This is a genomic window from Arthrobacter sp. TMS2-4, from assembly GCF_054511075.1.
In genome coordinates this window covers 228090-343432 of the sequence record NZ_JBTNDI010000002.1, presented here as the reverse complement: position 1 = coordinate 343432, position 115343 = coordinate 228090, and the positions used below count along the sequence as shown (strand labels likewise).

Here is a 115343-nt window from a genome sequence, read left to right as displayed (position 1 = left end):
CCACGGGAGGACGATGGGTCTCCCTATCCAGTTCGACCAGGTGGTGCGCCATGACGAAATCGCGCATGACGGGGAAGCTCTCCGCCACACTCGCCGCCCTCGCCCTCACTGCAGGCCTCGGCCTCGCAGGGGGACCTCCGGCATCCGCCGCGTACTGCGGCATCACATGGGGCTCGACGGCGGAAGTCGCCACCTCCACCATCCGTCCGGCTCCCATCACGAATGTCCGCGCGGGCCGGCACCACTGCTTCGACCGCATGGTCGTCGATGTGCGGGGGCGTGCGGCCGGGTACAACGTCCGGTACGTCACCCAGGTCCGGCAACCCGGTTCCGGGTTCGTCGTCCCGCTCCGCGGAGGTGCACGCCTGTCCGTGACCGTGCTCGCACCGGCCTATGACGCCTACGGGCGGGCCACCTATCGGCCGGCCGACCGCAGGAACCTCGTCAACGTGGCGGGGTACTCCACGTTCCGCCAGATCGCCCTGGCCGGCAGCTTCGAGGGGCAGACCACCTTCGGGCTCGGCGTCCGGGCGCGCCTTCCCATGAGGGTCTTCGTGGTGCCGGGGCCCGGGGCCGGATCGAGGGTGGTGATCGACGTCGCGCACCGCTGGTGAGGAGCCGGGCGGCACGGCTGCACCTAGGCTTGGTGCATGACCCTCCGCCTGATTCTCGCCTCGAAGTCCCCTGCCCGCACCCGACTCCTCGCCGACGCCGGCATCCGGCACTCGGTGCTCGTGTCCGACGTCGACGAGGCGGCCGTCGTGGCGGCCTACGGCGACCTCGACGCGCACGACACCTCCCTGCTGCTCGGGCGCGCGAAGGCCGAGGCCGTCGCGGCCCTGGCGGAGGCGGAGGGGGCCCTCGTCCTCGGGTGCGACTCGGTGTTCGAGTTCGACGGCGAGGCGCACGGCAAGCCCTACGAACCCGCGGTGGCGATCGAGCGCATCAGCCGGATGCGTGGGCGTTCCGGCGTCCTGCACACGGGTCACTGGCTCGTGGATGCGCGCGCCGGCGGATCCGGTGCCACCATCGGGGCGGTCTCCTCGGCGACCGTCCACTTCGGCGCGATGTCCGACGCCGAAGTGGAGGCGTACGTGGCCAGTGGCGAGCCCCTGCAGTGCGCCGGGTCCTTCACCATCGACGGCCTGGGCGGTGCCTTCATCGAGCGCGTCGACGGCGACCCGCACGCCGTCGTCGGGCTCAGCATCTCCACGCTCAGGGGCCTCCTGCATGCGGCCGGCGTCTCCGTGACGGAGCTCTGGACGCCCGCGCCCGCGTTGTAGGTTCCCTACAAAGGATCGTCATACAACACTCCCCTTCGACACGATCCATGGGCGGAAGCCACCAAACACGGCTAGGCTCCGACGAGAGAAAGAAGGAGTCCAGACCCCCATGAGCCAGTCCCCCCTCAGCCCGTCCGAGTCCGCCGCTGCCAGCGGTCACAGCGCCAGTACCGACCCCGGGCCCCACCGCCGGGTGACGAAGGTCCTGGTCGCCAACCGGGGGGAGATCGCCGTCCGGATCATCCGCGCCGCCCGCGACGAGGGGATCGCATCGGTCGCCGTGTACGCGGACCCGGACCGCAACGCCCTGCACGTGCGCATGGCCGACGAGGCGTTCGCGCTCGGCGGGGAGACCGCCGGCGAGTCCTACCTGGTGATGGACCGCATCCTGGAGGCCGCGGAGCGCAGCGGGGCCGACGCCATCCACCCCGGCTACGGATTCCTGTCGGAGAACGCGGAGTTCGCGCAGCGGGTCCTCGACGCCGGCATCACCTGGATCGGCCCGTCCCCGCACTCCATCGCGCAGCTCGGCGACAAGGTCCAGGCACGGCACATCGCGCAGCGGGTCGGGGCACCGCTGGTCCCGGGCACCAAGGACCCGGTCGAATCGGTGCAGGAGGTCATCGACTTCGCCTCCGAGTTCGGGCTGCCGATCGCGATCAAGGCGGCGTTCGGCGGTGGAGGGCGCGGCATCAAGGTGGTCCGCAGCCACGGGGAGATCCCGGAGCTGTTCGACTCGGCGGTGCGCGAGGCGACGGCGGCCTTCGGCCGCGGCGAGTGCTTCGTGGAGCGCTTCCTCGACGCCCCGCGCCACGTCGAGACGCAGTGCCTCGCGGACGCCCATGGGAACGTCGTCGTCGTGTCCACGCGTGACTGCTCCCTGCAGCGCCGCAACCAGAAGCTCGTGGAGGAAGCACCAGCCCCCTTCCTCTCCGCGGGGCAGACCACGCAGCTCTACGAGGCCTCGAAGGCCATCCTGCGGGAGGCGGAGTACCAGGGGGCCGGGACGTGCGAGTTTCTCGTGGGCCAGGACGGCACCATCTCCTTCCTCGAGGTGAACACCCGGCTCCAGGTCGAGCACCCCGTCTCCGAGGAGGTCACGGGCCTCGACCTGGTGCGCGAACAGTTCCGCATCGCCCGCGGCGAGGAACTCGGCTACGGGGACCCCGAGGTCCGCGGCCACTCGTTCGAGTTCCGTATCAACGGTGAGGACGCGGGCCGCGGCTTCATGCCCGCGCCGGGCACCGTCCAGACCCTCACCCTCCCGACAGGGCCGGGCATCCGCGTGGACTCCGGTGTGGAAGCGGGCGAGGTGATCGGCGGCAACTTCGACTCCATGCTCGCCAAGCTGATCGTCAGCGGTGCCACCCGCGACCAGGCCCTGCAGCGCGCGCGCCGGGCCCTGAAGGAGATGGTCGTCGAGGGCATGCCGACCGTCCTGCCCTTCCACGCCGCCGTCGTCGAGCACCCCGCGTTCGCTCCTGCCGACGGGCCTTTTTCGGTGCACACGCGCTGGATCGAGACGGACTTCGTCAACACCATCGAACCGTGGAAGGGACCGGCCGAACCCACCGCGGACGACGACGCCCGCCAGCGCGTCACCGTGGAGGTCGGCGGGCGCCGCCTCGAGGTGGTGCTGCCCTCATGGTTCGGCGCGCCGTCGAACGGCAAGACGGCCGCCCCGGCGAAGTCGAAGAAGTCCTCGCGCGCCCGGGCCGGCAAGACCGCCGTCAGCGGTGACGAGCTGACCTCCCCCATGCAGGGCACCATCGTGAAGGTCGCGGTGTCCGACGGCGACGAGGTGACCGAGGGCGATCTCATCGTGGTGCTCGAGGCCATGAAGATGGAGCAGCCGCTCACCGCGCACAAGTCGGGCAGGTTGTCCGGCCTGGCGGCGAAGCCTGGAGACACCGTGTCCGCGGGCTCCGTCCTCGCCACCATCGGCGACTGACGGTTGTGATCCCGTTCGGGGGCGGGCGACAGCGCTGCCCGCCCCCGTCCCCGTCATGGACGCCCGGCAGGAGCACGAACCAGCATCGAGGTTCAAGCGCATTCGAACACTGATGAAGCCTCGCCCCCAGGCCTCTCCGGCATCTAGCCTTACGAGTCCAGCGGTCGTCGCCGCACGCCCGACTCGAAGCGTGCGGATACAGGCAACCCGAGAGCCAGGGAGAAACCGATGAGGCCCCAGAACCACCCCATGACGCGTGCAGGGCTTCTCGCCGCCGGTCTTCTGCTGCTGGTCGCGTGCTCGGCGGAAACAACCCCGGACGCCGGTGCCACGGCGACGCAGAACGAGGAGAATGCGTCGACCGACCAGCCCTCCGCCAGTCCGTCGGCCGGTGCCACCCCTTCGGGTGCCGCAGGTGGGAACGGACCATCCGCGACGCCCGGCGCCGGGGCCACGCCGACCACGATCGCCCTGCGGGCAGGCGACGAGCACGAGATCACCGGCTCCGCCACATCCGTCACGGTGGAATGCTCGGGAGGCGGCGACATCGATCTCGAGAGCGACAACGTGCAGCTGTCCTTCAGCGGTGACTGCGAGGACATCGAGGTAGACGGCGACGGCAATACCGTCACTGGGGGCTCCGCCGACTCGATGGACATCGAAGGCGACAACAACACGGCTGAGGCGGACGCCATCGGGGACGTCAGCGTGGACGGTGACGGCAACACCGTGGAGGTCGGCGAGACCCGAGCGATCGACGTCGAGGGCAGTGACAACACCGTCACCTACGGGACGGGCGAACCGAGCATCGAGACCGAGGGCAGCAATACGGTCTCCGCCTCCTGAGGCTCTGCCCCTCGTCCACCGCATCCACAGCGGGGCCTTGAACCCTCCGACGGCCCGGGCAGCGCGAACTGCCACGATCCCGTTCGGGGCGGGCGGCAGCGCTAACCGCCCCCGTTCCCCATGCCGTTCCCGGGGGCGTCCTTCTCTGCCCGCCCGGCGGCTTCCCTCGCCCTCTCGTCGGCCTTGCGCTGCTGCTCGGCGGCTTTCTCGGCGGCCTTGCTGCCGTCGCCTGCGTCCTCGCCGCTCGCGTCGTCGTCGCCGTTCCCCCCGGCGCCGTCCGCCTCCTCGGGGTCATCTGCGTCGCCGGTGCCCGGGCCGTCGTCGTCCGCGTCGTCGTCCGCGCCGTCAGGGGCAGGACCAGGAGCGGGCTGTGCCGGCGGCGCCTCGGCCGGGGCCGGTTCTGCCGGGGGCACATCGGCGGGGGCAGGCTGCACCGGCTGCGGATTCACCGGGGCGGGCTGCACGGGGGCGGGCTGCACGGGCTCGCCGTCCGGGACGACCGGCTGCGGGTCGCCCGCCGGCGCTTCGGTCGGAGCCTTCGTCGGCTCGTCCGTCTCCTCGGGGACCTGCCCGGCGTCGAGTGAGGCGATGACGGCGTCGATGCGCAGACTGATCAGCGCAGCCCGGTTCTCGGTGACGCTGCCCTCGATGCGGGCGCCGTCCACGGTCGCCTTCAGCCGCTCGGCGAGGAGGATGGCGCCGTCGGCGTCCCCTGCCGCTGCCGCCGTGGCGATGGCGCGGACCTCGGACTGGAACTCCCCGGCCGCGCCGGCATCGATGGCCCCGTCCCCACAACCGGTGAGGACGAGCGTCGCACCGACCAGCAGGGGCAGCAGCCGCGTACGGATGGTCCTCATCGCTGCACGCTGTCGTAGAGTTCCTGTAATTTCTCGCCTGTCTCGCCGGGTACCGCCGGCAGGGGTTCGACGTCGGAGCCCTGGCCAGCTGCCGTCGTGGTGAAGACCCACAGCGTGGCGGCCAGGAGCCCGACGACGAGCAGTGTCACGAGCCATGGGAGGACGTGCCGCCGTCGTCCGGGAGGGGCAGCCGACGGCGGTCGACGCGGTGCCGCGGGCTCCCGACCCGTCCGCGCGGGCGGACCGTCCACAGGCCCCTGCCGGGTGTCCGGGGCCGTGGTCCCGAACGCCGCGGTGGCGTGGGCGGGATCGGACGGGACGTCGCGGTCCACGGGGACGGCCGCCGTGTCGGGCGTCGCGGGGTGGGCTACCGCGGGGTGGGCTACCGCCGTGTCGGGCGTCGCGGGGTGGGCTACCGCAGGGTGGGACACCGCAGTGTCGACGCTCGTCGCGGCACCGCCGTCGCGCTGGGGGCCCATGGCGGCCAGGGCCTGGACCACGCGGGCGGCATCGGGACGCTCGTCCGGTGCGTCCAGCGTCATGGCCACCAAAAGCGCCGACAGGGCTGGTCCGGCCGCGTGCGGGACGGACGGGCTGCGGTGCAGGCGCGCCAGGGCGCTCTCGACGCCGGTCCCGGGGAAGGCACGGTCCCCCGTGAGGGCCTCGATCAGGACGAGGCCGAGGGAGTAGATGTCCGAGGGCCGGCCCACGCCGTCGCCCCGAGTCTGTTCGGGACTGAAATAGGCGGCGCTGCCGATGACCTGGCCCGTGGCGGTCATCCGGCTGCCGTCGAAGAACCGGGCGATCCCGAAGTCGGTCAGCAGGAAGCGGAAGACGCCGCTGTCCGCATCCACCTGCCGGGTCAGGACGTTCGAGGGCTTCAGGTCACGGTGCACGATACCGCGCCCATGGATGTACTGGAGCGTCCGTGCCAGGTCGAGCGCCATGAGGCGGACGTCCTCCCTCCCGAGCGGGCCACCGGAGCGCAGCAGCACGCCCAGGTCCGGGCCGTCGACGAGTTCCATGACCAGATAGGCGTCGTCCCGGGTAGTGTCGCCGGTGTCCATGTCGAGGACGCGCACGAGGCCGGGGTGGTCGAGGCCGGCGAGCAGCCGCGCCTCGGCGGACCCCCGTTCGATGCCGTCGGAGATGCCGGGCCGGAAGAGTTTGACGGCGACGTCCCGCCCCAGCCTCGTGTCCCGGGCCGAGAAGACCTCCGCCATCCCGCCGGTGCCGACACGCTCCCCCAGGGCGTACCGCCCGGCCAGTGCCTGCTTCTCCATGCCACCCGCTTCCGCTACCCCGTGCGGCTTCCGGGCGCGCACGATCGGCGCACGTCCGGGGATTCGATAAGCCGACTTTCGGCCAAGTCTACGGGGCGGGTCGGATCCCGGGGCATGCAGTACGACCCTGCACACCGTCGAGCAATAGGGTATGGGCGACGACGGCGCCGCACCCGGGTGCGTACGGCGCCGTCGGACGGGCGATCGGAGCAGGTCAGCCGACGTTGTTCTCGTAGTCGTTGTCCCGGGTCTCGCGGGAGACCCAGAGCGCGATGAAGGTGGCGACCGCAGCTACGGTCAGGTAGGCGCCGACCAGCACGGTGCTTCCGCCCGCCGCCTGCCACAGCGCGACGGCGATGAAGGAGGCCGGAGCGGCGCCGATCATGCTCGACACGTTGTAGGCGACCGCGGAGCCGGTGTAGCGGACGTTGGCGGGGAAGAGCTCGGGCAGCACGGCGGCCATCGGGCCGAAGGTGAGCCCCATGAGGATGAAGCCGATGATCAGCAGCGCCATGGCGCCCACGGTTCCCGCGCCGAACAGGGGCGCCCACAGGAGTCCGAAGACGGCGATGCCCACGGTGGTCGCGAGGAGCATCTTGCGCCGGCCGAAGCGCTCGGCCAGCGGACCGGAGACGAGCGTGAAGATGCCGAAGAACACGACGCCGATGATCAGCATCCAGAGGAAGTCGGTGCGGTCCATGCCCAGGCCGGGCACGAACGCCGCGGCCTGCGCGTCGGTGAACTCCTTGCCGGTGGCTTCGGCGCGGGCCCGCGCCTGCTCCACGCTCGACGGCGAGGTCCCGTACGTGAGGGTGAAGGCGGTCATGAAGTAGAAGAGAACGTAGGTCGCGAACATGATGAACGTGCCGAGGATCAGGGCGCGCCAGTGCAGGCGGAACGTGGTGCCGAGCGGCACCTTGACGACCTTGCCCTCGGTCTGGACCTTCTGGAAGGACGCGCTCTCGATCAGCTTGAGCCGGACGTAGAGGCCGACGATCACCATGACCGCGCTCAGGAGGAACGGCACGCGCCAGCCCCATTCGAGGAACTCCTCGGGCGTCAGGACGGTGCTCAGCAGGACGAACAGGAGGTTGGCCAGGATGAAGCCGATGGGCGCGCCGAGCTGCGGGAACGTCCCGAAGATGGCCCGCTTGCCCTCGGGGGCGTTCTCGGTGGCCAGCAGGGCCGCACCGCTCCACTCGCCGCCGAGAGCGAGGCCCTGGAGGAAGCGCAGCACCACGAGCAGCAGCGGGGCCAGGAACACCCAGCCGTCGGTCGTCGCCGCCGGGAGCAGGCCGATGAGGAAGGTCGCGATGCCCATGGTGAGCAGGGACGCCACGAGGGTGGCCTTGCGCCCGATCTTGTCGCCGAAGTGGCCGAAGACGACGGAGCCGAGGGGCCGGGCGACGAACGCGACGCCGAAGACGGCGAAGGAGCTGAGTAGCTGGTTCGCGGAGGTCTGGTTCGGGAAGAACAGGGCGGGGAACACCAGCACCGCGGCCGTGGCGTAGATGTAGAAGTCGTAGAACTCGATCGTCGTGCCGATGAGGCTGGCGAAGATCACCTTGCCCCGCGAGTTCAGCGGCTTGGTGGTTCCGCCGGCACTGGCGGACGTGGAGGAGGTCATAGGCGTTGGCTTTCTTGAAACGAGACGCAGCCGCAGGGGCCTGTGGCCACGGCAACACGGCGTCCGTGCAACAGATGAATGCCAATATCTGATCACCGGCGTCCACTAGGTGGATAAGTATGTCCACCATGTGGACAGCGGGAACCCGCCGCCCGGGGTCAGATGTGCACGTGGAGGCGGCGTGCCGCCTCGGAGATGGACCCCGTCAGCGACGGGTACACCGTGAACGTGTTGGCGACGTCGTCCACGTGCAGCTTCTTCGTCACCGCGAGCGCCAGCGGGAAGATGAGCTCGGATGCCCGCGGGCCGACGACGACGCCCCCGATGACGGTGCCGGAACCCTTCCGGGAGATCACCTTCACGAAGCCGTCCTTGACGTTCATCATCTTGGCCCGGGCGTTGGTGTGCAGGGAGAGCTTGACGACGTCCCCCTGGTACCGGCCGGACTCGATGTCCTCCTCCGTCACGCCGACGGTGGCGATCTCCGGGGAGGTGAAGATGTTCGAGGCGACCTGCTTGAGCTTGATCGGACTCACGGAGTCGCCCATCAGGTGGGCGATGGCGATCCGGCCCTGCATCGCGGCCACGGAGGCGAGCGCGAAGACCCCGGTGCAGTCCCCGGCGGCGTACACGTTGGGCGCCGTGGTGCGGGAGACGCCGTCCACGGTGATGTGCCCGGAGTCGCTGACGGCCACCCCGGCGTCCTCGAGGCCGATGCCGGCGGTGTTGGGGACGGCGCCGACGGCGACGAGGCAGTGGCTGCCCTCGACGGTCCGGCCGTCCGCCAGGCGCACGATCACGCCGTCGTCCGTGCGGTCCACCGCATCGGCCCGCGACTTGGACAGGACGGTCATGCCGCGGTCCTTGAACACGCTCTCCAGGACCTCGGCGGCGTCGGCGTCCTCACCCGGCAGCACGCGGTCGCGGCTGGAGATCAGGGTGACCTTGGAGCCGAGGCCGTTGTAGGCGCTGGCGAACTCCGCGCCGGTGACGCCCGATCCGACGACGATCAGGTGGTCGGGGATCTCCCGGAGGTTGTAGAGCTGCGTCCAGTTGAAGATGCGTTCGCCGTCGGGCATGGCGGTCGGCAGTTCGCGCGGCGTGGCACCGACCGCGAGGAGCACGGCGTCGGCCTCGACGATGCTCGTCCCGCCCTCCGAGGTGACCTCGAGCCGGTGGTTGTCGAGCAGCTTGCCGGTGCCGATGATCACGCGCACGCCGAGGCGTTCCAGGGTGGCCCGGATGTCGGAGGACTGCTCGACGGCGAGCTTGAGGAGCCGCTGGTTGACCTTGTCCAGATCTGCGTAGACCTTGCTGTCCTCGGAGAACCGGACGCCGAGCCCGCTCGCGTCCGTGAAGCGCGTCATGGTGTCCGCCGTCGCGATGAGGGTCTTGGACGGCACGACGTCCGTGAGGACCGCCGACCCGCCGAGTCCCTGGCGCTCCACGATGGTCACCTTCGCGCCGAGGGACGCCGCGACCAGCGCCGCCTCGTAGCCGCCGGGTCCGCCGCCCAGGATCGCCAGGCGCAATGAACTGAAATCGAGTTGGTTGGTCACCGTCCCATCATCGCGCATGCCACTGACGCGCGGGAAATAGGGGGTAAGTTGTAGCGGTGACTTCTGATCCCCTTGACCTGGCCCGCGACGCTGCCGGCCACATCGCACGAGCCACCGGCATCGACCGGCACGACACCGCCCTCGTCCTCGGATCGGGTTGGGGGGAGGCGGCCGAGCTGATCGGCGAGACCACGCACACCCTCGACGCCGCGGACATCCCCGGCTTCTCGGCGCCCGCCGTCGTCGGCCACACCGGCACCATCCGCTCGGTCCTCACGCCCGCCGGGAAGCGCGCGCTGGTTCTCGGGGCCCGCACGCACTTCTACGAGGGCAAGGGGGTGCGGGCCGTCGTGCACGGCGTCCGCACCGCGGCCGCGACGGGCGCGACGACGATGATCCTCACCAACGGGTGCGGGGGCCTGCAGGAGCACTGGCAGCCCGGCACCCCGGTGCTGATCAGCGACCACATCAACCTGACGGCCACCTCGCCGCTCGAGGGTGCGACGTTCGTGGACCTCACGGACCTCTACTCCCCGCGCCTGCGCGAGCTGGCCCGCAGCGTAGACCCCACCCTCGAGGAGGGCGTGTACGCGCAGTTCACAGGCCCCCACTACGAGACCCCCGCCGAGGTGCAGTACGCCAGGCGCATCGGCGCGGACCTCGTGGGCATGTCCACGGCGCTCGAGGCCATCGCGGCCCGGCACGCCGGCATGGAGGTCTTCGGCCTCTCCCTCGTGACGAACCTCGCGGCGGGGATCAGTCCCGTCCCGCTCAGCCACACCGAGGTCCTCGAGGCCGGCCAGGCGGCGGGCCCCCGCATCTCCCGCCTGCTCGCCGACATCGTCGCCGCGCTCTAGCCGCAACCCCGCAGCCCGCCCGCAGCCTCCCGGCCGCCCCTCCGTCCGCCGCCGACCCACGTAAGGGACCCGCATGACCACCCCCGCACTGGACACCCTCCTCGCCGCCGCTGACGCCTGGGCGGACGCCGACCCGGATCCGCGGACGGCGGAGGAGCTCGGGACGCTCACCGGGCAGGTGCGCGCCGGCGACACCGACGCGGAGCAGGAACTGCGGGACAGCTTCTCCGGTCCGCTCCTGTTCGGCACCGCGGGGCTGCGCGCGGCCCTCGGCGCGGGCCCCAACCGCATGAACCGCGTCGTGGTCCGCAGGGCCGCCGCCGGGGTCGCCGCCCACGCGCTGGACCTCGCCGCCGGTGCCTACACCCCGCGCGCCGTCGTCGGGTTCGACGCCCGCCACAACTCGCGCATCTTCGCCGAGGAGACCGCGGCCATCCTCACCGCCGCCGGCCTCGAGACGTTCCTCATGCCCCGTGAACTGCCGACGCCGGTGCTCGCCTACGCGATCCGCGCCCTCCGCTGCGAGGTGGGCATCATGGTCACCGCGAGCCACAACCCGCCGCAGGACAACGGGTACAAGGTCTACCTCGGTGGGCGCGCCGTCGAGGAGGACGCCCGCGGCGTCCAGATCGTGGCCCCGCACGACGCCGGGATCGCCGCCCACATCGCCGCGGTCCGGGACATCCCGCTCGCGGCCTCCGGCTGGACGATCCTCCCGGACTCCATCGAGGCCGACTACGTGGCGGCCGTCGCCGCCCTCGCCGATCCGGCCCTGACCGACCGCGACCTGAAGATCGTCCTCACGCCGCTGCACGGCGTCGGCGGCCGGACGGCCACGGCGGTCCTGGCGACCGCGGGTTTCGACGACGTCACCGCCGTCGAACGCCAGGCCGAGCCCGACCCCGACTTCCCCACCGTCGCGTTCCCCAATCCGGAGGAGCCCGGCGCCCTGGACCTCGCCCTCGAGACCGCGGCGCAGGTCGGCGCGGACCTCGTGATCGCGAACGACCCCGACGCCGACCGCGTGGCACTCGCGGCCCGCGAACCCGCGGGCACATGGCGCATGCTGCGCGGTGACGAGGTGGGCACGCTGCTCGGCCTGCACCTCGCGGCGCGCCTCGCCTCATCGACCGACACGGCCGCCGGCGCCCCGCGGCCCGCCGTCTTCGCGAACTCGATCGTCTCCTCCCGCCTGCTCGGCCGGATCGCGGCGGCCTCGGGCGTCGACCACCGGCAGACCCTCACCGGCTTCAAGTGGATCGCCCGCGTCCACGACCTCTCCTTCGGCTACGAGGAGGCCCTGGGCTACTGTGTGGCGCCCGAGCTCGTCCGGGACAAGGACGGCATGTCCGCCGGTCTGCTGCTCGCCGAACTCGCCGCCGCGACGAAGGCCGCCGGCCGCACCCTCTTCGACCTGCTCGACGACGCCTTCCTGGAACACGGCCTGCATGCCGCGGACCAGCTCTCGGTGCGCGTGGAGAGCCTCCCCCTGCTCGGGGACATGATGGGCCGGCTGCGGCAGGCCCCGCCGTCGTCCTTCGCCGGCTCCCCCGTGGCCGTGGCCGAGGACCTCGCCGAGGGCTCCGCGAACCTGCCGCCGACCGACGGCCTCCTCTATCTCACGCAGGACGGGACCCGGGTCATCATCCGGCCCAGCGGCACGGAACCGAAACTGAAGTGCTACCTCGAGGTGGTGGAGCCGGTCGGGTCCGCTGCCGGGCTCGGTGAGGCGAAGGAGGGCGCCCGCGTGCGCCTCGAGGCGGTCAAGCAGGACGTCGCCGCGGCCCTCGGCCTCTAGATCCCCACGGGAGTGGCGCACGACCGCTCAGCACGACATGGAAAGATGGGGAGCATGCCTAACGACGTATCCCTCGCCACGTTCATCGACCACACCCTCCTGAAGCCGGACGCCAGCCGTGAGCAGATCCTCACCGTGTGCCGCGAGGCCGTCGAGTACTCGTTCAAGTCGGTCTGCGTGAATCCGGTCTGGGTCAGTACCGTGCGCACGGCGGTGAAGGACACCGGTGTCCTCACCTGCTCCGTCGTCGGGTTCCCGCTCGGCGCCACCACCACCGAGATCAAGGTCCTGGAGGCGCGCGGTGCCGTGGCCGACGGCGCCGACGAGATCGACATGGTCATCAACATCGCCGCGGCACGTGCCGGGGACCGCGACCTGCTGGTGCAGGACATCCTCGCGGTCGCGGACGCCGTCCACGAGCACGGCGCCATCCTCAAGGTCATCATCGAGACCTCCCTGCTCACCGACGAGCAGAAGGTCCTCGCCTGCGAGGCGGCCGTCGAGGCGGGCGCGGACTTCGTGAAGACGTCCACCGGCTTCAACGGCGGCGGCGCGACGGTCGAGGACGTCGCCCTGATGCGGAAGACCGTGGGCCCGGATCTCGGCGTGAAGGCCTCGGGAGGGGTACGGTCCCTCGAGGACGCGCGCGCCATGATCGACGCCGGGGCGACGCGTATCGGGGCGAGCTCGGGAGTCGCTATCGTTAAGGGTGAACAGGGCGCCGAAGGCTACTGACCACCAGGATGCCGGCCCGCGGCCCGAGCAGCACCAGATCCACCAGCACATCCAGCAGTAGACCCGGCACGCACGAACGCAGTCAAGGAGACCCAATGTCACACGAAGCCACCGCCGCGAAGCAGCCCTCCCACGCCGGCGAGGGCCACCTCGTCGAGAACATCGTGGTGTTCGCGGTCATCTTCGGCGCCTTCCTGCTGGGCATCTACCTGCTCAACTGGCTGACCCTGGAGACCGTCTGGCCGATGGCCGCCATCGTGATCATCTCGTTCCTCGCGTTCTTCATCCCCCAGGGCATCATGGGCCGCTCGGACACCGGTTACAACCTCGCCGAGGGCAAGCAGACGGACGAGAAGTCGACCTCCGCCGCCGTCAGCTCGTAACGACGACGACGAAGACGACGGCGCCCCAGCGCCGCCCGACGAACGCAGGAGGCCGTCCCCCGAAGAGGACGGCCTCCTGCGTTGGTCGGGCCGCTATGCGGTGAACACCGAATCGAGCACGTTCTTCGCCCAGTCCAGGATGTCGGCGTCCACGAGGTCGCGGCCGCCGATCCTCGCCGTCTTCGGCTTCGGGACCAGCACCGCGTTCAGTGCGGGCTTCACTGCGGCGCCCGGGTACATCCGCATCAGGCGCATCTGCTTGGACTCCGGCAGGTCCGCGGGCGCGAACTTGATGAAGTTACCCTGCAGCGCCACGTCCGTGAGGCCGAGGGCCCGGGCGGCCACCCGGAAGCGCGCCACGGAGATGAGGTTCTCCACGGCCGCGGGCGGCTCGCCGTAGCGGTCGTCGAGCTCGGCGACGACGGCGTCGATCGCCTCGTCCGTGACGGCGGAGGCGAGCTTCCGGTAGGCCTCGAGGCGGAGCCGCTCCCCCGGCACGTAGTCGTGCGGCAGGTGCGCGTTGATCGGCAGCTCGATCTTCATCTCCGCCGCCTTCTCCTCGGCCTCCCCGCGGAAGCTCGCGACGGCTTCGCCGACCAGCCGGATGTAGAGGTCGAACCCGACGCCCTGGATGTGCCCGGACTGCTCGCCGCCCAGCATGTTGCCTGCACCGCGGATCTCGAGGTCCTTCATGGCCAGCTGCATGCCCGCGCCCAGCTCGTTGTGGGACGCCACCGCCTTGAGGCGCTCGAGCGCGACCTCGCCGAGCGGCTTCTCCGACGGGTACAGGAAGTAGGCGTAGGCCCGCTCCCGCCCACGGCCCACCCGGCCGCGGAGCTGGTGGAGCTGGGACAGCCCGTAGGAGTCGGCACGGTCCACGATGAGGGTGTTCGCGTTTGAGATGTCCAGGCCCGTCTCGATGATCGTCGTGCAGACGAGGACGTCGAACCGCTTCTCCCAGAAGTCCACGATGATCTGCTCGAGCCGGGACTCCGTCATCTGGCCGTGCGCCACGGCTACGCGGGCCTCGGGCACGAGCTCCCTGAGCTGCGCGGCGGTGCGGTCGATCGACGAGACACGGTTGTGCACGAAGAACACCTGGCCCTCGCGCATCAGTTCCCGCCGGATGGCGGCCGAGGCCTGCTTGTGGGTGTAAGGGCCCACGTAGGTGAGGACCGGGTGGCGTTCCTCCGGCGGCGTGGCGAGCGTGGAGGTCTCGCGGATGCCGGTCAGTGACATCTCGAGCGTGCGCGGGATGGGCGTGGCGCTCATCGCGAGGACGTCCACGTTGGTGCGCATCTTCTTCAGCGCCTCCTTGTGTTCCACGCCGAAGCGCTGCTCCTCGTCCACGATCACGAGCCCGAGATCCTTGAACGCGATCTCCTTCGACAGCAGGCGGTGCGTGCCGATGACGACGTCGACCGCCCCCGAGGTGAGGCCCGCCGCCGTCTCCCGCGACTCCTTGGCCGTCTGGAACCGGGAGAGGGCGCGGACGCGGACCGGGAAGCCGGAGAACCGCTCGGAGAACGTCTCGAAGTGCTGCTGCACCAGCAGCGTGGTGGGGACGAGTACCGCCACCTGCTTGCCGTCCTGCACGGCCTTGAACGCGGCGCGGACCGCGATCTCCGTCTTGCCGTAGCCCACGTCGCCGGAGACGAGCCGGTCCATGGGGACCTCGCGCTCCATGTCCGCCTTGACCTCGTTGATGGTGGTCAGCTGGTCGGGGGTCTCGACGTACGGGAACGCCTCCTCGAGTTCACGCTGCCAGGGCGTGTCCGGGCCGAACGCGTAGCCCTTGGACGCCATGCGTGCGGAGTAGAGGCGGATGAGCTCGACGGCGATCTCCTTGACGGCCTTGCGGGCCTGGTTCTTGGTCTTGCTCCAGTCGGAGCCGCCCATCTTGCTCAGCACCGGGGCATCGCCGCCCACATAGCGTGTCACCTGGTCCAGCTGGTCGGTGGGCACGAAGAGGCGGTCGCCGGGGGCGCCGCGCTTGGACGGCGCGTACTCGAGCACGAGGTACTCGCGCGTGGTCCGGGTGGGTCCCGCCCCGGTGGAGCGCTGCAGCAGTTCGACGAACTTCGCGACGCCGTGCTGCTCGTGGACCACGAAGTCGCCCTCCTTGAGCTGCAGGGGGTCGACGGCGTTGCGGCGCCGCGAGGGCATCTTGCGCATGTCGCGCGTCCCCGAGGCGCTCGTGCGGCCGAGGAGGTCGGCCTCCGTGAGCAGGCCCAGCTTGAGGCCGTCCACCACGAAGCCGCGGCCGGCGCACGCCGTCGTGATCTCGATGATGCCCGGCTGCGGGGCGGCGTCGAGGGTGTCGACGCGGCTCGTGGGGATGTCGTTGTCGTGGAAGAGCTCCGCGAGGCGCTGCGCCGGTCCGGGGCCCTCCGTGGCGACGACGACGCGCCACTGGTCGCGGACGCGCCCGCCGATGAAGTCCATCATCTCGGCGACGTCGCCCTGGTAGCCGCGCGGCTCGCGGGCGTGCAGCGAGAAGCTGTCGACGTCGGCCAGTTCCTCGTCGGCCCCGAAGGACGTGATGCCCCACCAGGCCACCGCGTGGGCGAGCGCCGTGGACCGCGTGTCGGCGAGGGAGCGGAAGCTCGCCTCCTGCAGGTCGGCACCGAGGGCGCCGCCGAGGTCCAGCGGTGCGGCGCCGCCGTCGGACGCCGTCGACCACGCGGCCGCGAGGAATTCCTCGTTGGTCGCCGCGAGATCGTGCGCCCGGGTACGGACCTTCTCGGGTTCGAGGACGACGGCGATGGAGCCGGACGGCAGTTCGCCGAGGAACGGCACCATCGCGTCGACGAGCACGGGGGCCAGGGACTCCATGCCCTCGACGGCGATCCCGCCGGCGATCTTCTCCAGCATGGCCGCGGCGGCGGGCAGCTCGGCCTGCAGCTTCGCGGCCCGGGACATCACCGAGGGGGTGATGAGGATCTCCCGGCAGGGCGGGGCGTAGAGGGCGGTCGGCGGTTCGCCGGAGGTGAGGGAGCGCTGGTCGGCGACGGCGAACCAGCGCATCTGGTCCACCTCGTCGCCGAAGAAATCCACGCGGACGGGGTGGTCCTCGGTGGGCGGGAAGACATCGATGATGCCGCCGCGGACCGCGAACTCCCCGCGGTGCGTGACCATGTCCACGCGTGCGTACGCGGCGTCAGAGAGGGCCCGAACGACGTCGGAGAAGGCGATCTCGTCACCGACCTTCAGCGACACCGGTTCGAGGTCCCCGAGACCGGCGACGAGCGGCTGCACGACCGCGCGGATGGGCGCGGTGATGACCCGGACGGGGCTCCCCTCCGGGTGGGCGAGCCGGCGCAGCACCGACAGGCGCCGGCCCACGGTGTCGGAGCGCGGCGACAGCCGCTCGTGCGGGAGGGTCTCCCAGCTGGGGAACTCCTCGATGGCGCTCTCCGGCAGGTAGCTGCGCAGGGCCGCCGCGAGGTCCTCGGCCTCGCGGCCCGTCGCGGTGATCGCCAGGACCACCGGCACGGGGCTGCCCGCGTCGCCGGTGGCCGGGACGGCGTCGAGGCCGTCGGCCATCTCGGCGATCAGGGGCGCGCGCATCCCGGCGGGGGCGCCGATCTGCAGGTCCGCGCTGCGCTCGTCGACCGGGCGTGATGCGTTGGTCCGCACGCGGGCGTAGGACGCATCCTCGGCGAGCGCCGCGCGCAATCCGTTCAGGCTCATCTGGTGGGGCTCCTCGGGCGACGGTGAAGGACGGGTGAACGTGGCAGAACGGGGTGACGACAGCACGAAAGCCCGAAAACATGGCGCGTTCCCGGGGACGATGCCACACTACCAAGCCCCACCGACGCTCCCCGTGGCCTGTAATCGGCGGCACACCCGTGAGGGCCAGGCCGTAGGATTACCGGAGACCCCTGACCGTGCCGCGACGCGGCACCCACCCGCGCATCCTCCGGAGGAACCATGGCTTTGAACGCGTCCACCACGCTCCCCTACGACACCGGGACGGTGCTCGGCGTGCTCACGGACGCGGCCTTCGTCCGCCACATGAGCGAGTACGTCGGCGGGTCCCTCGAGTCCCTCGTCGTCGACGGCGACACCTCGGGCCCCTTCACCCTGACGGCTGTGCGCACCATGCCCAGCGACAAGCTCCCCGATATGGCCCGCAAGCTCGTCGGCGAGACCCTCTCCGTCACGCAGACGGAGCAGTGGAGCGCGCCGTCCGCGGACGGCTCACGGGAGGCGAAGCTCGAGATGACGGTCGCGGGCGTGCCGCTAAACGTCGCCGCCGTCCAGCGCCTGATCACCCAGGGCACGGACACCGTCGTCGACCTGCAGGGCACCGTCACCTCGACCATCCCGTTCCTCGGGAGCAAGATCGCCGGCGCCGCCGAGCCGATGATCGGCAAGGCGCTGAACGTCCAGGCCGTCGAGGCCCGGAAGTGGCTCGAGAACCGCTGACCGAAGGCCACGCGTCACGCTCCCTTCCCGCCGACCCGAAGGATCCCCGCACGCCATGCAGCTCCCCACACCCCTCGCCCTCATCCTGATCCTCGCCGGCGTCTGGACGCTCATCGTCTGGCCGCCGTTCCTGCGGCGCGTCCTCAAGGACCCGCGCGCCCGGGACGAGAACGGTGCCGCCACGCGATTCCTCACGGTGCACCTGATGCTCATCTCCACGTCGATGATCCTCGGCGCCGCGACCGCCGTCATCGGCGTACGCACGCTCGTCGCCTAGCGACCCCCACCGCAGCCACCCCCACCCAGGAGACCTGATGGCCCACGACGAGTCCCCGAAGGATCCCAAGGATCCCAAGAATCCGAAGAACCAGTCGGTGATCCTGCAGCGCTCCAGCTACCCCGAGTACCTGCGCATCACGGAGATCCTCCAGAAGGAGACCGTGGGCGGCATTCTCCTGCTGATCGCCGCGAGCCTCGCGATCATCTGGGCCAACTCCCCGTTCGCCGACTCCTACTTCGCGATCCGTGATTTCGAGTTCGGCTACGAGCCGTGGCACCTGAAGCTCTCCGTCGGTAAGTGGGCGTCGGACGGCCTCCTGGCGGTGTTCTTCTTCCTCGTCGGGCTGGAGCTCAAACGCGAGTTCGTGGCCGGCGACCTCCGGCAGATCAGCCGGGCGATCGTCCCCGTGGCCGCGGCCTTCGGCGGCGTCGTCGTGCCCGCGCTCATCTACGTGGCCGTCAACCTGTCCTCCCCGTCGACCCTGCGCGGCTGGGCCATCCCCACCGCGACGGACATCGCGTTCGCGCTCGCCGTGCTCGCGGTCATCAGCTCGCACCTGCCCGGGGCCCTGCGGGTCTTCCTGCTGACCCTCGCGGTGGTCGACGACCTCATCGCCATCGCGATCATCGCGTTCTTCTACTCCGAGGACGTCAGCTTCGTCTACCTGCTGTGGATGCTCCTGCCCCTCGGGCTGTTCGCGCTGCTCGCCCAGCGCCGACCCAAGTTCTTCGGCAGCACCACGCGCGGCCCCTGGCTCATCCTCCTCCCCCTCGGCTTCGCCACCTGGGCCCTCATGCATGCCTCCGGCGTCCATGCGACGGTTGCGGGCGTCCTACTCGGGTTCTGTGTCCCGGTGCTGCGCAAGCGCGACGGGAAGACCCTGCCGCCCCGCCCGAACAAGCCCGGCCTCGCCGAGGTCTTCGAGCACCGCTTCCGTCCGCTGTCCACGGGCTTCGCCGTCCCGGTCTTCGCCTTCTTCTCGGCCGGTGTGGCGATCGGAGGCGCCGCAGGGTTCCTGTCGGCGGTCACCGACCCGGTGTTCATCGGGATCGTGCTCGGCCTGGTCCTCGGCAAGCCCATCGGCGTCCTGCTGACCACGTTCATCGTGACCCGCACGACCCGGGCGAACCTCGACCCGGGGCTGAGCTGGTGGGACCTGCTCGGCGTCGGCATGCTCGCCGGCGTGGGCTTCACGGTTTCGCTGCTGGTGAACGATCTCAGCTTCGGCGCCGGTAGCAAGCACGACGACCACGCGAAGGTCGGCATCCTCGCCGCGTCCCTGCTGGCGGCGCTCCTCGCGAGCGTGGTGCTGCGTGCCCGCAACAGGTACTACCGGCGGATGGAGGAAGAGGAGAAGATCGACTCCGACGCGGACGGCATCCCGGACGTCTTCGAGGAGCGCGGCAACTAGGATCGGTCCATGACGGAGACCGGCCGGCCGCGAAGCAGTATCCGCGGCGCGGGGCCCGGAATACGACGCGCCCTCAGCCGGCGCCGCCGCATCATCCTCAGTGAACTCGCCCTCACCATCACGTTCACGCTCACGGTGGGACTGGGCCTCGCCCAGCGCGAAGCCCTGGATTCGACCGCCCTCTTCCTGGTCGGCTGGTTGCTGAACGTCGCGGTCCTGGTGCTGTGCTGCACCCTGCCGTGGTCCAGGATCGCCAGCCGCTGGGTCATCCTGATGCCCCTGCTGGACTTCATGGCCATCGGCCTGGCGCGGGCGGCGGCGGGCGAGGCGCTCTCCGGCGTCGGCCTGCTCGCGGCGTTCCCCGTGGTCTGGATCGCCGCCTCCCGGGTACGGACCGTCGTGGCCGTCGCCGTCACCGTCGTCGCCGCCCTGGCGATCATCTGGCTCCCGCTCCTCGCCCAGCCCGGACCGGTGACGCTCGATTCCCTGCTGGACCCGATCCTGCTGCCGATCATGCTCACCGGCCTCGCGTGGTTCGTCAGCGAACTGACGAAGGACAACCGGCGGCGCCAGGCAGCACTCCGGTCCTCCCAGACCGCCCTGGAGGAGAGCGTGGCGGCCGGGCGGGCACGCGAACGGCTGCTCGGGACGGTCCTGGACACCGTCAGCGTGGGCGTGCTCGCGGTGGACGCCGACGGCCACGACATCCTCATGAACGCCCGCCAGCGCGAAGGGCACGCCGTCGCGGCACCGCCGGGCAACGACAACCCCGCCGAGGCCGAGCTGCTGATCTTCGGCGAGGACCGGGTCACGCCCGTCCCGCCGGACCAGCGCCCCGTCCTCCGTGCGATCGGCGGCGAGGACCTCGACGGCGAACAGGTGTGGACCGGCACGGGACGGTCCCAGCGTGCCATGAGCATCTCCTCACGCTCCATGCACGACGACGACGGCGCGTTCGCCGGAACCGTCGTGTCCTTCAACGACGTCACCGAACTGCTGCGCGCCCTGCATGCGAAGGACGACTTCCTCTCCAACGTCTCCCACGAGTTCCGGACGCCCCTGACATCGATCCTCGGCTACCTCGAGCTCGGCCTCGAACGGGGCGACGACCTGCCGGAGGGCGTGGCCGGCTTCCTCCAGGTGGCGCGGCGCAACGCCCTGCGCCTGGAGCGGCTCGTCGAGGACCTGCTGGCGATCAACGCGGGCACGTTCGAGGTGCATCCCGTGCCCACGGACGTCGGCCGGATCCTGGCGGAGGCGTCGTCGTCGAGCGCCGTCCGGGCCGGCCGCGCGGGGGTCGGGCTGACGAACCACGCGCCGCCGAGTCTGCAGGCCGTGGCCGACCCGCTGCGGCTCGCGCAGGCCGTCGACAACCTGCTCAGCAACGCGATCAAGTACACCCGCACCGGCGGCAGCGTCACGCTGGACGCCGCGCTCGACGACGACGGCCTGACCGTCCGCGTGGAGGACACCGGGATCGGCATCGACGCCGAGGAACTGCATCAGGTCTTCGACCGCTTCTTCCGGTCCTCGTCGGTGCGTTCCTCCACCGTGCAGGGGGTGGGGTTGGGGCTGCTGATCACCAAGAGCATCGTCAGCGAGCACGGCGGGTCCATCTCCGTGACGAGCGAGCCGGGCGTGGGGTCCTGCTTCAGCATGTGCATCCCGCAGCCGGTGCGCTGACCGGGCGGCGGCGCAGGCTGACCTGTCAGGCGTTGGCCGCCAGCAGTGACTCCTCGAGGGCCACCCATGCGAGCATGGCGCACTTCACCCGGGCCGGGAAGCGGGAGACACCGGAGAACGCGGCGGCGTCGCCGAGCACCTCCTCGTCCGCCTCGATCCTGCCGCGCGAGCGCATTACCTCACGGAAGCTGTCCACGAGTGCGATCACCTCGTCCCGCGGCAGACCCTGCACCAGGTCGGTGAGCACGGAGGCCGACGCCATGGAGATGGCGCACCCGGCGCCGTCCCAGCTCACGGAGGTCACGGCGCCGTCGGCCAGGCCCGCACGGAGGGTGATCTCGTCACCGCACACCGGGTTGAGCTGGTGGGATTCGCCCGCGCGGCCCGCGCCGTCGTACTCCCGCAACGGTGAGCCGTGTCGCGCCCTGGCGTGGTCGAGGATGATCTGCTGGTACAGCTGTTCGAGGCCCGTGCTCATCGGTGTGCTCCAAAGAAGGGACGGACCAGCGCGACGGCGTCCAGGAACGCGTCCACCTCGTCCGTCGTCGTGTACAGGTAGGTGCTCGCGCGGGTGGTCGCGGTGAGCCCGAGGCGGCGGTGCAGCGGCTGCGCGCAGTGGTGGCCCACGCGCACGGCGATGCCCTTGTCGTCGAGGAACTGCCCTACGTCGTGGGCGTGCACGCCGTCGACGTCGAAGGATGCCAGCCCGATGCGCGGGACGCCGGCGTCCGGCCCGAGGACGCGGATGCCCTCGATGGCCCCGAGTCCCCGCACCAGGCGCTCCCCGAGCGTCGCCTCCCAGTCCTCGATGCGCTGCATGCCGGTCTCGGCGAGGTAGTTCGCGGCGACGCCGAGGGCGATCGCCTGGGAGATGCGCTGCGTGCCGGCCTCGAAGCGGTTCGGGGAGGACAGGTACTCCGCCCGCTCCATGGTCACGGTGGTGATCATCGAGCCGCCCGTCAGGAAGGGCGGCATGGCGTTGAGCAGCTCCCTGCGCCCGTAGAGGGCGCCGATGCCGGTGGGCCCGAGCATCTTGTGGCCGGAGAACACGAGGAAATCGACGTCCAGGGCCTTCACGTCGACGGGCAGGTGCGGCACGGACTGGCAGGCGTCCAGCAGGGTGAGGGCTCCGACGCCCTGCGCGAGCCGTACGAGGTCGGCCACCGGGTTGATGGTGCCGAGGACGTTCGAGGCGTGGGAGAAGGCCACGACCTTCGTGGCCGACGTGATGACGGCTGCAGCGTCCTCGAGGCGCAGGGTGCCGTCGTCGGCGACGGGGATGAAGCGGAGTTCGGCGCCCGTGCGCGCCGCGAGTTCCTGCCAGGGGATCAGGTTGGCGTGGTGTTCCATCTCCGTGACGACGATGCGGTCCCCGGGGCCGAGGGCGAAGCGACGTGCGGCCTCTTCCCCGCGTCCGAGGCTCGCGTTGGACATCGCGTAGGCGACGAGGTTGATGCCCTCGGTGGCGTTGGAGGTCCAGACCAGTTCGTCGGTGCGTGCGCCGATGAACCGGGCGACGGCGGCGCGGGCGTCCTCGTAGGCATCGGTGGCGTCGACCGCGAGCGTATGGGATCCGCGGTGCACGGCTGCGTTGCGCTGCTCGTAGAACTCCTGCTCCGCCTCCATCACGCTCACCGGGTTCTGGGAGGTGGCGCCGGAGTCGAGGTAGACGAGCGGCTTGCCGTCGACCTCGGTGCCGAGGATCGGGAAGTCGTTGCGGATGCGGTGCACCTCGGCGTCGGTCAGCCCGGCATCGGACGGGGTGAGCGTGACGGGTGTGTCGACCACGGGCACTTCGGACTCCTCGGATCAGCAGCAGGCCCCGCGCCAATTACGCAAGGCTTCTCTGCTCTAATCGTGCCACTCCGGGCGCCGCGGGGCACCCCAGCACTGCCTAAGTCGGCCGTCAGGTCTTCGCCGGGTTCAGCAGCGGCGGGTGGAGGGTCCCCGCGGACCGTCGACGGTAGACCACCTTCGCGTGGAACAGGTAGCGAACCACGAAGGCGGCCGCAAGCGTGCCCGCCTGGGCGACCACGCTGTTGAGCAGGAGGACCTCGACGAGCAGCAGGAGGAACGGCATGCGCAGCAGCGCCTCGGTGGTGTTGAACCCGACGGACTGGACGAACCGGTGACGCAGCATCTGCGCGGATCGCGTGTCCTCGGCGAAGACCAGCTTCTCCTGCAGCGCGAAATTGGACAGGATCGTCAGCCCCGCGGCGGCGAGCGCCGCGGTGACGTAGTGGGCGCCGAACGCGACCAGTGCCGTCATGATCAGCAGGTTCAGGACCGTCCCGGCGCCGCCCACCGCGGCATAGAGCCCGGCCCGGCCGACCCGCAGTTCCGCGAGGCGCCGCAGGGCGCGCAGGTCCTCCGGGAGCGCGCCCGGCCGCACGGCGGCGTGCCGTCCGGTCCGGTGCTGAACCTCCCCGACCCGGCCCCTGACCGGGCGTCGCAGCAGGATCTCCAACTGGAGGCCGGAGTTCCTCGGCGGCAGAACACCCACGCCGAGGGCGCTGCGGCGGAGCGCGAAGAAACCCGACGTAGGGTCGGTGCAGCCTGCCAATCGCTCAGGGAACAGCGTGCGCGCGAGGCGGGAGACGCCCCGCTGGGGGGCGCCGACCGACCGCCCGTCCGGTCCCGGCGTCCCACCGGTGCGGGCGACGACGACGAGGTCGACGTCGCCGTCGTCGAGCCGTGCGACGAGCGCCGGGATCAGCTCGGGTCGGCACTCCGGCCCGCCCTCGAGCACGACACAGTAGGTGGACTGGCTCGCCACGAGCGCATCGGTCATGGCGCCTTCGACGAGGCGCACCGGCAGCACCGCGGCGAGGTCGGCGTCGTCGATCCCGGTGGGCGCGCCCCCCTGCGGGTCACGGACAAGGATGACCTCGGCATCCATGCCGGCGCACGCGGAACCGATCCGCCGCACATCCTCCCGCGTCGGCGCGGCGGCCGGAACGATGATCGAGACGCTCACGATCAGTCCCCCTTCGGTACGTTCGGGGGCACGTCCACGCGGTTGACGGTCCATTCCCCGAAGGTCGCGACGGGCTCGGAGTACTGAAGCGCCTTGCCGGTGCGGGTCAGGCCGAGGTTCTCGATGTTGTCGAGCACCACCGGCCCCACGATGACGTAGTCCACCGCCTGCCATCCCTCGGGGTGCACCGCGTCGAACCGCTCGTCGAGGTCGGGCTTCTCGATCGCGATCATCGTCCACGGATCGTCCCAGCCGCTCGAGTTGAGGTCGTACCACATCGAGTACGGGGCCAGGACCACGCTCTCCCTGTCCACGTTCGCCCTGACCCACTCGACGGTCTTCAACCAGTCCGTGTTCGCCTGCGCGGTCAGCAGCACCCGGTCCTGCTGCAGCCACTGCGGCATCGACATGAGAGACAGGGAGGCGGCCAGGACGACGACGAAGGCGGCCCGGACCGGGATGCGCAGGTGGTCATTGTGCAGCCACAGCCTCTCGGTCCCGGACCACGCCACGTCGACGGCGATACCCAGTGCGAGGGCGAGGAACGGGATGACGGCGATGATGTACATCGCGGGCAGGTACCCCTGCCCCAGGACGATCGGCAGCGTGAACACGAAGATCGCGAGGGACACCCACTGGGCGTTGCGTCGGATGAGGCACACGGCGGCCGCGAGGAGGCCGGCGGCGATGAGGTACTTGTCGAAGTAGAGCCATCCGATCAGGAGCTCGGACCGGCTGGAGCCGGGCTCGAAGATCGTGCCGGAACCGGAACGCTCGAGGAACTGGTAGGCGAGAGCGTCCTGCAGGGAGACATGGTCCTCCCCGGCGATGAGTTCATTGCGCAGAAGCGCCGCAAGCGGGTAGAAAGCCAGGAGTAGTCCGCCGACGGCGAGGAATCCGACGACGGAGAATGCCCGGTTGCTCCACCGCGGACGGTTGACGATGGCGAGCAGCAGTGCTGGGCCGAAGATCGCGAGGGTCTCCTTCGAGAGAACCGCGACCGCGAAGCAGGCACCGGCGAGGACATGGTCCCGCAGGGAGTGCCGGGTACTCAGGGCCAGATAGAAGGCGAGCAGCAGCCACGGGACCCCCACGTTGTCGAGGTAGACCTGCCGGCCGAGGACCAGGGACAGCGGGGACAGAATGAAGACGATCGCCGTGAGGGCCGCGAAGGGTGTCCGCACTCGCAGGCGCCGAGCCAGCATGTAGAGCAGCATGGCGCTGGCGACGAAGAACACCGAGATGACGTATCGGGTACCCCCGATGGCCGTCCCGTCTCCGAGGTTCAGCGTCACCGGGATCCAGTTGAGCGCCGCGATCTGGATCCAACCCAGTGGCGGGTGGTCGTACCAGTACGTGTAGGGAGCCAGCTCGCCCTCGTGGACCGAGAACGCCTGCGCCGTGTACGTCCCCTCGTCGTCCTGGTAGCTCGGAGCCCCGTTCAGGTTCCAGAGGCTGAGGATGACGGCGGCGACCAGCAGGCCGATCATCGTGAAGCGGTCGGCCGGGCTCAGGCGGGTCAGGTCGAACGGTTGGTCCCTGGTCAGGGGTGCCACGTGGGCGGCCCTGGTCTTCGGTCGCGGCGTCGGGATCCGCAGCGGTGATTTCAGTTCGAGCAGGGACATCGAGACCTCCTGGGTGCAAGTGCGGCCGACAGGACCGTTGAGAGCCTGGTCAAGGGACTGGGACGAGGGTGGAGCGGTCTAGGTGCGCGCCGGAGCGACCGCCACGGTATCGACATCGACAGCCTCGACGACGTCGATGTAGGACAGGTGCGAGCCTGCGTGGCTGGTCTTCTCCCAGCGAAAGTCCCTGCGCTGAAATTTCAGGAGGGCACGGAGCGCAGAGAATGCCAGGATCATCTGGTAGAACGGCGTTCCGAGGACGAGCCTGGCGTAGTCGTACGCGGACAGCTCGAAACGGTGGTCCCGGCCGAATTCACGCAGCATGCAGAGGTCGAAGGCGATCGTGGCGAGGGTGGGGATGAGTGGGAGGAAGGCGATCAGCGTCACCAGCAGGGGGAAGTCCCCCCAGACCGCGGCAATGATCGCGAGGGGGATGCACACGCCGGCGAAGGCCATGAAGTGCTGCTGCATCAGCGTCCACCAGGCGATGGTGCGCATCCGCCGGGTTGGAAGAGCTCTCCAGTCACCCTTGGCGAAGACCTGCATGAAGCCCAGCGACCACCGCGTGCGCTGACGGACCAGGGTCGCGATCGAGTCGGGGGTTTCCTCCCGTGTCACCAGTTCCGGGGAGTATGCCACGATGATTCGCCGGTGGAGGGTGGAGAGGCGGACACCGAGATCGCAGTCCTCGGCCAGGCATGCGCTGTCCCAGCCGCCCACCGTCTGCAGCAGTTCACGCCTGATGAACACAGTATTGCCGCCCAGCGGGATGAAGCCCTGGCGGGAGTGGGCGTGGAGGCGGGAGCGGAACCAGGTGAAGTATTCGAGGCAGTTCCTCAGCGAATACCAGGTGTCGCGGTAGTTGATGAGCTGCACGGCCCCCTGAACCACGTCCGCGTTGCGCCGGGTGAAGACGCTGTCGATGTGCGCCAGCAACTCCTTCGCTGCGATCGATTCGGCGTCGAAGACACCCACGACGTCGTTACGGCACATCGCCAGTGCCCCGTTGAGCTGCCGCGGCTTGTTCTTGGTCTCATTCCTGTCCAGCGCTACCCTCACGAGCCCGGGGTATTCGTTCGCCAGCCGGTAGGCAGTCCCCATGGTCTCCGGGTCGTCATGCCCCACCGAGATGATGATCTCCTTGCGCGAGTGCGTCTGCGCCAGCAGCGCAGCGAGCGTGGCCCGCATGACGTCCTCACGCTCGTTCCGGCAGGGCATGATCAGCGAAAAGGAGAGCGTCTCCGTCTCAAGCAGACCCGTGTAGGACGTGCGGACCTGGGTTTTCGGGTCCCACCATGCGTAGGTGTTGAGGTAGAGCGTGGAGGAGGCGATGGCGAACAGCACCAACGCCACGACGACGACGAGGGCGCATCCGAGCAGGTAAAAGGTCATGGTTGTCCCCTGGGTGTTGTGCGGAAGCGGTTTCGGCGGCCGGTCAGTCGCCGGCCCCGCAAGCTGTGCCGTCGGCGTTGGTGTCGAGCGATTGCGGGTCTACGGCCGGCTGACGCACCGTCAACCCGTCGGCGAAGAACAGCCGAACTTCATCGCAGGACCAGGGGTGCGGCATGGAGCGCGGGTCAAGGCCGCTCTCCTTCATCTGCTGTGCGTGGGCGGCCTGGCTGGGCGGCACCACCGGGAGACACTGCCCGTCCGCGCCGTACTCCGCCAGGCACCCGCCGAGGGCTGGTCCGTTTGGTCCCTTGACCGTCGGTGGGCTGACGGGCCCCCGTGGCGCGAGGCCGGCGGAGCGGTCCTTACCTGCGCCTGCACCCGCCTGGCCCCGGCCGGGTTCGGCGCCCGCTTCTGCGAGCGACTTCTCCTTCCGAGCGCCGGGAACCGCCTGCTCGGCGGGAGTCGGGGGCGCAAGCTTGTCTCCGGGCTTCCCGGCTCCTGTGTTCTTCACCGCAGCGACAGCCGGTGGGACTGCTTGGTTCCCGGCCCCGGGCTGGTCCCCCGGTGCAGGTCGATTCCCCACGGCAGGCTGGTTGCCCGGCGCTGGCGCCTTCGACTCGGCGGGAGGCGGAGCAGCTTGGACGTCACCGGTCGGAGCGTTTGCGGGCGGGACTGCATGGGAACCCGCATGAGCCGGAGCCTGGGCCGACTGCGGGCCCGCGACCGCAGCAGCTGGTCTTGCCCCCGAGGAGGACGACGTCGGTTCGGCTGTTCGCGCCTGCACGGTGTCGACGGCGGCGAACCCACCCCAGAGGAGCGTGCCCACGGTGGCCATGCCCGCCACGCTGAGCGTGACCGCCCAGCGCCGCGGCCTCCGCGTCCCGCTGACCGCGCTTCCTGTGGTGCGGCGGGATGGTCCTGGTTGCGATACGGGATTCATGAGATCCACACCCACTTGGCGATACTAGGGACACCCTTGGTGTCGAGGACGGAGAGCATGTACGGGCCGGGAGGAAGCAGGTTCCGATTGGCCGGAACCACCGCGTTACGCGTCCCGCCGGTCCCTGTGATCGGCAGATCCACGAGACGGGCGTTGGTGTCCGTCTGGTGCGTGGCCGACATCGGCGAGATCAGTGACGCGGACGCTACGTCGCCCGTGACGGTGAGCTGCAACGTCTGCCCGTAGGTCGCCCTCGTCGAGGTCGCGACGGTGGGCGGCGTGCCCTTGTAGAGGTAGGAGGGGCTATAGACGGAGATCCTCAGCTCGAAGGAGTTGTCCGCCGGGTTGGACCCCATCACCGCCACCTTGCCGTTGGGTAGCAGGATCGCCGTCGAATGGTAGTTGCGCCCCACGGGGTCCGCGCCGATCGACCGCCAGGTGTTGGTGCCCGGGGTGTAGATGGCGGCCGTGTTCACGTTGCCGGCCCGGTTGTACTGGGCGCCGTTGGCTGCGAGTACCGTCCGGTCGGGGAGGTTGACAAGGTTGACGTAGGTCTTTCCCGGTCCTGGCAGGTCCGGCCCGGGCACATACGCCGGCGCGGGCTTCTTGAAGTCGATGATGTCCACCAGGTTGATTCCGGGAGCCCCACCATCGGTGTTGCCGCCGCCGACGATCATCAGCTTCTGGTCCTGCGCCGGGCCGATGAAGACGGAGCCGGCCTGGTCGCGCATGTCCTTCTGCCGGAGACCCGGCACGTCCCAGATCTTCGCGGTCGCCCAGTCGTAGACGCTGGAGCCGGTTCCCGGCAGCCCGTTACCGAAGGTGTGCGCCCCGCTGTAGAACATTTTGCCGTCGTCCAGGAGGAACATGTGCGGGTAGGTCCCCCAGAAGCTCCAGGTCTGCGGCACCTGGTTCGACGGGAGCCAGCTCATGGTCTTCGTCGAGAACATCTCCGTGAGGACCGTCCCCTCGGCCTTCTCGTCCAGGCCACCTGCCGCCCAGACGTCGCCGTTGCCGAGCTTGGTGAGGGACGGGTACCAGTGGGCGCCGGCCATGTCGCTCGTCGGGTGGAAGGTGTCGGTGGCGGGGTCGAAGTAGTAGCTCTTCTTGGATCCCTTGAAGGTGTTCGGCCCCTGGTCCGCCGTCGGGAAGGCTTGGGTCCCACCGGAGAGCAATACTTTGCCGTCCGGCAGTGTGACGTGCCCGGCGCAGAACATGTCGTACGGGACCGGCACCTCCTTGAAGACGTTGGTCTCCGGGGTCCAGACCACGGCCCGGAAGGAACCAGCAGCGAATTGTTGCCCGTCATTCCCAGATCCTGCGACGAGCAGCACCCGGCCGTCGCTGAGGAGGGTGTTGTGGATCGCTCGAATAGGTAGCTGCGCGCCCTGCACGGCCCAGGTCCCCACGGATTCGGGTGTACCGGCGGGTGCCGGAGCCTCGACCGTGACGGCCCTGGCGGAGTAGTTGGTGGTGTTGAGCGTGCCGTTGCCGGCCACCGAGAGCCCGAAGGCGATCCGGTCCACGCCGGCGGGTATCGCCGGGGTCCGCGCCGTCGCTGCCGTCCAGACCCCCGAGGCCGGGACTGCCTTCAGGTCCGTCCAGTACTGCCAGCCAGCCGCGGTGTGGGAGAACACGCTGAGGCCGTGCTGGCCCGTCCCGCTGCTCTTGTAGTCGACGGAGAGGTCGTACTGGGTGCCCGGCGTCACTGCCGGTGCGCATCCGGCGGCCTCCGAAGTCAAAAGTTTCGCATCACCGGAGACGTAGTTCGAGATCGACAATTGGAATGACCGTGTTCCCGCGACGGAATTCGCGGGGACATCCGCGGAAAGAGTCTGGGCGACATTCCTGGTCCCCCATCCCCCGACCTGGAAGCAGGAGGGCACAGGTGTCCCCTGGGACAAATTCCCGTTCACGATCAATTGCCCGGGTGGCGGCGCGGGAACGGCTTGTACGGGCGAGAGCGAGTAGTCGTCCGTGACGAGCGTCCCGTTCGTGTTCAGGGAGAGCCCGAAGATGATCTGGTCGGTCCCGGCGGGGATGACGGGCGTCACCGCGGTCGCTGCAGTCCATCCTGCGGCGGCCGGCACGCGCTTGACGTCACCCCAGTAGCTCCATCCCTGCGCGGTGTGGCGGAACATGGTCAGGGTCACCGGCGTCGTGGACTTGTACCAGACCTCCATGTCGTACGTGGCGCCGGCCGTGACCTTGGGTGCGCATGCCGCCGTCTCCGTCTGCAGGAGCTTGCGGTCGCCCTGCACATAGCCGGTCGTCGTGACCTCGACGGCTCTTCCGCCGGTCCGACCGGCCTGGAATGCCCAGACCCCTTGCGTGCCCCAGCCCGAGCGCGAGAAGCACGTGGGTGTGCCCGTCCCTTCCTCAAGGGAAGGATTGACGACGAGGTTCCCCGGGGCAGCCTCGGCGGACAGGTCCAGTGATGGCGATGCGACCAGCAGGCACGCGACGAGCGTGAGGATGGAAGCGAAAGGGAGAAGTATTCTCGGGACGGTTCTCATGCTGGCCACGACCCCAGCTTCGAAGAATCCCGAGAATTACCCGGCGCGACGGGACGATGCAGTGAATGAATGGCAGTAGAAATCATTGGAACCCCAGGCATCCGGAATACGAATTGCGATTCCTCGAAGCCTAGGTAAGCACGCTCGGGTAAGAACGAGTACTCCCTACTGCACTTGCCGGCGCGGGCACCGCGAAGTCTACTCCCCTAATTCCGGATAGCTACGTGAAGACCATGGCGGCGACACTCGGGCTACCTGGTCCCGCCGCCCGCGCTGCTACAGCCTGGGGCCTGGCTGCTGCAGGACCTCCCGGCGGGTGATGCCCAGCTTCGCGAAGATGCGGTAGAGGTGTCCCTCGACGGTGCGCGTCGAGATCCCCCGGATCTCGGCGATCTCCCGGTTGGTGTGCCCCTCGGCGACCAGCTTGACGATCACCTGCTCCCCGCGCGTCAGCAGGGCCTCGTGGGCCGGCTCCATGGTGCTGCCGCCGGGCACTGCACGGAGTTCGGTGCGCAGGGCCGCGAGCTGCCGGTCGATGCCACGTGCCACCGCGCCGGTCGGCCCCACGAGTGAGGCCTCCTCCAGGCACCGGACGGCGAGGGGCAGGTAGCCCCGCTGCCGGGCCGCCTCGCTCTCGACGACGAGCGCGTCGCGGTCGCCGTCGGCGGCTGCAGCGGCGAACCGGTGGAGGCAGCTGCCCGGCTCGCCGTCGAACGTCCGTGTCACCGCGGCGAGGGGACCCAGCGCCGTCCTGTCCCCCAGCGCCGCAGCGTGGTCGAGGGCCGTGGCGGCCACCAGGAGCGAGCGCCGGCCCTCGGCCCGGGTGGCGACCGACCGGAGACGCCGGACGGCGTCCTCCCCGCCCAGGTGCCCTTCCGCGGCCACCACGTGGGCGTCGCCCATGCGGCGCGCGACGGCGTCGGACCGGTTCGTCAGTGGCCCGTGGGCGTCGATCAAGGCCCGGGCACTCGCCGCGTCGCCGGCGCGCGCACAGGCGTAGGCCGCGGCACCGCAGACCCAGTCGAAGAGGTGCAGGCCGTCGTCGTCGCGGAGGGCCTCGACCACCAGGAGCAGCTGCTCGCGCGCATCGCTGAAGCGGCCGGCCTGCAGGCTCCTGCTGCCGTCGACGAGGTCGAGCCAGCCGCTGAGGCGGAAGGAACCCTCGCCCGTCGGCGGGTAGCACCGGTGGAAGCGGTCGCGGGCCAGGTCCCAGGCGCCGGCGCCGATGAGGGACAGCAGGTGCTCCCCGGACACGGCGTCGCGGTAGGTCAGGAGGTGCTCGGGCTCCTCCTCGAGGACCGGCCAGGCCTCCTCGAGGACGCTGCTCGCCGCGTGGGGCCGCCCGGACCGGGTCAGGGCGTGCGCGAGGAGGATGCGGTGGCCCAGCCGCACCTCGCCCGGCAGGCCCGGATCCACCGGGGCGTCCTCCAGCCCCTGCGCTCCGCGCAGGTCCCCACCCAGGATCCCGACGGCGGTGCGGAGCAGGCGGACGGCGGCGCCGGCGGCCCCCTTGACCTGGGGGTCGCCGTCGCGGCGCCCGGCCTCGGCCTCCAGCAGGCCTGCCCAGCGCTCGACGTCGGTGTGCAGCGCGCGCTCGTCCTTCGGCAGGTGCCGGTCCAGCTGCACGGAGAGGGCGGCCGCGTCCCGTGCAACAGCGGGGTCCTCTCCCGACCGCAGCGCCTCGTCGAGCAGCACCCGGGCGAACCGCGGGTTCCCGCCGGTAGCCTGCGCCCACGCCGTCTCGAGCAGGGACGACGGCGAGGGAGCGGGCTCCTGCACCGCCGCGAGCGCGTCCAGCGCCCGGTACGGGTCATGGAGCCGGTTGGCGACCCGCGCCGACCGCAGCAGGACGGCGTCCGCGACCGGCACGGGCGCCCGGAGGGCCGAGGCCGGCCAGGCGGCGAGCGAGTCCGCGTCCAGGGGCGGGTGGGGCAGCGCGGCATGCCCGGTCCCGGCACGCTCCAGGGCTCGGGCTGCGGGGAGGCTCGCGCGCAGCGCTTCGGCGTGCAGGGGGTGCCGGAGGGAGACGTGCTGCCCGTTCTGGGAGTCGATTTCGATCAGCCGCTCCTGCGCCAGCCGTGCCGGCACCCCGCGCTCGACGGCGGCTTCGAGGGAGGCCAGCGGGATCCGCTCCTCGACGGCGACGGCCTCGAGGGCATCGAGCTCCGCGCGGCTGCGCTCGCCCAGCCCGTGGAGCAGGAGTTCCGTCAGCGGCGCACCGACGGCGGGGCGGGGTCCCCGGGAGCGCCACACACCGTTCCTGGCAACGAGATAGCCCTGCGTCCGGTACTGCTCGAGGAGCATGGTCAGCAGGAGCGGGTTCCCCCGTGTGGTCTCGGCGAGCAGGCGGGCGGTGCCGGTGAGGATCGGGCCGCCGAGTACCTCCGCGCACAGCTCCCGGACGTCGGGGAGGGTGAGCGGCTCCACGGCGTGATGCGCCAGCAGGCCGTCCTTCGCGGCGCGGTCGAACTCGCCCGCGGGGCCCGGCGCGTGGCGCGCGGTGGCGAGGATCTTCACCTTGCGGGCGGTGGCCAGCTGCATGATGAGCAGTGCGGACTCGTTGTCCAGGGTGTGGGCGTCGTCGACGAGGATGACGGGCGGGGCCTGGGCCCTCATCCCCGGTGTGACGTGCCGCAGGAAGTGGCGGAGGACGGCGGAGGCGGACGCGGTGTCGTCCGGTGCGAGCCCCACGAGGTACCGGGACAGCGCCCCGTAGGGGATGGTGCGGAGACCGGTCCCGCCGCGCACGGGGATGACCCGGACGGCGTCCGGGAGCTGGTGCGAGACCTGGCGCGTGATCGCGGTCTTGCCGATGCCCGCCTCTCCCACGAGCAGGACGCCCACGGCATCGCACGCCGTCAGCCCGTCGAGCACCGTCCTGACGAGTCCGGTCCTCCCGTTCAGCATCTGCGGCCCCTCTCCGGCGTCCATCAGCGCTTCCCGAACACGGAGCGGAGCTGCTTGCGGTTGTGCACGCCCAGTTTCGACATGGCCCGGTGCACGTAGCCCTCCGCGGTGCGGATGGATAGATGCTCCGAGGCGGCGATGTCCTTGTTCGAGGCGCCGCGCGCCACCATCCTGGCCACGGCGCGCTCGCGCTCCGTCAGGGCCTGGCGGGTCAGGGACCGCCGCCGTTCCACGGAGGTTTGCCGAAGGATCTGCTCCGCGCGGACGAAGATCAGGGGATCGTCCTCGGGCGCGCGCAGCTGGACGGCGAGCAGCGAGGAGGAACCGGCGAGATCGTGGTGTCCGGCGGTGAGGGCCGCCTCGGAGGCCTCCAGCAGCAGTGCCGCATCCTGGGAGAGGACGCCTTTGCTGAAGAGCCGGGACAGGTGCCCGAGCGGACCGGTGACCTCGCCCGAGCACACCAGCAGCCGGTGGGCCACCGAGGCCTCCCCGAGCCGCACGGCCTGCAGGAGGTAGATGAGCTCGAGGCCCCTGCTGCCGAGGGCCCGCTCGTGGTCCGCGGCGCGCAGCATCGCCTGCGCCGCGCTCCCCTGGTCCTCGAGCAGGGACGCCGTCAGGTCGCTGAAGTAGTCGACGAACCGCCCCGCGAGCCAGCTGGTGGTCCGGCCCTGCCGCCCGTCATCGAGGTAGCCCCGCGCGCGCTCGTCCTGGCCGTCCAGCGCGTAGGCGTAGGCCGCGGCGGCCGCGGCGGCGGGCAGCATCCCCGAGCGGTCCTCCAGTCCCAGCTCCGCCAGAGCCGGCAGGAGCAGCCGCAGTGCCTCCCGGCTGCGGCCCGCCCCGGCGAGCAGGATACCCGCCAGGCTCTCCGCCCATACCTCGTCCTGCGCGTCGTGGCGGGAGGACGAGACGCCGCGGAGGCGCCGGACCACCTCGTCGAAGCGGCCCGCCAGGGCGAGGGCCAGGAGGGCGCTCTGGTGCGCTTCCTGCCGGTCGCGGGGGAAACCGGCGTGCGGGGTCAGGGCCAGTGACTCCGCGAGCACGTCGACGCGCTCCTGCTGTCCGGTCGCGGCGAGGGCGATCATGAGCAGGCCCTTCGCCCGGATCGACGTCGACGAGGCGTCGAGGATGGAGGGGATCAGTCCGGAGGCGTCGCGGATGACGTTGCGGTAGCGGCCGGCCATGAGGCTCGACTCGACGCGCAGGAGGGCCAGCTCGTCCCTCAGGTGCCCGCGGTCCGCCCCCTGCACGGCTGAACAGTCGGCCTCGCACCGTCGCAGCACCTCGGGCAGGGCGTCGTCCACGGGGGCGGAGCGGAGCCGCAGGCGCGCGTCCGCCAGGCGGAGCTCCGCCCGGTCCGCCGCGGTGAGCCCGGGATCCGGCAGGAGCGCGTCGAGGGCGGAGCGGACGGCGTGGGCCGCGGCGCCGTCGAGCGGGAGGTGCGCGTATTCGACGACGCCGGCCGGGTGGCGCCGCCAGTCCTCCGATGCTTCGAGGAAACGCCGCGCCGCGCCGGGATCAGCGAGCTGGTTCGCGTGCCGGGCCGCCTGGAGGAGGCGGTGGTCCGGGACGGCTGTGCCGGTATCGAGGAGCCAGTCCGTGAGGTGGACGCGGGTGCCGGGAGGCAGGTCCTCGCGCCCATCGATCGTGTCGAGGGCGGCGAGGAGCGCGGGCTCCGGGGAGCGCGCCAGGGCAGCCCTGAACGCGGCGGCGGCGACCGGCTCCACGACGACCGCCGTGGGGTCACCGCCTCCGTGCACGCGGATCGACCCGCCCTGCTGGAGTGCGTCGACCTCCTCCGGCGGGATGTGGTCCAGGAGCATCTGAAGGGGCATCGCGCCGAGCACGGACAGGAGGGCGAGGCCCAGGCGCGAGCCGCCGGCCGCGCGGTCGAACGCGCTGGGGACGAGGCCGGCGCCGGAGACACCGGCTCCCGGCCGCTCCCGGCCCTGCGTCCAGATCCCGTCCCGGCGTCCCACCTGCCCGTGCTCGAGCACGAGCGGCAGGAGGGTACGCAGGTCACCGGCCTTGCCGTTGCTCGCCCGCCACAGGCTGACCGCGAGGGCGCGGGACACCTCGCCTCCGAGGACCTCCCGCAGCAGGTCGCGGGTCTGGTCGAACGTCAGCGGCTCGATGTCCACCCGCACGAGCAGCTGGTTCCGCCACAGTTCGAGGAAGGGCTCCGGCGTGCGCGGGATCTGCTCGGTGGTGACCACGAGCCGCACGGACCCTGCGGAGGCGAGGTACGCCAGGGCCGTGGCGGACTCCGGGTCCAGCTCCGCAACGTTGTCGACGACGACGACGGGCCGGCCACCGGGCATCTCGGAGAACAGCGCCTGCAGTGCGGTGAGCAGGACGAGGGGGCTCCGGGTCACGGCGTCGTCCAGGTCGACGAGGAGCACGGTCAGCGCGCTGTAGGCCACGGGGGCACCGAGACTCGAACCCCGGATGTACAGGACCTCATGCCCCGCGGGCAGCGCGTTCACGGCGTGCCGGGCCACCGCCGTCTTGCCCTGTCCGGCGGCTCCCACGAGCAGGACGCCCGAGCTCACCGCATCGAGGAGGGCGGCCCGCACCCGGTCCGTCTCGGCGATGCGGCCCACCAGGGGCCACGCGCCCTGCGTCACGACGTCATGCACGGAGCACACCGGGCCGGCGGGAGGCGCCGGGCAGGCCCGGGCCCACGCGCCGTAGGCACCTCGTATCCCTGCGCTCCGCCATAGTCCATCCCCATCGACCGCATGACTGGCCCTCGACTCCCCCAACCCGCCTCGGGAAGGGTCCGGCGCCTTCTACGTTGGTTTCGCCGAATCATACGCGAGATTACTCGGTTGTCTACCCGCACCAGTACTTAACGGGTGTTTCGCTACCCGCCTGTGAGGGGGCGCACTGGCCGGCGTCGGGGGCCGGTCCCCGGCCGCGCCCGCGGGACCTAGGTAGCCGGCTGCAGCCGGTCGGGGCCCAGCCCCTGCAACTCCCGCACCAGGTCGGGCCGCCCGCTGAGTCCGAGCTTCACGTACATCCGATGCAGATGCCCCTCGACGGTACGCACCGAGACGCAGAGTGCTTCCGCGATGTCCCGGTTGCTCTCCCCGCCCGCGACCCGACGTGCCACGGCGGCCTCGCTCCGCGTGAGGTCCGTCCGACGGCCCGCGCCGCCGGGTGCCTCGAAACGCGTGCCGACGAAGGGCACGCCGTACCGGCCGAGGCGCCGCGCCAGGGAGCGGTCGTCAGGAGTGGCACCCGACTCGCCCCGGAGCTCCCAGGCCCGGGCTGCGGCGTTCAGGGCGACCAGGGGGAGCCCGACGGCGGCCGCGCGGTCCGCGACCTCGCCGAGTGCCGCGCCATCCCCCGCACCGGCGGCCTGGGCGAAGAGGGCGAGGACGAGGGCTTCCTCCCCCTGCAGCGCAGCCGCTGCCCGGGCCAGGCGGTCGGTGGCACCGGTCACGTCGAGCAGGACGGCGAGCACGAGGAGGTCCTTCTCGCAGGTCGCCAGCCCGGGTGACCGCACGTCGGCGAGCAGGGCATCGAGGAGCGGAGGCTGCTGCGGCGTGCGTGGCTCCAGCGATTCCGCGGCCGCGGCGAAGGCGCGGCCCAGGATCCCGAGGTCGAGCCGCCCACGGGGTGGCAGGGCGCGGTGCTCCCAGACCAGCGGTCCGGTCCGGTCCGCGTCCCCCAGGACCGCTGCTCCCCAGGATGCCGCCCCCACCGCGTAGGGCAGCAGGAGTTGCCGGTCCACCCGCCGCAGCCGGGCGAGCGCCGGGTCGAGGACCTGCAGGCCGGCCCGGACCTCTCCCCGCCGTACGAGCACGATGCCCCGCAGCACCTCCCCCGGACCGAAGGGCAGGACGGAGGTCTCGGCCTGCTCGAGGGCGGCGAGCGCGCGACCGCTCGCGCCGGCATGTGCGAGGACGAGGACGTGGTGGGTCAGGACGTCCTCGTACACGTGGGCGAGCCCGTACGGATCGGCGAGGACGGCGTCGAGCGCGGCCTGCGTGCACCGCTCCGCCTCGACCGCGCGGCCGAGCAGGCCGAGGGCTCCCCCGCGCAGGGCGAGGGCGACGGCGCGGGAGGCCGGCGGGTAGGTCGTCGGGGGGGCCGGACCGCCCGGAGCGGCAGGCAGGTGGTGCAGCACGTCCGCCGGCCGGCCCGCGTCGAGGAGGAGCTGCGCCCTCAGGAGGTCCGCTCCCGCCTCGGCCGCACCGGGGGCGGCGTCCCGGCCCGGGAGGTCGTCCAGCAGCGCGCCGATCCCGGACGCAGGTGCTCCTGCCAGGCGCAGCGCCGTGCCCTGCAGCACGACGGCGATCCGCGCGAGGTCCGCGTCGTCGTCGGCGCCGTTCCGCGCCCGCCCCGTCGCGCCGGCGTCCGGTCCGGCGCCCTGCCTCGTGAGCACCTGCACGGCGTCCGCCGGGCACCCGCGAGCGATGAGCAGGCGTGCGCGTCCGACGGCGGTCGCGAGCCCGTGTCCCGGCGCGACGGCGTGCAGGAACCGCTCCGCCGCCTCCAGCCGGCCCAGCCCGGTCGCGACCCGAGCCGCGTCGAGGAGCGCCGACGCTTCCACCGGCGCCCCCGCATCCAGAGCCCACTCGAGGTGCCGGAGGCGGCGGCAGCGGTCCGGCGGCACGGTGGACGGCGGTTCGCAGAGCCGCGCGTGCAGCAGCGCCCTGCGTCCGAGCGGCAGGGTGGCCCGGAGCACGTCGCCGTACAGGCCGTGGCGCAGTGTCAGGTAGCGGGCGTCGCCGGCGTCTGTGACCACGAAGCGCTGGTCCACGAGGGCGCGGACGGCGTCGCTCCCGATCAGTCGCTCGACGTCGGCTGCGGGGACCGCCCCGCCGAGCGCCAGGAGGTCCATGACGGTGCGTTGCTCCTCGGGCATCGGCGCGAGGAGCGAGGCCACGAGATCGGTGAGCGCACCGGCCGTGGGGTACCGCGCCGGGTCCAGATCCCAGTCCTCGTCCTCGCCGGGCTGCGCGGTCCCTGTGGTCCTCGCGGTGATCCCGGTTGTCGCGGCGACGTGCCCGAGCAGGGCCCGGAGGAGCATCGGGTTGCCGCCCGTGGCATCCCGGAGCCGCCCGAGCGCCCGGGTTCCCAGCGGTACTGACCCGCCGCGCGTGGATCCTTGCGAGTGCTCCGCCACGGCGCGCAGCGTGGCGTCGGTGAGCGGTTCGAGGTGCACCCGGTCGAGGTAGCCCTCGCCGGCAAAGCCGTGGAGTCCGGAGGAGGGGGCCAGCGAGTAATCGGCGGCTGCGACGAGCCGGATCACCCCCGTGACCGCGAGTTGCGTCAGCACGTACGCGCTCTCCTCGTCGAGGAACTGCGCGTCGTCCACGAGCACCGCGCCGGTGGTGCCGTCGGTTCCGCGCAGGCGCTGCCGGGCGGCGCGCAACGCGGCGACGGGACCGGCCAGGTCCGCCACCGGGACACCGTCAAGGAGACTGCCGAGGGCCCCGTAGGGCACGGCGTGCAGAGCCCGGGAGGCGCGCACCATGAGGCAGGGTTTGTGGGCCGGCAGGGAGCGCTCGACGGCGCGGAGCAGCGAGGACTTGCCCATGCCTGTCTCCCCGAGCACCAGGGCCCCCTGCCTGTCCCCCCGGCGCAGGACGTCCAGCAGCGCTTCGAGAACGGGTTGCCGGCATGGCAGCAGTGTCGTGGTCGGAGGGAAGTTCACCGGGTTCCGACCTGGACGAGGTCCGCGAGTTCGTTGCGGCCGCGCAGGTGGAGCTTGGAGAAGATCTGGTAGAGGTGCCCCTCGACGGTCCGGGTGGTGACGCCGATCGTCAGGGCGATGCTCCGGTTGTTCTCCCCGGCGGCGACGAGCTGCGCCACCTCCCGCTCGCGCCGGGTGAGGCGTTCGAGCGCAACACCGAGCTCCATGTCCGAGGTGTCCCCGAAGAGCCCCCGGGCCCGCCGCTGCACGTCGCGGAGGACTCCGCGGGCGCCGGTCAGCTGCGCGGTCTGCAACGCCTGGGCCGCGCAGTCCCGCGACAGGCCCACATCTCCGGCGCGCGCCGCGCCCTCCATCGCCTGGGCGAACAGCTCCGCGTCCGACGCGCTGACTGCCTTGGCGTACAACTCGCAGGTGGCGGCGTAGTCACCCTCCACGCGGGCCGCCGCTGCCGTCAGGGCTCCGGCGGCCCGCATGTTGCCGGAGCGGACCTCGGCCAACCGGTGCAGCATCGCCGGCAGCAGCGCCCCCTGCGCCTCGGCGGCCTGCGCGAGGAGCCGGAACCAAGCGGCGGTCTCCGCCCGCGGGTCCCGTGGCCCGGCCGACAGCGCGCGCAGATGGTTGACCATGGCGGTGGCCAGCCACGACGTCGCACGCCCGGTCTGGGGCCGGGGCAGGTGACCGATCGCTGCATCCCCCGCGCCGGTTCCGGCGTAGCTGCGCGCGAGCGCCGCCGACGCGAGGGGCTGGAGACCGTACGGGTCCAGCAGCTCCAGTTGCCGCACCACCGGCAGGAGCAGCGCCTGTGCCTCGTCGGGCCGGCCGTGGAGGGCCGCGCCGAGTCCGATGACGAAGTCCTGCACCAGGTCAGGGCCGTCCGGCGACGGTGCTGCGGAGGCGTCCGTCGCCGCGACACCGTGCCCGTCCGTGCTGCCCTCGGAGGGGGCGTTGCCCGCGGCGTACCGGGCGACGGCGAGGCGCAGGCGAGTGACGTCGACGACGCGCCGTCCGAGGACGGACGGGTCCAGGCGCTCCTGGAGCCCGGATGCCAGCGCGACGGCGGCGAGCTGCTGGTCGGTCAGCGCGAGGGCCTCGCACAGCAGACCGTCGGCGAGGACCTCCTGCACCGGGGTCCAGCCGCTGCGATCCGCTCCCTGCAGGAGCCTGATGGCGCTGGAGTGGTCGCCGGCGAACGAGGCGTCGTCGGCACGTTCGATGGTCACCTGCGCGCGGCACCCGAGGAGCTGGGTGCCCGGGCGTTCTCCGGTGCCGGACTGCTCGGTGCCGGTGAGGAGCCGGTCGGCGTCGTCGAGCAGCGCCGCGCGCACGTCCCGAGGGCTTCCTGTGAGGCGTGCGGCACGGCTGCGCAGCAGGAGGAGCCTGACCTGCACTGGCAGAGGAAGGCCGTCCGCGGCCAGCGGGCAGTCCGCGAGGAGCGCTTCGGCCTGGTCGCAGTGCCCGAGGTTCAGGGCGGCGTCGGCTGCGACGAGGAGCCGCTCGGGGTCGTCGTCGGTGTGCAGGGCGGTCAGGGCGAGGGCCCGCTCGTGGAGTCCGAGGAACGCGCAGCGACGCGCCGCAGCGAGGGATACGTCGGCCGGGATGGGGAGGCCGGCGGCGCGAAGCCAGTCGGCGTGCAGCAGCGGATCGAGCTCTGCCGGAGTGACCACGGCGCGATCGGACACCCCCGGCTTCGCGGCGCCGCCGACCAGCTGCGTGTGGAGGGCTGCGGCCTCCTCCGCCGTCGTCTGTTCGCGGACCGCGACCGCGAACAGCGCCGAGCGGAGCGACACCGTCGTGGCTCCCCCACCGGTCCCCGTCGCGACGAGAGGCTGCAGGGCGTCGAGGTGGGCCGCCTCCGCCTCCCGGGGAGACGCGGTAGCGGGTGCATCTGAAGGTGTCTCCAGCCCGTGGGCGAGGTGCCTGAGGGCGGCCGCGGGAAGCGAACCGGCGAGGGCGAGCGCCCGCACCATCCGCCGCTCGCATTCGTGGAGGGCCGCGAGGGTGGAGCGGGCCTTGTCCCGGACGGTGAAGGGGACGGAGATCCGGTCCGAGACGGCCACACAGGCTCCGCCCCGCAGGGCGATGCCCCGGTGGGTCAGGTCCTCGAGGGCGGACGCGAGGTGGCGGGCGTTGCCCTCGCTCGAGCGCTCGAGCGCCTCGACGGCGTCCGGGGACACGGGAGCCCCGAGCGCGGCCTCGACGATGGTGCGGACCTGCTGCCGTGTGAGCCGCGGGAGGTCGAAGCACTCCAGGTCACCGTCGCGCCACAGGTCGGAGAAGGAGGTGTTCATGGTCCGGAGCGACTCGGCGGCGATCAGCACCGACGCCGTTCCGGCGATCACGAGCCGGCTGATGACCGTTGCGGACTCGGTATCCAGATGCGCTGCGTTGTCGATGGCGAGGAGCACGGGGCGGCCGCCGGACTGCTCCTCGAGGAGTGCACGGACACCCTGGATGATGGTCAGCGGATGCTGGGTGTCTCCGGACTCCAGTTCGGCGAGCAAAAAGGCGATGGCACGGTAGGGCTCGGCGGAAGCGCGTTTCGAGGCCCAGATGCGCACCACGTGGTGGGTGCGGGACGCGCGGTGGGCCACGGCCCGCAGGAGCGCCGTCTTGCCGCTGCCCTCCTCGCCGAGGAGCACGGCGCCGACGCCGCCCGGTGACTGGATCCGCGCTAGCACGGCGTCCACCAGGTCTGTTCTCGCCGCGACGAAGGCGTACTCCCCCGGTGAGCCGGCTGCAGATGCGCTGGAGGGAGTTTCCGTACCGATGAAAGCAAGTGTTCGAGACTCCACAGTGGCGCCGTCCTGTTCCCCAGAGAATGCAGCGAAAGACCTGCACTCACCCTAGGAAGGCGTTGTGCCGCTCACACGAGTGGGATGTACCGAGTGTTTCATCGGCGCTACTCGCATTACTCGGTCTGGGGGTCGGCTGATTACTCGGGAGCAGGGCCTGGCACTACGTGCGCGGGCCGCCTCATGGACCTGCTGGGTGCACCACCGGCGTGCACGCTGCGGGGAGTCCCTGCAGGTAAGCTGCGTCTACACTCCCGCACGCCGTCGCCGGCCCTTACCCCCGGCGAGGACCCTGAAGAAATCGAGCCATGACCGCGGATACGCCGTTTCGCATTCTCGCCGTGTGTACCGGCAACATCTGCAGGTCTCCCATGGTCGAACGCCTGCTGCAGGCGAATCTGGCCAGGATTGCACCCGGAGAATTCGACGTCTCGAGCGCCGGCACCGGTGCGTTGGTCGGCAACCCCGTGGACCCGCAGGTCGCCGGTTTCGTTCGCATCTTCGGCGCCGACTCGCAGAACTTCGCCGCACGTCAGCTGGACAGCAGCATTCTTGACGGCAAGGACCTCGTCCTGACCCTGACCCGCGCGCACAGGGGGCGCGTCATCGAGATGAATCCGTCGCTTCTGCGCAAGACCTTCACCCTTCGTGAGTTCTCACGTCTCCTCAGCCCACTCGACGGTGACCCTTCCCTGACAGGACCGGACCGATGGCGCTCCATCCTGCCTAGGGTGATCCGGGCACGTACCGTGCATCCCGCGGACCCGAGCCACGACGACGTCGTGGACCCGTATCGCCGCCCGGACGCCGTGTACCAGCAGATGGTCCGCGAGTTGGTGCCGGCCGTCAAGGCTCTCGAGGACTGGGAATTGCGCCACCGCTGACACCGCAGCCGCGGGTCACATCTGCCCGATACGGACCTACCTCTCCGCGTGGAACTTCTGCTGGCTTCCAACAGGCCGTCGCGGATGAGGAGTTCGATGGCGTGCGAGGCGTCGTCGTTGCGCATGTCCGTCCGTACCAAGAAAAAAGCCTGCTTCGCCTGCGAAGCGGCAATTGGGGCGCCGAAACTGGAAGCACACCGCTGATGAGGGTGCGCCTGAGACTCCACAACGCTGCCCTCCTGTTCCCATGAGGATGCAGCAGCGACTTTCACAGCAACGGGCCGGACTATGCACCGGGAGTAGAGCCCTGTGCACCGGCCGAACCTCCGCGGAAGCAAGCTTCCCTATACTAAGCCGGATTTATATCGAGGCTTCACTTCCATTCGACGTTACTCCTGACTACGCGGGCGGGGCTTCCTGCGATCAAACTGTTCGGCTGGGTAACCGATCTGGTCACGGTAGCGTTGCCCGCCACAATGCATCCCCCTGCGACTGTGACGCCCTTGTAGATCTTGGCGTGGCTTCCTATCCAGACGTGGTCGCCGATTTGGACGGGCGCAACGTAATCACTGGCGCTTGCCTCGCCGAGCTCGCTCTGCTGTCCGTGAGCGTGGAAGTCAGCGTCCAAGATCTGCACGCCCCACCCGATGGCGCAGTCGGATCCAACGCTGACTCTGTGCATGGCGACGAGCATCGTGTCCGGTGAGAAGTAGGTCCTCGGACCAATTGTTACGGTTGCGTCCGGGCCAATGTCCCAACGAGCTCCGGCTGCCACGGTGATGGACCCCTGAAATTCGAGGTGCCCTCGGACGCGAATCAGAGACTTCTCACTGCCGTCCGCGAACCCGTAGAACGCAGTCCCAAACCGATTGACGCCTTCTTGGCTCAGGTCCAACCGGCCCGTGGTCGCAATCTTGAAATTCCTGGTGACTAACGTGTTCCATGCTTTCGTAGCCAAAATCAAGCGAGCCGTCCGAAGCGGCGAGGGGGTGAAGGGGCGTCCGGAATTACGGACCATGAGATGCTTTTGCACGGCAGTGATGTTCACCGGCTCAGGCTACTGCACCGTCGGCCGAATTCATGGCCGGGCCCGCCGAATACGCGAGGCCTTCACCCGGAGGGGTGGAAGTCTGAATGTAGCGTCGAGGGCGGGGCTGCGATGGCCGAAGCGCAAAGCGGTCCAGCCAACTACAAGCGCCGAGACTAGGCACACACAGTAGACAACCCAAGCGTTCGACATTCCACCCCTCACCAAGGCCTCAGAGAGGATGAGAATGACGAGTCCGTGCGTGACGTAGTACACAATTGAGTCCGAGCCCTCGCCAGCGAGGACCCTCCCCAGCCGGGTCTCAGCGAGAGCTTTCGCTAATGGGACGACTGCGAATATCCCGCCTGGAACCGCCACGGCCCAAGCCGGTTGATACCGCACTTCAACTCCGACTACGGATGCAACGGCCGCTAGTAAAGCGAAGCCAGCCCCAAGGGAAGTTAGTTCTGGTCTCCTAGTCAGCGGCTCCCACTTCGCGCGGTGCCGGGAAGCTAAATCTCCAATGAGGAAGAAGCCAAATAGGTAAAACATACTTTGCCAGGAGCCGTCTCCCGCCGCCAAGAAAGACACGAGCATGCTTGCTGGGATCAGCAGCGCCTTCACCGTTGCATTCAGCCACAGCGTTACCACGTAGAAGGCGAACAGATAGGCCAAATACCACAGCATCGTGGGGGGCGAGTAAAAGATGCGCAGGAATATTCCCGCCTCTAATGGTTCGCTGCCTTGAAGTGCGTAGCCCGCCGCATAGACGCCGAGGATGGCGCAGGACCAGAAAAGATACGGCCACGCGATGTTTGCGATCTTCCCCCACAGATACTGCCCTTTTGGTTTTTGCAACGACCGTGGGAGGAGCATGCCTGATACGAATATTAGCGTCGCCATGCGGAACGGATTCGCGGCGTCGTTTAGCGCTTCGACCACTCCCGGTGCGGCACCGAGCCGCTCTGCAGTTGCTATTGCGCTATGGTCTGCTATCACAAGAAAAATCGCGAGACCCCGCAAGAAGTCAAGCCACGAATCCCTTGCCTTATTCGAGTTGGGCAAGTTAGGTCCCTTAGTAACGTCGGAATGATGATGCGCCGTGACGGATGCGTTGCTCGCCTTCAAGGTTGTGGTGACCAAGCCGTGCACAATGGCGAGGACAGAGGGGCGTCCGGAGTCGTTGGCTGGAATCCTTCTGCATCGCACGACAGCTTCCCTAATAGGCTACAGGACGACTTGAACGCCCGTAAGGCCGGGTAGTATCGTGCGGGTGCGAAATACTCTCTGGTGGTACGGCGTCGGGATTGGGTTGACTGCCGTTGCCGTACTGGTTGCGGTGCGCTGGCCCTTGATTGTTCCCCTCGTCTTTGCTGGGCTGGCGCTGCTCATGGTGGCGGCGAAGAAACCGGATGCAGTATCGACGGCACTCGTTCTCGCTTCGCTGCCGTTTCTCCGCCCAAACGTTTTGAGCGTGCACTACGCCGTAGTTGGTTCGGCCCTTTGTCTCACGGCCGCGGTGATCGCATTCGCGGGCAGTAATGGGCGGCTGCGCCTGCCACGCCCGTACGTCATAGTTTCCCTATGCGTTGGTGCCATCTACCTCTGGTTGCTGGTTCATACCACGATTTTCGGGACCGTGGCCGTTAGCCAGATTGTTAGTGGGACTTTCACTACGGCGGTCACCACCGCAGCGACTGGGTTTGTCCTAGCTAGCCCGATAAGGCGACGCGCGATCGGTAAGGGCTTCGTTTACGTCATCTTGGCGCTGAGCGCGTCCTACGTCGTCACTCTCATGGTCTGGGCGGCGCTCGGGGTTGGGGCTCTTCCCATAACAACGTTCCCCATCAGCTTAAATGGCACCGGAATCGGCACTATCTTCTTCCCGTTCACGCCAAGCTACGGCGTGCTCAATGTTCTCGACACGAGAATGCCACGTTTTACAGGACTTGGCCGTGAGCCCGGCTGGATGGCGCTCTACTGCGGCCTGGCGTTACTTCTATGGCCTCGAGTCGGCAAGCCTCGGCGGCTTGGCCAGCTTATTCTAGTCGCGGGGCTCCTTGGCACATTGTCGACGGCTGGGTTTGGTGCCTTCGCCGTCGTCCTACTAATCGCTTGGATCATGCGGAAACCCCGCGGTGGTGACCTATTCACGCACTACATCGGGTTCCTATTCAAAGCAGCGCTCTTGGCGGGCGCCGCGTGGGTAGCTATATACGCTCCAATTCTGGGCCTAGAGGCGAAGGGTTCCTTGAACTCCGTGTCGTTGAGTGAGAGAGCCATTGCTACCTCGGCGGGCGTAAGGGCTCTCACTGAGGCTCCTTTTGGTGGGGCCCCAACTGGAGTTCAAGACTCGATCAACCTCATCGCTGTCATAGCACCGCTCGGGTTACCCTTCAGCTTGCTGGTAGTTGCCGCACTAGTTCTGCCAGCAATTGGGCATCAGGCAAAACACGTTACCGTGGCCCCAATCATGCTCATCTTTGTCACGCTGCTGCTGTCTCAGCCTGCCGGCGACTCGACGTTCGTGTTCGTCCTGGTGGGGCTGATTTACCTGCTCGCCGCTCCGCCTGCGGGCCATGCGCCTCCTATGCCGGGCGAGACTGCCATAGCGCCTGCCCCCCGGAGAGCTACGGCGCTGCGGCAGTGACCTGAATTTTTGGTAGGTACGATCACCTCATGGGGATAACCACAGCACCGCACGAGCCCAGCACCGACACCGACACTAGGGCTCTTCGCAGATGAACGGGGTTAAGGGGCTCTCCACGAACGAGGGTGTAGCGCAGGTCTGAATCCGCCTGATTCGAGCAGGCTGCGCGCGATGTAGTTGGTGAGGGTTCCGGAATCCGAGGGCTGAGCCGCGAAGGTGTTCGAGTCGCCCATTGATTGTCTCGGTGGGACCATTCAAGGTGCCGGGGGGCGGGGGGGGCGAAGAACACGAGGACATCCGCGGCCCGCTACTTCAGGGTCCGTCCGAGCCGGCGGATCTCGGTCAGTGCGGCAGGAACGCCGCTGGTAAACGCGTCGATGACGGCCTGCATCAATTCCTTACCGCGGGCCTTGTTTGGTTCGCGGTGAGCGGCAACTATTCGCTTGTAGATGCCCCGGGTCTCCTCGACCTCGAGGTGTTCCTCGGTCGCGAAGACGGCCCTCAGCCGCGTGTTCCGTTTCTCGGTGAGCAGGTCGGCGCCCGTGTGCAGGGTCCGCCGGGCACGGTGTAGCGGCTCTTCACGAACGAGGGTGTTGTGGTCGGCCGCGGTGTACGTGCGAATCCGTGGCGGTTGCCGTCAATCCTAAGGAATATCGGCTTGCTCTCCCCGGCACAGCTATTTCTGGGCGTGGAACTCTTGTTGCGCTTCAAGCAGGCCGTCACGGATGAGGAGTTCGACGGCATCCGCCGCATCGTCGAGCAGGAACGGCAGTTCCTTCTTCTCTACCGTGCCGAAGTCCTTCAGCACGAAGTCCGCAGCATCCTGGCGCCCCGGCGGACGCCCCACGCCGACACGCACCCGGTAGTAGTCCTTGGTGCCGAGGGCCTTGCTGATGTCGCGGAGGCCGTTGTGACCACCCTCGCCACCGCCGAGCTTGAGCTTGAGCGTGTTGAATGGGATGTCGATCTCGTCGTGCACGGCGATCACATGATCGGGCGCGACGTCGTGGAAGCGAGCCAGCGTGGAGACCGGGCCGCCCGTGATGTTCATGTAGGTGAGCGGTTTCGCCAAGACGAGGCGGGGACCGCCGATCCCGAGACGTCCTTCGAGGGTGACGGCCTGTGCCTTCGAGGACGTGAAGCGTCCGCTCATGCGGGAAGCCAGGAGGTCGAGGACCATCTGGCCCACGTTGTGGCGGTTGCCGGCATAGCCGGGCCCGGGGTTCCCGAGCCCGACTACGAGCCAGGTGTCAGAGGACACCGATGATTACTTACTTCTCGTCGGCGTCGGTGACGACGGCGTCCGCGTCGGCGTCGCCAGCGGTGGCGCCTTCGGCGGTGGCCTCGGTGTCGACGTCGGTCTCCTCGGTCTCGCCCAGGTCCTGGACCGTGGGTGCCATGAGGTTGACCACGAGGGTCTCGGGATCCGTGAGGAGCGTGACACCCGCAGGGAGCACGATGTCCGAGGCATGGACGTGCTCGCCGATGTCGTGCCCGTCGATGCTGACGGTGAGGGTCTCGGGCAGGTGGGTGGCTTCGGCCTCGACGAGGACCGTGGTGGCCTCGAGGTTGAAGACGACGTCGGGGACTGGCTCGCCTTCGACGTGGATGGTGACGTCCACCTGGACCTTCTCGCCGCGGCGGACAGTCAGGAGGTCGAGGTGCTCGACGATGCGCTTGAGCTGGTTGCGCTGGATGTCCTTGACGAGGGCCAGGTGGTTCTCGCCCGCGATGTCCAGCGAGAGCAGGGCATTGGGCGTCCGGACGGCCAGGGTGGTGGCCTTGGCGGGCAGGAGGACGTGGATGGGATCGGCACCGTGGCCGTAGATGACGGCGGGGATCATGTTGGCGCGGCGGGCCTGGCGGGCAGAGCCCTTGCCGAACTCGGTGCGGACGTGTGCTGCGAGCTTCTGCTCGGACATGGCTTCTCCTGAAACGATTGCGGCTCGTCGCACGGTTGCGGGAGCACTGGGACAACAGCCGGGCGGAAGGAACACGCGAGTGGGGCAGTCGTCTAGAAACCAGTCAAGGTGCTAGCCACCGTCGATCACGGAGTACGGCCGGAAATCATGCAGTCCGGCCCGCTCCCTCGCCTAGGCATCGCGTTCCATCCTACAGGACCGGGGGCGCCCCTCCCCCGGTCCTCGGCCATACTGGAGCAACTCGGTCGCCCGCCGTCCAGCCCAACCCTTGAGGACCCACTCTGCGAACTGCGCCGCTCCCCTCCGATCGAGACCGAACCGTGGCCGCCGCACTGTGCGCAGTGTGGCTCCTCGCTGTCGCGCTGATTGTGCTGTGGCCGACGCCGGTGGACCGCGCCGGCGGCGGCACGCTCCGCCGCCTGCTGGCGTTTCTGCACGAGCATGGAGCGCCGGCCTTCTTCTCCTACGGCATGGTGGAGTCCCTGGCAAACGTGCTTATGTTCGTTCCGTTTGGCCTGTTCTGGTTCTTCCTCGCGCCGCGGGGCTGGCGCTGGGCTGGACCGCTCGCCGGGCTGGTGTTGTCCATCCTGATCGAGCTCACGCAACTCCTCCTGCTCCCGCAGCGCTTTGCGACGCCGTGGGACATGTTTGCCAATACCCTCGGGGCAGCGTGCGGTGCCCTCGCGGCGTGGGTGCTGGTTTCCCGCTGGCAACGGCACAGGACTCCGTAGGTTCACCAGCTATTCAGTTCTTCCCAGCCTGCCTTCACCGCGAGTTTCTCAGGCCCCACGAGCGCGGGCTAAGGATCGTTCCTCTGATTGAGGAGTATCAACGTGCGCATTTCCATCATCGGCTCTGGGGGCCTGGGTGCTCAGACGACTAAACCCTCGTTCGTGAAGAGCCGTCTAACGCCAGCAAATTCGTGCCCAGGAAATTCAACACCAAATGGATCAAATGAGCTCTCGTCGGCCACACGCGCCCATTTTAACATTGCGTCCAAGGACTGCTTCAAATGTTCCGCCAAATCGGACAAGGCGAACACGGAGACCGGTTTCGGCTAACCTCTCACGGCCAGCCTAATCGCATTGTGACACGCTGAGCGATCCTGCCCCGATCGACCGATTCCCCGAGACGGGTCTCAAGTCCGCACAACTTCCCCTTCGAACCTAGTTAGGCTTCGGCGATAATGTCTCTCAACCGACAGCTCGCGAGCCGTCAGGTAGCTTCCTCGGCCCCGCCCTCCCCGTGCCTTGTTCAACGTTCAATTGGGTGGATCGCGTCGGCGAATACAAGCGCAAATGACTCCGGCGTTTTCTCTAGTATTTCCGGTTGCGCAATCGGCCCCGTCCAGTTACCGCGACTCACCGACATGCCGGATGCAAGTTCATCGATACCGTGGTCCACGATGTAGACCCCTCGCATATGCCTGACTGACGCGGCAACCCCGCAGCGGCGCCCCACGACGCAGTGCAGCCCTGCCGCAAGAGCTTCATTTACCACGAGACCCCAGACCTCTGTCAAAGATGCAAGCACCAGAGTGTCGTACTGCGCAATCACCCCAGGTAAATCAGAGTACGGGACCGGACCCAAGAAGAATACTTGACCGCCTAAACTCAAGCTTTCCACCAGGTCAACTAGTTCATCGTGTTGCTCTCCACCTCCGACGACCGTGAGTGTGTCATCGAGTGATGCAATGAGCGCGAATGCTCGGACGATGGACGCAATATTTTTAAGCCCGATTAAACGGCCAACGTAAATGAATCTGTGCCCCTGCAGGTCATGCGACCGCTCACTTAAGCGACGTGCTTCCGCGAAAGCGGCGACATCAACCGCATTGAAACCTTCAGAAATATTCCTCGGATTTACACCCATCTGCTGAATCGCTGCTGATGCTGCCGGCCCTGGAACAACCACTGCATCTAGAGACTTGAAAAAGAAGCTCCTGGCGGCAGCAATTAATCCGGTCCGATGAGTTTGAGATAGAGAAATTGACTCGTAGAACCCCACTGTTCTTGCACCCCTAAGCTTCGCAACCAGCAAAGCCTGCCAGTATGCCGGCTCTTCCCATCCTCCCAATACGACCGCGCCCCTTGCCGGGAAACGCTTCCAAGTTCTAACAGGGCGCAAGAAATGAATCGACCGTGCGATTTTCGGAACCCGGTACGAGTCCAATACTTCAATAGAGTAGCCTAACGCTGACTCTCTGGCCGGAGACCATTCCTCGCCTCGATTCTTCGCATCCAAGTAGAAGCTGTCCGGCTGAACGAGGAGTGCGACTTCGAGCGGATACCGCACCGCTAGCGCTTCCCACACAGGGAGACGATAAGGTGCAGCGAAGTTAGTGATCCACAACACTTCATCACTTCGCGGTGCATTCGACCGACCAAACGGCAGAGCGTTTTTCAAAATAGATATCCTCTCTTGAAGGCAACGCGGCCGTATCAGGCTTGTTCGACGCTGAGTTGCGTAACCTCAGGTGCGCTGCGCGGTCGTCTTGACTCCCGCACAGCGAGGGAAACAAAAGCCAAGAGTTGGAGCAGTTGAACCATCAGTATAGCCAACGCACAGGAAAGGGCGCCGAAGGACGGAGCCAACATGGTCACTAGAACAAGCTGCAGAATGACGACTGCAGAGAGAACGACAGCCACGGCTTTCTCTCGTCCCAGATATTGTAAACCGATCATGAGTGGCTGATTCATCACCCCCGGAATGCAAGCAATTGCCAGCAAAGTCAGAACTGTACTCGCGTCCCGGTAGGCTTCACCTAGAAGCGTATCTACTAACCATGGTGATAAGACGGCCAGCGAACATGCAACGGTAATGGCTACAACTGGAATCCAGATAGCTTGCCGTAGTATCTTCAAAGAATCGTGGAAATTGCCTGCACGAGCTATGAACGGTGCAGAAGCGGATGCAAATGCTCCCGCCAAAATGCTAACCGGCTGAATCCACTTATTGACGGCGCCATAGACTCCCGCACTTGCTGACCCGGCCATTGCACTCAAGATCGTAACGTCCAGCCCTTGCAGCGAGAGAAAGCCCGCCGAAACTCCAAAATTGGCCGAGCGGCCCCACGGCCAACGGAAGCGGAAGCCTGCATATTCCGGCGCGTTTGACTTTGGTATCAAATACCTAGCCAATATTGCGGATGCAACTGGCCCAAGTACGAGAGCGCTGATAACTGCGAGCGGGGCTGAAGTGCCAAGAGACGATAGAACGATGTACGTAATCACGGCGATGAGGCGATCAAACGCGACCACCGCAGACGCCAGGTGTCCTAATGCCGCTCCGCGCAACGGCGTCTGTGCAGACTGCCCAATTATGGTCGCAAGACCAAGCAAGCCGGCTGACCATAATAGCGAGTTCGTCCCTACTACGACTAGCAGGCCCGCTGTGAGAAAACTGGCCACCACTACCCCGATGAAGATCTTGGAAAGGAGCAGCTTACCGAGTTCAGGGAGAGGCATCACGCCTTGGGCGATCTCACGCACCCAGAAGCTATTACTACCAAAGTCCACCAGGCCGGCGAGGGTAGCTCCAATCGCCATCGCAGATACGACGACCCCCAGAGTCGCCGGATCAGTAGCGCGTGCAGCGAAGATGAATATGGCGGCAATTCCTAGTTGCGCCAGCCCAGTCGACAGCGCTAGTAAGACGGCTTGGCTCCCAACCCCGCTGGCGCTCGCGCGCTTCAAGCTAGGACTTCCGACCGTTGAGCAATGGATTCGTGAATGACTCCGTGCCCGAGTCCATTGGACCGCGTGCGTGCTGATCAGTCAAACATCTTCCCAGTGCCGCACTCAACTCCGTCCTTTCGAGTGGCGTCCACTCTCCTAAGCTTGGATAGACCGCGATATCCCGCCTTAGTGTCTTCGATCCGGCCGCAATTATTCGGGTTCCTGCCGCTGCGGACTTACCAAATAAACCGCTTGAACCATCGTTGCTGTGCGCCATAATAACTGTGTCCACCGCCGCGACGACCGAATCGAGTTCTAGGTCGCTGAGCATCCTATTCACGAGAATCACCGCGGCTCCAGCGGCGCGCAACGAGTCTAGAAGGGGGCCTGCGGATGCGAGAACTGCAGGCGAACACTGGCCCGCGATGAGAAAGCCGATTCGCTTAGCATCTAGCTGGGCGAGACTTTGTGCAACCAGCGGAACATTCTTACGCTCATCGACAAAACCCAGAATCGAGAACCATTGCCTCGAGGGATCTAGTCCGAACTCCTCCTTCACAAGCTTTATTGAAGCCGACGTCGCGCACATCGTAACTGGGTCATTTGCAGTTTCTAGTTTAGATCGACCGTTCCATAGAGCGGTTTTCAGCAGAACAACCTTTGCATCGGGGGCACGATCAGCTCGTCGGTGAATCAACCACTTGGCCGCATTGACTATCTGCGCTCTCCCCATGAAGCTCCCCGATTGTGCTTTCTCTCGAAGTACGAGAACGGACAACCGTCCAGGTCCCTTCCACCGAGGCGACAGCGCCATGGCACGCGCGACGCGGTCCCCGTCCGGCACCACCAGAACGTCTGTCAGAAGATTGCTTGCTATCGCGCACAAGCGCTTTACGCTCATTTCCGTCGCGCTGCAGGGGAGCGAGAGCAGGGTGTACGATCCCTCAATGTCACTGAGGTGGTGTCTGAACTCTTCGCTGGCGGAGGCGTCTCGGGATAGTAGAACGAGTACCTCGTCACCTCGCCGCGCAGCCTCCTCCACAAGTAACCGGACGTAGTATAGCCGGTGACCCGAAAAATTCGGTTCGATAATCGCAACTTTAGATGGACTTGTCATGAGTCCCCTCTGAGGGTTCAATCCGTTTCTGCTTTCTTGTGCCGCCGGAGCAATTCGAGCGGGCCTCCTGATGTGTGCTTGGGCACAGCGCTTGACCTTTGGTATATTCGCTCGAGTTCGAAGGCAACTTTGATCATGCTGAAGTCATTCTGCGCGGCCTTGCGGGCTCTTTCTCCCGAGTCGCGGCGTTTCTCTGGATCAGCCAAATATTCTGCTACAGCTCCGACGAGCCCTTCCAAACTCTCATCGAAAACACACCCGCAATCGTTGGCGCGTACGTGTTTTGCCAGCCCGCACGAACTCCCAACCACAACAGGGAGCCCGAGAGACATTGCTTCCAGAACTGACATCGGGAACGGTTCAGCGACCGATGGGAGTACGTATAGGTCGCTGTGAGACATGCGTTCTAGTGTTGCCGAGGGATCGAGCGCCCCTTCCCAACGGATCGCACAGCCCAAGCCTGACCTTTCGATCGCCTCCTGCACAGCCTTTCCCTCCCCTTCGTCGGGGCCAACCAGTCGAAAATTTACCTCGGGAAATCGGTGGTTCAGCCTGATGGCCATCTCTACAAATTGGAGAGGACGCTTGCGGGGGTGCATTCGAGCAAGGAACAGCACTTCCGTGCGCGACGTTGCTCGAGCGACCTGTGCAGCAAAGGGCACGCCATTGGGCAGGTAGTGGAGAGCGAGTTGTTGCTCAGATATGTCAGTAAGGTCTCTAGCTTCGCGATCCGTCAGGTACAGCACGCGCCTTGCTGCTTGAAGCACTGGCTGAGTCAATACCTTGTCAAGAGGACTGGCGAGGGGGTGGACCGAGGCATCAATCATGCCGTGGGTTTGAACGACATACGAAATACCCATGACACGTGCGATGGCTGCTGACGGCAGCGTGATGAAGTCGCGCGCCAGATGGATGTGAATGATGTCGAACCGGTGAATATTTTTTATTAGCCAAATCAACAACGAAATCGAGGTAAGCCCTGCGAATCCGACTCGAGGTATCACGGTTAGAGCAGTGAATAACCGCACGGGGAAACCCATGACTTGCGACGGGTTCTGACCGCTGAAGCCCCGCGCGCCGGCCACAAGCTCGACCTGGTGCCCAGCTTCGGCAAGCGCATGCGATTGGTTGATTGCAACACGGACTGGCCCACCATATGCTCCGTCTGGCGTGATCAGACTAACTATTTGAAGAATTCTCATAGTTCAACACTTCGAAGGGTTATGTCTGCAACGGGAGCTAGCGCTCGCGCTCCGTCGGGAAGATCACTTACGACCAGTGCGCATGCGCCCACCAAAGCATCTCGACCGACGTTTACGCCGCGGAGCACCGTCGCTCGACTGGCTATCCAGGCACCGTCCCCGATGGAGATCGGGGAATTGTCGAAGTTGAACTCCCGAGATTCCTTGTCGTGGCTTCCCGTACATAGAAATGCTTCCTGCGAGATGCAGACGTCCTGCCCTATAGTAATTTGCTCGAGGTTAAGGAGCCATGCGCCGACGCCGATCCACGCATTATCTCGAATGATGAGCTTCCAAGGCCAGTGAATACGAACACCATGACGAATAAGCACTCCGTCACCGATCTCCGCGCCGAACGCTCGCAGAACGGTGACTCGAACGCGCGGTGGACACCAAACGCGTTCTACTGCCAGCGAGGAAGCCGCCACCCACGCAGCTTGTACAAGCTTGCTGCGGCCCTTGTCGTAGCCAGACCCGGTGAACTCCGAAAGTCGGCGGAAATGTGTCACAGCATTTACCTCTCAAGATTCTTACCGGTCGTAGGCGACTTCAACTTCAACCTCGCATTCTTGAGCTCGGTCGAAGTAGTGGCTCCCCTGCTACCTTCGCAACGCGGATTTTGGTTGCACCGTTGCACGATCCGTGTAGTCGTGACAAGGCTACTCGACCAACATACTCGTCCAGCGCGGGACCCGAACGCTCGCGCTCCGCGCGTCATCCCTATGAAGAAGGCCAGTCTCGCTAAGTCGACCTGCGGCGACAGGGTGGATGGCTACGCACGAAGGCCTGGATTCGACGATCCCTAATGACTTGGTCTCCACTGAGAGCCGGGGAGTCGCCCGCCGAGGTGCGATTCTTCTCGAGCTGGTGGCGAACGTGGCGGGAGCGGCGTTCGTACGTGTCTATCCTTGGAATCGTGATGAATCGGAAGCTGCGTGTTTCAATACTCGCCCTCAACTACACGCCGGAGTCAACAGGGGTCGCACCTTACGTCACTCGACTGGCGGAGCGACTGGCCGCGGAGGGACACACCGTGCAGGCACTGGTCGGCTTCCCACACTACCCCGAGTGGCGATTGAGGGCCGGTTATTCCGGCTGGCAATCAAGCGAGAATATTCGAGACGTGCATGTGAAGCGTCTTCGCCATTATGTGCCGGCGAAGCCAAGCGCTCTGCGACGGATGCACCTGGAACTGAGCTTCGGGCTTCGCCTGTTATTCGCTCGCTGGGATAGACCGGACGTGGTCCTGGTCGTTACTCCCGCCCTGTTCTCGAGCGCGCTTGTGCTCTTACGGACTCGATTCGGCCTCCGCCGCCCAGCATCGGGCATTTGGGTGCAGGACATCTACAGCCGAGGGCTCGATGAGATAAGCAAGGGACAATCACCGTTTGTTTCTGCGATGCGCAAGATCGAAGGCTTTGTCTTCCGCTCCGCAACGGGCGTGTGCGTCATTCACGAACGTTTTATGGACTACGTCGTGTCAGGTCTCGGCGTCGCTAATCGAGATGTGACCGTCATCCGCAATTGGACCCATCTAGACACTTCCGCATCCACTGAACGTTCGGGGACCCGTTCCAAATGGGGGTGGCAGGATCAGGACATCGTCGTCCTACACGCGGGCAACATGGGCGCTAAACAAGGGCTCGCGAATGTCGTCCGAGCTGCCGCCCTCGCGGCTCAGCGAGACTCCCGAGTTCTCTTCGTACTCTTGGGCGATGGCAACCAGCGACAGCACGTCGAAGCATTGGCGGCAGGTATTGGTCGTATTCAATTTATCGACCCGCTCCCCGATGAAGATTTCAAGGCCGTCCTTGGTGCCGCAGACATCCTGCTGGTTAATGAGATGCCCGGGCTCCGTGAGACTGCGGTTCCGAGCAAGCTGACGTCCTACTTCTCTACGGGGCTTCCCGTTATAGCTGCGACCGATCCCGACAGCACGACAGCAGGCGAGATCAGCAAGTCTGGTGGCGGGATACGCGTGGATCCTAAGCATCCCGCTGCCCTCCTCGAGGCCGCAGAACTCCTCGGGGAGGATCATCCGCTCTCCAAGTCGCTCGGCGAGTCGGGCAAAATGTACGCCAGCGCTACCTTGTCGGAGGACGCAGCTATAGTGGCCTTCGGCGCTTGGCTGCAGACGCTCCAAGCAAGCAAGAATGGTGCTCAAGTGGCCGACAGGACATGAGGCCAATCAGAACAGGGGGACTCGGGTTGCATAAGCGCGCTCTAATTACCGGAATCACGGGCCAGGACGGCTCTTATCTTGCTGAGCTGCTGCTCCGCAAGGGATACGAAGTTCACGGTCTGATCCGACGGGCGTCGACCTTCAACACGGCCCGTATCGACCACCTCTACGTCGACCCGCACGACACCAGCGCAAAACTGTTCCTTCACTACGGTGACTTGAGCGATGGCTCCCGCCTCGTAACCCTCCTCGCCGACATCCGACCCGACGAGGTCTACAACCTCGCTGCTCAATCTCATGTGCGGGTCTCCTTCGACGAGCCCGAGCACACAGCAGACACCACGGGTATGGGCACGGTCCGCCTCTTGGAGGCCGTACGGTTAGCAGGCATCGAGACGAAGTTTTATCAGGCGTCGTCGTCTGAGATGTTCGGTGCTACTCCACCGCCCCAGAATGAAGAAACTCCCTTCTACCCGCGCTCTCCCTATGGCGCGGCCAAGGTTTACAGCTACTGGATCACGAAGAATTACCGGGAAGCGTATGGAATGTATGCCGTCAACGGAATTCTCTTTAACCACGAGTCTCCTCGCCGAGGCGAGACCTTCGTTACTCGCAAAATCACCCGGGCAGTTGCCGCCATCAAGGCTGGCCAGCAGGAGCACCTTCACATGGGAAACCTCGATGCAGTGCGGGACTGGGGGTACGCCGCGGAATACGTTGAGGGCATGTGGCGCATGCTACAGGCCGACGAGCCCGACGACTTCGTTCTTGCGACGGGCGGTAACTACACGGTCCGGGACTTCCTCCAGATCTCCTTTGAACACGCCGGCCTGAACTGGGAAGATCACGTCAAGTTCGACGAGCGATACCTTCGACCGACGGAAGTCGACGCGCTCGTCGGCGACGCGTCAAAGGCTCAAGACAAGCTGGGCTGGAAGGCCACGATTCACACGCCCGATCTCGCTCGTCTCATGGTCGACGCCGATCTCGAGGCACTTAAGCATGAGGGCCGTCGCTGGATCGACACCGTCGAACTGGAAAGCTGGAGTGACTGACATGATGGGATTTCAAGCCGGTCCCCTCGATAGAAGTGCGCCCTTTTACGTCGCAGGGCACCGAGGACTAGTCGGGTCGGCGATCTGGCGAACGCTAGAGTCAGAGGGATTCACCAACCTCCACGGGCAGACCTCATCAGAGCTGGATCTGAAGGACCGCTCTGCGGTCGCCGAATACCTCGCCGGACTAAAGCCCCGGTACCTGGTACTCGCCGCCGCGAAGGTAGGCGGCATCATGGCCAACAACACCTATCCGGTGGATTTCCTCACGGAGAACCTTCAAATCCAGGTAAACGTTCTCGACGCGGCCCAAGAGCAGAACGTCGAGCGGGTACTCTTCCTCGGGTCCTCATGCATCTACCCCAAGCTTGCCCCCCAGCCCATTCGTGAGGAATCGCTCCTCACCGGACACCTAGAGCCTACGAATGACGCGTATGCGATCGCGAAAATTGCTGGAATAATGCATGTACAGGCCGTTCGCCGGCAGTACGGACTGCCGTGGATATCAGCAATGCCTACCAATCTCTATGGTCCGGGGGATAACTTCTCTCCTGAGGGGTCGCACGTGCTCCCGGCGCTCATTCGCCGGTATGACGAAGCCGTCAACGCCGGCGTAGACACAGTCACGAATTGGGGTACTGGATCACCTCGTCGCGAGTTCCTGCACGTGGACGACATGGCTGCAGCCTGCCTGCACTTGCTTGAGAACTACGATGGACCCGAGCAGGTCAACGTGGGTACCGGAACGGACGTCACCATCAAAGCGCTAGCGGAGATCGTCGCTTCTGCTGTCGGCTACAACGGGACTATGGACTGGGATACAAGTAAGCCAGACGGAACGCCCCAGAAGCTTCTCGACGTCTCTAAGTTGGCTGATGCAGGTTGGACGGCAAAAATCGGCCTTGAGGAGGGCGTGAGGAACACAGTCGACTGGTATCGCTCGAATCAGTCCAGCGTGCGCGGCTGAAGCACTAGCGCACCCGCTTCATTTGATATCGGCCGCGGTGGCGTCCTAACGCCCGCAGCACAACAAGCATCTTGAGAGGCCTCCCTTGGAGCTGAGTGACTACCTTCGGATCCTGCGGCGCAACTGGCTGCTCATTACCGTCTGTGCCCTTGCCGGCTTAATCCTGGGGGCCCTTGCATCGTTTGCGGTTCGCCCTACCTACACCGCGGAAACGAAGCTGTTCGTAGCGACCCAAAGTTCGGGCAGCGTGCAGGACTTGCAGCAGGGCAACACCTTCACGCAAGCGCGGGTTCAGTCGTACGTTCAGACAGTGTCCGAGCCTTTGGTACTGCAGCCAGTCATCGAGTCGCTTGGACTCGACTCGACGGCGGCGGAGCTAGCGGCAAAGGTGACCGCCACCGCTGATCTCAACACGGTCATCATTACCATCACGGTTGAAGATACGTCGCCTGTCCAGGCTGCAGCCATCGCGCAGGCGACCGGAGAGAGCCTCGTTCAGTCCGTCGAGGGTCTTGAGAGTACTGGTCAAGGTGCCACATCTCCCGTAAACCTCACTGTCATCACTCCGGCATCAGCGCCGTCCGAGCCCTCCGCACCGAATACGCGCCTCAACCTCGCGCTGGGACTTCTCGTGGGCCTGGCGCTCGGGATAGCCGCCGCCGTCCTGCGAACAACACTCGACACACGAGTCCGCGGCGAATCGGATGTTCGCCGGATCAGCGACGCACCCCTTCTCGGCGGCATCTCCTTCGATTCGGACGCCCAGAAGAAGCCTTTGCTGACCCAGGCGCCCGCCCAAAGTCCTAGGGCCGAGTCTTTCCGGCAGATCCGGACCAATCTGCAATTCGCTCACGTCAGCCAAAAGTCGAAGGCGGTTCTGGTCACCTCTTCGCTTCCCGGCGAGGGCAAGACCACGACGGCCACAAATCTGGCGATTGCCATCGCTCAGTCAGGCCAATCGGTGGTGCTCATAGACGCTGACCTCCGGCGTCCTCGGGTGGACGAATACCTCGGCCTCGAGCGCAACGCAGGTCTCACCACGGCCCTTATCGGCCGGGCCGATGTCGAGGATCTCCTGCAGCCCTGGGGTACTGATGAGCTGTACATCCTCACATCTGGTCAGATCCCGCCGAACCCGAGCGAACTGCTCGGCTCCGATGCCATGAAGCAGCTGATCACTCGCCTCGAGCAGAAGTTCGACGCCGTGGTCATCGATGCTCCTCCCCTGCTCCCCGTGACGGATGCTGCAGTGCTCGCGCAGCAGGTTGGTGGCGTGGTGCTCGTCATCGGATCCTCTAAGGTGAAACTGGCTGACCTGCAAAAATCCCTTGCGAATCTCGAGATGGTGGATGCGGATTTGCTCGGTGTCGTCATTAACCTTCTGCCGAGCAAGGGGCCTGACGCTTACGCCTACAGCTACTATTCGTATGATTCGGCAGTCACACCGCCCATGGATGACGCGCCTCAGGTCACCCGTCATAGGTCTAGGGACTCCTCCCGTGACCCTAATGAGCGCGTTGTCGGAATTTCGTCTCAGAACAAGTAATCGACACGTCGCTGCTCAGCGGCTTGCTTTGGGGGCATGGGGAACTGGTGTCGGAAATACAAGTAAACAACAAGTGGGCCCAGCGGTATGGGCGCAGGCTGGCAGTCGTCGACGCGGCAGTCGTCCTGTGGGCGACAGTCGGGGCGCTGATTGTCCGTTTCGGCGTCCCCGAGACAGATCGTCTGAACGCGCGGGACCAGCCCTACGTCATCGTGTCTCTCGTGCTGGCGATGGGCTGGTGGCTCATGTTATCGCTGCGCGGCAGCCGCGAGGCGACCGTTCTGGGACACGGCACGGAGGAATACAAACGGGTGGTCAGCGCCTCCCTGATTCTTTTCGGCCTAGTCGCGATCGTCAGTTATGCACTGCAGCTTGATACCGCCCGCGGCTACGTGGGTGTAGCGCTGCCTGCGGGTCTCATCATGCTGCTGCTGTCCCGCATCATCGTTCGTCGATTCCTGCATATCGAACGCGAATACGGGAGGAGCTCCCTTCGGGTCCTGGTGATCGGCAGCTCCAGTGGAGTGCAACACTTGGCCGATTCCCTGAGGGCTCAGCCGATGGCCGGTTACCTCCCTATTGGCGCTTACCTCCCCGGGGTGGAGTCCGGCGCAAGTACTACCTCCAGTCTCGACCTGCCGGTCGTGGGAAGGGCCATCGAGGCAGATCACATCATCTCCGATATCAAGAACTTCAACCCGGACGCGGTAGCCCTGTCGAGCAGCATGCAATTGGCGCCCGAAACTATCAGGGCCCTCGGCTGGGCACTCGCTGACCTCAACATCCGCCTCATCATGGCACCGGCGCTGACGGACGTTGCCGGACCCCGTATCCACACCCGACCGGTAGCCGGTCTCCCGTTGATCCACGTCTCCACGCCCAACCTGGAGAACGGCCAGCGCTTTGTCAAACGCACCACCGACATCCTCGGCTCGAGCCTGCTCATTGTCGCGCTGTCGCCGCTGCTCGCCCTTGTCGCGGTGCTCGTCCGGCTCGACTCGCGCGGTCCGGTTCTTTTCCGTCAGGAACGCGTGGGCACAGCCGGTGAACGTTTCGAGATGTACAAGTTCCGGTCCATGGTGGTCGACGCCGAAGCCAGGCTGGAGCATCTCCGCGACAACCATGAGGGGAACGACGTCCTTTTCAAACTGAAGAATGACCCCCGCATCACCAGGGTCGGTCAGTTCATCCGCAAGTTCAGCCTTGATGAACTGCCGCAGCTGTTCAACGTGCTCGGCGGGTCGATGTCCCTCGTAGGTCCCCGACCGCCCTTGGCCGCCGAGGTGGAGCGCTACGACATCCGCGCCCACCGTCGGCTGCTGGTCCGTCCTGGTATGACGGGTCTCTGGCAGGTCAGCGGTCGGTCGCTGCTCTCCTGGGACGAGACCGTGCGGCTCGATCTGTATTACGTGGAGAACTGGTCGTTCCTCGGTGATCTGGCCATCCTGCTACGAACCTTCAAGGCCGTCGTCGGCCGCCACGGCGCCTTCTGATGCGTGCCAACACCCCTTGCACAAAGGACTTTGAATGATTGACGGACGCTCGACGGATGCGCGATCAGCGCGCTCAGGCGCAGCGCGGACCCAGGCTGGAGACGCCGGGAGCAGGGACAGCCGCCGGCGGCGCCGCCGGGTTCTCCTCGGGATTGCCGCCCTGGTGCTGGTGCTTCTCGTCGTCGCGGGCGGGTGGCTGGCCTTCCGCGCACAGGAGATCCGCAGCAACCTCGAGAGCAGCATGACGCTCGTCCCCGAGCTGCAGGCGGCCGTCGTCGACCGCGATACCGATCGTGCCAGCGCCGTCACCGCGCAGTTGCAGGACCACACGACGGCAGCACGCGCGGCCGGCACCGACCCTCTGTGGAAGGCCGCGGGCCTTCTCCCCTTCGTCGGGCAGAACTTCAGCGCCGTGTCGGAGGTGACCGTCTCCGCAGACGATGTGATCACCCGGGCCGTCGCTCCGATGGTCGACAAGGTCGCGGTGCTGGACTGGAACGCCCTGACCCCGGTGGACGGGCGCATCGACACCGCTCCCCTGGCGGACATCGCACCGACGCTGTCCGCCGCCGCCGCCACCGTCGACCTGTCCTACGGCCGCCTCGAGGGCATCGACCGCTCGGAGCTGCTGCCGCAGATCGCCGGCCCGCTGGACGACGCCGTCCTGGCTCTCGGCGACGTGAGCGGACCTATCAACGCTGCGGCGCGCGCCGGTGAGCTGCTGCCGTCGATGCTAGGCGCCGAGGAACCGCGCGATTACCTGGTGCTGGTGCAGAACAGCGCCGAGGTACGCGCGACCGGTGGCATCTCCGGCGCGCTGGCTGTCCTCACCGTCGACGACGGGCGGATCTCCCTCACCGACCAGGGCAGCGCCTCCGAACTGGGACGGTTCGATCCGGCCATCGCGGTGGACCCCGGGCAGGAGGACATCTACTCGTACCGGATGGCCACGTTCATGCAGAGCGTGAACCTCACCCCGGATTTTCCCACCGCAGCGTCCACCGCTAAGCAGATGTGGGAGGAACGCCGCCCGGGCTCCACCATCGACGGCGTGATCGCCCTCGATCCCGTGGTGCTGGCCACCATCCTCGAAGCCACCGGACCCGTGGAACTCGGCGAGGTCGGCAATCCCGGCGTCGACGCCCTGCTCGCGCAGACCTCCCTGCCCACCGCACTCGATGCCACCAACGTGGTGCCCACCCTCCTCTCCGACGTCTACGCCCAGATCGAGGAGCCGGAACTGCAGGACGCCTACTTCGCCGCCGTGGCAGCGAAGGTCTTCGGCGCCCTCACGGATATGCAGGGCGACAGTACGCAGCTCGTCGACGCCCTGGCAACCAGCGCCGAGCAGGGCCGCCTGTACGTATGGTCCGCCACCGCCGAGGAGCAGGACGTTCTCGCCCGGACCCGTCTCGCGGGTGCGGCTCTCGGCCCCACGGTCGGTGGCGCTGCCTTCGGGGTGTACTTCAACGACGGCACCGGCGCGAAGATGGACTACTACGTGCGCCGGACCGTGCAGCTCGTGAAGAGCTGCCCGGGTGACGGCTACTCCCTGTACACGGCGAAGGTGACGCTGACCAACACCGCCCCCGCCGACGCGGCGACGAGCCTGCCGGCGTACGTTACCGGCGACGGGGCGTTCGGCGTCGACCCCGGACGCGTGAAGACCAATACCGTGAGCTACGGCCCCGCGCAGTCCCTCCTGCAGCAGGCGCGTATCGACGGGGAGGACGTGCCGATCGGATCGTTCGCGCACGGCAACCGGCCCGTCGGCATCCTCACCACGGAGATCGGGCCCGGCGAGACCGTGACGCTCGAGATGGACTTCTCCAAGGTGGTGCAGGAGACCGAGCCGGTACTCGATGTCACCCCGACCGTGCAGGACCCCGCCGACGTCCTCCTGCCGGCCGAAGGCCTGCAAGCCTGCGACTGATCGCTGAAGCAGCGCGATTTTTCCGGCCGAGCGCTCGGGATTTCAAGGACAACGATCCGATATCGGAAGCCTACTGCTGGTTGCGCTCGCGCAACCGACATACCTACGGTTGATCTATGCCCCGCCGGATCTACCGGCTCCTAGGCACACCAACGGTAGCTACCGTTATTACCTGGAGGATGACAATGACTACACGAAACCACCGCAACCCGCGGATGATCGTTGCAGGAATTTTCGCCACAGCAGGACTCGCGCTCGCAGGCTGCAACACTGCAGGGCCGGAGGAAGGCGTCGACGTAGAAGACATTTCCGAGGGCGACGTGGCCGCGTCCTCACCAGCCGCGGAACCCAGCATGAGCGCCGGCGCCATGGGCTACAACGGGGTCTACGACCAGACCTTCTACGATGGGGCCGACGCCTACGCCGGCCAGGAAGTCACGGTCTCGGCCGAAGTGACGGAGAACATCTCCACGGACACCTTCGTGATCGGCGGAGCCGACGGCACCGCAGTGGATCCGCTGCTCATCGTCGAGGAATCAGAAGTCCCCTCAATGGTCGAAGGCGAAGTGGTCCAGCTGACGGGAACGGTCCAGCAGGACTTCGACGTCGTCGCCGCAGAAGAACTCCTCGGGCTCGAACTCGAGGACGAACTGTACGCCGACTACGTCGGGGAGCCCTACCTTTCGATCACCAGCGGAGAAGTCATCGACGAAGGCTGACGCTGGACGGCAGGACCCTTGCTCCCCAGATACCGGACTGGAAATCAGTCCGTGATCCGGGGAGCATCTGCTTGAGCGCCAACAGCGCGCGGAGGGCCAGGTGCCTCGGTGACGGGCGCGTTAATACTGCGTTACATCCTCGTCCGGAGCCTTCCGAGTCTTCCGCTACTCCTAAGCGCTTGCTACCGTCTGAGTAGGCGTACTACCAGACGCAAGTAGTGATTGGCCCCGATTAGAGTAATCGAGGTATGTCCTATAGGTTGATGGCAGTAGGCGCAGGGCATTTGGGGAACGAAGGCCCGCCCACTTCACGCTTGTCGAGTCTCAATCACCTTAATGGGGAGCTTTCATCATGAACAAAACCGCCTCAGTCCTGGCCGTCGCCGGAACCATCGCCCTTCTGGGAGCCGGCGCAGCGCAGGCCGCTCCCGTCTCCACCCCCGCCTACGTCACCGGCGAGACCGGCACCGTCAGCGATGGCACCATCGCTCCCGGTGAGACCGTCACCTTCAGCAGCACCGACGGGCTCTTCGAGCCCGGTGAGCCCATCCGCATCACGGTCGACCGCACCGACGGAACTCCCTCGGCTGCCGGCTTCGGCGCAGGCGGAACGGCTGCTGCACGTGGCGGCCTCATCGTCCTCAACCAGATCGTCCTCGACGAGACCATCAACGCCGACGCCAACGGCAACTTCTCCTACGACGTGCAGCTCACCGAGGAAGGCGTCTACACGCTGACCGCCGCTGCGCTGGACGGCTCCCCCGTGGTCACCTCACGCGTGGTCGTCGACTCCGACAACGCCGTGGGTGGCACGACCGGTGGCACCGGTGGCACCGGTGGCACCGGTGGCACGACCACTTCCGGGTCGGGTCTGGCCGACACCGGCCTCGACTCGGCGATGCTCCTCTGGGGTGCCGCCGGCATCGGTGCGCTCGGCCTGGGCGCCGGCAGCATCGTGGTGGCACGCCGCCGCTCCGCCGAGGCCTGAGACCTTCGCACCACTGAACACGAAAAAGCCGGCCCGGAGCATCTGCTCCGGGCCGGCTTTTTCGTGCCTCGTGATCGGCTGAGGATCGCTCGTTAAACGGGAAGAGGCCAGCGGCAGCTGGGGACGGAGTCTTGGTCTCAGGAAGACTCCTTTGCCGCTGGCCCCGATCCGGGACCCGCTTTCATGCGAGTGAGGGCCGAAGCCCTGGCGTCGAACCCGTATCGGTCCAACAGATGCAACCCTACGCAGATCACCGGGACCGCTCACCAGTGCGCGCTACTCCAGTTTCTCCGACGTGCTACGCGACCGGTTTGAGGAGGCTACTCGGACCCGGCCAGCGGTCTACGCAGCGCACACAGCGCAGGTCAGTGCTCGTCGTCGTACGCCCTCATCTCACCCTCGAGCTCCTCGCGGGTGGTGATGCCCAGCTTCCCGTAGATGCGGTACAGGTGCCCCTCCACGGTCCGTGTGGACAGGACGAGCGCCTCCGCGATGGCACGGTTCGTGGCTCCGCCGGCCGCGAGCCGTGCAATCTCGCGTTCGCGGGCCGTCAGCTCATGTGCGCCGCGCAGATCCCCGTCCTCATGCGGTAGCACGCCTTCGAGCATCGACTGCCGGTGGCGCACGGAGCGCAGCGCCATGCGGCGGGCCCTGCCGTCGCCCTGCTCCTCGAACAGGCGCATGGCCCTCGCCGAGGCCTCGGCCGCGAGGGGGATCTTCTGCAGGCCCTCCGCTCGATCGGCGACCGCGAGCAGGGCATCGGCGTCGCGGTCCGCCAGGGCGTGCGCGTAGCGGGAGAGGACCTGTGCCTCCGAGCCCTCGAACTGGTCGGCGAGTTCGGCGAGGCGCCATGCCCGGGCCGTGTCACCGAGCACCGCGAGGAGTTCCAGCATGTCCTTCTCGCAGGAGCGGAAGGATGCCTCCCGTGCAGCCTCCGCCAGCCGCTCGATCCCGCTGAGGTCCGCCGCGCCGTCGGGCCTCCCGCTGCCCGCGGCGGCGAGGAAGGCCCGCCCGAGGAGGAGCAGCGGTCGGCTGCCGATCGACGCCACGCCGGCGAACTCCTGCTCGAAGGCCCGGGCGGCGGTGTCCTCACCCGATGAATGGGCCGCCCACCCGGCGACGGCGAGCGCGTACGGGAGCATCATCTCGGAGTCCACCTGACGCAGGGACGCCAGGGCCGGCTCGAGGATGTGCAGTGCAGTGCGGTACTTGCCGCGGCGCGTGTCGAGCACGGCCTCGAGCGCCGCCAGCGGACCGGCGAGATACTCGTAGCTCACCAGGCGTCGCTGCCGGTACTCCTCGAGCACCTCCAGCGCAGTGGTGAACTCGCCGGCGTGGATCAGCGCGCTGACGTGCCGTGCCACGACGCGCGGACGCAGGTACTCGAGCCCTCCACGGGAACGGTCCACCGCATCGACAGCGGACCGAATCTCCGCGAGGGCCGTGTCGCACTGCCCGAACGCGCCGTCGATCTCGCTGCGGAAGAGCAGCAGGAGGACCGGCAGGGGGGACCCGGACTCCGGCCCGGCGGGAGCAAGGGCGGCGTCGAGGGCCTCCGCCTCGGCGCGGGCGGTCTCGAACTCGCCCTCGAGGACCCACCCGAACAGATGCAGCACCCGCAGTGCCAGCCCGGCATGCTCCGCCTCCGCCACCTGATCGGACGCCGGCTGATCCGACGCCGCCTGCCCGGTCGTCTCCTCCGCGGACCCCGCGGCCAGCCGGTCCGCGCACGCGTCGGCGATCGCGTGGACGCGGTCCGGGTCATCGCCCCGTTGGACGCTGGCCAGGGCCTTGAGGACGGCGGCGTCCGCGGCGACGCAGGGCCGGAGCTCACCGGCCAGGACCAGATCGAGCTGCTCCTCGGCGACCGCGTACTCGCCGAGGGTGACCCGCACCCGTGCCTCCTCGACCGTCCCGGCGGTCTGCTCCCCCGCCACCCGTGCCGCTTTCGCGAACCGCAGGGCGGACTCCGGAGCCGAGACGTAGGCCGCGGTGCGGGCCGCGGTGAGGAGGACGGCGGGCGGCACCGCCACACCGCAGTCGAGGGCCCAGTCGAGGTGGTCGATCAGGCCCTCGTCGACGGCGGGCGGCACCACGTCGTCGTCGAACACGCGGCGTCGCAGCTCCGCGCTGCGCCCGGCGGGGACCAGCGCCCGAACCACGCGCCCCATCATGGGGTGGGCCACCCTGAGCGCGCTGGTGGACGAACCACCCGTGCGCAGCAGCCCGCGGCGCACCAGCTGCTGGGCCACGGTGTCCTCACCGATGACCGCCAGGCGCGCCTGCGACAGGCCGCCGCTGAGCGCCACCACCTCGTAGACGGTCCGCTCCTGCTCCGTGAGCTCCTGCAGCAGGGTCTTCGCGAGGTCCATGAGCTGCGGGACGGGAGGATGGAACCGGCCGGACAGGCACCACACGCCGTCGTGCTCCACGAGCTCGCCGGTCGCGGACGCATGGTCCAGCAGCGCCCGCAGCATCAGGGGGTTGCCCGCGCTCTCCCGGGCGAGGTACTGGCCGGCCCCCTGGGAGAGCCGCCCTCCCTGGATTGCCTCGCACAGGGCCACCGCGTCCTCGTACTCGAGGCCGGGCAGATCCACCCTGCTGATGAAGCCGTCCGTATAGAGGGAGAACAGGTCTCCGGCCCGGGACGGCAGCCCGTCGGCGAAGAGCACCACCTTGATGATGCGGGAGATCACCAGCTGGGTGAGGATGTGGCTGCTGTCGTCGTCGAGGTACTGGGCGTCGTCGACGACCACGACGGCGCTCCGGCCCTCGGACGCCGCCCGGAAGTAGGCCACGAGGGCGCGGAGCGCGGAGAGGGACGACTCGAGGGTCTGGGGCGTCGCGTGGGAGAGGTAGGGGCCGAGGGCCCCGTACGGCACGGCCGCAAGATTCTCGGTGGCGCGGACGAGGAAGAACCGGGTCAGCTGGGGGTCCCCGGTGGTCACGAGGCGCCGGGCGATCGCGCTCTTGCCCGTCCCGAACTCCCCCACCACGAGGGCACCGTGCAGGTTGGGGTGGGACAGCGTCTGGGCGATGGCGGTGATGGGCCGTTGGACCCCCACGAGGGGCACCCGCCCTCCGTCGACGCTCATCCGAGGGGTGCCGGGAACAGCTCTGCGAGCTGTGAGCGGGAGGACACGTGCAGTTTCGAGTAGATCTGGTACAGGTGCCCCTCGATCGTCCGCACGGACACGCACATGGACTCGGCGATCTCCCGGTTCATCAGGCCGCTGACCGCCAGCTGGGCGATCTCCGCCTCCCGCGGGGTGAGGCAGTCGAGCTGTGACGAGGGGCCGTGGTCGTCCAGGTCCGCCAGGACGCGCCGTGCCCGCTGCTGGACCTCCCGCACCGTCGACTTGTCCCCCAGGGCGCGCGCCGCGTGGAGGGCCGAGCGTGCCGCGTCCCGGCCGAAGTTCTGGTCGCCGCCGGCGGCGGCAAGGTCCATGGCCTGCAGGAGCACCTCGGCGTCGCGGTGGCTGATACCTTTCGCGAACGTCTCGCACACGAGCGCGTAGGGCCCCTGCACGCGGGCGGCGACGTCGGAGAGTTCCGCGAGGACCCCGGTGCTGCCGAGTCGGACCGCACTCGTGAACGCGGACAGCGCGAAGAGCGATGCACCCCGTTCCCTGTCGCTCCGGCCCAGGGCCTGCAGTTGCCGGGATGCGTCCGGCTTCGCCTCCCGGAGCCCGACGCTGAGCAGTTGCAGCTGGGAGGCGACCCGGCGTACCAGCCAGGGATCCCCCGCGGTGGGCTCCGCGTGGACCAGGAGGGGGATGGCGGCCTTGATGTTGTCGCCCACCGAGTGGCAGTAGGCGATGGCCGAGGCGGCGAGGGGCAGCACGCGGTGCGGGTCGCCGACCCGCAGCTGGTCGAAGGCCGGGATCAGGACCGCCAACGCAACCTCCGGCGTCCCGTACCGGCCGCGGACGAGTCCCAGGGCCAGCTGGACGGCCGAGCTGTGCAGCACCGCCGCGCTGTCCCCGTCCGCCAGGCGCAGCCTCCTCGAGCCGGGCCCCCAGCATCCCGTGGCGCTGTAGATCGCGATGAGGCGCAGGTAGGCGAGTTCCCGGGTGCGGGCGGCGACGTCGGGCTCCTGCAGACGGTCCGCCAGGGCATCGGCGAGTTGCAGTGCCTCCAGCTGGTCCTCGAGCATGGCCCAGGCCTCACTCAGCAGGACATCAGCGGCGATGCCCTGGTCCCTGCCCAGCGGGACATCGCCCGAACGGACGGACAGCACCAGGTCCCGGGCCTCGCCGAAACGGCCCTGCAGCGAGGCGACCTCCGCGCGGGCGATCACGACGTCCGCCCGGAGGCGCCGGCGGTCCTCCGGGTCGAGGCCGGCGTCGGACTCCAGCCGCTCCCCGGCCTCGTCGAGGGCCTCCTCGACCCCCTCGAGGCCGAGGCGCTGGCGGAGGAAGACACCGGCGAGCAGCAGCGGTACGGCATCCGTGGCCGGCGCGCCGTCGAGCAGGGGCGCCGCGAGCAGCAGGGCGTTGCCGGCGTCCTGGAAGCGCCCGGTGAAGGTGAGCGCCCGGACGCGCTCGACGGCGGCACCGACCGAGGAGCGGCAGGCGTCGTCGAGCTCCGCGTACTCCGCGGCGATGCAGTGCCGACCCGCGCGGTTCGCCGAGCGGGAAGCGGCGAGTGCGAGCTCGGCCGGAACCGGCCGCTGGCACTTCAGCAGCCACTCGGTGTGCCGCTCCGGATCGAGCAGGTCACCGAGCGCGGACCCTTGCACCTGCCGGGTGTACAGGTCACCGGCCTGCTGCGCGGACAGCGACGCCGCGACGCCGGAGCCGATCACGGGGTTCCGGAACGCGACGCTCTCCTCCTCGCCGTGCCCCACGGCGAGCAGGCCGCCGGTCTGCAGGGCGTCCAGGTCCGCGCTGTTGGTGATGGACTGCGCGACGGGGAGGGGCAGCCGGCCGGCCAGTGCAACGACGTGGGCGATCTCCCGCTGTCCGGGCGGCAGTTCCTCGAGGATCAGCTGGACCGTCTCGGCGATCTCGGTGGGGACGGGGGTGGCGGCCGGCAGGAGCACCCAGGTCTGCCCGTGACGCACCACGCTGCGTCCGCGGACCGCCCGGATGGAGGCCTGGAGGAAGCGCGGGTTGCCGCCGCTCATGCGGTACAGCAGTGCGGCGGCCTCGGCGCTCACCGGCCCCCGCAGCTCGGCCTCCGCCAAGGCCCGCGTCTCCAGCGCATCGAACGGGGCGAGGTCCACCCGGTGCAGCGAGCCGTCCCGCCAGAGGCCGGCGAACTGGGGGTCCGCCGCCGCGAAGTCCTGGGCGGTCAGGAGCACGCTCGCGGTCCCGCCGAGCACGAGCTGCCCGATCAGGGCCGCCGAGGACGCATCGAGGTACTCGACGTTGTCCACGGCGAGGACCACGCGGCGCCCGCGCGCCTCATGGTTCAGGAAGTCCGCGACGGCGCGGAGCACCATCACGGGATGCTCGACGACGTCCCCCTCGATCTCGGAGAGAAGGAAGTTGACGGGCCGGTAGGCCTGGTGGCGGAAGCCCCTCGAGCCCCTGATCCGGAGGACGTACAGGGCCTCCGCACTGAAGGCCAGCACCTGCTGCACCACGGCGGTCTTGCCGACGCCCGCCTCGCCCACGAGCACGGCACCGACGGACCCGGGGGCGCCCAGCGCGGCCTCCACCGCCGCGAGGACGTCCGCGCGACCGACGAAGGGGGGTGCCTCGTCCGGGACGAGCATCAGGCCGGGGCCCGCGCCGGGGCGCTGGGAAGGAGTGAGGCGAGCACCTGATACGCCCTGGCGGTTCGCAGCCATGGGACCACATCCTAGATTCGAGGGGGCCGTTCGCCTCCGAGCCTAGGTAGAGTCCTGACGGGCTACACGAGTAGCACTTACGGGAGTTACCCTCCACCTACTCAATTGTTGAGCCTCGAACTACGGTGGTACTACCTCATTTGCCGCTACGGGCTACTTGTTAGACAACGTAGTCACTGGCCGAAGCGCCTCAGGAGTTCCCGTCGAACAGGCTGGTCACCGAGCCGTCGTCGAACACCTCGCGGATGGCCCGGGCGATCAGCGGCGCGATGGACAGCACCGTCAACTGCGGGAACCGCTTCTCCGACGGGATGGGCAGCGTGTTGGTCACCACGACCTCGCGTGCACCGGATTCGGCGAGGCGACGCGACGCCGGCTCCGAGAATACCGCATGTGTGGCCGCGATGATGACATCCTTGGCGCCCGCGTTCTTGAGCACCTGCACGGCACCGGAGATGGTGCCGCCGGTGTCGATCATGTCGTCGATCAGCACGCAGGTGCGGCCCTCCACCTGACCCACGACCTGCTTCGAGACGGCCTGGTTGGGGACGGTCAGGTCACGGCTCTTGTGCACGAAGGCGAGGGGCGCGCCGCCGAGGCGCTCCGCCCACTGCTCGGCCACCCGGACGCGGCCGGTGTCCGGGGAGACGACGGTGACGTTGTCGGCGTCGACCCTCGAGCGGATGTAGTCCGCGAGCAGCGGGATGGCCATGAGGTGGTCCACCGGACCGTCGAAGAAACCCTGGATCTGGGAGGTGTGCAGGTCCACGGACATGAGCCGGTTGGCGCCGGCCGTCTTGTAGAGGTCCGCGACGAGGCGGGCCGAGATGGGCTCGCGGCCGCGGCCCTTCTTGTCCTGGCGGGCGTAGGGGTAGAACGGGGAGACCACCGTGATGCGCTTGGCCGAGGCCCGCTTCAGGGAGTCGATCATGATGAGCTGTTCCATCAGCCAGTTGTTCAGCGGAGCCGGGTGCGCCTGGATCACGAAGACGTCCGTGCCGCGCACGCTCTCCCCCGAGCGCACGTAGATCTCGCCGTTCGCGAAGTCGTAGGCCGAGACCGGCAGCAGCTCGGTGCCCAGCCAGGACGCGATCTCCTCCGCCAGCTCCGGGTGCGCGCGCCCGGAGGCCAGGACCAGCTTCTTCTCGCCGTGTGCGGTGATCTCGCTCATGCCTGGGTGCTCTTCTCTTCGGTGGGGGTACTCGGAGGGGTGTCGGAGGGCACAGCGGCGGCGCCCGCTGCGGCGGAGCCCGTGCCTGGCCGCTTCGCGGCGACCCAGTCGGGGATGTTCCGCTGCTCCGCGACGGTCACGGCGAGCGAACCCGCCGGGACGTCCTTGCGGACCACGGCGCCGGCGCCGGTGTAGGCGCCGTCGCCCACGCTCACCGGGGCCACGAAGACGGTGTTCGAACTGGTGCGCACGTGGGAGCCGATGACCGTGCGGTGCTTGTTCACGCCGTCGTAGTTGGCGGTGATGTTGCCGCAGCCGATGTTGGTGTACTCGCCGATCTCGGCGTCACCGGCGTAGCCCAGGTGGGACAGCTTGGAGCCGCGGCCGACCGTCACGTTCTTGGTCTCGTAGAACGCCCCGATCTTGCCCTCCTCGCCGAGGACCGTGCCGGGGCGCAGGTAGGTGAACGGGCCCACGCTCGCGCCGGCGCCGATGCGTGCTCCGCTGCCGTGCGTGCGGATCACGTGCGCGCCCTCGCCGACGACGACGTCGGTGAGCGTGGTGTCCGGGCCCACCACGGCGTCGCGCGCCACGGCGGTCTGCCCGTGGAGCTGCGTGTTGGGCAGGAGGGTGACGTCCTCCTCGAGGACCACGGTGGAGTCGATCCACGTGGTGGCCGGGTCCACGACCGTGACGCCCGCGAGCATCCACTGCTGGACGGTGCGGCGGTTGAGTTCGGCGCCGAGCGCGGCGAGCTGCACGCGGTCGTTGGCGCCCTCGACCTGCCAGCGGTCCTCCTGCACGACGGCGGCGACGCGGCCGCCGTCGGCGCGGGCGATGGCGAGGACGTCCGTCAGGTACATCTCGCCCTGCGCGTTGGACGCATCGACCTGCGTGAGGGCGCGCCGCAGGACGGCGGCGTCGAAGGCGTAGATGCCCGAGTTGACCTCGCGGATGGCGCGCTGCTCGGGCGAGGCGTCCTTGTGCTCGACGATCGCGAGGACGGTGCCGTCCTCGTGGCGGTGGATGCGCCCGTAGCCGGTGGGGTCCTCGAGCACCGCGGTGAGGACGGAGACGGCGTTGGCCTCGCCGTGGTGGACCGCGACGAGCTCCTGCAGGGTCTGCGCGGTGAGCAGCGGGACGTCGCCGTAGGTGACGACGACGGTGCCGCTCACGGGGCTGCTGGCACGTGCGTCGAGGCCCTCGAGCGCCACCTGCACGGCGCGCCCGGTGCCCGGTAGCTCGTCCTGGTCGATCAGGACGGCCTCGGGGTCCAGGCCGCCCACGTGCTCCGCCACGCGGTCCCGCTCGTGGCGGACGACGACGGCGAGCTCCTGCGGCCCGATGGCGCGTGCAGCGCGCAGTGCGTGGCCGATCATGGAGACCCCGCCGATCGGGTGCAGGATCTTGGGGGTCCGCGACTTCATGCGGGTGCCCGCGCCGGCGGCGAGGACGATGACGGCTGCCGGGACGTCGGGGTCCCCCGGATGCGTGGTTGCGTCCTGCGTGCTCACGGGGAAGCGCTCCTACCTGTAGGTGACCGGTGTGCGGCGGACCGGCCTGCCCGGCCGGCACCTGCCTGCGTTCCGCCCATAGGATTCGAACCTATACTCCACAGCTCCAAAGGCTGGGGTGCTGCCATTACACCAGGGCGGACCGCGACGTACCCCGGTGGGCCGGGGCATGTGCGCACGGTTATCTAGTTTGCCATGCCCGCGGGAGTTTGCCACGACGCGCACTGCACCGGGCGATACCGGGACCGGAGGACCGTTGAAGCCCTCGTGCGACCGGGCTAGATTACGACCATGCGTCCTCCCCGGCCAGAGATGTCCAACGCCGTTCCGCCGCCCGCACTCAGCAAGTCGGCTCCTCCCTCGCTGGTCCGCTTCGTGGGCGCCCTGTGGCTCATGGGCGCCGCGGTCGGTGCAGCGGCGCTCGTGTTCGCCTACCTGGACCGCGACACGCACCTGGCCGCCCTCCGGGAGACCGCGGCGGGCGTCGATGCCGCTGCGGACGCCGCCCGGCTCGACCAGGTCGCCGCAATCTCCTTCTGGGGCACGCTGGCGCTGTTCGCGGTGGTGCTGGTGGTCGAGGCGCTCCTCGCCCGTCCGCTGGTCCGCGGCGCCGGAGTCGTCCGCTGGGCGCTCCTCGTGATGCTCGTGCTGAACGCGGGTGCGGTCCTGCTGGTCTTCGCCTTCCTCGGTGACGGCTCCGCGGACTTCCAGCCCACGGTCCATCTGGCGGGAGTCCAGCTGGCGGTCGCGGCGCTCGCGTTCCTCCTGGGCCTGCTCCCGCCGGCGTCGCGGTGGTTCAGGGACGCACGCTCCCTGCGATCCCGACGCTGACGGGCTCGTCCGACCCCACCGACCCCACCGACTCCACCGGCTCCTCCGCCGCGGTGACGGGGCCCGCGCGGACCACCAGTTCCTCGCAGGTGCGCACCACGATCTGGCACGCCTCCTGGGCTCCCCTGCTGGTCAGCGGATTCTCCGCGAGCACGCGCCACCGGTGCAGCCGCCCCAGTGCGGCGGACCGCACCTCCCCCGGGTCGGCGTCCGGGGCGAGCCCGAGACGGTCCGCGGCCGCTGTGCCGGAGCCGCCCACCAGGCGCTCGGCGTCGGCGGCGGCCGGTGCCTGCAGCGGGACCCGGCCGGCCCGCAGGGCGGACAGCAGCTTCAGTTCGTTCATCTCGTGGGCGGTGGCCGTGATCCTCTCGACGCCGGCATGCAGCTGGGCGGCGGCCTCCCGGGGGTGCGCGGCGAGGATCACCTCGAGTCCGGTCAGCGCCGTCCGGACCCGCAGGGCCGTGGCCCGCGCGTCGAACTGCCGCGTCAGGAGCATCATCAGCTGGTCGAGCCCGCTGCGCCGCGCGAGCTCGTGGGCCAGCGCCGTCGCATTGCCGGTTCCGCCGCGCACCAGCGCGGCGCCCAGCCGGAGCCCGAACATGCCGAAGCGGTCGAGCAGGCGCGCCGCGTCCTCGGCCGGGATGCCGAGGGCGGCACTGCCAGCGACGAAACGGTCGGCGGAGAGCAGGGTGCGTTCCCTCTCGGTCCGCTCCAGGGCCGCCAGCGCCACGAACGCCTGGTACTCCGCCTGCCGGAGCGTCCGGGCGCTCTGGGCGAGCAGGCCCGCCATGGGCAGCACATCGAGTACGAGCGATCGCAGGGACGGGTCGGCGCGGTAGCGGTCGGCGATGCGGGAGGCCGCGATCAGCGAGTCCAGGCGCCCTGCTCCCACCTCGTCCGCCCGCGACAGGACGGCGAGCGCGTTCACCGTACCCGAGCGGCCCGCACTGGTGTCGTGGAAGGCCTCGAGGAACAGCAGGTCCGAGGCGTGCAGGTGCCGCATCAGGTAGATCACGGCGTCAGCCTCGGACGGCGCGTCCTCCGGGGTGAGGAACCGGGTGCTGCGCTCGGAGACGTCCGTGGAGAGCGACGCGATGCCCGGGGTGTCGATGAGGGTCATCGCCCGGAGGTTCTCGGCCGGCCAGTTGACCACCAGGCGCGCCACGTCCTCGGCGCGCTGCCCGCCGAGGTCGAACACCAGGCGCCCGTCCACGCGGGTCAGGGGCAGCAGCCGCGGCTCCCCCTCCACGGGGTGCAGGGTGATCCGGGGCGTCGTCGCGTAGCGGTACCAGGTGATGATGCGCGTGCACTCCCCGGTGTCGGTGGGGGCGATCTCCTCGCCGATGATCGCGTTGAGGAGCGTGGACTTCCCGGCCTTGACCATGCCGGCGACGGCGACCCGCAGCGGCTCGCGCAGGCGCCGCGCGTACCCCTCGAGCTCTGCACGCACCGCGGGGTCGTCGTCGTAGATCCGGACGGCGTCGGCGAGCAGGGCCTCGACGGCGCCGCTGTCCCTCACGCGGAGGCTCCGGCCGCGACACCGCTGGGCGCTGCGTCGGCCTGCGCGGGCTCCGCGGGCTTCGGGAGGAGGCGGCGGGCCTGCGCGTGCAGGCGGTCGATCGCCGCGAGCTGGGCCTTCAGCTCGGTTATGCGCGCCTCGCGTTCCTGCCGGTAGGTCGACGCCGTGCGCTGCGCCGCGGCGACGGAGTCCGCGAGGGAGCGGTGGTGCTCCTCGGCGATGGCGCCGAAGTGGTCGCGGATCTCGCGCTGGACGAGCCGCAGGCGGTCCTTGAGCTGCTTGCCCACCTGGAACACGACGTCGTCCATCTGCCGCCGCACCAGGGTCTTCGCCTCGCCCTGGCGGCGCTTGAGCCGGGCATCCTTGTCCTCCCGGTAGGCCTTCCGGCCCAGCAGGAGCCCCGCGCCGACCGAGAGCGGGTTGATGAGGGACATCCCGATGATGCCGGTGAGCAGGCCGAACATGAGCACGCCGCCGTAGGAGCCGCGCATGCCGATGAGGACCTTGCCCGCGGCGCTCACGTGTCCGGGGTCGAGGAACGGTACCTCCTCCACGGGGGCGAGGACGCCGTCCGTGTTCGAGACCTCCAGCAGCGGCAGGGGCACCTCGTCGAGCGCGAACAGTTCGGCCACCTGCTCGGCGAGCCACTGCGAGCGCTCGTTCGTCCACACGAAGGTGTCGGAGACGGCGGAGGCGACGCGCTGCTCGAGCCACTCCGCGAACTGGTCCCAGATGAGCCCGGGATCGCCGTCGTCGATGGCGGCCTCCGCTTCCCGCTGGATGGACCGCAGCCGGTCGCGGAGATCGTGCTCCATGTCGCTGATGAGATCGGACGCGCCGTCGTTGAGGGTGGTCTGCCAGCGCGAGGACCTCTTCCGCTGCTGGTCCGCCCGCTCCTTCGCCTCCTCGAGGTCGGCGATCAGGAGGGGCACGCTCTCGGGGTTCTCGAGCGCCTGCAGCTCGGCCGTGACCGAGAGGCGCAGGTGATCGGCCGTGGACAGCAGGTCCTGGGCCACCGACTTCCGGCGCAGGGACTGGGCCTTGCCCACCACCTCGTTGCGGAGGTAGCCGATGAGGTCGGGGAACCCCGACTCGCGGTTCAGCTCGACGTCCTTGGCCTGCGACGCGTAGAGGCGGAGGTCGGAGGACACGGGGATCAGCGGGGCGGAGATCCCCGCGTCCGAGAGGTGGCCGCGGTCGAGGTCCGCGACGGCCCGCCACTGCGGGTACAGGTCCGTTTTGGACAGCACGCAGCCGACGTTCGGGACGATCCGGGTGGCCTGCTTGAGGAAGCGGAGCTCCGGCTCGGTGTACTCCTGGGAGGCGTCCGAGACCAGGAGCATGGCGTCGGCGGTGGGCAGCGCGGTGAGGGTGGTCAGGGCGTGGGCCGATTCGAGGCCGCCCACACCCGGGGAATCGATGATCGACAGTCCGTCCGCCAGGAGGCGTCGCGGGAGGCGGACCTCAGCGGAGGCGAGGCCCTGCTGGTTCGACGGGTTGCCCCGCTCGGAGACGAACCCGGCGATGTCCTCAAGGGCGATCTCGCGGCGCTCGACGGCGTCGTCCGGTCCGCCGTCCTTGCGCGGCATGAGCACTGAGGCACTGGCGGGATCGCCGAAGCCCACCACGGTCGGCACGGAGGTCGCGATGTCGTCGTCGACGGGACAGACGGGGGCGTTCACGAGCGCGTTGATGAGCTTGCTCTTGCCCTGCTTGAACTCCCCCACGACGATCACCCGGATGTCCGGGTGCGCGAGGCGTCCCAGCGTCTGCTCCAGCCGCAGCCGCAGATCGGTGCGGTCGCCGGTGGCGACCAGCCCCAGGCCGCTCTTGACGAGCGGAATCAGATCATCCATGTGACACTCCCCGATGAGTTCTTCCTATGAGACCACGGGCAAGCCCAACGGGAACAGCGTCCCGTTGGGCTTGCCTGAATCGTCCTGCGTGGTGAGGCGGTCGATCAGAGCGCGGAGTCCTCGACCTCGATCTCGGAGTTCAGCTCGACGTCCACCTCGTTGTCGACGAAGAACGCCGAGTCGTCGATGGACGTGAACTGGTCGGTCGAGTTGTCGGTCGAGGTGAAGGAGTCGACGACCTCCACCTCCGTGTTGATCGACTCGTCGACGTAGGTCTCGGAGTTGTCGTTGAACGAGTCCGTGGCGGTGTTCGTCGTGGAGCTGTCCGACGTGAACGAGTCCGTGATGGCGACGTCGACATCGGTGTTGATCGACTCGTCCGTGGTGGAGTTGTCGGTGTTGAACGAGTCCGTGGCGGTGCTCGTCGTCGAGTTGTCGGTGTTCAACGAGTTCTCGAGCTCGACGTCGATCTCGGTGTCCACGGAGTTGAACGAGTCCGTGGTGGTGTCCGAGTTGTCCGAGTTGTCGTTGAACGAATCCGTGGCGGTGTTCGAGTTGTCCGAGTTGTCGTTGAACGAGTCGTCGACGTCGACGTCCAGGGAGTTGTCGGAGTTGTCGGTGGTGGTCTCCGAGTTGTCGTTGAACGAGTTCTCGATCGAGTTCTCCGAGTTGTCGGAGTTGTCGGTGTTCAGCGAGTCCTCGATCTCGACGTCGATATCGGTGTCGACCGAGTTGTCCGAGTTGTCGTTGTAGGAGTCCTCGATGGAGTTGTCCGAGTTGTCCGAGTTGTCGGAGTTGTCGTTGTACGAGTCCTCGATCGAGTTGTCCGAGTTGTCGTTGTAGGAGTCCTCGGTGTTCGAGTTGTCGTTGTAGGAGTCCTCGATGGAGTTGTCCGTGTTGCCGACCGCGACCGTCGCGGAGCCGCCGGCCGAGACGTTGGTGGAGTTGTCCCTCGAGTTGTCCACCGAGTTGTCGACGGAGTTGTCGACCTCCGCGTCGTCTCCCGCTGCGACGGCGTGGTCGCCGGAGGCGATGATGGCGTCGTTGTCGAACATCTGGGTGACGTCGCCGTTGGCCCAGATGTTCTGGTTCACGGACTGGTCGGTGATGGTGTCGCGGTCGTCCACGCTGGACGTGTACGAGTAGTTGTTGACGATGTGCATGAGCTGCTGGACCGCGTGGCCGTGGTCGTCGTCGCCGCCGGTACCGGCACCGCCACCGCCACCGGGGGTACCGGGAGCGCCGTCGTCACCGTCGTCACCGTCGCGACCGGGGGCACCGGGGGCTCCGGGAGCACCGGGAGCACCGGGGTAGCCGCCGTATCCGGGGGCACCCGGGGCGCCGGGACCTGGCATCCAGCCGCCCACGGAGTGGTCACCCGGAGCGGCGACGCCGGAGGAGTTCCCGCCGGTGTCGTAGTTGCGGTCGAACGAGCTGTCGTTGCGGCCGCCGAAGCTGACCGGGGCGTAGTCGAGGACCACGGGCAGGACGGCGTCGACGTCGTCACTGCACACGTCGGTGAGGCCGGCGCTGGCCAGGGAGGCTTCGGGATCGCTGATGAAGGCGCTGGCCGCCTCCTGGTCGTTGAAGAGGTTCATCAGGAAGTCGAGGAGATCTGAGGCGAGAGTAGTCATGAGATGTTCCTTCGGTGAGATGGGATTCGCCGGCGGCACTGCTGGCTTGGATCAAACGTAGGAGTGGGGGTGGGGGCGGGACATCGGTAGCACCACCCCTAACCCCGGGCGCGCATTAGGGGATTCGACGGCCCCGGTTAGGGGATCCCATGGGGGTGGGCCCGCGGCCCCGCAGTGGGGAGGCGTCCACGGAGGTGTCCTCCGCCGTGGCCTCGAGCGACGCGCGGAGCCGTGCGAGCAGGTCGGAGCGGGATGACGCCCCGAAGCGGCGCCGGATGCGTGCCACATGGTGCTCCACGGTGCGCGGGGAGATGAAGATCTCCTCGCTGATCTCACGGTAGGTCCGTCCCTGGAGCACCAGCTGCGCGATCTCCCGTTCACGGCCGCTGAGCGCCGGCCCGCCGGTCCGCCGCGCTGCGGCACCCCGCGTCCTCCCTCGGGCCCCCGGTGCACCGGCGCCGTGCAGCGCGGGGCCGGGGCCCGGCGTGCCGTGCGGCGTCGCTGGGCCGGCACCGGCCGGTTCCCGGTCCGCCGACGGGGCGGGCACTGACGGGGCGGGCCCGGCGTCGGGGCGTGTGATCGGCTCCGGTGCCGGGCGCAGGTCCCGGGCGCAGGAGAGCAGCCGCGTCATGTCCCGGCGGTCGTCCGCCCGGGCCGAGGCGTGGCCTGCCAGCCGTGCGCCTTCCCAGGCGAACCCCGCTGCCGCGAGACCCTGCGCTGCCGCCTCGACGGCGTCCGTGTCGAACCGCCCGGCGAGGACGGACACCCACGCCTTGCCGGCGAGCGCGAAGGTCCCCGCGAGGGGGTAGGCGGAGTGCTGATGGACCAGCGCCGTCGCGTGCGGGGCGAGCTCGGCGGGGCGCTCGAGCAGCAGCGCGGCCTGGGCGGCGGACCAGTGCAGGGGCACGGACCACAGCGGCGGGTTCCCGAGCTTCGAGAGCAGCGCCCAGGCCTCGTCGAGGTGGGGCCTGAGCCCGTCGGTGTCGCGGACGCGCGCTGCTGCGATGACCAGTTCGGTGAGCGGGAGCACGGTGAAGAGATCCACGGAGACGTGCAGCAGGGCCTCGCGGGCGCGCTGCCAGGCCTGGACGAGTGCCGCGGTGTCCCCTGCCCGCCGGGCCAGGCCCACCTCGAGCGCCTGCAGCAGCAGGTCCTCCCGTGGGGTGAGCCGATGATCGTGTGCGTGGGCCTCGGCGCAGAAGGTCCGCGCCAGGGCGGGCTGGTCCGTGAGCATGGCCGCCCAGCCGCCGAGGAAGCACAGCCGCGGGCGCAGCACCGGGCCGCCCTGCCCGCCGGCGAGCGCCGCCTGGATCACGGTGAGTGCCGTCTCGTGGTTGCCGGCGAGGAGCGCGACGGTCGCCGCGAGGCAGGCGGGCAGTTCCGAAGCGGGGGCCACCCGGCCGGTCGCGGTGAGGGTGTCGGAGGCGCGGATGAGCACGGGCACGGCGCCGGCGGGGTCGGGGCCGAGCGAGTGCTGGGCACCCTCGGCGAGCAGGAGGTGTGCGACGTCGACCAGCGACGGCGACGCCGTGGAGGCGCCGCCGTCGGCAAGCATCGCCCGGGCCCCCGTCACGTCGCCGGTGGCGAGCAGGGTGAGCGCGCCGAGGGACTCTGCCCCGGTGGGTCCTGCCCCTGCCGCCCAGCGGTGCACGTCGGCCGCTCGCGACATCATGCCCCGGTGCGCCCAGAGCGCGGAGGCGACACGGACGGCCCGCCCGGCGTCGGGGAGCGTCGGCTCCGCCCCGGCGCTTCCGTGCCCGAAGTAGGTATCGAGGATGCGGGAGGCGGCGTCGAGGTCGCCGACGCCGAGCGCCGCCTCGGCCCGGCGCGGGGCGGTACCCAGGGCGTCCGCTCCGGCGCTCACAGCCCGCTCGAGGAGGTCGAGGGCCGCCGCAGGATCGGTGCCCAGCAGCGACGTACCCTCCTCGGCGAGCACACCGGCCACACGGTCGTCGACGAGGCCGTCGGCGGCGAGCCGGCGCGCGAGCGCGCCGAGGGGCAGGGACTCCCTGCAGTAGAGGTCCACGAGGGCACGCTGCAACCGGCGCACCTGGTAGGGATCAGCGTCCTCGAGCATGACGGCGCGGAGATGGGCCGACGGGCGGCCGTCGGGCTGCACGAGGCCGGCGGCCCGGGCCGCCGCGGCCAGCTGTTCGGCGGGCACGCCCTCGTTGTAGAGCAGTGGGGGGACGAGCCCCGGGATGGAGAACCCGATGCACAGCGCGAGGACCACCTCGTAGGTCGCCGCGTCCAGGGGCCGATCATGGAGGGAGGGCGCGCCTGCCTCGACGTGGTGGGCGGTCACGGTCACGACTCCGCGGTGGCGGAGGACGGCGTGACAGGCTCACTGGGCGGCGGGTCGGTGGGCGCCGGCGCGTCGAACGTGGTGGTGGGCTGCGGCTCGGGATCGGTGGGCGGCGGATCGGCCGGCGCAGGGTCCACCGGGGGCTGCGTGGGTTCCGGGGCCGGCGTGGTCGGAGCGGGGGCCGGCGTGGTCGGAGCGGGAGCCGGTGGGGTCGTGGGTGGGGGAACCGCGGGTGCCTGGGTCGGAGGAGGTACGGGTGAGGGCGTCGGCGTGGGGAACGGAGCAGGAGGCGTCGGGTCGACCGGCGTGGTGCCGGGCTTCGGCGTGGTCGGCGACGGAGAGGACGGCTTCGGCGTGGTCGGCGACGGTGTGCTGGTGCGCGGCGGGGTGGTCTTCGCGTCCGCCGTGGGCTCCCGATCCTGCGGAGCGGTCTTCTCCGGCGCGGCACTCTCCGGCGCCTTGCGCGTCGGCGCTGCCCGCTTCGTGGCCTCGGCGGACGGCTCGGCGTCCTTCTCGGCCTCTCCCGACGGGGTGGCCTTCCCGGCGTCGTCCGGTTCCGCGCCGACCTGATCCTCCACGGTGTCCAGGAACGTCTCGTCGTCGTCCGGCTCCTCGAGCGGACCATCATCGTCACCGGCCGGATCCGTGGCTCCGCTCCCCGGCTCCGCCGTCGGCGCGAGGCCCTCGGCCGCCTCCGCCCGCTGATCCCCGGACAGGGCGGAGAGGGCCGGGAAACCCGGGGCATTGGTGGCGGACGCCGTCGCGATACCGAGCAACGCGACGGCGGCGGCGACGGCCCCGATCCGCACGCCCAACCGCCGGTTCGGTGCCATGGCGACCGGACCGTGGGCGGCCACCGCGGTGGGGCGGGGGGCCGGCAGCGCGAATCCGGCCGCGTTGGTGACCGGGACGGCGGCCGCGGCCCCCGTGGCTCCGGCGCCTGCCCCCGCAGTGGAGTCGTCCGCCCCGGACGCGTCGTCCAGGACGGAGGTGGCGAATGCAGCGCCGAGGGCCACGGAGGCCTTGGGGTCGACGTCGATGGCGAGCGGGCGGTCGAATTCCTCGGACAGGAGCTGGGCGACCAGCGGGATGCGGGACGATCCGCCGATCAGCAGGATCGCGGTGAGGTCCCGGGCATCCACTCCGGCGCTCTCGAGGGCCGCGCGCAGCGTCACGAGCGTGTCGCCGAGGGCCGGTTCGATCATCGCCTCGAACTCCGACCGGACGAGGCGGACCTGCGAGTGGGCGCCCGGCAGCATCACCGGGACCGTGGCTTCGGAGTCGGAGGACAGCGCCTCCTTGGCCTCCGCGCACTCCTTCCGGAGCCGCGTCAGCGCGGTGAGGATCTCGGGTCCGGGGTCGAGGTCGGCCGGCGGGAGGTCGGAACTCCCGAGGACGTGGTCGAAGATCTCCTGGTCGAAGTCCGCGCCGCCGAGCCGCTCGAGCCCCTGCGGGGTACCGAGGACCGTGAATGTGTCGGCGTCGGTCTTCCGGAGCACGGTCGCGTCGAAGGTTCCGCCGCCGAGGTCGTAGACGGCGAGGGTGCTGCCGGCGGGGACCTTCTCCCGTGACGCGTAGGAGAGCGCTGCGGCCTCGGGTTCGGTCAGCAGGACGACGTCGCCGACGCCGGCCTCGGCCAGGGCCTGCCGCAGCAGGGACGTGCGGTGCTCGCCCCACGCCGCGGGGTGCGTGAGGGTGACGCCGTCGGGCGCTTCGCCCTCCCGCTCGGTGGCGACGCCCACCACCCAGCTGACGACGGCGGCGATGAGCTGCTGCGGGAGGACGGATGCGTCGCCGACCAGGAGGGGGACGTCGTCGCCCATGCGCCGCTTGAACTCCCGAGCGACGCGGTCGGGCTGCGCGGCACCCCTGCGTTCCGCGGCCTCGCCGACCAGCCGGGTGCCGTCGGCACCGAGGAACACGACGGTGGGGATGGCTGCGGCCCGGCTGCCGAGCGGGAGGACCTGCGGCACGCCGGCAGTCTCGCCGTCCGTCCGGAGGATGGCTGCTGCCGTGAAGCTGGTACCTACGTCGACGCTGAGACCGTAACCCATAACTCCCCATGTCATGTTCGTCCTTGACCACTGGGGCCCAGCTAACAGGACGGCACACGCCAAAACGAGAGTAGCTTCACGCACCCGCTACTTGTCTTGAAGCACGGATTACTTGGCCTGGCGACGTCCGACGGGGCTACTCGCCGAGGATCTCGGCGGCCTCCATCCACTGCCCCTCGAGGTCCCCGATCTCCGCCTGCAGCTCCTGCAGGCGGGCGTTCAGGCCCGCGATGTGCTCGAAGTCGGCGTCGGGCCGCGCTCCGGCGTCGTTCATCTGCTTCTGCGTCTTGTCCTTCTGGGCGTCCACCTTGGTGATCTGCCGCTCGATGCGCGTGAGGTCCTTGCGGGCCTGCCGCAGCTCGGCCTCGGACGTGCTGCCGGCGGACCCGCCGCTGATGGCCGGGGACGCGGCGCTCCCGGTGGCCGTGAGCGGGCCGGCGGCGTTCCGCAGCTCGAGGTACTGGTCCACACCGCCGGGCAGGTCACGGAGCCTGCCGTCGCCGAGCAGCGCCATCTGGGTGTCGGTGACCCGCTCGAGGAGGTAACGGTCGTGGGAGACCACCACGAGGGTGCCCGGCCAGCCGTCCAGGACGTCCTCGATGGCGGACAGCGTGTCCGTGTCGAGGTCGTTGGTCGGCTCGTCGAGCATCAGCACGTTCGGCTCCCCCACGAGCAGCCGGAGCAGCTGCAGGCGACGGCGCTCGCCGCCGGAGAGCTCGCTGACCCTCGTCCACTGCTTCTCGTTGGTGAAGCCGAGCTGCTCCACGAGCTGGCTCGCCGAGACTTCCTTGCCCCCGACGGCGAAGACGCGCTTCTCGGCCTCGATGACCTCGATGACGCGGCTGTCGCTGACGTCGTCGAGCTCCCTGACCTCCTGCGAGAGCACGGCGGTCTGGACCGTCTTGCCCCGCTTGAGCTTGCCGGCGGTCGGCTGGAGCTCGCCGTTGAGCAGCCGCAGCAGCGTCGTCTTGCCGGAGCCGTTGACCCCGACGAGGCCGAGCCGCTGGCCGGGTGCGAGCCGCAGGGTGATCTTGTCGAACAGCGTCCGCTCCGCGCCGTCGCCGTCGTCGATCGTCAGGCTGACGTCCTCGAGGTCGAGGACGTCCTTGCCGAGCCGTGACATGGCCATCTTGCTGAGCGCGAGCGAGTCGCGGGGCTCGGGGACGTCGGCGATGAGCTCGTTCGCGGCCTCGATGCGGAACTTCGGCTTCGCGGTGCGGGCGGGAGCGCCGCGGCGCAGCCAGGCGAGTTCCTTCTTGACGAGCTGGACGCGCTTGGATTCGACGACGGAGGCCATGCGGTCCCGCTCGGCGCGCGCGAGGACGTAGGCCGCGTAGCCGCCGTCGAAGTCGTCGACCACGGCGTCGTGGACCTCCCACGTGTGGTTGCAGACCTCGTCGAGGAACCAGCGGTCGTGGGTGACCACGAGCATGCCGCCCTCGGTGGGCCGCCAGCGCTGCTGGAGGTGCCGCGCGAGCCAGGCGACGCCCTCGACGTCGAGGTGGTTGGTGGGCTCGTCGAGCATGATGACGTCGTCGTCGGCGATCAGCAGTTTCGCGAGGGCCACGCGGCGCTTCTGCCCGCCGGAGAGGGAGGACACCTTCGCGTGCCAGTCCACCTCGGAGACGAGGCCGCCCATGACGTCGCGGATCTTCGGGTTGGACGCCCACTCGTGGTCCGCCTGGTCGCCGACGATCGCGCGCCCCACCTCGAGGTCGCCGTCGAGCACGTCCGACTGGTCGAGGTAGCCCACGGAGACGTCGCGGCGCTTGGTCACCCTGCCGGAGTCGGGCGTGCTGCGCTGCGCGAGGAGTCGCATGAGGGTCGACTTGCCGTCACCGTTGCGGCCCACCACCCCGATGCGGTCGCCGGCCTCGAGGCCGAGGGACACGTTGTCCAGGATGGTGCGGGTGACGAAGGCGACGCTGAGGCTTTCGGCGCCGAGAAGGTGTGCCAAGGAGATACTGCTTTCGGTTGGAACGGTGGTGCGCGGTCAGGCCGCGGATTCGGTGGCGATCCGCGCCCCGTGGGCCGGACCGTGGACGGTCATCGCCTGCAGGCCTTCGGCCCCGAGGAGCGACTCCAGTTCGGCCGCGTGGCCGGAGCTCCGGGTGAGGAAGGCGATGGTGGGACCCGATCCGGAGACGATCCCGGCGAGCGCACCAGCGGCCTTGCCCGTCTCAAGGATATCGCCCAGGCCGGGGGCGAGCTCGATCGAGGCGCGCTGGAGGTCGTTGTGCAGCAGCGGCGCGAGGCCGAGGGCGTTCCCGGCCCGCATGGCGCCGAGGATCGCGGGATCGATGGCGGGCTGCGGGTCCGGGTCGATGCGCTCGCGGGAGCGAATCCTGTCCAGCGTGCGGTACACCTCGGGCGTGGAGAGCCCGTAGTCGGAGGTCACGAGGACCCAGTGCAGGGGGGTCTTCGAGATGGCCGGGGTGAGCTGGTCCCCCACACCGAGGCCGACGGCGGTCCCGCCGACGAGTGCGAACGGCACATCGGCGCCGAGGTCGACGGCGATCTTCGCCAGTTCGTCGCGGGTGAAACCGCTGCCCCACAGCGCGTCGCAGGCGAGCAGCGCCGCGGCGGCGTCCGCCGAGCCGCCGCCCATGCCGCCGGCGATCGGCACGCGCTTCGTGATGTCGAGGTGGACGCCGGTGCGCCCGGGGCTGAGCTCCGCGAGGAGTTCCGCGGCACGCACGGCGAGGTTGCTGCGGTCCAACGGGATGGACGCGGCAGGGAGATTGAGGGTGCCCTTCGCGTTGACGCTGACGCTGATGCCGTCCCCGGCGGTCTGGGTGGCCGTGACCTCCTCGTACAGGGACACGGCGAGGAAGACGCTGGCGATGCCGTGGTAGCCGTCCTCCCGGGGCGGGCCCACCGCGAGGGAGACGTTGATCTTGCCCGGGGCCCGGACGCGCACGGACCGCGCGCCGGAGCGCATGTCGAAGGTTCTGCCCGAGGCCATACCCTCCAACCTAACGCACCGGGTTCCGCGGCTGCGTTCGCGCTGCCCCGCCCCGTCGCGCGCGATCAGTGCGTGGGGGCGGCACCCGGAGCCTCCACACGGGCCTCCGCGATGCGGGCGAACGCCGTGATGTCGAGGACCTCGCCGCGTGCGGTCGGGTCCACCCCGGCCGCCCGGAGGGCCTGTTCCGCGAGGACCGGGCTGCCGGCCCAGCCCGCGAGCGCGGCACGGAGCGTCTTGCGGCGCTGGGCGAACGCGGCGTCGATGACGGCGAACACCTGCTCGCGCGTCGCCGTCGTCGCGGGTGGTTCCCGGCGGGTGAAGCGGACGAGGCCCGAGGCGATCTTCGGCGCCGGCCAGAACACGTTCATGCCGATCACCCCCGCCTTCGCCATGCTGGAGTACCACGCGGCCTTCACGGACGGGACGCCGTAGGTCTTCGACCCGGGAGGCGCGGCGAGCCGGTCCGCCACCTCGTCCTGCACCATGACGAGTCCGTGGCGGAGGGACGGGAAGCGTTCGAGCAGGTTCAGGACGACGGGGACGGCGACGTTGTAGGGCAGGTTGGCCACGAGCGAGGTCGGGGCGTGCGGCAGGGCGGTCACGCGCAGGGCGTCCTCGAGGACGACGTCGAGGGACCCGGCGCGGTCAGGTCGCCAGGCGGCGATGGTCTCCGGCAGCTTCCCGGCCAGGACGGGGTCGATCTCGACGGCGACGACGCGCTCCGCGGCGTCGAGCAGGCCGAGCGTGAGGGACCCGAGGCCGGGACCCACCTCGAGGACCGTCTCGGCGGGGCCGAGATTCGCGGCGGCGACGATGCGGCGGATGGTGTTGCCGTCGATCACGAAGTTCTGGCCGAGGGTCTTGGTGGGGCGGATGTCCACCTCCGCAGCCAGGCGGCGGATGTCCGCTGCTCCGAAGAGGGGTGCCGGCGGGCCGGCGGCGGGGGGTGTGGTCACCCTGTCATCGTATCGGTCCGGGTGTGCCGGAGCCGGCGACGCCTGGTGGAACCCCTGGTCTCAAGGGGGGCTCCGGGCGCCGCCGGCCCACTGGGCGGCCTCCCGGCTGGGAGGGAGACCACCGGTCTGCCGCTGGCTTCCGGTCTCAGGAGAAGCCCGGCGGGCGGACATCCCCGATGCCGGTGCGACGCGGCGGCGGTTCTGCCTCCGCTGAACACTACGAAGGCGCTGGGGGCCGGGCACGCGTACCGCCCACGCGAGTGGACCGGGCGGACACTGGCGTGCGGTCCGCCGGCCACCCGTCGCCCGGCATCCCGCTACGCAGGACGACCCGCCCGTCTCCGGCGGATCGTTCCGCAGCGACGTGGCAGCCCGGGGATCACTGCGGGACGGCCGTGGCGAAAACGATCATGTTGTGCGTCCAGTGGTTGCGGGTGGGGTCGTACTCGCCCTCGCAGGTGATGAGGCGCAGCTGCGCGTCCGGTGTGGGCCCGTAGATCTCCGCCGTGGGGAAGGCATCGGTGCGTTCCGCGGTGATCGTGCGGTCGACCGCGAAGGTGCTGGTGGTTCCGTCGCCCCGCGTCACCGTCACGAGGTCGCCCGGGACGAGGTCGCCGAGGTCGATGAAGACAGCGGGCCCGTCGGGAGCGGTGAGGTGTCCGGTGATGATCGAGGGTCCCTGGTCGCCCGGGACCGGGCTGCTCTCGTACCAGCCTGCCGCGTCCCAGGCCTCGGGCGGCTGCAGCTCGTCGGTCTGGTCGAGGGCCAGTACTTCGAGGGGGGCCTCGACCCCGATCGACGGGATGCTGATGCCGACCGGCGGCCGAGACTCGGCCTCCGCCGTCCCGTCCTGGGCGGAGGGGTCCTGCAGCGGGCGGGCCGATGCCGCCGGGGACGCGGTCTGTCCGCTGCCCTCGGCCTGGTTCGTGGCGGCCGGTGTCGGCGAGCAGGCGCTGAGCGTGAGGGCTCCGGCGAGCATCAGGGCGGCGATGCTCGCCGGGCGCACGGGACGTGGAGGGTGCAACGGTTCTACCTTCTGTGGTGATGACGGGGACGGGCCGGTCAGCCCTGGTGGGGAGGACAGCCTCCGAGCGTGTCCGTCTCGAGCATGAGCCTCCCCAGGGCGTTCCATGCGGCGCCGTAGTAGGTGGGGTACTGCTCCGCCGCCCGGGCGGCCCGCTCGATGTCCTCGGATGCCTGCGCCTGGTCGTCCGCGGACGCGGCGGCCGCGGCGCGGGCAAGATAGGCGAGGGGGTGCTCGTCGGGGGTCAGTGCCGTACCGCCGAGATCGAGTGCTGCAGGCAGCCGGTCCTCGCGGTTGAGAGGTTCGAGCAGCTGGGCGGCCAGTCGACGGTCGGCCTCGAGGCACGACTCGGCGAAGCGCAACGGGACGCGGGCGGCGTCGTAGCTGTACCGCACGTCCTCTCCGCCGCCGGCGGCTCCCGGCATCGGGTTGAGCTCCCCGTCGGCGGTGACCTGCGCCCAGTCCGGAGGCAGCGGGCTCTCCTGCAGCAGGGCGGCCGTGACCTCGGTGCCGCCGGTCGCCAGCTCGGTCCACCGTGGGTCGCCCGTACTCTCGGCCAGGACGAGGAAGGACACCGGGGAGGCGTAGGAGGGGTTGTAGAAGTAGTCGGGCCCGCCCGCGGCCCAGGTGCCCGGCAGAAGGATCCTTCCCAGCGGTGTCGGCGCCGTCATGGACTCCATGACGGCGTCGGCGAGGCGGTTGCCCGCCTCCGTGAGATCGGGCCGGTCGAACCGGTCGCCGGCCAGGACCAGCGCCCTCGCCGCGTCGACGTCCGCATCCGATGCCGGTTCCTCGTCCACGATCCGCCCGTCCTGCCAGCGCCAGGCCAGCAGGCCGTCGTCGCGGACCAGGTTGTTCCGGGTCCACTCCCAGATGGTGTCGAGGCGGTCCTCGTCCCCGGCCCCCAGGGCGAGGAGCAGACCGTAGGCCTGCCCTTCGCTGACGGTGTCGCCGCCCTGGTCGCGACGGACCACGCGACCGTCGTCGTCCACCCACTCGTCGAGGAAGTCGGCAGACGCCTCCTCGGGGGTCACGGTGTCCTCCGCTGCGGGCCCGCCGTCCGACGGTGTTCCGCCGAACCGGATCGCGCCGGTCGCCAGCAGTGCGATGACCGTGGTGACGGCGAGCGCCAGGATGCCACCGCCGATGATCCAGGCAAGGGTCCTGCGCCTCATCGACTGGTCCGGGCCAGTGCCCGGCCGATCCCTCGCGGGCCGCCGTGGGCTACGAGAGGGACCGCGATGACGGCTGCGACGACGAGCAGCAGGGACCAGGTGACCGACGGGCCGGTATTGCCTCCGGAGCCATCGGTCGTGGTCGCGCGCGCGTCGGCGTCGGTCGGGGCCGCGCCGGTATTGGTGCCGCCGACGGGCGTGGCGGCGACCGCGCCGACGTCGGACACGGCCTTGACCGTGAGTTCGCCGGAGGCGTTGTCGAGCACGAGGAGCGTGTTCACGGTCCCGGCCGCGAGGTCGACCTCCTCGGTGCTGGCCAGGGACCCGCCGAAGACCTGCAGGTCCCAGAGCCCGGCCTCGACCGTCGCGTAGCCGGTCACTTCGCCGCTCTTCGTGCCGGCGGTGAGCGTCTTCGTGCCGGAGTCGGTCTTGATGTCCACCGTCTCGGCGAGGGTGCTCGCCTGGATGACCCGGACCCGCGCCTGGCCGTCGGCCGGCGGGGTGAGGTCGTCGCGGACGACCCTCGCGGTGAGCTCCTCGTTGGTCCCCAGGACAGCGAGTGTGAGCGGCTGGCCCTCCTCGACGGTGATGAGCTGGTTCAGCTCGGGTACTGCGTCATCGGTGCTGTCCGCGGGGGTCAGGTCCACGGCGTAGGCGCCGGCGGGAAGCCGGAGGTAGTCCGAGACATCGCCGTACGCGAGGTCCTCCAGGTCCACCGGGGCCTGCCCGCCGGCGACAGCGGTCAGGGTCGCATCGAAGGACCCCGTGTCCGGGGACAGGTGCGCCACCCGGGCCCAGCCGTCGGCCGCCGGTGACGCCTCCGCCGCCTCGGACCTCCCGGATCCGACGACGATCACGACCAGGCCGGTGATGAGGGCGATGAGCAGTACCACCACCCAGCGCGCGGGAGATGCGCCTGCTCCGCCCGCATCCGTACGGTGCCGAGGACGGGTGGTGCCGGAGATGTGAGCAGTCATGGGACTTCCTGAACAGTAGGTGGAGCACGTCGATGGGGAGGCGCCGGCCTGCGGCGTTGCCTGCGACGTCAGGGCAGGGTGAGGACGGAGCGGTGCGCCGCGATCGAGAACGTCACCAGGACGCCGTCCTCGGTGCGGGTCGCCGATTCGGCGGCGAAGGAGCCGCCGAGCCCCTCGAACCAGGTCTCGTGGGCCTCGGCCTCGGGAGTGCCGGGATCCAGGGGCGCACCGTTGGCCGCAGTGACCAGCACCTGGCGACGGAGGGATCCGTCCTCTCCCTCGACCGAGGGGAACGACACCGACAGGGATTCGTCGATCGCCGCGCGGCGACTCAGGGCCGCCACGACCCGCGCATCCACCTGCCCCGAGCTCAGCTGCGCTTCGGCCTCCTCGTCGAGCTCGAGGGCGGGATTCTGTGCGAGCTCGACGCCCACGGCCGCCCGGCCCGCGTACATACGGGCCGTCTCCTCGCCGAGCGTCTCGGTCCCGTCCGGGTAGATCCGGCGGACGTCGACCCGCTGGGGTCCCGTGCCGAAGGACGCCATGACCTCGGAGTTGGTCAGCGCTCCGTCGACCTCCGGGAACTGCTCGGGCGACGTGCGCATCGACGTGGTGGTGATGATGTAGTCGGCGTCCTGCCACCCGTTCGGGGAGGCCCTCATCACGTCCTCGTCGGTGTCCATCTTGTAGTACCAGATGACGTTCTCCCGCTCGAATCCGCTCTCCACGAGGTCCACCCACATGGCGTCGTCGACGATCAGTCGTGCCGATTGCGGGATGTTGGTCTCGACCCAGTCCTGGGCCTGCACGCCGGGCTCGTCGAGGTCGCTGAAGAGAAGGCCCCGCAGCTGCGCCGTCCAGAGAGGGGCAGCGATGGCGGCGGCGAGGGTCAGCGCGAGCAGGACCGCACCTGCGCCGAACCGGCCACCGGCTGTGCCCCTCCGCACCCGCGCGAGCGCCCACCCGGTGACGCCGGCCACCAGGAGCGCGGCGAACGGCAGGAGCATGATGATGTAGGGCACGGGCAGGTAGCCGCCCGGTCGCAGCATGACGACGATGAGCGCCAGCAGCAGCACGGCGAACGGCCGCAGGTTCCGAATGAACAGGCCGACGACCGCCGCCGAGATCCCCGCGACGATGAACACCGGATCGAGCTGCCACCACATCGCCAGGGTACGGCTGGTCATGCTCTCCGGATCCGTCACCGGGCCGCTCGGGTCCCGCGACGTCAGCTGGAAGGCGATGCCCTCGAAGAGGCTGACCCGGTCCTGACCCGGGAACAGTTCGCCCTTCACTGCGGCGAACAGGATGTAGCCCGCTCCGACCAGCACGAGCACGCTCGTCGCGACGGACAGCGTGTAGCGCCGCGTGGCAGGCCACGCCGACCGATACATGACGAACGCCACCAGGGGCAGGGCCAGGAGGTACGTCTCCTTCGTCAGGACCGCGACCCCGAACAGGACGGCCGCGCCGACGAATTCGGCGAGCTGGTGCTTGCGGCTCATGGCGAGGATCAGCGCGCCGAGGAGCCACGGGGTCGCGATGTTGTCGAGGTACACGGTGCGGTGGAACTGGAGTGCCAGCGGGGACAGGGCGAACAGGAGCGCAGCCCCCGTCGCCGCCGTCCGGCTGAGGCCGATGCGGCGTGCCAGCAACCAGCACAGCGCGGTGCTGATGAGGGTGGCCACCAGGACCGCTTCCCGACCTGCCATGACGGCGGTGTCCCAGCGCTCGAAGGCGCCGGTGAGCTCGGTGTACGCGGCCAGCTGGATCCAGCCCAGCGGCGGATGGTCGTACCAGTAGGTGTAGTGGGCCAGCTCCCCGAGGTGCGTGACGGCCCACGCCTGGGCGACGTAGGTTCCCTCGTCGTCGATCCGCTGGGGCGATCCGCTCATGTTCCAGGCCTGGACAAGACCCGCTACCAGCAGTGTGGGAAGCAGGAACAGGGGCGCGCGTCCGTGGACACGCCGCCACCGGTCCCACCGCATTTTCGGCGATCGTCCGGCCGGAGCCGCGTTCCCGGGAGCCCGAGCGGGTGCGGCAGAGCCCGTCCGCGTTGCCGGTGCGGCGTCGAGGGTATAGGTCATGAGGAAGCTCCAGTCGTGCTCATCCTGCGTGATGCCGTCGCGCCGCCGGCGCCGACGAGTTCGGGCTCGGGGGCCGGTGACGCGGGCTCGAAGACCGTCCGGTGGGCACCGGAGTGCTCGGTCTTCTCCCATGAGTTCTCGCCCTTGAGCTGCCGGAAGACGGCGCGTACCGCGGCCGCCGCGAGGAAGACCTGGTAGGGGAAGGTTCCCAACACCAGCCGCACGTAGTCGCGGACCCGCACCTTCTTGTTGTACAGGCGGCCGAACTCGTTCAGGCCGGCCGCCTCGACCGCAAGGGTGATGAGGGTGGGACCGAGGGGGAGGAACGTGATGAGCGCGACGCCCACGGGGACCTTGGCGAAGAGCACCAGGACGATCGAGATGGGGATCAGCAGGCCGGTTGCGGCCTGCAGGAAGGGCATGGCGAGGATGTAGCGGGCGAACAGCCGCTGGCGGGCGGTGGGCAGCTTGCGCCACTCGCCCTTGCCGAGCACCTGCAGGAATCCCTGGTTCCACCGCGTCCTCTGCTTGAACAGTGACGTGAGCGTTCCGGGCGTCTCCTCCCGGGTGACGACCTCCGGGCTGTAGGCAACCGCGACCGTCGCTCCCTGACTCGAGAGCCGGACACCGACCTCGCAGTCCTCGGCGAGGCACTCGTCATCCCAGCCGTCGGACCATTCCAGCCAGGCACGCTTGATGAAGACGGTGTTCCCGCCGAGGGGGATGAAGTTAACATTGGCGTGGAAATGCAGCCGCGAGCGGAACCAGAAGTAGTACTCCAGCACGTTCCGGAGGGACCACCAGGTGGTGTCGAAGTTCATCAGTTGCACTCCGCCCTGCACCACGTCGGCGCCGGTCTCGGAGAAGCGGGAGTCGACGAGCGAGAGGAGCCGCGGATGGACGTCGTCCTCGGCGTCGAAGACACCGACCACGGAACCGCGCGCGGACTGCAGGGCGAGGTTGAGTGCCTTCGGCTTGTTCTTGGGCACCGAGGAGTCGACGATGACCCGGATGAGGTGCGGGTGGCGGCTCTCCGCCGCGCGGGCAACTGCCTCCGTGCCGGGATCGTCGTGACCCACGATCGCGATGATCTCGAAGTCCGGGTGGTCCTGCTCCGCGAGCCGGTCGAGCGTCTGCCCCATCACCTCCTCCTCGTGCCTGCCGGGCACCAGGAGGGTGAAGGACTGGGCAGCGGGCCGCGGTGTCTGCGAGAAACCCGTGCGCTGGAGGCTGTCGCGGGACCGCCACGCGTGAAGCATCCACCACAGGGTGGTGATCGCGATGATCGTCAGCAGGACCGCGACGACGACCATGGTGCTGTAGGCGAGCCACTCCCCCGCCGACCAGTCCGGCAGGACCGAGCGGACCGGGGTGTCCGTGATCTCCCCGGTGGCCGGCCCGCGGTTGGGGGCGATGTCGGGGACCGGAGAGCTGTCAGGAACGGGCGTCAACAGGGGCGCGGGCTCCGCTCCCGTCGCGTCGGCTGGATCGCTGTTGGAATTCAAGAAGACCTTCTCGGTGATGTGGGAGCGTCAGGGGACATCCCGAAAAGGAAGACACTCGGTCGACGGGCAGTCGACCGAGTGTCAGAGGCGCTACGGAAATGCTCCGGTCTCACAGGAGCAGGAAGCCGCCGACCCGTTCGGGGGATCACGCACGAAGTGTGGAAACGGGCGGCAGTGCAGGCACGGCTCGTCCGCTGCTATCGGCGTTGACGGCGGTGCGTTGACCCGGAAGAAAGCCAAGCGTTCCGAGAACCGGAACTGCCCGTCTTTTCTCCCTCAATTAAGACCCTACGGCGGATGGGAAGAGGTGGCATTACCCGTCTTTGCTCCGGCTGCTACTTGGAATCGAGGGCCTGATACTCGCGTCTTGTGGTCGTGATCTGCCGGCCGGGGTGCATCAACCCGCGATGCGCCCTGTGCTGCGGGAGTGCTTCGTCAGGGGGGTATACCCGGTCTTGGTCCCTGTGGCCTGGACATGGAGGGTGACGTTGCGATCCGCGCTGGTCGGTGTGTAGGTCCGGCTGCGTGCTCCAGCGATCGGGGTGCCCGAGCGGTACCACTGGAAGGTGACGACCGCGCCCGGTGACCATGTGCCGGGGTCGGCGGTCAGGGGCTGACCGACCCGGCCGCTTCCCGTGATCGTGGGCTTCGATCCGGTCAGGGTTCCCCGCGACACCGTCGGACCCGGCCGCGAGGTGCGGGAGGCGGGCGCGTACCCGTTCCTGGTCCCGGACACGACCACCGTCATGCGTGCGCCGAGATCCCGTGCGGTCAGGGCGTGGCGGGCGGTGGTCGCTCCGGGAATGGCGACGCCGTCCCGATGCCATGCGTACTTCAGGGCTGTGCCCGCAGTCCACGGGCCGGGGGTGGCTGTGAGGACGTGCCCCACCCTGGCGATGCCCGCGACCGAGGGAACGGAACTCTGCAACGGCGTGAGGGGTACCGGCGCGGGCGACGTCGGACTCGGGGACGGCTCAGGCGACGTCGGACTCGGGGACGGCACAGGCGACGTCGGACTCGGGGACGGCACAGGCGACGTCGGACTCGGGGACGGCACAGGCGACGTCGGACTCGGGGACGGCACAGGCGACGTCGGACTCGGGGACGGCGCAGGCGACGTCGTGAGAAGCGGCTTCAGGGCCAGCGTCTTCGCGGTCTCCTCGGTGCGCCAGTCGTCCTTGACGAGGCCCCCGGTGTCGCCGCTGTTGGGGTTGAAAGACCAGTAGGAATAGCTCATCCCCGTCCGGCCCAGGTACGCGACCATCTGGTCCAGCCACTGCCGGTCCGAATCCGTCTCGAGCTTCGTGCCGAACTCGCCGAGCAGGACCGGCGCGATCCCCTCCCGGGCGATGTAGCCCCAGTTCCGGTCCCACAGCGCCGGCAGGTTCTCCGGGTAGGTCGGGTCCGAGAACCACTGCTGGTGGTGGACGGACGCGGGGTAGTCGTGCGGGGAGTACACGACGCGGTGGTCCCGTTCCAGGGTGACGGGATTCGCGGCGACTCCCCGGAGCCCGCTCCCCCACCAGGTGGCGGTGCCGTCCGCCTCGTTCTCGATGCCCTCGACGATGACGAGCAGGTTGGGGTTCGCGGACAGGACGGCGTTCCCCGCACGTGTGGCGGCGGCCTTCCAGTCCCTCGCCGGATCCCCGCACGCCCAGCACGCCGCTCCGCGCGGCTCGTTGTGCAGATCCGCCCCGATCACGACGGGGTTGTCCTTGTACCGGGCCGCGAGCATCTTCCAGTCCGCGATCCACTGGTCCTCGGTGATGGCCGGGGTGTGCCAGAGCTCGGACTGCGCCTTCGACTCCGGGCGGTGCCGGTCGAGGATGACGTTCAGCCCGGCCGCACCGGCGGCATCGACCACCGAGTCCATCACCTGGAGCGGCGTGCGGCCCTCGAGCGAGGGGTTGAGCGAATAGTCGACGGAGGTGCTCGTGCCCCGGGTGATGCACTGGTTCGAGTAGGGCAGCCGGATGGTGTTGAAGCCCATGCTCCTGATCTGCCGGAGGCCGTCTTCGAGGTTGATGCTCCACAGTCCGTGCGGGGCGCACTCCGGGGTCTCCAGGCCGAACCAGCTGACGGACTTGATGACGAAGGGCTTGTCCGCCGCGTCACGGATGGTGCCGCCGTCGGTGTGGAGCCAGCCCGACGTCGTGGGCTGGACCTGGGTTGCACGCTCGACGCCTATCCCTCCCGGCTGGACCGCACACCCGCTCGCCACGACGAGCACGGCGGCAGCCAGGGCTGTTCGGCGCAGGAACGCCTGTCGGATCCCGGCCCGCCGCGATCGGACGGAGGGCAGGCGGAGTGTTCGGAGCAGTGAGTGCATGGCGAGGACCTTCGTGTTCGGCGGCCCGGCTGACCTCGTGGGCCCCGTGGCTTTGCGTCCCCGGCTCGCACCGGGTTTGCCTTTGTCGGCGACCACCTACCCGCTGCGGGCGTTCTCGGTCCCAGCAGGGTGGACGGTCTCGGGGACCATTCTTCCCGGGCAACCGCGTCCTTCGGCGTCCGCATGCCCCTGCGTCCCTACAGGAAATCCCCAAGAAAGACCCAAGCCGGGCGGTCTTCCGCCCCGGGAGCCGCGGAGGCCTCCTTCCGGCCCGGGCGTTCGGTCAGTCCCAGCTGCCGTAGACGGCTTCGGTGTTCGCCGTCAGCCGTGCGCACAGGCCGTCGAGGCCGGTGTCGAGAATCCCCGCCATGGCGCGCACCGTGTACGGCACGGCGTAGGAGGCGTTCGGCCGGCCGCGATACGGGTGCGGGGTGAGGAAGGGGGCGTCCGTCTCCGTCAGCACGAGTGCCGGATCGGCCACGAGGAGGGCCTCGCGCAGGTTCGCGGCGTTCTTGAAGGTCACAGTGCCCGCAAAGGACATGTACCAGCCGTGCTCGTTGCAGGTGCGCGCGAGGTCGGCGTCGCCCGAGAAGCAGTGCAGCACCACGCGGTCCGGCGCGGTGTCGGAGAGCAGCGTCGCCACGACGTCGTCGTGCGCCTCCCGGTCGTGGATCTGCAGAGCCCTGCCCAGCCGGCGGGCGATGTCGATGTGGCTGCGGAAGGACGCCAGCTGGCTGTCCCGGCCGTCCTCCCCGGTGCGGAAGTAGTCCAGACCCGTCTCGCCGAGCGCGCGGATCCGCGGCCCGGCGGCGAGCTGCTCGATTTCCGAGAGGGCGTCGTCGAGCGTTCCCGCCGCGGCCAGCAAGGGGGCCTCGTTGGGGTGCAGGGCGACCGCCCCGAGGAGCCGTGCGTCCTGTTCGACGACGGCGGCGGTGAAGCGCGAGGACGCCAGGTCCGTGCCCACCTGGACCGCGCCCCGGACACCGGCGGCCCCGGCTGCGTCGAGGGCGTCGCCGATCGACACCTCGACGGCCCCCTCACGGAAGTCGAAGTGCGTGTGGTTGTCGATCACGGGCACGGGCAGCGGCTCCGGCAGCGGCAGGTACGCGCCCTTCCGCCGTCGTCGGGCCGCCGTGGCGTCCTCTCCGGCGCCGGCGTCCTCCGGATCGCGGTAGGCGGGCGGTGTCTCCCCGATCGCGTAGGGGTGACGGACGGGCAGCGCGCTGGTACACATGATCCACAGCCTAGTTGCGGTACGGAACCAATCGCCCGGGAAGCAAGTTGAGCTAGTAACCTGTTGAATCATTCAGCTCGGTCCGACCTGCCCAGCGTTGGAACGGCCGCAGCCGGTCCCTGCGTGTCGAGCGATCCCGGCCCTCCGGCACCGCTCGGCACGGCAGCCGCACGCGTGGAGGATACCCATGGACGTCCAGCACAATATCGCCGAGGTGGCTGCGGACCCACGGCTCGCCCCGGACCCCGACGCCGCCTTCCACGACGTCGCCACGCGCATCCTCGACTCCATCCAGACGGTGATCGACGGCAAGCCCGAGGCTGCGCGCCTGGCCCTCACGGTCCTCCTGGCCCAGGGACACCTGCTGCTAGAGGACGTGCCGGGGGTCGGGAAGACCCTGCTCGCGAAGACCCTCGCCCGGACGATCGACTGCAGCGTGAACCGCATCCAGTTCACCCCGGACCTGCTGCCGTCGGACGTCACGGGGGTCTCCATCTTCAACCAAGACACGCGGCGGTTCGAGTTCCGGCCCGGCCCGGTCTTCGCGAACATCGTCATCGGTGACGAGATCAACCGGGCCTCCGCCAAGACGCAGTCGTCCCTGCTCGAGTGCATGGAGGAGCACCAGGTGACCGTGGACGGGCACACCCACCCGCTCGGTGCCCCGTTCATGGTGGTCGCTACGCAGAACCCGATCGAGATGGAGGGCACCTACCCCCTCCCCGAAGCTCAGCGCGACCGCTTCATGGCCCGGATCTCGATGGGCTACCCGGATGCCCGCGCGGAAGCGGACATGCTGGAGACCCACCAGTCCGTGTCACCGCTCGCGGCCATCCGTCCGGTCGCCGGCGTGGAGGACATCACCGGGATGATGCGGCAGGTCCGCGCGGTGTACGTCTCGCCGGCCGTGAAGGACTACACGGTGGCCATCGGCCGCGCCACCCGGGACCACCCGCGCCTGAGGCTCGGCGCGAGCCCGCGGTCGCTGCTGCAGTTGCTGCGGGCCGCGAAGGCCGGCGCGGTCCTGGAGGGCCGCGACTTCGTGCTCCCCGACGACATCGCGGCGATCGCCGACGCCGTGCTCGCGCACCGCCTGCTGCTCGACCGCAAGGCCACGAGCACCGGGGAGACGGCGTCGAGCATCGTCGCGGACGTGCTCTCCCGCGTCCCCGTGATCCGGGAGGCGCCCCGGCGATGATCCCCTCCCGTCCCGGCACCCCCACCTCCTAGCGTCCGGCGGCCCGCATGAACCTCATCGAGAAGCTTCCCTCGGGCATCCTCACTGCCCGCGGCTGGGGGTTCGTCCTCAGCGCCGTGGTCGCGCTGCTCTCCGCGCAGGTCCTCGGCCGCAGGGACCTCCTCTACGTGGGTGTCCTGCTGCTCGCCCTGCCGCTGGCGTCCGTCGTCGTCCTCAGGCTGGTCAAACCGCGTTTCACGGTGACGCGCGGGTTCCAGCCGCAGACCATGGAGACCGGCTCCACGACCACCGTCACCCTCGCCCTCACCGCGAGCGTCCCCGGCGGGGCGAGCATCGGCATGGAGGAGCAACTCCCCCCGCGGTTCGGGCAGGCGCCGCACTTCAGCTACCCCTCGCGCAACCCCACCCGCGAGGGCGTGTCCCTGTACGAGTACCGCATCCGCTCCACCTCACGCGGCGTCTACGAGATCGGACCCGTCACGGCGGAGTTCACGGACCCGTTCGGTCTCGGGAAGTCCCGCCGAGTCCTCGGGACCGCGGACCCGCTGGTGGTCACCCCGGCGCCGGTGGAACTGCTCGCCTCCGCCCTCGCCGGGTCCCGCGGCAACGACGGCATGGCCGCGACTCGACGCCAGGCCAACCCGAGCGACGACGACGTCATGACGCGCGAGTACCGGCACGGCGACTCCCTGCGGCGCGTGCACTGGGCCGCGACGGCACGCCACAGCGAACTCATGGTGCGCCAGGAGGAATCGGTCACCACGCCGCACGCCACCCTGCTGCTCGACCAGCGCCACCACAGCTTCAGCACCGGTTTCAGCGCGGTCTTCGGTCGTGACGCGGCCGCCGACAGCGTGCTGTCGACGTCGCCGACCTTCGAGTGGGCGGTCACGGCCGCTATGTCGATCAGCGCGCATCTGCTCGAACGCAACTACGCGCTGCGCTTCCTCGACCAGCAGGGGTCCCCCGCCCTCCTGCACTCACCCTCCGCGCCGTTCCCCGCCGAGGAGGAGCACCACGGCCGGGGCGCTGTCGAGGGCATCGCCGAGGGGCTCGCGGCGCTCGAGCTCGCACCCGAGACCGGCCACCGCCTGCAGGCCCACGTCGACCACTCGGGCAGCACCGCCGTGCGGGCCGGCGAGGCTGCGCGCAGCGCGGTGCGCCGCATCCGCCGGACGGCGGCCGAGGCGCCGCAGAAGACCCAGCACGGCAGGACCCTCCACGCGGCCTTCGGGGATGACCTGATGGACCGGCTCGCCACGAACCGGCACCGCGGGCCGCTCATCGCCGTCCTCGGCGTCGTCACCGCGGACGAGGCGAGAGCGCTGGCCTCGGCCTCCGACTACGGGTCGCCGGCCTACGCCATCCTCGCCACCGACCGTCCCGCCGACGCGCAGCCGCAGCTCGACATCCTGAGGGAGGCGGGCTGGCATGCCACCGCGGCCTCGCCCTCGGCCACGCTGCCCGTCGTCTGGGCGGGCCTCGAACACGCCGTCGGCCGGACGCCGACGCACGCCTCCGCGGCCGGTTCGACGCCGGGCACGCGTTCCTCCTACCACCCCTTCCCCGGGAGGCGGACATGACCTCCACTCTTTCGCGCCCCGCGACCGCGTCCGCGCCGGCTCCCCCGGTGCCGCGGCCGGCGCCTCCGGCCGACCCCTGGCACTGGGCCGTCACGGGAACCGTGCTGCTGGCCGTGCTCGCGGCCTCCGGCAGCCTCAACGGCGTCGTGGAGCCGTGGACCTGGCTGCTCCCCGTGCTCCAGACGATCGTCCCCGTTCTCCTTGCCATGGCCCTGACCCGGACCCTGCGGCTGAACGGCGTCCTCACGGCACTCCTCGGCGTACTCACGCTCTGCGGCGCCCTCACGGTCCGCTTCTTCCCGCGGCAGAGCATCCTCGGCGTCGTCCCCGGCCCGGGAACCCCGTTCGAGCTGCAGCGCCTCCTCGCACAGGCGGAGGAGACGGTGGTCTCCCAGGTGGCGCCCGTCCTGCCGGGAGCCGGCCTCGTCCTGGTGCTGTGCGCCGCCCTGGGGCTCCTCGCCATCATCATCGACCTCCTCTCGACGACCCTCCGCATGCCGGCGGCCAGCGGCCTCGGGCTCTTCGCGATCCTCGTGACGCCCGCCGTCGTGAAGCCCGACGGCGTGGGGATGCCCGCCTTCGTGGCCACCGTCCTCGCGTTCCTGCTGCTCCTGGCCGTCGCGCAGCGGCGGGAGGACCGCCTCGCCTCGGGCGGCGCGCGTGCCTCCGCCGGCTTCGCGGGCCGGGGCGCCATCATCGGGGCGGCGGCGCTCGCCGTGACGGTGGCCCTGCCGCTGCTCATCCCCGGGTTCACCTCCGGGGCCTTCCCCCAGGGCGCCCGACTCAATGTGTGGGGCACCGCCACCGGCCTGAACCCTGCGGTGACGCTCGGCAACGACCTCCGCAATCCCACCGGGTTCGGCCGGATCACCTACTCCACCAACTCGGACGCCCCCCTGTACCTCCGCGCGGTCACCCTCGAGGACTTCGACGGCCGGCGCTGGGAGCCCGACCAGCGGATCAACGACCGCGAGACGGGCGTGGACGCGATCGGGGCGGAAGCCGGCACGCCGGAGACCCTTCCCGAGAGCGACACCGTGTTCACGCGCGTCACCACGCAGAGCTACGCGAGCCCGTGGCTCGTGGCGCCCTACGCACCGACCGGCGTCACGAATCTTGCCGGCACGTGGGCATGGGACCCGGCGAACCTCTCCATCCTCGCCACCGATGGCGGATCGACCGCGCGGCAGGAATACGTGGTGCAGAGCCGCTCCGCCGACCTGACGCGCGAGGGACTGGGCGTGATCGGTCCCGCCGACCCCGACGCCGTCGCGGAGGTCTTCGTGGAGCTGCCGGAGGACACCCCGCAGATCGTCCGCGACAGGACGGCGGAGGTCACGGACGAGTTCGTGAACCCCTACGACAAGGCCGTCGCCATCCAGAGCTACCTGCGCGGCCCCGACTTCACCTACTCGGTGGAGGCCCCCGTGGACGGCGGGTACGACGGCAGCGGCATGGAGGTGATGGCCCGCTTCCTCGAGGCGAAGTCCGGGTACTGCGTGCACTACGCGGGCACCATGGCGGTCATGGCGCGTGCGGCGGGCATCCCGAGCCGCGTGGCGATCGGCTACACCCCCGGCAGCCCCACCGGGGACACCGAGGAGGGCCCCGTCGGCACCGAGCTCCGCGAATTCGTCGTCGATTCCCGCAACGCGCATGCGTGGCCCGAACTGTACTTCGAGGGCGTGGGCTGGGTGCAGTTCGAGCCCACGCCCTCCCGCGGCGTGGTGCCCGGCTACGCGCAGCAGGCGTTCTCCCCGGTCGGGCCACGGGCGGACGACATCGACGGGCTGAATCCGGGCAGCCTCCCCGACGTCGCGGACCCCTCGGGATCAGCGACGGACACCGCGGAGGACGGAGCCCAGGCCGGGCCCGGCCCAGGCAACGACGCCCGGCCCACGATCGGCATCCTGGCCGGCATCGGGGTCGCGCTGCTCGCGCTCCTGCCGTTCCTCCTGCGGACCGCGAGGACCCGCACCCGACGCCGCACCGTCATCGTCCGCGAGGCGGCGGGCGGCCCCGGCGGGGACGTCGGCGGGACCGGAGCCGCGACCGCCGCCTGGGCGGAGACGACGGAGATCGCCGGCGACTACGGCTACCGGTTGGAGCCGACCGACACCCCCCGCACCTTCGCCGGGCGGCTCACCCGCGACGCCGGGTTCGAGGGCCGCCCCGCCACGTCCCTCTCCCGCCTGCGCACCGCCTACGAGTTCGAGGAGTACGCCGGCCACGGCGGCGGGTCTCCGGGTTCCGGGTCCGGTGAGGCCCCGGCGCGGAGCGGCACCCGGACGGCGACCGTGCCGCGCTGGGACGACGTCGACGCCGTTACGCGTGCACTCCGGGCAGGCAGCTCATGGCCCGTGCGGGCCAGGGCGCGGCTCTTCCCGCAGTCACTGCTCAACCGGTTCCGGAGCGGGCGCCCCTGAGGAGCCCTAGGAGGCGTAGGGATCCGCGATCCCCACGTACTGCGTGTACAGGTACTCCTCGATGCCCTCGGCGCCGCCCTCGCGACCCAGGCCCGACTGCTTGACGCCGCCGAAGGGCGCCGCCGCGTTGGACACGACCCCGGCATTGAGGCCCAGCATGCCGGTATCGAGCCGCTCGCCCATGCGCAGGCCCCGGTTGAGGTCGCGCGTGAAGACGTAGGCCACGAGGCCGTACTCGGTGTCGTTCGCCAGCTCCACCGCTTCGTCCTCGGTGCTGAAGGTGATGATTGGCGCCACGGGGCCGAAGATCTCCTCCTGCAGGATGCGCGAGGACCGGGGCACGTCCTTCAGAACGGTGGCCTGGTAGAAGTAGCCGTCGCCCGCCACGGGCGCGCCACCGGTGACAGCGACAGCGCCGTCGCCGACAGCCGCGGTCACGAGCTCGTGGACCTTGTCGCGGCTCTTCTGGTCGATCAGGGGGCCGAGCTTCGACGCGTCCTCCGTGCCGCGCGCCGGCGTCATGGTCTCCATGCGCTCTGCGAGGGCCGCGGCGAAGCGGTCGGCCACCGCTTCATGGACGATGAAGCGGTTGGCGGCCGTGCAGGCCTCGCCCATGTTCCGGAGCTTCGCCAGCATGGCGCCGGTCACCGCGGCGTCGAGATCGGCGTCCTCGAACACGACGAACGGCGCGTTGCCGCCGAGTTCCATGGAGGTCCGCAGCACATTCTTCGAGGCGGCCGCGAGGAGGTTGCGGCCCACCGGGGTGGACCCGGTGAAGGAGAGCTTGCGCAGGCGGGCGTCCTCGATGAGCGGCCCGGTGACGTCACCGGCCGTGGTGGTGTTGACGATGTTCAGCACGCCGGCGGGCAGGCCCGCCTCCTGCAGGACCGTTGCGAACAGGGAGGACGTGAGCGGGGTCAGGTTAGCGGGCTTGAGCACCATGGTGCAGCCGGCAGCGATGGCCGGCGCGATCTTCCGCGTCGCCATGGCCAGCGGGAAGTTCCACGGGGTGATGAGCAGGCACGGGCCCACGGGCTTCTTGCTCACGAGCAGGCGGGACTTCCCGTCGGGCGAGGTGGAGTACCGGCCCGAGGTGCGCACGGCCTCCTCCGAGAACCACCGCAGGAACTCCGCGCCGTAGGTGACCTCGCCGCGCGCCTCGGCCAGCGGCTTGCCCATCTCGAGCGTCATCAGCAGGGCGAATTCGTCGGCGCGCGCGGTGACCAGGTCGAAGGCCCGCCGCAGGATCTCGCCCCGCTCGCGCGGAGCGGTCCGCGCCCAGTCGGCCTGCGCGGCCACGGCGGCGTCGAGCGCCGCCATGCCGTCCTCGGGGGTGGCGTCCGCCAGCGTACGCAGGGTGCGTCCTGTGGCCGGATCCTCCACGTCGAAGGTGGCACCCGACGACGACGCCCTCCACTGTCCGTCGATCAGGAGCCCGGTGGGCACCTGATCGAGTACTGCCTTCTCCTGGTCGGCGGTGACAGCCAATGTGAGCTCCTTCGGGACGATACGGGGCGCCCCGACGGGGCATTCCCGATCACGCTAGACCCGGCGGCGAACGGGTGTCCAGTAGGGTCTGCACGGCAGGAAGGGCTTCCCTTTGGACGAGTGCACAGCCGCGGGGGTGCAGCCGGTCAGCGCGCGGCGATCACCGCGGCATACAGCTCCCGCTTGCTGACGCGGGCGTCGGCGGCGACCGCCGCCACGGCGTCCTTGAGGCGCATGCCGCCGTCCATGAGACCGTTCACCTGGGCCACGTGGTCCTCGGGCCGGGACGGTGGGGCGTCCGGGGCGCCGGCGAGGACCACGGCGATCTCACCGCGCACCTCGGTCTCCTGCGCCCACTGGAGGAGCTCGAGGAGGGAACCGCGGACCACCTGCTCGTGCACCTTGGTCAGTTCCCGGGCCACGGCGGCCTGCCGGTCCGAGCCGAACGCCTGCTGCAGCGAGCGCAGCATCGCCTCGAGCCGGTGCGGGGCCTCGAAGAACACCATCGTGCGGCGCTCCGCCGCGAGGTCGGCGAGCCGCCCCGCACGCACGCCCGGCTTGCGGGGCAGGAACCCCTCGAAGCAGAACCGGTCGGTGGGCAGCCCGGACAGTGCGAGCGCCGCGAGGACCGCAGAGGCACCGGGCACCGCCGTCAGGTCGAGGCCCTCGGCGACGGCGGCCTCGACCAGGCGGTAGCCGGGATCCGAGACCGAGGGCATGCCGGCGTCGGTCACCATCAGCAGGGTCGCGCCGTCGTGGACCAGCTCGAGCAGTTCGGGCGTGCGCTCGGCCTCGTTGTGCTCGTGGTAGCTGATGACCCGGCCGGTCACGGTGACGCCGAGCGCCTGCATGAGGCGGTGCAGGCGGCGCGTGTCCTCGGCGGCGACGACGTCCGCGGTGTGGAGGAGGCCAATCAGGCGTTCGGTCGCGTCCCCCATGTTGCCGATGGGCGTGGCCGCGAGGACGATCCGTCCCCGGCCGCTGTCGTCGCCCGCGGTGCCGCGGTATGCGGTGGGGGCCCGGACGGCGTCCGCCTGGTCCGCCTGGTCGGCCGGGTCCGCCTCCTCCGTGGCCTCCGCTGCGGGGGCCGGAACGGCGTCGTCGGGCTGGTCCTCCGCGGGCGCCGGGAAGTCCTCCCGGACGGAGTCGGGGGCGGCGTCGTCGCGTGGCTGGTTCACCGCACCAGCCTAGCGCTCCACGCGGCCCGACAGGCGGCCGGGTGCGGGGCCCGCGCCTCCACCGCCGGTAGCATGGCAGGGTGAGTCCCACCGCCGTCCGAGCCCGACGGGACAGCCCTCAGCCGACCGGATCCTGGGTCCTCGCTCCTTCCCTCGCCTTCACGCGCGATGCCCTGCTGGTCCGCCTCCTCGGCGCCGCGGCGCCCGGCGGCTCCCTGCGCTGGGTGCTCCCCCTGGCCGTGGCCCTGCTCGGCGGGATCCTGCGCTTCGTGCGTCTCGGCGAACCCGGCTCGCTCGTGTTCGACGAGACGTACTACGTCAAGGACGCCTATTCGCTGCTGCAGTCGGGCTACGAGCGCGAATGGCCCGAGGACGCGAACGACTCCTTCAACGCCGGCACCCCAGGCGTCCTGCTCGACACTCCCGACTACGTGGTCCACCCGCCGGTCGGCAAGTGGATGATCGCGTTCGGGATGCTGCTGTTCGGCGCGGACAACGCCTTCGGCTGGCGCTTCTCCGCCGCCGCCGTCGGCACCCTCTCGGTGCTCCTGCTCGCCGTCGTCGCCCACCGGATGTTCGGCTCGGCACTGCTGGGCGCCGCCGCCGGGCTCCTCCTCGCCGTCGACGGCCACCACCTGGTGCAGTCGCGCACCTCGCTGCTGGACATCTTCCTGAGCTTCTGGCTCCTGGTCGCGTTCGCGGCGCTCCTGCTGGATCGCGACGACGGGCGACGACGCCTCGCCGCCCGGCTCGCTGCCCGGACGGACGGGGGCGGACTGTCGCGTGCGCCGCTCGCGTACGGCCCGTTCCTCGGGTTCCGGCCGTGGCGCCTCGCGGCCGGTGTGTGCCTCGGGCTCGCCCTCGGCACGAAGTGGTCGGCCCTGCCGTTCATCGCCGCCTTCGGCCTGATGACCGTCGCCTGGGACATGAGCGCGCGACGCATCGCCGGTGTGCACCACTGGGCGCTGGGGGCGGCGCTGAAGGACGGCCTGCTCGCGTTCGCCTGCATCGTCCCGGTGGCGGCGCTCACCTACCTGGGCACGTGGACCGGCTGGTTCCTGTCCGCCGACGCCTACGACCGCACCTGGGCGCGGCAGAACCCGTCGGAGCAGTGGGGCTGGCTGCCGGACGGGATCCGCTCCCTCGCGGAGTACCACCGCAGTGCCTTCGCCTTCCATGAGGGCCTCGGCTCCGACCACCCGTACGAGGCGACCGCCTGGTCGTGGCTCGTGGTGGGCCGTCCGACGTCGTACTTCTACGAGAAGCCGGGCGGGTGCGGGGCGGACGCCTGCTCGCAGGCCGTCACGGTGCTCGGCAACCCGCTCATCTGGTGGAGCGCCGCGCTGTCCCTCCTCGTGCTGCTGTTCTTCTGGCTGGGCCGCCGTGACTGGCGCGCCGCGGCCATCCTCACCGGCGTCGGCGCGGGCTACCTGCCCTGGTTCCTGTACCCGGAGCGAACCACCTTCTACTTCTACGCCGTGGCCTTCGAGCCCTTCCTCGTCCTGGCCCTGGTCTACTGCCTCGGCCTCGTGCTCGGCGGACCGGCGGCGGACGCGGCCCGGCGACGGACGGGTATCGTGCTGGTGGGGCTTTTCCTGGCCGCCGCCGTCGCGCTGTCGGCCTACTTCATGCCCATCTGGACGGCCGAGGTCATCCCCTACGACCAGTGGCGCGAGCGCATGTGGCTGCCGAGCTGGATCTAGGGCCGCGGCCGGTCCCCCGCTGAATCTTCCGACCATATCTTCCGACCATCACCGGTTCCCACCGGACGAACCGGTCCTCACCGGAACGAAAGCGAGCACCACGTGCGCGAAGCCATCACGGAACTCCTGGTCGACCTGCCGTCGACCAGCAACACCACCGACCTCCTCCTGCGTACCCACAACGCCGATCCCGGGCAGGCGCTCTACGCGCTGCGAGCGGGGACGCACTGGGAGGACGTCTCGGCGGCCGAGTTCCTGCAGCAGGTCCGGCGCCTGGCCAAGGGCCTCGTGGCGTCCGGCGTGCAGCCCGGCGGCGCCGTCGCGGTGATGTCGAGGACGCGGTACGAGTGGACGCTCGCCGACGTCGCGATCTGGTTCGCCGGAGCCGTCACCGTCCCCATCTACGAGACCTCCTCCGCCCACCAGGTGGCGTGGATCCTCGAGGACGCGCAGCCCGCCGTCGTGTTCGTCGACGACGAGTCCCGGGCCGGTGTCCTCGCGGACGCCGCGGCGCGGGCGGGCCGTTCGGGGACCACCTCCGTGGTCCGGCTGACCTCCGAACCGCTCGACGGCGCGGCGACCATCGCGACGCTCGGGGAGGCCGGTGCGGCGGTGTCCGACGACGCCCTCGAGGCGGCGCGATCCTCGCGCGGCCTCGACGACGCCGCGTCCATCGTCTACACCTCGGGTACCACGGGACGGCCGAAGGGCTGCGTCATCACGCACGGCAACTTCGCGCTGTTCGCCGTCAACACGCTGGAGTTCCTCCCGGAGTTCCTGAAGCAGGAGAACGCCCGGACCCTCATGTTCCTGCCCCTGGCGCACGTGCTGGCCCGTGCCGTCCAGGTGGTGTGCTTCACCGGCGGCATCACGCTGGCACACTCCGGTTCGGCGGCGCAGCTGCTCGAGGACCTGACGACCTTCAAGCCGACGTTCCTCCTCGCCGTCCCGCGCATCTTCGAGAAGATCCACGCCACGGCGGGCCGGCGCGCGGCGGAGTCCGGGAAGGGGCGGCTCTTCGCCGCCGCGGAGCGCACCGCCGTCGCCTACTCGCGAGCGGTCGACGCGCGCGGCCGGGGTGGGCGCGGCCCTTCGCCGGTCCTGCGCGCATCGCATGCGGTGTTCGAGAGGATCGTCTACCCCCGGCTGCGGGGCGTCTTCGGCGGCGAGGTCACCTACACGGTGTCCGGGGCGAGCCCGCTCAGCGAGCACCTGACCCACTTCTTCCGCGGCGCCGGGATCCTGGTGCAGGAGGGCTACGGCCTCACCGAGAGCACCGCGCCGTGCACGGTGAACACGGTGGCCCTGACACGCGTCGGGTCCGTCGGCATCCCGATGCCCGGCACCAGTGTCCGGCTCGACGACGACGGCGAGGTCCAGGTGAAGGGCGCGGGCGTGTTCGCCGGATACCACCGCAACGATGCCGCGACGGCGGAGGTGTTCACCGACGACGGCTACTTCAGGACGGGCGACCTCGGCGCGCTCGACGAGGACGGCTTCCTGACCATCACCGGGCGGAAGAAGGACCTGCTGGTGACCGCCGGCGGCAAGAACGTGGCACCCGGCCCCCTCGAGGAGAAGCTCCGGGAGAACGCGCTCGTCGGCCAGGCGGTCCTCGTGGGTGAAGGCAGACCGTTCATCGCGGCGCTCATCGGCCTGGACCGGGAAGGCCTGGAGCACTGGGCGGCCGCGCACGGTCGATCCGGGCTGACCGCGGAGCAGGCGGCCCACGATGCCGACGTCCTCGCCGAGCTGCAGTGCGCCGTCGACGCCGCGAATGCCACCGTCTCGCAGGCGGAACAGATCCGGAAGTTCACCGTGCTCGACGTCGAGTTCAGCGTCGAGTCCGGGCACCTGACGCCCACCCTCAAGCTGAAGCGGGCCGCCGTCGTCGCCGACCACACCGAGGTGCTCGAGGAGCTCTACGCGCGGCAGTAGCGGAGGCGGTCCGGCGGCGGTACGTAGCGCCGGGGGCGTGCACCCGCCGCGGCGGCCCCGACCCGTGGCTCCGTTCCCCCGGGTGTGGGCACCCGCCGCGGCGGCACGCCCCGAGACGCTGCCCCCGAGACGCTGCCCGGGGAGGCCCTGCTAGGTCGCGTCGAGCGCCTCGCGGGACCGTGCCTCGGCTGCTTCCTGCGCCATCATGGAGCGGTCGCGACGGGCCTTCGTGGGCCAGGTGAGGACGAGTGTGAGGATGGTCGCCGCCAGCACGAGAACGGCGACCGTCACGGCGGAGTCCGTCCAGAACTGCTCGGGGAACAGCCGGATCAGGGTGTCGTCCAGCCGGAAGGTCCAGGTGCCGTCGGCGAAGAACAGGGCGTGGACCTGGGTGAAGAACGCCTGCCACGCGAGGACCGCCAGCACGGTCAGGACGGCGATGCCGACGAGGGTCAGCACCGCGCCGGAGAACAGCGCCCGCCGGATCCCGCCCTTGTAGTGCCGCGCGAGGTAGACGCAGGCCAGGACCGACAGCACGAAGAGCACGAGGGCGATGAAGAAGGACAGCCCGAGGACACCCTTCACATCGGCCATGTGCCCGACCTCCGACTCGAGGAACAGCGGCTCACCCCCGGGCGTCACCAGGTCCCCGAGGTACCGCGGAGGCGCGAAGTTCAGCACGTAGTCGAGCGCGTACGACCCATAGGTCATGCGATCCTCCAGCGAGAACCCGAACCGGTCCGCGGGGAACCCCGGCCGGTGGTATTCGAGCCACAGGAACGACGACGTCGCGACCGCCCGGATCGCGGCCGCGACCACGATGACCGGGAAGAACAGGGCGACGACGACCTGCAGGAACCGCGGGAGCACGGGCTTCGCCGCGGCCGCCTGGTCCCGGGCCGCAGCACGCCGGGCGGCCTCGCGGTCCGGCCCCCGCACGGAGTGATCGGCGGTATCCGTGGACGGGCCGGCAGCAGGCGCCGCATGGCTCCCACTCCCCGACGGACCGGCACCCGACGCCGGTCCCGCCGGTCCCGCCGGTCCCACCGGCACGACAGTGCCCGAGGCGTCGTCGGACCGGGCGGCCTCCTCCGGCATCCCAGCGTCCTCAGCCTGGGCCGCCTCGTCCGGCTCTGCGTCCTCACGCTGCGCGTCGTCGGGCTCGTCGACGGCGTCGAACTCTTCGACGGCGGACTCACCCGAGGCCTCGTCGTCCGCGCCCTCGTCCGGAACCTCCGGCAGGCTCGCTGCCCTCCGCATGGGAATGTGGTCGCGCGGGACGCTCGCCGCGGTGACCCCCGCAGCGCCGGAGCCCGACCCGATCCCGGCTGCATCGTCGCCCGGCCCCTCCGCACGGGACGCGCCGGAAGCGCTCGGACGGGTGCTGTCGGTCTCTGCCACTGCGCTGTCTCCTTGATCGGTGCGGCCGGTGCCTGCATCCGGCGTCTTTCGACACTACCGGGCGTTCGCGTGCCCCGCCGGGAGGCTCCCCGCACGTCCACCGACCGGCACACCCGCGGCGCAGGTCCGCCATCGGCTCAGGCGGTGACGACGGCGTCTCCCCGGTCAACGGCACCGAGGTCGCCGCGGTGCCCGGCAGCGACCGCGCGCCGGCCGAGGATCAGGGTGTACGCCCAGTACGCGGCGAAGACCAGGAACCCGATGCCGATGCGCAGCCACGGCGGCAGCCCGCTCGGCGTCACGAATCCCTCGACGAGCCCCGAGACCAGCAGGACCAGCACCAGCCCGAGCGCGACCGTGATCAGCGCGCGGCCCTCCTCCGCGAGCGCTGCTGCGCGTGGCCTGCGGCCGGGGGCCACCCAGGCCCAGAAGATGCGCAGCCCCGCCGCGGTGGCGATGAAGATGGCGGTCAGCTCCATGAACCCGTGCGGCAGGATGTAGATGAAGAACGTGTCGAGCCGGTCGTAGGACGCCATCATGCCGGCGGCCATGCCCACGCCCTGCGCGTTCTGGTACAGGATGAACACGGGCCAGATGCCGGTGACGCCGAACGCGACGGCCTGCAGCGCGATCCACGCGTTGTTCGTCCAGACCAGGCCTGCGAAGGACGCGGCAGGATTCTCCGAGTAGTAGTCGACGAAGTCCTCCTCGACGTAGCGTCGGAGCTCCTCGTCCGGCCCGAGCGCCTGGATCACCCCGGGCGTCCCCACCCAGGAGGCGTAGAGCCACGCCACCGCGACAAAGAGCACCCCGACCACCGCCGTGAGCCACCGGACGCGGTAGAACGCAGCGGGCAGGGAGAAGACGAAGAACTGCGCGATGTCCTCCATCGTGTTGGACCTCGCTCCGGTGAACCGGGTCCGCGCACGGGAGAGGCGGGTGGACAGCGACCCCGACAGCGCGCTCTCGGGGTCCACGGACCGGATGATCGACAGATGCGTGGATACGCGCTGGTAGAGCACCAGCAGCTCGTCCGACTCCGCACCGTCGAGCCTCCGCCGGCCCACGAGGTCGTCCAGGCGTTGCCAGTCGCTGCGGTGCACGGCGATGAATGCGTCCACGTCCATGGCCCAACCCTATAGTTCCGGCCTCGTCACGGCCCGTCACGGAGCGTCGACACCACGACGGCGCTACGCTGCTGGGAGGAAGCACGGGACCACCAGGTCCCGCCATCGGCCGGCAGGGAGACAGTCATGAGTTCGGTCGTCACCGGCGAGGCCGTGGTCCTCGAACTGAAACCGGCCGGATTCGCCGCCCGCGGGCTGAGCGTCCTCATCGACATCATCGCCCAGGTCATCCTCGCGATCCTTCTGCTGCTGCTGATCGGGAACCTCTTCGGCGGCGTGTTCGACGACGCGTTCACGCAGGCCCTCGGCCTGGTCATCGTCGTGCTGCTCCTGCTCGTGCTGCCGGTGACGGTGGAGACCCTGACCCGCGGGAAGTCGCTGGGCCGCCTCGTCATGGGGCTGCGGATCGTGCGCGACGACGGCGGGGCGATCCGCTTCCGGCACGCCTTCATCCGTGGCATGCTCGCGATCCTCGAGATCTACATGCTCGTGGGCTCTCTCGCGTTCCTCGTCTCGCTGTTCAACGAGCGCTCCAAGCGCCTCGGGGACCTGCTGGCCGGAACCTACGCGATGCGGGAGCGGGTCGTCGCCAGGCCCCGGGCCGTCCTCGTCATGCCGCCGCGCCTCGAGGCGTGGGCAGCCACCGCGGACATCGGGCGCCTCCCCGACGCCCTCGCCCGCCGGATGTCCCAGTTCCTGGCGCAGGCTCCGCGCCTCACGCCGTCGGCCCGCGCCACGCTCGCCGTGGACCTCGCGTCCGAAGCGAGCCCCCACGTCTCCCCCGGCCCCCCGGCGGACACCCATCCGGAGGAGTTCCTGCATGCCGTCATCGCTGCGCGGAGGGACCGCGACTACGCCGCGATGATGCGCCAGCACGAGCGGACGGAATCGACGGCGAGAAGGGTCCACACCCTGCCGTTCGGTCAGGGCTGATCGACCCACTCGTCCCACGGGACGTTCCAGTCGCCGAAGCCGTCCCACACGTACATGGGGCCGTAGTCCGTGTTGAGGATCTGCACCACGTCCCCGGGCCCGAAGGTGTCGTAGAAGTACTCGGCGCCCTCGGGGGACATCCCCACGCAGCCGTGCGAGACGTTGACCTCGCCGAGGGCCACCTGCGCTGCCGGCAGTGCCTCGTGGACGAACGCGCCGCCCTTGCTCAGGCGGCTCGCGTGGTTCACGACCGTCGGAGGATAGTAGGCGGGATCGTCCGGCTCCAGGCCGATCGACTCGGCCGTGAACCGGGTGCTCTCGTACTTCTCCATCACCACCATGTAGCCCTCCGTGGAGGGCCACTCCTCGGTGCCGAGGGTGACCGGGAAGGTGCGGTCGAGCTTCCCGTCGAGATACACCTTCATGGTCTTGGTGGCGTTGTCGACCACGGCCAGGCGCGTGCCGTGCGTCCGCACGGTCCACGTGGTGTCGCCGTTGCCGATCATGCCGTTGCCGAAGTCGACGCCGAAGAGGCGTGACTCGACCGTGATGGTGCTGTTCGGGGCCCAGAACGTCTCGGGCCGGTACCGGGCCTTGGTGTCCGAGATCCAGTAGAAGGCACCGGGCTGGCCGCTCGTGCTGGTCACGGTGATGGCCTTCTCCACGACGTCCCGATGGGTCACGGGCTCGCTGAAGGTGAACTCGAGCGGCTGGCCCGTGCCCACCGTCGCGCCGTCCAGCGGGAACATCGCGGCGTCGGCCTCGTTCGCGGGTTCCACCGTACGGAAGGTGGAGGTGCCGTGATGGGACCGCCCGGCGGAATCGCGGACCGTGTAGGAGAACTGGTATTCGGTGTCGAAGGCGAGGCGGTCCGTCGCGGTCCAGCCCGTGCCGTCGTCGGAGAGCGTGCCCGCCACGGGCGTGCCGCCCGCCCGCGGGACGAGTTCGACGGCGTCGAGCGTTGCACCGGCGACCTTCACCGCGGCGGTGGTGGCGGGGTTGACCGAGAACGCGCCGTCCGTGGGCGTGAGGCCGACGGTGTGCTCGGCGGCAGGGGCACCGGGCGCCGCGGGGGCTGCGGACGAGGGGGGTGCAGGAGATCCCGCGGGCGAGGGTCCCGGGGACGAGGACGACGAGGGTTCGGGATCATCCCACGGTGATGCCGTCGCGATGCCCACGCCGCCGCCCACGGCGACCACCGCGGCGGCACCGATGGCCACGATCTTCCAGCCCTTCCGACCCGCTGCTGCCCTGCCCATATCTCTCTTCACGCGCATGCACCCTCCCCCGTTCTCACCCTGGAAGCGACTGTACGTGACGGGACCCCCCGTCCCGCGCAGGTCGCACGCGGTGTCCGGAAACGGCGACGGCTGCCACCGGCACCCCTGACGGGACCTGCGGCAGCCGTACGGAACCGTCCGGCCGAGGCCTAGTAACGGTATTGCTCCGACTTGTACGGACCGGCGGCGTCGATGTCGAGGTACTCGGCCTGACCCTTGGTCAGTTCCGTGAGCTCGACGCCGAGGGCGTCGAGGTGGAGGCGGGCGACCTTCTCGTCGAGGACCTTCGGGAGGACGTACACCTCGTTCTCGTACTCGCGGTTGCCCTCGGCGTCGTCCTGCCCGAACTTCGTGTACAGCTCGATCTGGGCGATGGTCTGGTTCGCGAAGGAGTTGCTCATGACGAACGAGGGGTGGCCCGTGGCGTTGCCGAGGTTCAGCAGGCGGCCTTCGGACAGCATGATGATGGAGTGCTGCTCCACGCCGGAGGCCTCGTCGGCGGGGATGACCCACTCGTGGACCTGCGGCTTGATCTCGATCTTCTCGACGCCGGGGATGCGCCCGAGGCCCGCGATGTCGATCTCGTTGTCGAAGTGCCCGATGTTGCCCACGATGGCCTGGTGCTTCATGCCCGCCATGTGGCCGGCCATGATGACGTCCTTGTTGCCGGTGGTCGTGATGAAGATGTCACCCTGTGCGAGCACCGACTCGAGCTTCGCGACCTGGTAGCCGTCCATCGCTGCCTGCAGGGCGCAGATCGGGTCGATCTCCGTGACGATGACGCGTGCTCCCTGGCCGCGCAGGGCCTCGGCCGCGCCCTTGCCGACGTCGCCGTATCCGCACACGACGGCGACCTTGCCGCCGATCAGCACGTCCGTGGCCCGGTTCAGGCCGTCGGGCAGGGAGTGGCGGATGCCGTACTTGTTGTCGAACTTCGACTTGGTGACGGAGTC

78 protein-coding genes, 1 tRNA gene, 1 pseudogene and 1 riboswitch (1 of these 81 only partly in view) are annotated in these 115343 nt (G+C 69.4%); of the genes and pseudogenes, 30 read left to right on the top strand and 50 right to left on the bottom strand.

What is annotated here, in order from left to right; translation table 11 throughout:
* Positions 1 to 65: 65 nt before the first annotated feature.
* The 4 genes from ACX80F_RS04705 (at position 66) to ACX80F_RS04690 (ending at position 4080) form a co-directional block, all read left to right on the top strand.
* Entirely contained in the window at positions 66 to 614 is a 549-nt protein-coding gene (locus ACX80F_RS04705; RefSeq protein ID WP_459335371.1) for an AMIN-like domain-containing (lipo)protein, read from the top strand.
* 36 nt (positions 615 to 650) lie between these two features.
* On the top strand, positions 651 to 1283 hold the full coding sequence (locus ACX80F_RS04700) for a Maf family protein (RefSeq protein ID WP_459335219.1): 633 nt from the start codon (positions 651 to 653) through the stop codon (positions 1281 to 1283).
* A 109-nt stretch (positions 1284 to 1392) separates the two neighbouring features.
* A complete protein-coding gene (locus ACX80F_RS04695; protein WP_459335218.1) occupies positions 1393 to 3234 on the top strand; it encodes an acetyl/propionyl/methylcrotonyl-CoA carboxylase subunit alpha in 1842 nt (613 codons plus the stop codon).
* A gap of 228 nt (positions 3235 to 3462) precedes the next feature.
* Positions 3463 to 4080 (top strand): DUF3060 domain-containing protein, encoded by a 618-nt coding sequence (locus ACX80F_RS04690; protein WP_459335217.1) that lies wholly within the window; start codon positions 3463 to 3465, stop codon positions 4078 to 4080.
* Between the two features lie 101 nt (positions 4081 to 4181).
* Here ACX80F_RS04690 and ACX80F_RS04685 read toward each other — a convergent pair whose 3' ends face one another.
* The 4 genes from ACX80F_RS04685 to ACX80F_RS04670 all read right to left on the bottom strand — a co-directional run bounded on the left by ACX80F_RS04685 (position 4182) and on the right by ACX80F_RS04670 (position 9406).
* Complete coding sequence (locus ACX80F_RS04685; RefSeq protein WP_459335216.1) at positions 4182 to 4937, bottom strand: hypothetical protein; 756 nt, start codon at positions 4935 to 4937, stop codon at positions 4182 to 4184.
* Positions 4934 to 6220, bottom strand: coding sequence for a serine/threonine-protein kinase (locus tag ACX80F_RS04680; protein WP_459335215.1), 1287 nt, complete (start codon positions 6218 to 6220; stop codon positions 4934 to 4936). The genes ACX80F_RS04685 and ACX80F_RS04680 overlap by 4 nt, the downstream gene beginning before the upstream one ends.
* A gap of 214 nt (positions 6221 to 6434) precedes the next feature.
* On the bottom strand, positions 6435 to 7847 hold the full coding sequence (locus ACX80F_RS04675; protein WP_459335214.1) for an MFS transporter: 1413 nt from the start codon (positions 7845 to 7847) through the stop codon (positions 6435 to 6437).
* Positions 7848 to 8005: 158 nt separating this feature from the next.
* Positions 8006 to 9406, bottom strand: coding sequence for an NAD(P)H-quinone dehydrogenase (locus ACX80F_RS04670; protein WP_459335213.1), 1401 nt, complete (start codon positions 9404 to 9406; stop codon positions 8006 to 8008).
* A 56-nt stretch (positions 9407 to 9462) separates the two neighbouring features.
* Between ACX80F_RS04670 and ACX80F_RS04665 the strand changes: the two genes are divergently transcribed.
* From ACX80F_RS04665 to ACX80F_RS04650, 4 genes are all read left to right on the top strand, one after another.
* Complete coding sequence (locus tag ACX80F_RS04665) at positions 9463 to 10263, top strand: purine-nucleoside phosphorylase (protein ID WP_459335212.1); 801 nt, start codon at positions 9463 to 9465, stop codon at positions 10261 to 10263.
* Positions 10264 to 10336: 73 nt separating this feature from the next.
* Positions 10337 to 12061, top strand: a complete 1725-nt coding sequence (locus ACX80F_RS04660; protein WP_459335211.1) for a phospho-sugar mutase — start codon at positions 10337 to 10339, stop codon at positions 12059 to 12061.
* Positions 12062 to 12115: 54 nt separating this feature from the next.
* A complete protein-coding gene (gene deoC / locus ACX80F_RS04655) occupies positions 12116 to 12796 on the top strand; it encodes a deoxyribose-phosphate aldolase (RefSeq protein WP_459335210.1) in 681 nt (226 codons plus the stop codon).
* Positions 12797 to 12891: 95 nt separating this feature from the next.
* Positions 12892 to 13179 (top strand): hypothetical protein, encoded by a 288-nt coding sequence (locus ACX80F_RS04650; RefSeq protein ID WP_459335209.1) that lies wholly within the window; start codon positions 12892 to 12894, stop codon positions 13177 to 13179.
* 93 nt (positions 13180 to 13272) lie between these two features.
* On the opposite strand, the gene mfd is transcribed toward ACX80F_RS04650, so the two are convergent.
* Positions 13273 to 16872, bottom strand: coding sequence for a transcription-repair coupling factor (gene mfd / locus ACX80F_RS04645; RefSeq protein ID WP_459335208.1), 3600 nt, complete (start codon positions 16870 to 16872; stop codon positions 13273 to 13275).
* A gap of 240 nt (positions 16873 to 17112) precedes the next feature.
* Here mfd and ACX80F_RS04640 point away from each other — a divergent pair, with 240 nt between their 5' ends.
* Genes ACX80F_RS04640 through ACX80F_RS04625 form a run of 4 tightly spaced genes read left to right on the top strand, consistent with a single transcriptional unit; the run spans position 17113 to position 20984 of the window.
* Positions 17113 to 17610 (top strand): DUF2505 domain-containing protein, encoded by a 498-nt coding sequence (locus tag ACX80F_RS04640; RefSeq protein WP_459335207.1) that lies wholly within the window; start codon positions 17113 to 17115, stop codon positions 17608 to 17610.
* A gap of 55 nt (positions 17611 to 17665) precedes the next feature.
* Entirely contained in the window at positions 17666 to 17887 is a 222-nt protein-coding gene (locus ACX80F_RS04635; protein ID WP_434992902.1) for an SCO4848 family membrane protein, read from the top strand.
* A gap of 37 nt (positions 17888 to 17924) precedes the next feature.
* Positions 17925 to 19301 (top strand): Na+/H+ antiporter NhaA, encoded by a 1377-nt coding sequence (gene nhaA, locus ACX80F_RS04630; protein ID WP_459335206.1) that lies wholly within the window; start codon positions 17925 to 17927, stop codon positions 19299 to 19301.
* Positions 19302 to 19310: 9 nt separating this feature from the next.
* A complete protein-coding gene (locus tag ACX80F_RS04625; RefSeq protein ID WP_459335205.1) occupies positions 19311 to 20984 on the top strand; it encodes a sensor histidine kinase in 1674 nt (557 codons plus the stop codon).
* A gap of 25 nt (positions 20985 to 21009) precedes the next feature.
* Here the strand turns inward: ACX80F_RS04625 and sufU are convergent, their stop codons facing one another.
* From sufU to ACX80F_RS04570, 11 genes are all read right to left on the bottom strand, one after another.
* A complete protein-coding gene (gene sufU / locus ACX80F_RS04620) occupies positions 21010 to 21462 on the bottom strand; it encodes a Fe-S cluster assembly sulfur transfer protein SufU (RefSeq protein ID WP_459335204.1) in 453 nt (150 codons plus the stop codon).
* Positions 21459 to 22778 (bottom strand): aminotransferase class V-fold PLP-dependent enzyme, encoded by a 1320-nt coding sequence (locus tag ACX80F_RS04615; RefSeq protein WP_459335203.1) that lies wholly within the window; start codon positions 22776 to 22778, stop codon positions 21459 to 21461. The genes sufU and ACX80F_RS04615 overlap by 4 nt, the downstream gene beginning before the upstream one ends.
* Positions 22779 to 22890: 112 nt before the next feature.
* Entirely contained in the window at positions 22891 to 23961 is a 1071-nt protein-coding gene (locus tag ACX80F_RS04610; protein WP_459335202.1) for a GtrA family protein, read from the bottom strand.
* A 2-nt stretch (positions 23962 to 23963) separates the two neighbouring features.
* The gene (locus ACX80F_RS04605; RefSeq protein WP_459335201.1) at positions 23964 to 25586 is read right to left on the bottom strand and encodes a glycosyltransferase family 39 protein; all 1623 of its coding nucleotides are present in this window, start codon (positions 25584 to 25586) and stop codon (positions 23964 to 23966) included.
* A 78-nt stretch (positions 25587 to 25664) separates the two neighbouring features.
* Positions 25665 to 26978 carry a glycosyltransferase family 2 protein gene (locus ACX80F_RS04600; RefSeq protein WP_459335200.1) on the bottom strand — a complete coding sequence of 438 codons (1314 nt, stop codon included), beginning with the start codon at positions 26976 to 26978 and terminating at the stop codon, positions 25665 to 25667.
* A 43-nt stretch (positions 26979 to 27021) separates the two neighbouring features.
* A complete protein-coding gene (locus tag ACX80F_RS04595; protein ID WP_459335199.1) occupies positions 27022 to 27489 on the bottom strand; it encodes a hypothetical protein in 468 nt (155 codons plus the stop codon).
* A 425-nt stretch (positions 27490 to 27914) separates the two neighbouring features.
* Positions 27915 to 30434: a galactose oxidase-like domain-containing protein gene (locus tag ACX80F_RS04590; RefSeq protein ID WP_459335370.1), complete on the bottom strand. Its 2520-nt coding sequence runs from the start codon at positions 30432 to 30434 to the stop codon at positions 27915 to 27917.
* Between the two features lie 276 nt (positions 30435 to 30710).
* Entirely contained in the window at positions 30711 to 33365 is a 2655-nt protein-coding gene (locus tag ACX80F_RS04585) for a helix-turn-helix transcriptional regulator (RefSeq protein ID WP_459335198.1), read from the bottom strand.
* Positions 33365 to 35977: a helix-turn-helix transcriptional regulator gene (locus ACX80F_RS04580; protein ID WP_459335197.1), complete on the bottom strand. Its 2613-nt coding sequence runs from the start codon at positions 35975 to 35977 to the stop codon at positions 33365 to 33367. Before ACX80F_RS04580 ends, ACX80F_RS04585 begins: the two co-directional genes overlap by 1 nt.
* A 293-nt stretch (positions 35978 to 36270) precedes the next feature.
* Positions 36271 to 39006, bottom strand: coding sequence for a LuxR C-terminal-related transcriptional regulator (locus ACX80F_RS04575; RefSeq protein WP_459335196.1), 2736 nt, complete (start codon positions 39004 to 39006; stop codon positions 36271 to 36273).
* On the bottom strand, positions 39003 to 41693 hold the full coding sequence (locus ACX80F_RS04570; protein ID WP_459335195.1) for a helix-turn-helix transcriptional regulator: 2691 nt from the start codon (positions 41691 to 41693) through the stop codon (positions 39003 to 39005). Before ACX80F_RS04570 ends, ACX80F_RS04575 begins: the two co-directional genes overlap by 4 nt.
* Before the next feature lie 413 nt (positions 41694 to 42106).
* On the opposite strand from ACX80F_RS04570, the gene ACX80F_RS04565 reads away from it, so the two are divergent.
* Positions 42107 to 42682 (top strand): arsenate reductase/protein-tyrosine-phosphatase family protein, encoded by a 576-nt coding sequence (locus ACX80F_RS04565; protein ID WP_459335194.1) that lies wholly within the window; start codon positions 42107 to 42109, stop codon positions 42680 to 42682.
* A 373-nt stretch (positions 42683 to 43055) separates the two neighbouring features.
* Here the strand turns inward: ACX80F_RS04565 and ACX80F_RS04560 are convergent, their stop codons facing one another.
* Together ACX80F_RS04560 and ACX80F_RS04555 are read right to left on the bottom strand one after the other, a co-directional pair.
* On the bottom strand, positions 43056 to 43730 hold the full coding sequence (locus ACX80F_RS04560) for an acyltransferase (protein ID WP_459335193.1): 675 nt from the start codon (positions 43728 to 43730) through the stop codon (positions 43056 to 43058).
* A 30-nt stretch (positions 43731 to 43760) separates the two neighbouring features.
* Positions 43761 to 44774: an acyltransferase family protein gene (locus tag ACX80F_RS04555; RefSeq protein WP_459335192.1), complete on the bottom strand. Its 1014-nt coding sequence runs from the start codon at positions 44772 to 44774 to the stop codon at positions 43761 to 43763.
* A 208-nt stretch (positions 44775 to 44982) separates the two neighbouring features.
* Between ACX80F_RS04555 and ACX80F_RS04550 the strand changes: the two genes are divergently transcribed.
* A complete protein-coding gene (locus tag ACX80F_RS04550) occupies positions 44983 to 46359 on the top strand; it encodes a hypothetical protein (protein ID WP_459335191.1) in 1377 nt (458 codons plus the stop codon).
* Between the two features lie 101 nt (positions 46360 to 46460).
* Here the strand turns inward: ACX80F_RS04550 and ACX80F_RS04545 are convergent.
* From ACX80F_RS04545 to ACX80F_RS04535, 3 genes and pseudogenes are all read right to left on the bottom strand, one after another.
* Positions 46461 to 46936, bottom strand: a pseudogene (locus tag ACX80F_RS04545) (transposase); the annotation flags it as partial.
* Between the two features lie 99 nt (positions 46937 to 47035).
* Entirely contained in the window at positions 47036 to 47620 is a 585-nt protein-coding gene (gene pth, locus ACX80F_RS04540) for an aminoacyl-tRNA hydrolase (RefSeq protein ID WP_459335190.1), read from the bottom strand.
* A 10-nt stretch (positions 47621 to 47630) separates the two neighbouring features.
* Complete coding sequence (locus tag ACX80F_RS04535; protein WP_459335189.1) at positions 47631 to 48281, bottom strand: 50S ribosomal protein L25/general stress protein Ctc; 651 nt, start codon at positions 48279 to 48281, stop codon at positions 47631 to 47633.
* A 320-nt stretch (positions 48282 to 48601) separates the two neighbouring features.
* Here ACX80F_RS04535 and ACX80F_RS04530 point away from each other — a divergent pair, with 320 nt between their 5' ends.
* A complete protein-coding gene (locus ACX80F_RS04530; RefSeq protein ID WP_459335188.1) occupies positions 48602 to 49012 on the top strand; it encodes a VanZ family protein in 411 nt (136 codons plus the stop codon).
* Between the two features lie 523 nt (positions 49013 to 49535).
* Here the strand turns inward: ACX80F_RS04530 and ACX80F_RS04525 are convergent.
* The 3 genes from ACX80F_RS04525 to ACX80F_RS04515 form a co-directional block, all read right to left on the bottom strand.
* A complete protein-coding gene (locus ACX80F_RS04525; protein ID WP_459335187.1) occupies positions 49536 to 50687 on the bottom strand; it encodes a glycosyltransferase in 1152 nt (383 codons plus the stop codon).
* A gap of 35 nt (positions 50688 to 50722) precedes the next feature.
* Positions 50723 to 51976 carry a lipopolysaccharide biosynthesis protein gene (locus ACX80F_RS04520; protein ID WP_459335186.1) on the bottom strand — a complete coding sequence of 418 codons (1254 nt, stop codon included), beginning with the start codon at positions 51974 to 51976 and terminating at the stop codon, positions 50723 to 50725.
* Positions 51977 to 53092: 1116 nt separating this feature from the next.
* A complete protein-coding gene (locus ACX80F_RS04515) occupies positions 53093 to 54277 on the bottom strand; it encodes a glycosyltransferase (protein ID WP_459335185.1) in 1185 nt (394 codons plus the stop codon).
* A gap of 958 nt (positions 54278 to 55235) precedes the next feature.
* Here ACX80F_RS04515 and ACX80F_RS04510 point away from each other — a divergent pair.
* From ACX80F_RS04510 to ACX80F_RS04475, 8 genes are all read left to right on the top strand, one after another.
* A complete protein-coding gene (locus ACX80F_RS04510) occupies positions 55236 to 56498 on the top strand; it encodes a glycosyltransferase family 4 protein (protein WP_459335369.1) in 1263 nt (420 codons plus the stop codon).
* A gap of 26 nt (positions 56499 to 56524) precedes the next feature.
* Positions 56525 to 57553 (top strand): GDP-mannose 4,6-dehydratase, encoded by a 1029-nt coding sequence (gene gmd, locus ACX80F_RS04505; protein ID WP_459335368.1) that lies wholly within the window; start codon positions 56525 to 56527, stop codon positions 57551 to 57553.
* Between the two features lies 1 nt (position 57554).
* Positions 57555 to 58520, top strand: a complete 966-nt coding sequence (locus ACX80F_RS04500) for a GDP-L-fucose synthase family protein (protein ID WP_459335367.1) — start codon at positions 57555 to 57557, stop codon at positions 58518 to 58520.
* A gap of 85 nt (positions 58521 to 58605) precedes the next feature.
* Positions 58606 to 60066 carry a tyrosine-protein kinase domain-containing protein gene (locus ACX80F_RS04495; RefSeq protein ID WP_459335184.1) on the top strand — a complete coding sequence of 487 codons (1461 nt, stop codon included), beginning with the start codon at positions 58606 to 58608 and terminating at the stop codon, positions 60064 to 60066.
* A gap of 47 nt (positions 60067 to 60113) precedes the next feature.
* Entirely contained in the window at positions 60114 to 61559 is a 1446-nt protein-coding gene (locus ACX80F_RS04490; RefSeq protein ID WP_459335183.1) for a sugar transferase, read from the top strand.
* Positions 61560 to 61593: 34 nt separating this feature from the next.
* The gene (locus ACX80F_RS04485) at positions 61594 to 63492 is read left to right on the top strand and encodes a DUF4012 domain-containing protein (RefSeq protein ID WP_459335182.1); all 1899 of its coding nucleotides are present in this window, start codon (positions 61594 to 61596) and stop codon (positions 63490 to 63492) included.
* Positions 63493 to 63677: 185 nt separating this feature from the next.
* A complete protein-coding gene (locus ACX80F_RS04480) occupies positions 63678 to 64211 on the top strand; it encodes a hypothetical protein (protein WP_459335181.1) in 534 nt (177 codons plus the stop codon).
* Between the two features lie 352 nt (positions 64212 to 64563).
* The gene (locus ACX80F_RS04475) at positions 64564 to 65199 is read left to right on the top strand and encodes an LPXTG cell wall anchor domain-containing protein (RefSeq protein WP_459335180.1); all 636 of its coding nucleotides are present in this window, start codon (positions 64564 to 64566) and stop codon (positions 65197 to 65199) included.
* Between the two features lie 365 nt (positions 65200 to 65564).
* On the opposite strand, the gene ACX80F_RS04470 is transcribed toward ACX80F_RS04475, so the two are convergent.
* The 5 genes from ACX80F_RS04470 to ACX80F_RS04450 form a co-directional block, all read right to left on the bottom strand.
* Complete coding sequence (locus tag ACX80F_RS04470; protein WP_459335179.1) at positions 65565 to 68294, bottom strand: helix-turn-helix transcriptional regulator; 2730 nt, start codon at positions 68292 to 68294, stop codon at positions 65565 to 65567.
* The gene (locus ACX80F_RS04465; RefSeq protein ID WP_459335178.1) at positions 68291 to 70996 is read right to left on the bottom strand and encodes a helix-turn-helix transcriptional regulator; all 2706 of its coding nucleotides are present in this window, start codon (positions 70994 to 70996) and stop codon (positions 68291 to 68293) included. The genes ACX80F_RS04470 and ACX80F_RS04465 overlap by 4 nt, the downstream gene beginning before the upstream one ends.
* Positions 70997 to 71186: 190 nt before the next feature.
* Complete coding sequence (locus ACX80F_RS04460) at positions 71187 to 72167, bottom strand: ribose-phosphate diphosphokinase (RefSeq protein WP_104121083.1); 981 nt, start codon at positions 72165 to 72167, stop codon at positions 71187 to 71189.
* On the bottom strand, positions 72164 to 73594 hold the full coding sequence (gene glmU, locus ACX80F_RS04455) for a bifunctional UDP-N-acetylglucosamine diphosphorylase/glucosamine-1-phosphate N-acetyltransferase GlmU (protein WP_459335366.1): 1431 nt from the start codon (positions 73592 to 73594) through the stop codon (positions 72164 to 72166). The genes ACX80F_RS04460 and glmU overlap by 4 nt, the downstream gene beginning before the upstream one ends.
* Positions 73595 to 73751: 157 nt before the next feature.
* Positions 73752 to 73823 (bottom strand) — tRNA-Gln (locus tag ACX80F_RS04450).
* 149 nt (positions 73824 to 73972) lie between these two features.
* On the opposite strand from ACX80F_RS04450, the gene ACX80F_RS04445 reads away from it, so the two are divergent.
* Positions 73973 to 74512, top strand: a complete 540-nt coding sequence (locus ACX80F_RS04445) for a hypothetical protein (RefSeq protein WP_459335177.1) — start codon at positions 73973 to 73975, stop codon at positions 74510 to 74512.
* Here the strand turns inward: ACX80F_RS04445 and ACX80F_RS04440 are convergent.
* The 15 genes from ACX80F_RS04440 to ACX80F_RS04370 all read right to left on the bottom strand — a co-directional run bounded on the left by ACX80F_RS04440 (position 74478) and on the right by ACX80F_RS04370 (position 98135).
* A complete protein-coding gene (locus ACX80F_RS04440; protein WP_459335176.1) occupies positions 74478 to 76031 on the bottom strand; it encodes a dynamin family protein in 1554 nt (517 codons plus the stop codon). The two genes, ACX80F_RS04445 and ACX80F_RS04440, sit on opposite strands and share 35 nt — an antisense overlap.
* Complete coding sequence (locus ACX80F_RS04435; RefSeq protein WP_459335175.1) at positions 76028 to 77887, bottom strand: dynamin family protein; 1860 nt, start codon at positions 77885 to 77887, stop codon at positions 76028 to 76030. The genes ACX80F_RS04440 and ACX80F_RS04435 overlap by 4 nt, the downstream gene beginning before the upstream one ends.
* A 104-nt stretch (positions 77888 to 77991) precedes the next feature.
* Positions 77992 to 79521: an IniB N-terminal domain-containing protein gene (locus ACX80F_RS04430; RefSeq protein ID WP_459335174.1), complete on the bottom strand. Its 1530-nt coding sequence runs from the start codon at positions 79519 to 79521 to the stop codon at positions 77992 to 77994.
* Between the two features lie 115 nt (positions 79522 to 79636).
* Positions 79637 to 81826 carry a LuxR C-terminal-related transcriptional regulator gene (locus ACX80F_RS04425; protein WP_459335173.1) on the bottom strand — a complete coding sequence of 730 codons (2190 nt, stop codon included), beginning with the start codon at positions 81824 to 81826 and terminating at the stop codon, positions 79637 to 79639.
* 2 nt (positions 81827 to 81828) lie between these two features.
* Positions 81829 to 83895, bottom strand: a complete 2067-nt coding sequence (locus ACX80F_RS04420; protein WP_459335172.1) for an Hsp70 family protein — start codon at positions 83893 to 83895, stop codon at positions 81829 to 81831.
* A gap of 121 nt (positions 83896 to 84016) precedes the next feature.
* Positions 84017 to 85837: an ABC-F family ATP-binding cassette domain-containing protein gene (locus ACX80F_RS04415; protein WP_459335171.1), complete on the bottom strand. Its 1821-nt coding sequence runs from the start codon at positions 85835 to 85837 to the stop codon at positions 84017 to 84019.
* A gap of 36 nt (positions 85838 to 85873) precedes the next feature.
* Positions 85874 to 86845, bottom strand: a complete 972-nt coding sequence (locus ACX80F_RS04410) for a 4-(cytidine 5'-diphospho)-2-C-methyl-D-erythritol kinase (RefSeq protein WP_459335170.1) — start codon at positions 86843 to 86845, stop codon at positions 85874 to 85876.
* 65 nt (positions 86846 to 86910) lie between these two features.
* Positions 86911 to 87804: a 16S rRNA (adenine(1518)-N(6)/adenine(1519)-N(6))-dimethyltransferase RsmA gene (gene rsmA, locus ACX80F_RS04405; RefSeq protein ID WP_459335169.1), complete on the bottom strand. Its 894-nt coding sequence runs from the start codon at positions 87802 to 87804 to the stop codon at positions 86911 to 86913.
* 379 nt (positions 87805 to 88183) lie between these two features.
* The gene (locus tag ACX80F_RS04400) at positions 88184 to 88828 is read right to left on the bottom strand and encodes a sortase domain-containing protein (protein WP_459335168.1); all 645 of its coding nucleotides are present in this window, start codon (positions 88826 to 88828) and stop codon (positions 88184 to 88186) included.
* Positions 88829 to 88866: 38 nt separating this feature from the next.
* Positions 88867 to 90003 (bottom strand): glycosyl hydrolase family 8, encoded by a 1137-nt coding sequence (locus ACX80F_RS04395; protein ID WP_459335167.1) that lies wholly within the window; start codon positions 90001 to 90003, stop codon positions 88867 to 88869.
* The gene (locus ACX80F_RS04390; protein WP_459335166.1) at positions 90000 to 90980 is read right to left on the bottom strand and encodes a DUF4397 domain-containing protein; all 981 of its coding nucleotides are present in this window, start codon (positions 90978 to 90980) and stop codon (positions 90000 to 90002) included. Before ACX80F_RS04390 ends, ACX80F_RS04395 begins: the two co-directional genes overlap by 4 nt.
* Before the next feature lie 68 nt (positions 90981 to 91048).
* Positions 91049 to 92875: an ArnT family glycosyltransferase gene (locus ACX80F_RS04385; protein ID WP_459335165.1), complete on the bottom strand. Its 1827-nt coding sequence runs from the start codon at positions 92873 to 92875 to the stop codon at positions 91049 to 91051.
* Between the two features lie 188 nt (positions 92876 to 93063).
* Complete coding sequence (locus ACX80F_RS04380) at positions 93064 to 94572, bottom strand: glycosyltransferase (RefSeq protein WP_459335164.1); 1509 nt, start codon at positions 94570 to 94572, stop codon at positions 93064 to 93066.
* A 397-nt stretch (positions 94573 to 94969) separates the two neighbouring features.
* Positions 94970 to 96901 carry a cellulase family glycosylhydrolase gene (locus tag ACX80F_RS04375; protein WP_459335163.1) on the bottom strand — a complete coding sequence of 644 codons (1932 nt, stop codon included), beginning with the start codon at positions 96899 to 96901 and terminating at the stop codon, positions 94970 to 94972.
* A 16-nt stretch (positions 96902 to 96917) separates the two neighbouring features.
* Positions 96918 to 96992, bottom strand: a riboswitch (cyclic di-GMP riboswitch).
* Between the two features lie 192 nt (positions 96993 to 97184).
* A complete protein-coding gene (locus ACX80F_RS04370) occupies positions 97185 to 98135 on the bottom strand; it encodes a TatD family hydrolase (RefSeq protein WP_459335162.1) in 951 nt (316 codons plus the stop codon).
* Between the two features lie 187 nt (positions 98136 to 98322).
* Here ACX80F_RS04370 and ACX80F_RS04365 point away from each other — a divergent pair, with 187 nt between their 5' ends.
* Genes ACX80F_RS04365 through ACX80F_RS04355 form a run of 3 tightly spaced genes read left to right on the top strand, consistent with a single transcriptional unit; the run spans position 98323 to position 103342 of the window.
* A complete protein-coding gene (locus ACX80F_RS04365; protein WP_459335161.1) occupies positions 98323 to 99333 on the top strand; it encodes an AAA family ATPase in 1011 nt (336 codons plus the stop codon).
* Between the two features lie 47 nt (positions 99334 to 99380).
* On the top strand, positions 99381 to 100916 hold the full coding sequence (locus tag ACX80F_RS04360) for a DUF58 domain-containing protein (protein WP_459335160.1): 1536 nt from the start codon (positions 99381 to 99383) through the stop codon (positions 100914 to 100916).
* On the top strand, positions 100913 to 103342 hold the full coding sequence (locus tag ACX80F_RS04355; protein WP_459335159.1) for a DUF3488 and transglutaminase-like domain-containing protein: 2430 nt from the start codon (positions 100913 to 100915) through the stop codon (positions 103340 to 103342). The genes ACX80F_RS04360 and ACX80F_RS04355 overlap by 4 nt, the downstream gene beginning before the upstream one ends.
* A 6-nt stretch (positions 103343 to 103348) precedes the next feature.
* Here the strand turns inward: ACX80F_RS04355 and ACX80F_RS04350 are convergent, their stop codons facing one another.
* Positions 103349 to 104830 carry an NAD-dependent succinate-semialdehyde dehydrogenase gene (locus ACX80F_RS04350; protein WP_459335158.1) on the bottom strand — a complete coding sequence of 494 codons (1482 nt, stop codon included), beginning with the start codon at positions 104828 to 104830 and terminating at the stop codon, positions 103349 to 103351.
* Positions 104831 to 104976: 146 nt separating this feature from the next.
* The gene (gene rsmI / locus ACX80F_RS04345; RefSeq protein WP_459335365.1) at positions 104977 to 105798 is read right to left on the bottom strand and encodes a 16S rRNA (cytidine(1402)-2'-O)-methyltransferase; all 822 of its coding nucleotides are present in this window, start codon (positions 105796 to 105798) and stop codon (positions 104977 to 104979) included.
* A 290-nt stretch (positions 105799 to 106088) separates the two neighbouring features.
* On the opposite strand from rsmI, the gene ACX80F_RS04340 reads away from it, so the two are divergent.
* Complete coding sequence (locus ACX80F_RS04340; protein WP_459335157.1) at positions 106089 to 107711, top strand: dolichyl-phosphate-mannose--protein mannosyltransferase; 1623 nt, start codon at positions 106089 to 106091, stop codon at positions 107709 to 107711.
* A 102-nt stretch (positions 107712 to 107813) separates the two neighbouring features.
* Entirely contained in the window at positions 107814 to 109649 is a 1836-nt protein-coding gene (locus tag ACX80F_RS04335; protein ID WP_459335156.1) for an AMP-dependent synthetase/ligase, read from the top strand.
* A gap of 150 nt (positions 109650 to 109799) precedes the next feature.
* Here ACX80F_RS04335 and ACX80F_RS04330 read toward each other — a convergent pair whose 3' ends face one another.
* Together ACX80F_RS04330 and ACX80F_RS04325 are read right to left on the bottom strand one after the other, a co-directional pair.
* On the bottom strand, positions 109800 to 111050 hold the full coding sequence (locus ACX80F_RS04330) for a TIGR01906 family membrane protein (RefSeq protein WP_459335155.1): 1251 nt from the start codon (positions 111048 to 111050) through the stop codon (positions 109800 to 109802).
* 137 nt (positions 111051 to 111187) lie between these two features.
* Entirely contained in the window at positions 111188 to 112177 is a 990-nt protein-coding gene (locus ACX80F_RS04325; RefSeq protein ID WP_459335154.1) for a stage II sporulation protein M, read from the bottom strand.
* A 126-nt stretch (positions 112178 to 112303) separates the two neighbouring features.
* Between ACX80F_RS04325 and ACX80F_RS04320 the strand changes: the two genes are divergently transcribed.
* The gene (locus tag ACX80F_RS04320; RefSeq protein WP_459335153.1) at positions 112304 to 113110 is read left to right on the top strand and encodes an RDD family protein; all 807 of its coding nucleotides are present in this window, start codon (positions 112304 to 112306) and stop codon (positions 113108 to 113110) included.
* Here ACX80F_RS04320 and ACX80F_RS04315 read toward each other — a convergent pair.
* Positions 113101 to 114387, bottom strand: a complete 1287-nt coding sequence (locus ACX80F_RS04315) for a L,D-transpeptidase (RefSeq protein ID WP_459335152.1) — start codon at positions 114385 to 114387, stop codon at positions 113101 to 113103. The genes ACX80F_RS04320 and ACX80F_RS04315 overlap by 10 nt on opposite strands.
* A gap of 152 nt (positions 114388 to 114539) precedes the next feature.
* Positions 114540 to 115343: the 3' portion of an adenosylhomocysteinase gene (ahcY, locus tag ACX80F_RS04310; protein WP_459335151.1), read on the bottom strand. The gene runs 696 nt beyond the window's last position; only the last 804 of its 1500 coding nucleotides appear in the window; its start codon lies beyond the right edge, outside the window — the gene reads right to left on this strand; its stop codon occupies positions 114540 to 114542.

Bases quoted from the DNA above. Each gene is read 5' to 3' on its own strand.
- ACX80F_RS04375 (WP_459335163.1), bottom strand. From the start codon at position 96,901: ATGCACTCACTGCTCCGAACACTCCGCCTGCCCTCCGTCCGATCGCGG.
- ACX80F_RS04500 (WP_459335367.1), top strand. From the start codon at position 57,555: ATGATGGGATTTCAAGCCGGTCCCCTCGATAGAAGTGCGCCCTTTTAC.
- ACX80F_RS04680 (WP_459335215.1), bottom strand. From the start codon at position 6,220: ATGGAGAAGCAGGCACTGGCCGGGCGGTACGCCCTGGGGGAGCGTGTC.
- ACX80F_RS04600 (WP_459335200.1), bottom strand. From the start codon at position 26,978: ATGACCTTTTACCTGCTCGGATGCGCCCTCGTCGTCGTCGTGGCGTTG.
- ACX80F_RS04435 (WP_459335175.1), bottom strand. From the start codon at position 77,887: ATGGATGATCTGATTCCGCTCGTCAAGAGCGGCCTGGGGCTGGTCGCC.
- ACX80F_RS04705 (WP_459335371.1), top strand. From the start codon at position 66: ATGACGGGGAAGCTCTCCGCCACACTCGCCGCCCTCGCCCTCACTGCA.
- ACX80F_RS04420 (WP_459335172.1), bottom strand. From the start codon at position 83,895: ATGACATGGGGAGTTATGGGTTACGGTCTCAGCGTCGACGTAGGTACC.
- ACX80F_RS04685 (WP_459335216.1), bottom strand. From the start codon at position 4,937: ATGAGGACCATCCGTACGCGGCTGCTGCCCCTGCTGGTCGGTGCGACG.
- ACX80F_RS04640 (WP_459335207.1), top strand. From the start codon at position 17,113: ATGGCTTTGAACGCGTCCACCACGCTCCCCTACGACACCGGGACGGTG.
- ACX80F_RS04510 (WP_459335369.1), top strand. From the start codon at position 55,236: ATGAATCGGAAGCTGCGTGTTTCAATACTCGCCCTCAACTACACGCCG.
- ACX80F_RS04385 (WP_459335165.1), bottom strand. From the start codon at position 92,875: ATGAGCGGATCGCCCCAGCGGATCGACGACGAGGGAACCTACGTCGCC.
- nhaA (WP_459335206.1), top strand. From the start codon at position 17,925: ATGGCCCACGACGAGTCCCCGAAGGATCCCAAGGATCCCAAGAATCCG.
- ACX80F_RS04485 (WP_459335182.1), top strand. From the start codon at position 61,594: ATGATTGACGGACGCTCGACGGATGCGCGATCAGCGCGCTCAGGCGCA.
- ACX80F_RS04700 (WP_459335219.1), top strand. From the start codon at position 651: ATGACCCTCCGCCTGATTCTCGCCTCGAAGTCCCCTGCCCGCACCCGA.
- ACX80F_RS04410 (WP_459335170.1), bottom strand. From the start codon at position 86,845: ATGGCCTCGGGCAGAACCTTCGACATGCGCTCCGGCGCGCGGTCCGTG.
- ACX80F_RS04660 (WP_459335211.1), top strand. From the start codon at position 10,337: ATGACCACCCCCGCACTGGACACCCTCCTCGCCGCCGCTGACGCCTGG.
- ACX80F_RS04690 (WP_459335217.1), top strand. From the start codon at position 3,463: ATGAGGCCCCAGAACCACCCCATGACGCGTGCAGGGCTTCTCGCCGCC.
- ACX80F_RS04565 (WP_459335194.1), top strand. From the start codon at position 42,107: ATGACCGCGGATACGCCGTTTCGCATTCTCGCCGTGTGTACCGGCAAC.
- ACX80F_RS04585 (WP_459335198.1), bottom strand. From the start codon at position 33,365: ATGGACGCCGGAGAGGGGCCGCAGATGCTGAACGGGAGGACCGGACTC.
- ACX80F_RS04355 (WP_459335159.1), top strand. From the start codon at position 100,913: ATGACCTCCACTCTTTCGCGCCCCGCGACCGCGTCCGCGCCGGCTCCC.
- ACX80F_RS04315 (WP_459335152.1), bottom strand. From the start codon at position 114,387: ATGCGCGTGAAGAGAGATATGGGCAGGGCAGCAGCGGGTCGGAAGGGC.
- ACX80F_RS04430 (WP_459335174.1), bottom strand. From the start codon at position 79,521: ATGACTACTCTCGCCTCAGATCTCCTCGACTTCCTGATGAACCTCTTC.
- deoC (WP_459335210.1), top strand. From the start codon at position 12,116: ATGCCTAACGACGTATCCCTCGCCACGTTCATCGACCACACCCTCCTG.
- ACX80F_RS04325 (WP_459335154.1), bottom strand. From the start codon at position 112,177: ATGGACGTGGACGCATTCATCGCCGTGCACCGCAGCGACTGGCAACGC.
- ACX80F_RS04695 (WP_459335218.1), top strand. From the start codon at position 1,393: ATGAGCCAGTCCCCCCTCAGCCCGTCCGAGTCCGCCGCTGCCAGCGGT.
- ACX80F_RS04445 (WP_459335177.1), top strand. From the start codon at position 73,973: ATGCGTCCTCCCCGGCCAGAGATGTCCAACGCCGTTCCGCCGCCCGCA.
- glmU (WP_459335366.1), bottom strand. From the start codon at position 73,594: ATGAAGTCGCGGACCCCCAAGATCCTGCACCCGATCGGCGGGGTCTCC.
- ACX80F_RS04590 (WP_459335370.1), bottom strand. From the start codon at position 30,434: ATGAGAACCGTCCCGAGAATACTTCTCCCTTTCGCTTCCATCCTCACG.
- mfd (WP_459335208.1), bottom strand. From the start codon at position 16,872: ATGAGCCTGAACGGATTGCGCGCGGCGCTCGCCGAGGATGCGTCCTAC.
- ACX80F_RS04470 (WP_459335179.1), bottom strand. From the start codon at position 68,294: ATGAGCGTCGACGGAGGGCGGGTGCCCCTCGTGGGGGTCCAACGGCCC.
- ACX80F_RS04480 (WP_459335181.1), top strand. From the start codon at position 63,678: ATGACTACACGAAACCACCGCAACCCGCGGATGATCGTTGCAGGAATT.
- ACX80F_RS04460 (WP_104121083.1), bottom strand. From the start codon at position 72,167: ATGAGCGAGATCACCGCACACGGCGAGAAGAAGCTGGTCCTGGCCTCC.
- ACX80F_RS04605 (WP_459335201.1), bottom strand. From the start codon at position 25,586: ATGTCCCTGCTCGAACTGAAATCACCGCTGCGGATCCCGACGCCGCGA.
- ACX80F_RS04650 (WP_459335209.1), top strand. From the start codon at position 12,892: ATGTCACACGAAGCCACCGCCGCGAAGCAGCCCTCCCACGCCGGCGAG.
- ACX80F_RS04675 (WP_459335214.1), bottom strand. From the start codon at position 7,847: ATGACCTCCTCCACGTCCGCCAGTGCCGGCGGAACCACCAAGCCGCTG.
- ACX80F_RS04635 (WP_434992902.1), top strand. From the start codon at position 17,666: ATGCAGCTCCCCACACCCCTCGCCCTCATCCTGATCCTCGCCGGCGTC.
- sufU (WP_459335204.1), bottom strand. From the start codon at position 21,462: ATGAGCACGGGCCTCGAACAGCTGTACCAGCAGATCATCCTCGACCAC.
- ACX80F_RS04390 (WP_459335166.1), bottom strand. From the start codon at position 90,980: ATGACTGCTCACATCTCCGGCACCACCCGTCCTCGGCACCGTACGGAT.
- ACX80F_RS04320 (WP_459335153.1), top strand. From the start codon at position 112,304: ATGAGTTCGGTCGTCACCGGCGAGGCCGTGGTCCTCGAACTGAAACCG.
- ACX80F_RS04515 (WP_459335185.1), bottom strand. From the start codon at position 54,277: ATGAGAATTCTTCAAATAGTTAGTCTGATCACGCCAGACGGAGCATAT.
- ACX80F_RS04365 (WP_459335161.1), top strand. From the start codon at position 98,323: ATGGACGTCCAGCACAATATCGCCGAGGTGGCTGCGGACCCACGGCTC.
- ACX80F_RS04395 (WP_459335167.1), bottom strand. From the start codon at position 90,003: ATGAGGCGCAGGACCCTTGCCTGGATCATCGGCGGTGGCATCCTGGCG.
- ACX80F_RS04465 (WP_459335178.1), bottom strand. From the start codon at position 70,996: ATGGCTGCGAACCGCCAGGGCGTATCAGGTGCTCGCCTCACTCCTTCC.
- ACX80F_RS04535 (WP_459335189.1), bottom strand. From the start codon at position 48,281: ATGTCCGAGCAGAAGCTCGCAGCACACGTCCGCACCGAGTTCGGCAAG.
- ACX80F_RS04475 (WP_459335180.1), top strand. From the start codon at position 64,564: ATGAACAAAACCGCCTCAGTCCTGGCCGTCGCCGGAACCATCGCCCTT.
- ACX80F_RS04625 (WP_459335205.1), top strand. From the start codon at position 19,311: ATGACGGAGACCGGCCGGCCGCGAAGCAGTATCCGCGGCGCGGGGCCC.
- ACX80F_RS04370 (WP_459335162.1), bottom strand. From the start codon at position 98,135: ATGTGTACCAGCGCGCTGCCCGTCCGTCACCCCTACGCGATCGGGGAG.
- ACX80F_RS04360 (WP_459335160.1), top strand. From the start codon at position 99,381: ATGAACCTCATCGAGAAGCTTCCCTCGGGCATCCTCACTGCCCGCGGC.